This is a genomic window from Fructilactobacillus sanfranciscensis DSM 20451 (assembly GCF_001436035.1).
Classification (GTDB): domain Bacteria; phylum Bacillota; class Bacilli; order Lactobacillales; family Lactobacillaceae; genus Fructilactobacillus; species Fructilactobacillus sanfranciscensis.
The window spans coordinates 57,672-155,886 of the sequence record NZ_AYYM01000001.1; the positions used below are offsets into that span (position 1 = coordinate 57,672).

General features: G+C 33.3%; 107 protein-coding genes and 3 tRNA genes (1 of these 110 running past the window's edge). 18 read left to right on the forward strand and 92 right to left on the reverse strand.

The window, feature by feature from the left end:
• Window positions 1-142, reverse strand: the 5' end (the start) of a protein-coding gene (gene ezrA / locus FD36_RS00275) for a septation ring formation regulator EzrA (RefSeq protein WP_082610556.1). Its footprint begins 1,574 nt before the window's first position; the window shows 142 of its 1,716 coding nt (coding positions 1-142); its start codon is at window positions 140-142; the stop codon falls past the left edge of the window.
• Window positions 143-451: 309 nt separating this feature from the next.
• Here ezrA and rpsD point away from each other — a divergent pair, with 309 nt between their 5' ends.
• From rpsD to FD36_RS00300, 5 genes are all read left to right on the forward strand, one after another.
• Complete coding sequence (gene rpsD, locus FD36_RS00280) at window positions 452-1,057, forward strand: 30S ribosomal protein S4 (RefSeq protein ID WP_041817859.1); 606 nt, start codon at window positions 452-454, stop codon at window positions 1,055-1,057.
• 100 nt (window positions 1,058-1,157) lie between these two features.
• Window positions 1,158-1,610: a YueI family protein gene (locus FD36_RS00285; protein WP_014082186.1), complete on the forward strand. Its 453-nt coding sequence runs from the start codon at window positions 1,158-1,160 to the stop codon at window positions 1,608-1,610.
• An 11-nt stretch (window positions 1,611-1,621) separates the two neighbouring features.
• Window positions 1,622-2,905: a replication-associated recombination protein A gene (locus FD36_RS00290; RefSeq protein WP_056957485.1), complete on the forward strand. Its 1,284-nt coding sequence runs from the start codon at window positions 1,622-1,624 to the stop codon at window positions 2,903-2,905.
• Window positions 2,895-3,179, forward strand: coding sequence for a hypothetical protein (locus tag FD36_RS00295; protein WP_014082188.1), 285 nt, complete (start codon window positions 2,895-2,897; stop codon window positions 3,177-3,179). The genes FD36_RS00290 and FD36_RS00295 overlap by 11 nt, the downstream gene beginning before the upstream one ends.
• Before the next feature lie 58 nt (window positions 3,180-3,237).
• On the forward strand, window positions 3,238-3,726 hold the full coding sequence (locus FD36_RS00300) for a universal stress protein (protein WP_056957486.1): 489 nt from the start codon (window positions 3,238-3,240) through the stop codon (window positions 3,724-3,726).
• On the opposite strand, the gene FD36_RS00305 is transcribed toward FD36_RS00300, so the two are convergent.
• The 21 genes from FD36_RS00305 to FD36_RS00405 all read right to left on the reverse strand — a co-directional run bounded on the left by FD36_RS00305 (window position 3,719) and on the right by FD36_RS00405 (window position 22,745).
• Window positions 3,719-4,594, reverse strand: a complete 876-nt coding sequence (locus FD36_RS00305; RefSeq protein ID WP_014082190.1) for a helix-turn-helix transcriptional regulator — start codon at window positions 4,592-4,594, stop codon at window positions 3,719-3,721. The genes FD36_RS00300 and FD36_RS00305 overlap by 8 nt on opposite strands.
• 268 nt (window positions 4,595-4,862) lie before the next feature.
• A complete protein-coding gene (locus FD36_RS00310; RefSeq protein ID WP_056957487.1) occupies window positions 4,863-6,005 on the reverse strand; it encodes a D-alanine--D-alanine ligase family protein in 1,143 nt (380 codons plus the stop codon).
• Between the two features lie 91 nt (window positions 6,006-6,096).
• Window positions 6,097-7,293: an FtsW/RodA/SpoVE family cell cycle protein gene (locus FD36_RS00315; RefSeq protein WP_056957488.1), complete on the reverse strand. Its 1,197-nt coding sequence runs from the start codon at window positions 7,291-7,293 to the stop codon at window positions 6,097-6,099.
• A 37-nt stretch (window positions 7,294-7,330) separates the two neighbouring features.
• Window positions 7,331-7,816, reverse strand: a complete 486-nt coding sequence (yidD, locus tag FD36_RS06420) for a membrane protein insertion efficiency factor YidD (protein ID WP_082610557.1) — start codon at window positions 7,814-7,816, stop codon at window positions 7,331-7,333.
• 8 nt (window positions 7,817-7,824) lie between these two features.
• Complete coding sequence (gene mreB, locus FD36_RS00325; RefSeq protein ID WP_056957490.1) at window positions 7,825-8,856, reverse strand: rod shape-determining protein; 1,032 nt, start codon at window positions 8,854-8,856, stop codon at window positions 7,825-7,827.
• 73 nt (window positions 8,857-8,929) lie between these two features.
• Complete coding sequence (murA, locus tag FD36_RS00330; protein WP_056957491.1) at window positions 8,930-10,192, reverse strand: UDP-N-acetylglucosamine 1-carboxyvinyltransferase; 1,263 nt, start codon at window positions 10,190-10,192, stop codon at window positions 8,930-8,932.
• Between the two features lie 18 nt (window positions 10,193-10,210).
• Window positions 10,211-10,438, reverse strand: a complete 228-nt coding sequence (locus tag FD36_RS00335; protein WP_014082196.1) for a DUF1146 family protein — start codon at window positions 10,436-10,438, stop codon at window positions 10,211-10,213.
• Window positions 10,439-10,613: 175 nt separating this feature from the next.
• Complete coding sequence (locus tag FD36_RS00340) at window positions 10,614-11,036, reverse strand: F0F1 ATP synthase subunit epsilon (RefSeq protein WP_014082197.1); 423 nt, start codon at window positions 11,034-11,036, stop codon at window positions 10,614-10,616.
• A gap of 12 nt (window positions 11,037-11,048) precedes the next feature.
• Window positions 11,049-12,461, reverse strand: coding sequence for a F0F1 ATP synthase subunit beta (atpD, locus tag FD36_RS00345; protein ID WP_056957492.1), 1,413 nt, complete (start codon window positions 12,459-12,461; stop codon window positions 11,049-11,051).
• Between the two features lie 20 nt (window positions 12,462-12,481).
• Entirely contained in the window at window positions 12,482-13,396 is a 915-nt protein-coding gene (locus FD36_RS00350) for a F0F1 ATP synthase subunit gamma (protein ID WP_056957493.1), read from the reverse strand.
• A gap of 20 nt (window positions 13,397-13,416) precedes the next feature.
• Window positions 13,417-14,943, reverse strand: coding sequence for a F0F1 ATP synthase subunit alpha (atpA, locus tag FD36_RS00355; RefSeq protein WP_056957494.1), 1,527 nt, complete (start codon window positions 14,941-14,943; stop codon window positions 13,417-13,419).
• 31 nt (window positions 14,944-14,974) lie between these two features.
• Window positions 14,975-15,520 carry an ATP synthase F1 subunit delta gene (gene atpH / locus FD36_RS00360; protein WP_014082201.1) on the reverse strand — a complete coding sequence of 182 codons (546 nt, stop codon included), beginning with the start codon at window positions 15,518-15,520 and terminating at the stop codon, window positions 14,975-14,977.
• The gene (gene atpF / locus FD36_RS00365) at window positions 15,507-16,022 is read right to left on the reverse strand and encodes a F0F1 ATP synthase subunit B (RefSeq protein ID WP_056957495.1); all 516 of its coding nucleotides are present in this window, start codon (window positions 16,020-16,022) and stop codon (window positions 15,507-15,509) included. The genes atpH and atpF overlap by 14 nt, the downstream gene beginning before the upstream one ends.
• Window positions 16,023-16,060: 38 nt before the next feature.
• Window positions 16,061-16,273 carry a F0F1 ATP synthase subunit C gene (atpE, locus tag FD36_RS00370; protein ID WP_014082203.1) on the reverse strand — a complete coding sequence of 71 codons (213 nt, stop codon included), beginning with the start codon at window positions 16,271-16,273 and terminating at the stop codon, window positions 16,061-16,063.
• A gap of 19 nt (window positions 16,274-16,292) precedes the next feature.
• Entirely contained in the window at window positions 16,293-17,003 is a 711-nt protein-coding gene (gene atpB / locus FD36_RS00375) for a F0F1 ATP synthase subunit A (protein WP_014082204.1), read from the reverse strand.
• 221 nt (window positions 17,004-17,224) lie between these two features.
• Complete coding sequence (upp, locus tag FD36_RS00380) at window positions 17,225-17,851, reverse strand: uracil phosphoribosyltransferase (protein WP_056957496.1); 627 nt, start codon at window positions 17,849-17,851, stop codon at window positions 17,225-17,227.
• A gap of 48 nt (window positions 17,852-17,899) precedes the next feature.
• Entirely contained in the window at window positions 17,900-19,141 is a 1,242-nt protein-coding gene (gene glyA / locus FD36_RS00385) for a serine hydroxymethyltransferase (protein ID WP_056957497.1), read from the reverse strand.
• Between the two features lie 57 nt (window positions 19,142-19,198).
• Entirely contained in the window at window positions 19,199-20,218 is a 1,020-nt protein-coding gene (locus tag FD36_RS00390) for an L-threonylcarbamoyladenylate synthase (RefSeq protein ID WP_056957498.1), read from the reverse strand.
• Entirely contained in the window at window positions 20,208-21,083 is an 876-nt protein-coding gene (prmC, locus tag FD36_RS00395) for a peptide chain release factor N(5)-glutamine methyltransferase (RefSeq protein ID WP_056957499.1), read from the reverse strand. The genes FD36_RS00390 and prmC overlap by 11 nt, the downstream gene beginning before the upstream one ends.
• On the reverse strand, window positions 21,067-22,155 hold the full coding sequence (gene prfA, locus FD36_RS00400) for a peptide chain release factor 1 (RefSeq protein ID WP_041818112.1): 1,089 nt from the start codon (window positions 22,153-22,155) through the stop codon (window positions 21,067-21,069). Before prfA ends, prmC begins: the two co-directional genes overlap by 17 nt.
• Window positions 22,156-22,190: 35 nt before the next feature.
• Complete coding sequence (locus tag FD36_RS00405) at window positions 22,191-22,745, reverse strand: thymidine kinase (RefSeq protein ID WP_395350390.1); 555 nt, start codon at window positions 22,743-22,745, stop codon at window positions 22,191-22,193.
• Window positions 22,746-22,961: 216 nt separating this feature from the next.
• Between FD36_RS00405 and FD36_RS00410 the strand changes: the two genes are divergently transcribed.
• On the forward strand, window positions 22,962-24,314 hold the full coding sequence (locus FD36_RS00410; RefSeq protein WP_056957500.1) for a Mur ligase family protein: 1,353 nt from the start codon (window positions 22,962-22,964) through the stop codon (window positions 24,312-24,314).
• Window positions 24,314-25,018: a type 1 glutamine amidotransferase gene (locus FD36_RS00415; protein ID WP_056957501.1), complete on the forward strand. Its 705-nt coding sequence runs from the start codon at window positions 24,314-24,316 to the stop codon at window positions 25,016-25,018. The genes FD36_RS00410 and FD36_RS00415 overlap by 1 nt, the downstream gene beginning before the upstream one ends.
• Window positions 25,019-25,217: 199 nt before the next feature.
• On the opposite strand, the gene FD36_RS00420 is transcribed toward FD36_RS00415, so the two are convergent.
• The 5 genes from FD36_RS00420 to rnz form a co-directional block, all read right to left on the reverse strand.
• Window positions 25,218-25,307, reverse strand: a tRNA-Ser gene (locus tag FD36_RS00420).
• Window positions 25,308-25,343: 36 nt separating this feature from the next.
• A complete protein-coding gene (locus FD36_RS00425; protein WP_056957502.1) occupies window positions 25,344-25,862 on the reverse strand; it encodes an adenine phosphoribosyltransferase in 519 nt (172 codons plus the stop codon).
• Window positions 25,863-25,878: 16 nt separating this feature from the next.
• Window positions 25,879-28,197 carry a single-stranded-DNA-specific exonuclease RecJ gene (gene recJ / locus FD36_RS00430; protein WP_056957503.1) on the reverse strand — a complete coding sequence of 773 codons (2,319 nt, stop codon included), beginning with the start codon at window positions 28,195-28,197 and terminating at the stop codon, window positions 25,879-25,881.
• Between the two features lie 20 nt (window positions 28,198-28,217).
• A complete protein-coding gene (locus FD36_RS00435) occupies window positions 28,218-28,568 on the reverse strand; it encodes a lipopolysaccharide assembly protein LapA domain-containing protein (protein ID WP_056957504.1) in 351 nt (116 codons plus the stop codon).
• Between the two features lie 2 nt (window positions 28,569-28,570).
• The gene (gene rnz / locus FD36_RS00440; RefSeq protein ID WP_056957505.1) at window positions 28,571-29,509 is read right to left on the reverse strand and encodes a ribonuclease Z; all 939 of its coding nucleotides are present in this window, start codon (window positions 29,507-29,509) and stop codon (window positions 28,571-28,573) included.
• Between the two features lie 102 nt (window positions 29,510-29,611).
• Here rnz and FD36_RS00445 point away from each other — a divergent pair, with 102 nt between their 5' ends.
• Window positions 29,612-29,899: a hypothetical protein gene (locus tag FD36_RS00445; protein ID WP_056957506.1), complete on the forward strand. Its 288-nt coding sequence runs from the start codon at window positions 29,612-29,614 to the stop codon at window positions 29,897-29,899.
• 38 nt (window positions 29,900-29,937) lie between these two features.
• Here FD36_RS00445 and obgE read toward each other — a convergent pair whose 3' ends face one another.
• Together obgE and uvrC are read right to left on the reverse strand one after the other, a co-directional pair.
• A complete protein-coding gene (gene obgE / locus FD36_RS00450; RefSeq protein WP_056957507.1) occupies window positions 29,938-31,248 on the reverse strand; it encodes a GTPase ObgE in 1,311 nt (436 codons plus the stop codon).
• Window positions 31,249-31,263: 15 nt separating this feature from the next.
• Window positions 31,264-33,072, reverse strand: a complete 1,809-nt coding sequence (gene uvrC, locus FD36_RS00455) for an excinuclease ABC subunit UvrC (RefSeq protein WP_056957508.1) — start codon at window positions 33,070-33,072, stop codon at window positions 31,264-31,266.
• A gap of 117 nt (window positions 33,073-33,189) precedes the next feature.
• Here uvrC and FD36_RS06635 point away from each other — a divergent pair, with 117 nt between their 5' ends.
• A complete protein-coding gene (locus FD36_RS06635; protein ID WP_153198636.1) occupies window positions 33,190-33,366 on the forward strand; it encodes an SPJ_0845 family protein in 177 nt (58 codons plus the stop codon).
• Between the two features lie 36 nt (window positions 33,367-33,402).
• Here the strand turns inward: FD36_RS06635 and yihA are convergent, their stop codons facing one another.
• The 7 genes from yihA to rpsO form a co-directional block, all read right to left on the reverse strand.
• Window positions 33,403-33,990, reverse strand: a complete 588-nt coding sequence (yihA, locus tag FD36_RS00460) for a ribosome biogenesis GTP-binding protein YihA/YsxC (RefSeq protein WP_056957509.1) — start codon at window positions 33,988-33,990, stop codon at window positions 33,403-33,405.
• Between the two features lie 21 nt (window positions 33,991-34,011).
• A complete protein-coding gene (gene clpX, locus FD36_RS00465; RefSeq protein ID WP_056957510.1) occupies window positions 34,012-35,307 on the reverse strand; it encodes an ATP-dependent Clp protease ATP-binding subunit ClpX in 1,296 nt (431 codons plus the stop codon).
• 148 nt (window positions 35,308-35,455) lie between these two features.
• Complete coding sequence (gene tig, locus FD36_RS00470; RefSeq protein WP_056957511.1) at window positions 35,456-36,763, reverse strand: trigger factor; 1,308 nt, start codon at window positions 36,761-36,763, stop codon at window positions 35,456-35,458.
• 151 nt (window positions 36,764-36,914) lie between these two features.
• Window positions 36,915-38,102 (reverse strand): elongation factor Tu, encoded by a 1,188-nt coding sequence (gene tuf, locus FD36_RS00475; protein WP_014082224.1) that lies wholly within the window; start codon window positions 38,100-38,102, stop codon window positions 36,915-36,917.
• A 168-nt stretch (window positions 38,103-38,270) separates the two neighbouring features.
• Window positions 38,271-39,173: a hypothetical protein gene (locus tag FD36_RS00480; protein ID WP_056957512.1), complete on the reverse strand. Its 903-nt coding sequence runs from the start codon at window positions 39,171-39,173 to the stop codon at window positions 38,271-38,273.
• 54 nt (window positions 39,174-39,227) lie between these two features.
• On the reverse strand, window positions 39,228-40,934 hold the full coding sequence (locus FD36_RS00485) for a ribonuclease J (protein ID WP_056957513.1): 1,707 nt from the start codon (window positions 40,932-40,934) through the stop codon (window positions 39,228-39,230).
• Window positions 40,935-41,091: 157 nt separating this feature from the next.
• Window positions 41,092-41,361 (reverse strand): 30S ribosomal protein S15, encoded by a 270-nt coding sequence (gene rpsO / locus FD36_RS00490; RefSeq protein WP_014082227.1) that lies wholly within the window; start codon window positions 41,359-41,361, stop codon window positions 41,092-41,094.
• Between the two features lie 218 nt (window positions 41,362-41,579).
• On the opposite strand from rpsO, the gene rpsT reads away from it, so the two are divergent.
• A complete protein-coding gene (gene rpsT / locus FD36_RS00495; RefSeq protein WP_056957514.1) occupies window positions 41,580-41,840 on the forward strand; it encodes a 30S ribosomal protein S20 in 261 nt (86 codons plus the stop codon).
• 15 nt (window positions 41,841-41,855) lie between these two features.
• On the opposite strand, the gene holA is transcribed toward rpsT, so the two are convergent.
• The 7 genes from holA to FD36_RS00530 form a co-directional block, all read right to left on the reverse strand.
• On the reverse strand, window positions 41,856-42,884 hold the full coding sequence (holA, locus tag FD36_RS00500) for a DNA polymerase III subunit delta (protein WP_056957515.1): 1,029 nt from the start codon (window positions 42,882-42,884) through the stop codon (window positions 41,856-41,858).
• On the reverse strand, window positions 42,871-44,907 hold the full coding sequence (locus FD36_RS00505) for a DNA internalization-related competence protein ComEC/Rec2 (protein ID WP_162255835.1): 2,037 nt from the start codon (window positions 44,905-44,907) through the stop codon (window positions 42,871-42,873). Before FD36_RS00505 ends, holA begins: the two co-directional genes overlap by 14 nt.
• Window positions 44,908-45,128: 221 nt before the next feature.
• Window positions 45,129-45,614 (reverse strand): ComE operon protein 2, encoded by a 486-nt coding sequence (locus tag FD36_RS00510; protein WP_056957517.1) that lies wholly within the window; start codon window positions 45,612-45,614, stop codon window positions 45,129-45,131.
• A gap of 50 nt (window positions 45,615-45,664) precedes the next feature.
• Entirely contained in the window at window positions 45,665-46,348 is a 684-nt protein-coding gene (locus tag FD36_RS00515) for a helix-hairpin-helix domain-containing protein (RefSeq protein ID WP_056957518.1), read from the reverse strand.
• A gap of 137 nt (window positions 46,349-46,485) precedes the next feature.
• Window positions 46,486-46,758: a hypothetical protein gene (locus tag FD36_RS00520; protein WP_056957519.1), complete on the reverse strand. Its 273-nt coding sequence runs from the start codon at window positions 46,756-46,758 to the stop codon at window positions 46,486-46,488.
• A gap of 40 nt (window positions 46,759-46,798) precedes the next feature.
• Entirely contained in the window at window positions 46,799-47,068 is a 270-nt protein-coding gene (locus FD36_RS00525; RefSeq protein ID WP_056957520.1) for a GNAT family N-acetyltransferase, read from the reverse strand.
• A 111-nt stretch (window positions 47,069-47,179) separates the two neighbouring features.
• Window positions 47,180-47,494 carry a hypothetical protein gene (locus FD36_RS00530; RefSeq protein WP_056957521.1) on the reverse strand — a complete coding sequence of 105 codons (315 nt, stop codon included), beginning with the start codon at window positions 47,492-47,494 and terminating at the stop codon, window positions 47,180-47,182.
• Between the two features lie 192 nt (window positions 47,495-47,686).
• On the opposite strand from FD36_RS00530, the gene FD36_RS00535 reads away from it, so the two are divergent.
• Window positions 47,687-47,908, forward strand: a complete 222-nt coding sequence (locus FD36_RS00535) for a hypothetical protein (RefSeq protein ID WP_146038824.1) — start codon at window positions 47,687-47,689, stop codon at window positions 47,906-47,908.
• Window positions 47,909-47,915: 7 nt separating this feature from the next.
• Here FD36_RS00535 and FD36_RS00540 read toward each other — a convergent pair whose 3' ends face one another.
• From FD36_RS00540 to FD36_RS00580, 9 genes are all read right to left on the reverse strand, one after another.
• Window positions 47,916-48,407 carry a glutathione peroxidase gene (locus FD36_RS00540; RefSeq protein WP_056957523.1) on the reverse strand — a complete coding sequence of 164 codons (492 nt, stop codon included), beginning with the start codon at window positions 48,405-48,407 and terminating at the stop codon, window positions 47,916-47,918.
• Between the two features lie 93 nt (window positions 48,408-48,500).
• Window positions 48,501-49,550, reverse strand: coding sequence for a SepM family pheromone-processing serine protease (locus FD36_RS00545; RefSeq protein ID WP_056957524.1), 1,050 nt, complete (start codon window positions 49,548-49,550; stop codon window positions 48,501-48,503).
• Window positions 49,525-50,025, reverse strand: coding sequence for a pantetheine-phosphate adenylyltransferase (gene coaD, locus FD36_RS00550; RefSeq protein ID WP_056957525.1), 501 nt, complete (start codon window positions 50,023-50,025; stop codon window positions 49,525-49,527). The genes FD36_RS00545 and coaD overlap by 26 nt, the downstream gene beginning before the upstream one ends.
• Window positions 50,026-50,034: 9 nt before the next feature.
• Entirely contained in the window at window positions 50,035-50,589 is a 555-nt protein-coding gene (gene rsmD, locus FD36_RS00555) for a 16S rRNA (guanine(966)-N(2))-methyltransferase RsmD (protein ID WP_056957526.1), read from the reverse strand.
• Window positions 50,590-50,591: 2 nt separating this feature from the next.
• Window positions 50,592-50,855, reverse strand: a complete 264-nt coding sequence (locus tag FD36_RS00560) for a YlbG family protein (protein ID WP_056957527.1) — start codon at window positions 50,853-50,855, stop codon at window positions 50,592-50,594.
• Window position 50,856: 1 nt separating this feature from the next.
• Complete coding sequence (locus FD36_RS00565; protein ID WP_156843365.1) at window positions 50,857-52,032, reverse strand: FtsW/RodA/SpoVE family cell cycle protein; 1,176 nt, start codon at window positions 52,030-52,032, stop codon at window positions 50,857-50,859.
• 103 nt (window positions 52,033-52,135) lie between these two features.
• Window positions 52,136-53,977, reverse strand: a complete 1,842-nt coding sequence (typA, locus tag FD36_RS00570) for a translational GTPase TypA (RefSeq protein ID WP_056957529.1) — start codon at window positions 53,975-53,977, stop codon at window positions 52,136-52,138.
• 204 nt (window positions 53,978-54,181) lie between these two features.
• Window positions 54,182-54,478 carry a UPF0223 family protein gene (locus FD36_RS00575; protein WP_056957530.1) on the reverse strand — a complete coding sequence of 99 codons (297 nt, stop codon included), beginning with the start codon at window positions 54,476-54,478 and terminating at the stop codon, window positions 54,182-54,184.
• Window positions 54,462-55,337 carry a Rossmann-fold NAD(P)-binding domain-containing protein gene (locus tag FD36_RS00580; protein ID WP_225361437.1) on the reverse strand — a complete coding sequence of 292 codons (876 nt, stop codon included), beginning with the start codon at window positions 55,335-55,337 and terminating at the stop codon, window positions 54,462-54,464. Before FD36_RS00580 ends, FD36_RS00575 begins: the two co-directional genes overlap by 17 nt.
• 220 nt (window positions 55,338-55,557) lie before the next feature.
• Between FD36_RS00580 and def the strand changes: the two genes are divergently transcribed.
• The gene (gene def / locus FD36_RS00585; protein ID WP_056957531.1) at window positions 55,558-56,118 is read left to right on the forward strand and encodes a peptide deformylase; all 561 of its coding nucleotides are present in this window, start codon (window positions 55,558-55,560) and stop codon (window positions 56,116-56,118) included.
• Window positions 56,119-56,146: 28 nt separating this feature from the next.
• Here def and FD36_RS00590 read toward each other — a convergent pair whose 3' ends face one another.
• Window positions 56,147-56,608 (reverse strand): hypothetical protein, encoded by a 462-nt coding sequence (locus tag FD36_RS00590; protein WP_056957532.1) that lies wholly within the window; start codon window positions 56,606-56,608, stop codon window positions 56,147-56,149.
• 177 nt (window positions 56,609-56,785) lie between these two features.
• Between FD36_RS00590 and FD36_RS00595 the strand changes: the two genes are divergently transcribed.
• The gene (locus FD36_RS00595) at window positions 56,786-57,001 is read left to right on the forward strand and encodes a DNA-directed RNA polymerase subunit epsilon (protein WP_014082247.1); all 216 of its coding nucleotides are present in this window, start codon (window positions 56,786-56,788) and stop codon (window positions 56,999-57,001) included.
• Window positions 57,002-57,003: 2 nt separating this feature from the next.
• The gene (gene rnjA, locus FD36_RS00600) at window positions 57,004-58,692 is read left to right on the forward strand and encodes a ribonuclease J1 (protein WP_056957533.1); all 1,689 of its coding nucleotides are present in this window, start codon (window positions 57,004-57,006) and stop codon (window positions 58,690-58,692) included.
• Between the two features lie 89 nt (window positions 58,693-58,781).
• On the opposite strand, the gene FD36_RS00605 is transcribed toward rnjA, so the two are convergent.
• From FD36_RS00605 to FD36_RS00740, 28 genes are all read right to left on the reverse strand, one after another.
• Complete coding sequence (locus FD36_RS00605; RefSeq protein ID WP_056957534.1) at window positions 58,782-59,777, reverse strand: aldo/keto reductase; 996 nt, start codon at window positions 59,775-59,777, stop codon at window positions 58,782-58,784.
• A 12-nt stretch (window positions 59,778-59,789) separates the two neighbouring features.
• Window positions 59,790-60,740 carry a ribose-phosphate diphosphokinase gene (locus tag FD36_RS00610; protein WP_056957535.1) on the reverse strand — a complete coding sequence of 317 codons (951 nt, stop codon included), beginning with the start codon at window positions 60,738-60,740 and terminating at the stop codon, window positions 59,790-59,792.
• Between the two features lie 49 nt (window positions 60,741-60,789).
• A complete protein-coding gene (recD2, locus tag FD36_RS00615) occupies window positions 60,790-63,255 on the reverse strand; it encodes an SF1B family DNA helicase RecD2 (RefSeq protein WP_056957536.1) in 2,466 nt (821 codons plus the stop codon).
• A 9-nt stretch (window positions 63,256-63,264) separates the two neighbouring features.
• The gene (locus FD36_RS00620) at window positions 63,265-63,936 is read right to left on the reverse strand and encodes a tetratricopeptide repeat protein (protein WP_056957537.1); all 672 of its coding nucleotides are present in this window, start codon (window positions 63,934-63,936) and stop codon (window positions 63,265-63,267) included.
• Window positions 63,937-63,946: 10 nt separating this feature from the next.
• Window positions 63,947-64,603, reverse strand: a complete 657-nt coding sequence (locus FD36_RS00625) for a histidine phosphatase family protein (protein WP_041817878.1) — start codon at window positions 64,601-64,603, stop codon at window positions 63,947-63,949.
• Window positions 64,604-64,692: 89 nt separating this feature from the next.
• Window positions 64,693-65,817: a tRNA 2-thiouridine(34) synthase MnmA gene (mnmA, locus tag FD36_RS00630; protein WP_041817879.1), complete on the reverse strand. Its 1,125-nt coding sequence runs from the start codon at window positions 65,815-65,817 to the stop codon at window positions 64,693-64,695.
• 145 nt (window positions 65,818-65,962) lie between these two features.
• Window positions 65,963-66,307 (reverse strand): hypothetical protein, encoded by a 345-nt coding sequence (locus tag FD36_RS00635; RefSeq protein WP_041817881.1) that lies wholly within the window; start codon window positions 66,305-66,307, stop codon window positions 65,963-65,965.
• Window positions 66,307-67,467 carry a cysteine desulfurase family protein gene (locus FD36_RS00640; protein ID WP_056957538.1) on the reverse strand — a complete coding sequence of 387 codons (1,161 nt, stop codon included), beginning with the start codon at window positions 67,465-67,467 and terminating at the stop codon, window positions 66,307-66,309. Before FD36_RS00640 ends, FD36_RS00635 begins: the two co-directional genes overlap by 1 nt.
• A gap of 14 nt (window positions 67,468-67,481) precedes the next feature.
• Entirely contained in the window at window positions 67,482-68,171 is a 690-nt protein-coding gene (locus FD36_RS00645; protein WP_103428417.1) for a 5'-methylthioadenosine/adenosylhomocysteine nucleosidase, read from the reverse strand.
• Between the two features lie 17 nt (window positions 68,172-68,188).
• Window positions 68,189-68,452 (reverse strand): hypothetical protein, encoded by a 264-nt coding sequence (locus tag FD36_RS00650; protein WP_056957539.1) that lies wholly within the window; start codon window positions 68,450-68,452, stop codon window positions 68,189-68,191.
• A gap of 9 nt (window positions 68,453-68,461) precedes the next feature.
• Window positions 68,462-69,007, reverse strand: coding sequence for an NUDIX hydrolase (locus FD36_RS00655; RefSeq protein WP_056957540.1), 546 nt, complete (start codon window positions 69,005-69,007; stop codon window positions 68,462-68,464).
• Window positions 69,008-69,045: 38 nt separating this feature from the next.
• Window positions 69,046-69,249: a cold-shock protein gene (locus tag FD36_RS00660; RefSeq protein WP_225361220.1), complete on the reverse strand. Its 204-nt coding sequence runs from the start codon at window positions 69,247-69,249 to the stop codon at window positions 69,046-69,048.
• A gap of 51 nt (window positions 69,250-69,300) precedes the next feature.
• On the reverse strand, window positions 69,301-72,102 hold the full coding sequence (gene ileS, locus FD36_RS00665; RefSeq protein ID WP_056957542.1) for an isoleucine--tRNA ligase: 2,802 nt from the start codon (window positions 72,100-72,102) through the stop codon (window positions 69,301-69,303).
• A 200-nt stretch (window positions 72,103-72,302) separates the two neighbouring features.
• Entirely contained in the window at window positions 72,303-72,974 is a 672-nt protein-coding gene (locus FD36_RS00670; RefSeq protein WP_014082262.1) for a DivIVA domain-containing protein, read from the reverse strand.
• A 12-nt stretch (window positions 72,975-72,986) separates the two neighbouring features.
• Window positions 72,987-73,778 carry a YlmH family RNA-binding protein gene (locus tag FD36_RS00675; RefSeq protein ID WP_056957543.1) on the reverse strand — a complete coding sequence of 264 codons (792 nt, stop codon included), beginning with the start codon at window positions 73,776-73,778 and terminating at the stop codon, window positions 72,987-72,989.
• Window positions 73,778-74,059 carry a YggT family protein gene (locus tag FD36_RS00680; protein WP_056957544.1) on the reverse strand — a complete coding sequence of 94 codons (282 nt, stop codon included), beginning with the start codon at window positions 74,057-74,059 and terminating at the stop codon, window positions 73,778-73,780. The genes FD36_RS00675 and FD36_RS00680 overlap by 1 nt, the downstream gene beginning before the upstream one ends.
• The gene (locus FD36_RS00685; RefSeq protein WP_225361966.1) at window positions 74,043-74,474 is read right to left on the reverse strand and encodes a cell division protein SepF; all 432 of its coding nucleotides are present in this window, start codon (window positions 74,472-74,474) and stop codon (window positions 74,043-74,045) included. Before FD36_RS00685 ends, FD36_RS00680 begins: the two co-directional genes overlap by 17 nt.
• A 15-nt stretch (window positions 74,475-74,489) precedes the next feature.
• The gene (ftsZ, locus tag FD36_RS00690) at window positions 74,490-75,692 is read right to left on the reverse strand and encodes a cell division protein FtsZ (RefSeq protein ID WP_056957545.1); all 1,203 of its coding nucleotides are present in this window, start codon (window positions 75,690-75,692) and stop codon (window positions 74,490-74,492) included.
• 16 nt (window positions 75,693-75,708) lie between these two features.
• Window positions 75,709-77,073: a cell division protein FtsA gene (ftsA, locus tag FD36_RS00695; protein WP_056957546.1), complete on the reverse strand. Its 1,365-nt coding sequence runs from the start codon at window positions 77,071-77,073 to the stop codon at window positions 75,709-75,711.
• Between the two features lie 91 nt (window positions 77,074-77,164).
• A complete protein-coding gene (locus tag FD36_RS00700) occupies window positions 77,165-77,980 on the reverse strand; it encodes a cell division protein FtsQ/DivIB (RefSeq protein WP_056957547.1) in 816 nt (271 codons plus the stop codon).
• 12 nt (window positions 77,981-77,992) lie between these two features.
• Window positions 77,993-79,099 carry an undecaprenyldiphospho-muramoylpentapeptide beta-N-acetylglucosaminyltransferase gene (gene murG / locus FD36_RS00705; RefSeq protein WP_014082269.1) on the reverse strand — a complete coding sequence of 369 codons (1,107 nt, stop codon included), beginning with the start codon at window positions 79,097-79,099 and terminating at the stop codon, window positions 77,993-77,995.
• 2 nt (window positions 79,100-79,101) lie between these two features.
• Complete coding sequence (gene murD / locus FD36_RS00710) at window positions 79,102-80,475, reverse strand: UDP-N-acetylmuramoyl-L-alanine--D-glutamate ligase (protein ID WP_056957548.1); 1,374 nt, start codon at window positions 80,473-80,475, stop codon at window positions 79,102-79,104.
• Between the two features lie 19 nt (window positions 80,476-80,494).
• On the reverse strand, window positions 80,495-81,448 hold the full coding sequence (gene mraY, locus FD36_RS00715; RefSeq protein ID WP_014082271.1) for a phospho-N-acetylmuramoyl-pentapeptide-transferase: 954 nt from the start codon (window positions 81,446-81,448) through the stop codon (window positions 80,495-80,497).
• 27 nt (window positions 81,449-81,475) lie between these two features.
• Window positions 81,476-83,629, reverse strand: a complete 2,154-nt coding sequence (locus FD36_RS00720; RefSeq protein ID WP_056957549.1) for a penicillin-binding transpeptidase domain-containing protein — start codon at window positions 83,627-83,629, stop codon at window positions 81,476-81,478.
• On the reverse strand, window positions 83,626-83,997 hold the full coding sequence (locus tag FD36_RS00725; RefSeq protein ID WP_056957550.1) for a hypothetical protein: 372 nt from the start codon (window positions 83,995-83,997) through the stop codon (window positions 83,626-83,628). The genes FD36_RS00720 and FD36_RS00725 overlap by 4 nt, the downstream gene beginning before the upstream one ends.
• Before the next feature lie 13 nt (window positions 83,998-84,010).
• A complete protein-coding gene (gene rsmH / locus FD36_RS00730; RefSeq protein WP_056957551.1) occupies window positions 84,011-84,955 on the reverse strand; it encodes a 16S rRNA (cytosine(1402)-N(4))-methyltransferase RsmH in 945 nt (314 codons plus the stop codon).
• A 15-nt stretch (window positions 84,956-84,970) separates the two neighbouring features.
• The gene (gene mraZ, locus FD36_RS00735) at window positions 84,971-85,396 is read right to left on the reverse strand and encodes a division/cell wall cluster transcriptional repressor MraZ (protein WP_014082275.1); all 426 of its coding nucleotides are present in this window, start codon (window positions 85,394-85,396) and stop codon (window positions 84,971-84,973) included.
• Window positions 85,397-85,541: 145 nt separating this feature from the next.
• Entirely contained in the window at window positions 85,542-85,931 is a 390-nt protein-coding gene (locus tag FD36_RS00740) for a DUF3397 family protein (RefSeq protein WP_014082276.1), read from the reverse strand.
• 93 nt (window positions 85,932-86,024) lie between these two features.
• On the opposite strand from FD36_RS00740, the gene FD36_RS06425 reads away from it, so the two are divergent.
• On the forward strand, window positions 86,025-86,150 hold the full coding sequence (locus FD36_RS06425) for a DUF4044 domain-containing protein (RefSeq protein ID WP_081462416.1): 126 nt from the start codon (window positions 86,025-86,027) through the stop codon (window positions 86,148-86,150).
• A 36-nt stretch (window positions 86,151-86,186) separates the two neighbouring features.
• Here the strand turns inward: FD36_RS06425 and FD36_RS00745 are convergent, their stop codons facing one another.
• On the reverse strand, window positions 86,187-88,496 hold the full coding sequence (locus FD36_RS00745; RefSeq protein ID WP_056957552.1) for a DNA translocase FtsK: 2,310 nt from the start codon (window positions 88,494-88,496) through the stop codon (window positions 86,187-86,189).
• Window positions 88,497-88,507: 11 nt separating this feature from the next.
• Window positions 88,508-89,032, reverse strand: coding sequence for a tRNA (uridine(34)/cytosine(34)/5-carboxymethylaminomethyluridine(34)-2'-O)-methyltransferase TrmL (gene trmL, locus FD36_RS00750; RefSeq protein WP_056957553.1), 525 nt, complete (start codon window positions 89,030-89,032; stop codon window positions 88,508-88,510).
• Window positions 89,033-89,162: 130 nt separating this feature from the next.
• Between trmL and FD36_RS00755 the strand changes: the two genes are divergently transcribed.
• On the forward strand, window positions 89,163-89,744 hold the full coding sequence (locus FD36_RS00755; RefSeq protein WP_049777614.1) for a copper homeostasis protein CutC: 582 nt from the start codon (window positions 89,163-89,165) through the stop codon (window positions 89,742-89,744).
• Window positions 89,745-89,774: 30 nt separating this feature from the next.
• Here the strand turns inward: FD36_RS00755 and FD36_RS00760 are convergent, their stop codons facing one another.
• From FD36_RS00760 to FD36_RS00770, 3 genes are read right to left on the reverse strand one after another with little or no spacing between them, the layout of a single operon-like run.
• Window positions 89,775-90,662, reverse strand: coding sequence for an RluA family pseudouridine synthase (locus FD36_RS00760; RefSeq protein ID WP_056957554.1), 888 nt, complete (start codon window positions 90,660-90,662; stop codon window positions 89,775-89,777).
• Window positions 90,655-91,464, reverse strand: coding sequence for an NAD kinase (locus tag FD36_RS00765; protein ID WP_041817890.1), 810 nt, complete (start codon window positions 91,462-91,464; stop codon window positions 90,655-90,657). Before FD36_RS00765 ends, FD36_RS00760 begins: the two co-directional genes overlap by 8 nt.
• On the reverse strand, window positions 91,439-92,086 hold the full coding sequence (locus FD36_RS00770; protein WP_056957555.1) for a GTP pyrophosphokinase: 648 nt from the start codon (window positions 92,084-92,086) through the stop codon (window positions 91,439-91,441). The genes FD36_RS00765 and FD36_RS00770 overlap by 26 nt, the downstream gene beginning before the upstream one ends.
• A gap of 163 nt (window positions 92,087-92,249) precedes the next feature.
• On the opposite strand from FD36_RS00770, the gene FD36_RS00775 reads away from it, so the two are divergent.
• Window positions 92,250-92,819: a DsbA family protein gene (locus tag FD36_RS00775; RefSeq protein WP_056957556.1), complete on the forward strand. Its 570-nt coding sequence runs from the start codon at window positions 92,250-92,252 to the stop codon at window positions 92,817-92,819.
• Window positions 92,820-92,906: 87 nt separating this feature from the next.
• On the opposite strand, the gene pepF is transcribed toward FD36_RS00775, so the two are convergent.
• Genes pepF through FD36_RS00795 form a run of 4 tightly spaced genes read right to left on the reverse strand, consistent with a single transcriptional unit; the run spans window position 92,907 to window position 97,262 of the window.
• The gene (gene pepF / locus FD36_RS00780) at window positions 92,907-94,706 is read right to left on the reverse strand and encodes an oligoendopeptidase F (protein WP_056957557.1); all 1,800 of its coding nucleotides are present in this window, start codon (window positions 94,704-94,706) and stop codon (window positions 92,907-92,909) included.
• Complete coding sequence (locus tag FD36_RS00785; protein ID WP_056957558.1) at window positions 94,696-95,763, reverse strand: competence protein CoiA; 1,068 nt, start codon at window positions 95,761-95,763, stop codon at window positions 94,696-94,698. Before FD36_RS00785 ends, pepF begins: the two co-directional genes overlap by 11 nt.
• A gap of 48 nt (window positions 95,764-95,811) precedes the next feature.
• Window positions 95,812-96,507, reverse strand: a complete 696-nt coding sequence (locus FD36_RS00790; RefSeq protein ID WP_056957559.1) for an adaptor protein MecA — start codon at window positions 96,505-96,507, stop codon at window positions 95,812-95,814.
• Window positions 96,508-96,518: 11 nt separating this feature from the next.
• Window positions 96,519-97,262, reverse strand: coding sequence for an MBL fold metallo-hydrolase (locus tag FD36_RS00795; protein ID WP_056957560.1), 744 nt, complete (start codon window positions 97,260-97,262; stop codon window positions 96,519-96,521).
• 87 nt (window positions 97,263-97,349) lie between these two features.
• On the opposite strand from FD36_RS00795, the gene FD36_RS00800 reads away from it, so the two are divergent.
• Window positions 97,350-97,850 carry a hypothetical protein gene (locus tag FD36_RS00800; protein WP_056957561.1) on the forward strand — a complete coding sequence of 167 codons (501 nt, stop codon included), beginning with the start codon at window positions 97,350-97,352 and terminating at the stop codon, window positions 97,848-97,850.
• A gap of 155 nt (window positions 97,851-98,005) precedes the next feature.
• Here the strand turns inward: FD36_RS00800 and FD36_RS00805 are convergent.
• A tRNA-Asp gene (locus tag FD36_RS00805) sits at window positions 98,006-98,080 on the reverse strand.
• Window positions 98,081-98,084: 4 nt separating this feature from the next.
• Window positions 98,085-98,158 (reverse strand) — tRNA-Met (locus FD36_RS00810).
• Between the last annotated feature and the right edge of the window lie 57 nt (window positions 98,159-98,215).

A 98,215-nucleotide genomic window follows, 5' to 3' on the forward strand; every position in this document is an offset into this window, starting at 1 on the left:
CATCTTCTAGTTTCAAGCTTTCAAAATGTTTTGTTTCAGTTTCCATTTTTTTTGCTAGCTTCAAAAGGTGTTTTTGATAAGTAACAATTGAGATGTAAATAATCACTATAATTACAACGATACCAATAAGTGCATTAAGCATGTTATCCGCCCTTTTTATTTTTTATGTATTTGACTCTTTAATGTAGATTATATCATAAATAATTGATAATAATTGTGATTTTATTCAAACAAGTCGTTGCATTCATTGACTTTTATAAACCACACGCGATATAATGTAATTTGTGTAAAATAATGCAGCAGTGCACGGTAAGCTCGTCAACATATTCTTGCTATTTGATAGTCTAATTAGTAACCCACGGCTGCTGAGGTGAACGTTCAGAGGAATATGCACGAATACTAAGTGTGCATCATTTATTTTACTCCAAAAAAATTTATTGGAGGATTCATTATGTCAAGATATACAGGTCCAAGTTGGAGAATTTCTCGTCGTCTTGGAATTTCATTATCAGGTACTGGTAAAGAATTACAACGTCGTCCTTACGCTCCTGGTGTTCACGGTCAAGGCCGTCGCCAAAAACTTTCAGAATATGGTGTTCAATTACGTGAAAAGCAAAAAATGCGTTACATGTATGGTTTGACTGAACGTCAATTCTACGCTCTTTTCTTAAAAGCTGGTAAAATTCGTGAAGGTAAGCATGGTGATAACTTCGAAATCAAACTTGAACAACGTTTAGATAACATTGTTTATCGTTTAGGTTTAGCAACTACTCGTCGTCAAGCACGTCAATTAGTTAACCATGGTCACATTACTGTTGATGGTCAACGTGTTGATATTCCATCATACGAAGTAAAACCTGGTCAAGTTATTTCTGTTCGTGAAAAGTCAAAAAACATGGCTATTATTACTGAAGCTGTGAATGATGTTGTTAGCCGTCCTGCTTACGTATCTTTTGATGCTGATAAGCTTGAAGGTTCATTAACTAGACTTCCACAACCAGATGAATTAAATGCAAATATCGATACTTCATTAGTTGTTGAATACTACAACCGTTAAAATAAAGTATCAAAAAAAGCAATCTCATTTGAGATTGCTTTTTTGTATGCTCTTTTTCAATAATGTTACAATTAAAATACCAACATAAAGGAGTTACAAAATGACAGTTGAAAATGAAAATGTGCAAAATCGCTTGGATCAAGCAATGAATGGTGGAACCCCAAAAATAAATCCCGATGAACAACGACGATATTTAGGAACCTTTAAAGAACGGGTTTCCTTAGCAATTACAGATTCTGAAGTACTTAACCCTGAAGCAATTGCAGAGGTTGAAAATCTAATTAAGAATGATAATAATTTAACCATTAAAATTAATGGAAACATTTCCCCAAATATGCAAAGTCCATACATTAAAATTGCCACTCAAAACAACGCTAAATTCACCTTAAACACAGACAAAATTTACGGAACTAATCCTAATGACTATGCAGTTGTCGTTGCTGCCAAGGATGCAATTAATCAAGAAGATATTGAGTTTCATGAAAAAGCAATTCCTTCAAAACCTAAAGAAGAAACAAAAAAAACATTTTGGCAAAAACTGTTTAACAAATAAAAAGGAGTAATATGCAAAAACCATTAGCATATCGAATGCGGCCAAAAAAGATTGATGAAATAGTTGGTCAACAAGACCTGGTCGGACCCGGAAAAATCATTCAAAGGATGGTACATGCAAAAATATTATCTTCTATGATTTTGTATGGTCCACCAGGCACTGGAAAAACTAGTATTGCTAGTGCCATTGCCGGTTCAACTAAATACGCATTTCGGATTTTAAATGCCGCAACTGATACAAAAAAAGACTTACAAATTGTGGCTGAAGAAGCAAAAATGAGTGGAACAGTAGTCTTACTTCTAGATGAAATTCATCGACTAGATAAAACCAAACAGGACTTTCTCTTGCCATTACTAGAAAGTGGTCAAATTATCTTAATCGGTGCAACTACAGAAAATCCATATATTAATATCAATCCTGCCATTCGTTCTAGAACACAAATCTTTCAAGTTAATCCTTTATCATATACCGATATTCAAAAAGGAATCGAAAGAGCTCTAAGGGACAAAGAAAACGGATTGGGTAATTTAAACGTTAATCTTGAACCAGAAGCAATGAATTTCTTATCAAAAAGTACAAATGGTGACTTAAGAAGTTCTTTAAATGCCCTTGAATTAGCAGTTAAATCAACCGCTCCAATTGATGGTGAAATTAATGTCACACTTGTTGATGTTGAAACCTGTTTACAAAAAAAAGCTTTAACACAAGATAAAGCTGGAGATGCACATTATAATGTGATTTCTGCTTTACAAAAATCAATTCGTGGATCAGACGTGAATGCTGCACTTCACTATGCTGCTCGTTTAATCGAAGCAGGTGATTTAAATTCTTTAACAAGACGTTTAATGGTAATTGCATACGAAGACGTTGGTTTAGCCAACCCTGCTGCTTGTGCTAGAACCGTCACTGCAATTCAAGCTGCTGATCGACTTGGTCTTCCAGAAGGTCAAATTCCGTTAGCTGACAGTATCATTGAATTATGCTTGTCACCAAAATCAAATTCTGGTTATGTGGCAATTAATGCTGCAGTAGATGAAGTTAAATCAGGTAACTATGGTGAAATTCCTCTAGCAATTCGTGATGCACATTATAAAGGTGCTGAGAAACTGGGAATAGTTGGTTATAAATATCCTCATGATTATCCTAATGGCTGGGTCGCTCAACAATATTTACCTGATAAAATTAAAGATGCCAAATACTATCAACCCAAAGAAAATAGTAAATTTGAAAATGCACTTTCAAAACAATATAAACGATTAAACGATGCTAATAAAGGAGCTAAAAATGGCAATTAAAGTTTTAATAATCTTATTTTCCGCCCTTTTATTTGGAAATGGAATCTACTTTTTAAAACATATCTCTACACCCTTTTTAATGTTTAAACCACAAAAAAATCCATTATTGAGCAAAATTCTTAAAATCAGTGGAATTTGTTTGATTTTAGTGGCATTACTAGGTTTTATGGCAGCACTAACTAATAGTTTAATTATGATTGTAATTACATTAATTTTAGGCTGTATTTGTTGTGCCATTCCAGAATTATTAATCATGCAATTTATCAACAAATAATTGGATTTTAAATTTATTAAGCTTACAATTAGGTAAACAAACTAATGAGGTGATTGTAATGTTACAAGAATATCGTAATATTTTAGTTCCAGTTGATGGTTCTTATGGGGCTGAATTAGCTTTTAAAAAATCAGTTGCGGTTGCTAAAAGAAATAAAGCACATCTTCATATCGTTCATGTAATTGATACTCGAACATTTCAAGATATTTCTAGTTTCGACACTTCGATTATTAATGAAGTTACAGAAAAAACTAAAGTTAATCTCGAAAAATACGTTGTGAAAGCTAAAAATGAAGGACTAGAGGAAGTCGATTACTCAATCGAATATGGTGCTCCAAAAACAATTATTGCAAAGGACCTTCCCGAACAATTAGGGACTGATTTAATTATGATTGGTGCTACCGGACTAAATGCTGTTGCACGTCTATTAGTAGGTTCAGTTACTGAATATGTTACTAGAAACGCAGCAACAGACGTTCTTGTTGTTAGAACTAACTTAGAAAATCAATTAGTTAGCCCTAAAGACGAAAAAAAACATACTAATTAAAAAACAAACTTAATTTTTCTAAATTGCTGTATGAATATAAACCTTGTAGTTGTTCTGCTTGGTTAAAATATTCAGCAGCTTTTTCTTTTTGATTTATTTTTATTAAACAATCACCAATTATATTGTAAAAATCACGAAGACAGTAGAAAGAATGGCTCTGTTTTAATTTTTTAACTACTAAATTACTTTCAATTAAGCAAATTTCTGGTTCGTCAATGTTATCAATGATTGCAAGTAAAGTAATTGCGAAACGAATTGTTTGACGAAATTCATCTACCTTATGTTTCTTTTGGAAACAAATATGTAATTCTTTAATAGCTAATTTTAAATAGCATTTAGTTTGTTTTCTTAAATTTAAATCATGATATGCTAATGCAATTCCTAAATATGACCAACCAATTACAATTTGATTGTCCCGAGTTTGATGTTTATTAATGGCTAAATTAAAATTGCTAATGGAATCATCTTGATTATGGTTTACAAACAAATCAACAAATCCAGAATTACATTCATACCTGGCTAATAAATTCTTAGTATCTAAATTTTCATATTTAATTTGATTTAATCGTTTTTGAGCTTTTGAAAAATTGTGAATTAATAGATTTTTTTCAATTTGCTTTAATTTATGATCACCATACTGGTAATTAAATTCGTTTTCTAAATCATTAATATCTAAATTCAATCTTTCAAAAATTTGTGGTACACTTTCCCATGATTTAAAACATCCCTTGTTCTCAAGAGTACTTATTGTTGCTTGGGTACAGATGCCCTTTGCTAACTCCGTTTGTGACATATGGATATCTTCACGACGACGCTTCACTATTACACTTAATTTCTGAAGCATTGACTTTGATGGAAAGATAATCATAAATAAAATTCTCCTGTCTGTTTTATAAAATTAAAGTTCAATTTTGAACTATATAAATAAAAAATTCAATTCTTGCTAAATAAATATCAACGATATAAATATAATTACGCAAAAAAGAAATAAAAAATTTTAAATAACCATTTATTATTTACCAAATTAAAACATCTCCGAATTTAATTAATTTCAGTTAAAATTAATTATCGAAGATGCTTTTATTTACCTGTTTAATATTATAGTTTCAGTGTCTAACCTACTTCTTTTTAATTAATTATTTGTTTGCATCATAAACTTTTTTTTGATCACCACTATTTAAAGGGATAAAATCATGGGCAATTTTAGATTGACGTTCAAATTCTTCAAATGCTAATTCAATTAATTTATCAATTAATTCAGTATAACTAATTCCTGAAGCTTCCCATAGTTGAGGATAAAGCGAAATATTCGTAAAACCAGGTAAAGTATTTATTTCACCGAGATATGGGGTGTAATCTTTTGAAACTAAGAAATCAATTCTTGCCATACCTTTTAACTCGAGCGCTTTAAAAGCTTTAATTGCCATATCAGTGATTTCATCTGCAACTCCAGATGGAAGAGCTACGGGAATTGTAAATTCAACTTTACTAGCATCAACGAACTTATTGTCATAAGTATAAAAAGCATCGCTAGCTGGAACCTTAATTGCCCCAACTTTAGAACCCTTAGGATTTTCATTACCTAAAATTGAAATTTCAACTTCTTCAGGACCTTCAATTGCTTCTTCAACTAAGACCTTTGTATCATAACGAAGTGCATCCTTCATTCCTTCAGCATATTCACTTTGGTTTTCAACTTTATGAATTCCAATTGATGACCCTTGTCGTGATGGCTTAATGAACAATATTTTTGAATTTAGTCGTTCACTAATTTTCTCATAATTCCAATCATGATCATTTTCTGGGGTAACAAGAACATAATTAGTATTTCTTACGCCAACAACATCAAGAATTTTTTTTGTAATATCTTTATCATAAGCAATACCAGAAGCTAGACTACCACTACCAACATATGGTTTTTGCAATAGGCGTAATAGACCTTGAATTGTACCATCTTCTCCCAAATTACCATGAATAATCGGGAAAAATACGTCAATATTCTTTTCCTTATTTAAATTGATAATGGGTTCTAAAGGATTACTTAAATCCATTTTGGGTACTACTTCATTAACTACTTCGGTTTCTTCTTCTCCATCAAAAACTCGAAGCGAATCTTCATTACTTAAGATAATTCCATCTCTGGTAATTAAAAATAAACTAACATCATATTTATTTTTATCTACAGCTTCATAAATATTATGTGCTGAACGTTTTGAAACATCATGTTCAGATGAATCTCCTCCAAATAATAATGCTAAATGTAATTTTTTATCTGTCATTCTTCTAACTCCCGTTCATAATTTCTGGAAACCTAAGTATATCATTTTTTGATAATTTTGATAATAAAAAAAGTATGTTAAACATACTTTTTTATGAAAAATTTTTAATTGTGCTAAACATAGAACTCTTATTATGATATTGCATTGACATAATTAATCCGATACCAATCATATTACCAATCAGTGCAGAACCACCTTGACTAATAAATGGTAATGGAATTCCAGTCATTGGAATTAAATCAATACTCATTCCAATATTTTCAACCACATGGAATAAAATCATCATAATTACCCCAGTTGAAATATATGCATAAAAAACATTTTTTGTTTCAAATGTAACTTTAATCATATTGTAAATTAATAAAAAGTACAACAAAATTAACATTGTTCCACCAATGAAGCCAAAATTTTCTCCCATTACGGAAAAAACCATATCTGATTCTCGTACTGGTACATATACATGAGAAACGTTAAAACCTGATCCAGTTAATCCACCAGATCCGATTGCTTGCATACTTCTCCATAGTTGGAAAGCTGTGTTGCCAGAATCAGAAGAAGGATGTAACCAACTATCTATTCTAGCAAATTGATAGGCTTGGAAACCAAGTGAACTTAAAATCGAACGTCCACCGGATGTGACCACCATAGCAATTGCAGCACCACTTATTCCAAAAAACACTAATAAACCAGGTCCTAAAATTTCCCAAGAAATTCCAGAGACAATTAATAAACCACCAAGAATTGCAATGAAAACAATTGTAGTTCCAAAATCATTTTGTAGTTTTAATAATACAATTACTGGAAGTGTCCAAAGAAACATTTTTCCAATTAGATTCCAATCATTGCGTAACGTATGATGTGGATACTCTGCATTATGTTGTGCAATAATCCGGGCTTCCATCAATATATAGGCTGGTTTCATAACTTCAGAAGGCTGAAAAGTAAATGGTCCCAGTGCAAACCAACTTTTAGCCCCCGTTTGAATAAAGTACGCTCTACTGTATAGAAATAAAACAACAAACAAGAGAAATAAACCAAAACCATATATATATGGTGCGATTTTCCAAAGTTGTTCTGAATCAAACTGCATAACAATTACAATTGTAATCGCACCAATTACATACCAAATAATTTGTGAAATAACAGCTTTTAAGACAGAAACTGTTCCAGTATCATGATATGCAGCAACATAAATTGATCCAATCCCAATTAAAGCTAACAATAGAACACAAAAAATTATTCTCCAATCAATTCTGTTATCGTTTTTTACTTGTAGTCTTTGAAACACGATAAACTCCCCTCAGTATCAGTAATTCAAAAAAGGACTATCTTTGATGCAAATTAAATTCTCTAATTACTTGATGAAGAGCTTCTTCTTCATTTTTTTCATGAAAGGTATTTTCTCCAACTATCACATCAAACTTACCGTCATTTTCAGAAATAGTTCCAACAGTTTGATTATTTATTTGTACAAGACGAACATTTTCATCGCTTGAATCATTAATAACCTTAATCTCGATTTCTTTTTGCTTACGTGACATATTTTTCTCCTTTAGAAATAAATTATTAACTATTTGGTTGTTTCTACGAACACTAAAATAAGTTGGAACTGGATCATATCCGCCTTTTACAAATGGATTACATCTAATTATTCTAGAAAGACCCATTAAAATTCCAAGAAAAAAACCAAATTGTTCAATTGCTATTTGCATGTAATTTGAACAAGTTGGTTGATATCTACAACTAGCTGGTGTATAGGCAGAAACATATTTTTGATAAAGATGAATTATGAAAACTGATAATCTTTTCAACACTTATCCTAGTTATTATTTCCAAAGAAACTAAAACGTTTTTTATTTGCTTTTGGTGCTTCTTTATCCATATGATCTAAAAGAGCACCAGCACCTTTAGCAACATTTTCAAGTGGATCGTCTGAAATAATTACAGGAACAGTTAATGCACTAGAAATTACAGTATCAATATCAGTAAGCATTGAACCTCCACCAGTTAGCATTACACCACGATCAATAATATCAGCTGCTAATTCTGGGGGAATTGTTTCAAGTACACTTTTGGCACCATTGATAATAATTGAAATGGTACCATGGAGTGCTTCTGCAATTTCTTTATTATTAATTGTAATTGAGCTTGGCATTCCAGTGACTGAATCACGCCCACGGACTTTCATTTCTTTGATTTCAGAAACATCTAAGTCAGCAGTTCCAATTTCTTTTTTGATATTTTCAGCGGTATGTTCCCCAATCACAATGTTGCGATTACGTTTTAGGTACTCCACAATATCGCGATTCATAACATCACCAGCAACTTTAAGTGATTCACTAGCTACAATGTCACCAAGTGAAACAACTGCAATATCAGAAGTACCACCACCAATATCAATTACCATGCTACCAGTTGGTTCAAAAATATTCATTCCCGCACCAATAGCAGCAACTTTAGGTTCTTCTTCGATAAAGACTTCTCCACCAACTGCTTTTTGAGCGGCTTCAATAATCGCTTTTCTTTCAATATTAGTAATATTAGTTGGGGCACAAATCATTACTTTAGGTTTTGAAACAACCTTTTTAACATTTAATTTGTTGATAAAATATGTCAACATTGATTCAGTAACATCAAAATCAGAAATAACTCCATCCTTTAAAGGACGAATTGCTTTAATATTTCCAGGTGTTCTTCCAACCATTTCGTATGCTTCTTTACCCACAGCTAAAACTTTGTTAGTTTTAGTGTCAACAGCAACGACAGAAGGTTCATTAAGCACGACGCCTTTGCCAGTAACAGAAACAAGAACATTGGCAGTTCCTAAATCAATACCAATATCTTCAGCCATAATTTTTCTTCCTTTCAATTCTCAATTTAATAATCAAATTATATCATAGTAATAAAATAAACTATTTTTCTTTTTATTTTACTCTTTTTATATCAGCACCTAATTTACGTAATTTTGCTTCAATATCATAGTACCCTCGATCAAGGTAATTAAGATTAGTAACCGTGGTTTTTCCACTTGCAACTAAACCAGCTAAGATTAGAGCAGCAGCAGCTCTTAAATCAGTCGCTGAAACTTCGGCCCCTTTAAATTGAGTGGGTCCATGCATCACTACGACATTACCCTTAATTTCATACTTAGCATTCATTCTACGGAGTTCATCAAGATGCATAAATCGATTCTCAAACACATTTTCAGTTAAAGTACTTACACCATTAGCAGCAAGCTGCAAAATAGTCATTTGAGGTTGCATATCAGTTGGAAACCCAGGATATGGGGCTGTTTCAACATCAACTGGTTTCAAAACATCTGGACCAATAATTCGAATCCCATTTTTTTCTTGTTTAACTGTAACTCCCATTTCGCGAAGTTTAGAAATAAATGGAACACTGTGTTCTGCAATTGCATCTTCAATTAAAACATTACCTTGCGTTAATGCAGCCGCTGCCATATAAGTTTCTGCTTCGATTCGATCTTGAACCACTGCATGTTCAACACCGTTGAGTGCTTTGACTCCTTCAATTGTAATTGTATCAGTTCCAGCTCCAGAAATTTTTGCACCCATTTGGTTTAGCATTTCAACTAAATCAACAATTTCAGGTTCCCGAGCAACATTTTTAATAACAGTGGTTCCTTTTGCAAGAGTCGCTGCCATCATAACGTTTTGGGTAGCTCCCACGCTAGGAAAATCAAAGTAAATATCAGTGCCAATCAATCCATTTGGAGCAGATGCTTCTACGTAACCATCTTGAAGTTCAACATGGGCACCCATTGCTTCAAAGCCTTTTAGATGAATGTCAATTGGACGAGAACCAATTGCACATCCACCAGGAAGTGATACTCGTGCCTTTCCTAGTCGAGCCAATAATGGTCCTAATACGACAATTGAAGCACGCATTTTTGATACATATTCAAATGGTGCTTCTGAAGTTAATTTTCCAGTTGCATCTACTGTAATAATATTATTAGTTTCATCAAAGTTAACTTTTGCATGCAAACTTTCTAAAACGTCATTCATAAGATGAACATCTGAAAGAATCGGACTATTAGTTAATACTGATTCACCATCACTAGCTAAAATCGTCGCTGCTAAAATTGGTAAAACTGCATTTTTAGCCCCTTCAATATGCACATTTCCAGTGAGTTTATGCCCACCGTGTAAAATAATCTTTTCCACGAAACTATCCCCTAGGTTTTAAAATAATAAAGTTAAATTTTTTATGTTTTCAATAAATGAAAGAAAAAATGAACTACAAAGAAAACCAATTGCAATTGAAAACATTACAATTAAAACTTTTCCTTGTTTTTCTTGAATTGGTAAAAACCGTTCGAAATGAACTCCTTGTATTGCCCAAAATGCTAAAAGTACAAAAAAAATCTGACATACGACATCAATTAAGGCCTGAATTCCAAAAATATTCATTCTTCTTTTCCCTCCAATTATACCCCTATAATAATATCACAATTATTAAAGAATGTCCTTTATACCAATGGTTTTACAGTTTCTTAATAAAATTAAAAATCAGCAAACAAAAAGCGACTGAATTCATAAAAGAATTCAGTCGCTTAGCATTAGAATAAACTAATGTTATTTTTAATTAATGCTCTGAAATATCAATACGGTTAATCGCTCTTCGTAGGGCAACTTCGGCACGTTTCATAGAATCAGTATCATGAGTCTCATTGGCTTCTTTAAGGTGAGCTTGAGCACGTTCCTTTGCACTTTCAGCACGAGCAACATCAATATCACCTTTAAGTTCAGCACTATCAGCAACAATAGTTAGCTCATTATTAGAAAATTCAACAAATCCGCCATTTACAGCTAAAATATCAGAATTTTCTGCAGACTTAATTTGCGCAGAACCAATTTTTAAAGAAGCAATCACTGGAATGTGATTAGCCATAATACCTAATTCACCTGATTGTGTCTGAACAACTGCAAGTGAACATTTATCATTTGAATATACTTCACCATCAGGAGTAACGATACTAACGGTTAACACTGAACTATTATCAGCCAATTAGAACCCTCCTTATTTGTTGGCTCCTTGTTTAGATTCGTTGTATTTAGCAACTACATCTTCAATTGGGCCACAGTTTCTGAAGAAATCTTCAGGTATTTCATCGTACTTACCTTCTAAAATACCTTTAAATCCTGCAACAGTATCCTTAACAGGTACGTATTTACCAGGAACTCCAGTAAATGTTTCAGCAACAGAGAAAGGTTGTGATAAGAAGAATTGAATTCGACGAGCACGACCAACAATGGTCTTTTCTTCTTCAGATAATTCATCCATCCCTAAAATTGAGATAATATCTTGAAGTTCACGATATCTTTGTAATTCGCGTTGTACTTCACTAGCTACCTTAAAGTGTTCATCACCAACAATGTTAGGATCTAAAGCAGATGATGTTGATGCTAAAGGATCAACGGCTGGATAGATACCTTGTTGAGTTAATGAACGTTCCAAGTTAGTGGTTGCGTCCAAATGGGCGAATGTGGTTGCAGGAGCAGGATCGGTATAATCATCAGCTGGAACATAAACAGCTTGAATAGAAGTAATTGCACCCTTTTTAGTTGATGTAATTCGTTCTTGAAGTTGTCCCATTTCAGTTGCTAACGTTGGTTGATAACCTACGGCAGATGGAATACGACCTAACAAAGCTGAAACTTCACCACCTGCTTGAGTGAATCGGAAGATGTTATCAATGAATAATAGCACATCTTTACCTTCTTCATCACGGAAGTATTCAGCTAATGTTAATCCTGTCAATGCAACACGCATCCGGGCACCAGGTGACTCGTTCATTTGTCCATACACCATGGCGGTTTGTTTCAATACTCCGGAACCTTTCATTTCGAAGTACATATCGTTACCTTCACGAGTTCTTTCACCAACTCCGGTAAAGACTGAAATTCCGTTATGACCTTGGGCAATATTGTGAATTAGTTCTTGAATTAAAACGGTCTTACCAACTCCGGCACCACCGAACAATCCAACCTTACCACCTCGAATATAAGGGGCAAGTAAATCAATAACTTTGATACCAGTTTCAAGGACTTCAGTTGATGGATTAATTTCATCAAACTTCGGTGCTTGACGATGAATTCCCCATCGTTCAGCATCCGGTCCAAATTGTGGTCCACCATCAATGGTTTCACCTAAAACGTTAAATACTCGACCTAGAGTGTCATTACCAACAGGAACTTCAATTGGAGCTCCTGTATTTTCAACTTCCATTCCACGACGTAAACCATCAGTTCCGTCCATGGCAATTGTTCTAACTACTCCATCACCTAATTCAAGTGCAACTTCAGTAACTAAGACGTCGTTTTCACCTTTTTTAACTTTAAGAGCGTCGTTGATTTTTGGTAATTCACTATCTAAGGGAAACTCAACGTCGACAACCGGTCCAATAACTTGTACAACTTTACCAGTACTCATTATGCGTTAATTCCTCCTCTTTAGTGATTCAATGCTTCCTGACCACCAGTAATTTCAGTGATTTCAGTAGTAATAGCAGCTTGTCTAGCTCTATTGTATTTTAATTCCAAACTTGAAATTAAATCGCCAGCATTATCTGTAGCAGCTTTCATTGCCATTGAGCTTGAAGAATGCTCGGCAGTTTTTGCATCTAAGATAGCTCCATAAACCAAACTTTCAGTATATTGTGGCAAAATAGCTTCTAATACTTCTTTTTCAGAAGGTTCGACGTCATATTCAGCTGATAAAACTTCTGTCTTAACAGCTGATCCGGCACCATTTGCACCGTCCATACTTTCTTCAACAGCTTCACGGTCCATTGGGAACAATTTTTGTGCTTTAAAATCAGAACGAATCCGATTTACAAAGTGATTGGAACAAACGTATAGTTCAGTAAAGACACCATCTTCGTACATCTGACTAATTGCTTTAACAATTTCCTTAACTTCACTAAACGTTGGAATATCAGAAACACCGCGATATTCGTAAGCAACATCAGCACCATTTTTTTTATAGAAATCAGCACCATTACCCCCAACTGCAAGGATTAAATAATCTGCTTTGTTCGGAGTATGCTTTTCGATGAAGCGATTAGTTCCACGAATTGCATTACTATTGTAGCTTCCAACCATTCCACGATCCGATGTAATCACTAAGTATGCTGTCTTAGACTTACCACTATCAGCACTTGAAGGTTTTTGGTTGTCTAACATATGAGTATTAGCAAGGTGCATCACAACTGACTTAATCTTAGAAACATATTGATCATATGTTTTTGTTTGACCTTGGATTTGGTTTAACTTAACCGTTTGAACCATTTCCATTGCTTCCGTGATTTTACGAGTACTTTTTGTTGATGCAATTCGATGCTTAACTTCATTCATTGATTCAACCATGACTATGACCTCCCTTCAAGTTATTTAGCTTCTTCATCTTTAACTGATGGTTGGAAAATGTTTGCAAATTCTTCGATTGCTTTATCCATATCAGCTTGTTCTGGTAATTTACCAGTGTCTTTAATTTGTTTCAATAAATCAGCATGTGAATCATCGAAATAACTAAAAATTTCAGCTTGATATCTTAGTACATCATCTACTGGTAACTTATCTAAGTAACCATGTGTCAAACAGTAAAGAATCAAAACTTGTTTTTCAACTGGAATTGGATCATGAAGTTTTTGTTTCAAAACTTCAACCGTTCTAGCACCACGATCCAACTTAGACTTAGTAGCTTCATCAAGATCTGAACCAAATTGAGCAAATGATTCAAGTTCATGATAAGAAGCCAAATCAATTCGTAAAGTACCAGCAACTTTCTTCATGGCAGGAATTTGAGCATCTCCACCAACCCGAGAAACAGAAGTTCCGGCATCAACAGCTGGACGATCACCAGCATAGAACATGTCAGCATTCAAGAAAATTTGACCATCAGTAATTGAAATTACGTTGGTTGGAATATAAGCGGAAACATCTCCGGCAAGAGTTTCAACAATTGGTAAGGCAGTCATTGAACCACCACCAAGTTTATCACTCAATTTAGCGGCACGTTCTAGTAAACGTGAGTGGGTATAGAAAATATCACCAGGATAAGCTTCACGACCAGGAGGACGTCTCAAAATCAATGAAAGTTCACGATAAGCATTAGCTTGTTTAGTTAAGTCATCAAAAACGATTAAAACAGACTTACCTTTATTCATGAAGTATTCACCCATTGTTGCACCAGCATAAGGAGCTACGTATAACAATGGAGCTGGTTCTGAAGGACCTGCTGAAACAACGATTGTGTAATCCATTGCTCCAAATTTGTTTAAAGTATCAACTTGTTGTAAAACAGTTGAATCTTTTTGACCAATAGCAACGTAGATACAAATCATGTCTTGATCTTTTTGGTTCAAAATTGTATCAATTGCAATTGAAGTCTTACCGGTTTTACGGTCACCGATAATCAATTCACGTTGACCTCGACCAATGGGAACTAAAGCATCAATAGCTTTAATTCCAGTTTGAAGTGGTTGATCAACTGATTTACGTTGCATAATACCTGGAGCCTTATGTTCAATTGGTGCAGTCTGGGTGGTATCAATATCACCTTTACCATCAATTGGTTGACCTAAAGCATTAACAACACGTCCAACCATAGCATCACCAACAGGAACTTCCATGATACGTCCGGTACGTTTTACTGTATCGCCTTCACAAATTCCAGTGTAATCACCTAAAATAACGATCCCAACATTGTTAGTTTCAAGGTTTTGCACCATTCCGTAAACTCCGTTTTGGAATTCAAGCAATTCACCAGATAAGGCGTTATCAAGACCATAAGCACGAGCAACACCATCACCAAGATATGTAACAATACCAGTCTCGTCTACAGTAAGGTCATCTTTATAGCCTTCTAATTGTTTTCTAATTAGAGCACTGATTTCTTCAGCCTTAATGCTCATAAAAGTTTCACCTCTTTATTGAAAGATATCATTATTTTAATAATAACCGCTTTACTTGTTCAATCTTAGTACGAATACTTCCATCAAACACCACGTCCGATGATCTAAGAATTACACCACCGATAATATCTGGATTATTTTTTGTAGACAATTCAACTTTTTTAGCATTAATTCGTTTACCGAATGACTTAGCTAAATTATCCTTTTCAGTATGACTTAATGGAATTGCAGTAGTTGCTTCTGCTTTTACAATTCCATGTTTTTCATTATATAAATTATTAAATTCATCAATAACTGCACCCAAATCATTAATACGATGATATTCGAATAACATGTTAATCAAATTTTTTACGTATTGTGAAGAAACGCTAGCAACCAAAGGATTTAATAATGATTCTTTTTGCTTACCATCCAAAGCAACTCCGCTTAACGCAATTTCCAATTCTGGATCTGCACGAAGTACTTCTTGAAGCGCATTCAATTCTGCTTTGGCAGTGTCAACCTCGTTGTCACTAGCTAAAGCTTCATAAAGCGCTTTTGAATAACGTTTGGCAACATCAAGCTTAGTTAGACTCATTATTACCCAACCCTTCAATATAAGAATCAATTAATGCCTTTTGATCATCAGCATTTAAGCTCTTCTTAATGATTTTGGAAGCAATTTCAATAGATAAATCTGCTACGTCATTTTTAGAATCGGCAAGAGCATCTTTCTTTTGTTGCTCAATATCTGCTTGTGCTTTTTCTTTAAGCGATTGAGCATCTGAACGAGCTTCTTCGATAATTGAATCACGACGCTTGTCACCTGTTTGTTGAGCTTTATTAATGATTTTGCTAGCTTCTTCTTGTAAATTAGCAAGTGCATCTTGGCGTTGTTTTTCTAAGTCAACTGCTTTATTTCTTGCTTGCTCAGCTGTATCAATATCATTTGAGATTTTGTCAGCACGATCTTGCATCATTTTTGTAACCGGTTTCCAAGCTACAACTTTGATACCAAACATTAAAATAAGAAATAAAGCCGCATAAAATAGTGCATCACCAATGTTAAATTCAGCTCCAACAATTAAATGTGTAAACATCTATTGACACCTCCTTTTTCAAAAGTAGAAAAACGTTACTACTTGTTCATTACTAACATAGCAATAACGAAGGCTAAGATAGGCATAACTTCAATCAAAGCAACCCCAATGAACATGTTAGTTCTTAAAGTGTTTGAAAGTTCTGGTTGACGAGCCATCCCTTCAAGCATCTTAGAAATTAAAATTCCGTCACCAATACCGGCACCAATAGCGGCACCACACATAGCGATTCCTGCTGCAATAAGACCCATGAGTAAATCCTCCTATTTTTTATTCCTCAACAACTAGTTTGTGAGCAACATATACACATGATAAAGTTACAAAAACATAAGCTTGGATACAACCAATGAAGACTGAAAAACCTTGCCAAGCTAATTCTAATGGAGAAGAAACTAAAATCATTCCAACTCCACCAGAAAAGGCCATTTTAGCAATCAATCCTGCTAATAGTTCACCAGCAAATATATTACCATACACCCGAATACCCAAAGTTAAGAAATTAGTCAACTCTTCCATCAAGTTAATTGGTAACAAGTATGAAATAGGTTGCATATAGGTTTCAAAATGTTTTTTGTACCCGAGTTTCTTAACACTTGAATATTGTGCAATCAACAATGACATTAAAGCAAAAGCCATTGCTACAATTGGGTCTGCGGTCGGACTTTTAACATAAACCACTCCGCCAACTTCAATATGTAAAAACAATCCCAAAAGATTAGAAATTAATATGAAGTAGAAAAGTGTAAATGCCCAAAGCCCATAATCCTTGGTTGAACCGCTTGGCATTGTAGACTTAATAATTCCATTAGTAAAGTCAATCATATACTCTAAGAAATTTTGTTTTCCTTTTGGTTTCAATTGAATTTTTCGCGAACAATAGAAAACTAATCCGAAAACAATTAAAGCCACAACAATACCAGAAATCATATTTCCAACGTTAAAGGTTAACCCAAACAATTGGAAAGTACGAGTCTTGTCCACAATATATCACCTCTTTTTTCCTTTCATTTTAGTGAACGGTAAGGAAAATAGATGCAGTAACTTACCACCCATTCTAGAATGTAATTAAAAAAATCACAATCTAAAATAACTAAAATTATACTACTGTCTTAATTATAATTCAAAGGCAAATACTTCAATTTTTAATACTTCTTTAAAATATAGAAAAAAGTAGAAGTCAGATAACTTTTACTTAATTTTAATTATTTAGTCCCAAATAAACGATCTCCAGCATCACCAAGACCAGGAACAATGTATCCATTTTCAAGTTTATCATCTAAAGCAGCCGCGTAGATATCAATATCTGGATGAGCTTCTTCAAGTGCTTTAACCCCTTCTGGAGCAGATACTAAACAAACAAATTTAATGTTTTTAGCGCCACGTTTTTTTAGGGCATCAATTGCCATGATAGCTGACCCACCAGTAGCGAGCATTGGATCAACAACTAAAACTTCACGATCACTAATATCTGATGGCAATTTGCAGAAATATTCATGTGGTTCCAAGGTATCTTCATCACGGAACATTCCAATATGACCAACTCGAGCACTTGGAAGTAAATCTAAAATTCCATCAACCATTCCAATTCCGGCACGAAGAATTGGCACAATTGCAACTTTTTTACCAGCTAATTCTTTAGCATGAGCTGTTCCCATTGGTGTTTCAATGTCAACATCTTTTAAAGGCATATCGCGAGTTACTTCAAAAGCCATTAAATTAGAGATTTCGTTAACTACTTCACGAAATTCATTTGTTCCAGTGTTCTTATTTCTAATAATACTTAATTTATGTTGGATCAATGGATGATCCATAATGTGAAATTTACCCATACCAAACACACTCCTCTTTTTTATATTATTTTAACACATTACTACTATTTATCTAGTAATTGGGTGAGTTGCACACATTGCCTCAACTTCAGTTTTAACTTCATTCAAAGCGGTTTGATTATCATAGTTTTCAATTGCTTTAATAATTAAATCTGCAACTTTACGTGAATCTCCTTCACCAAATCCACGAGACGTAATCGCTGGAGTTCCAATTCGAACTCCACTAGTGACAAATGGACTTAATTTTTCGTTAGGAAGAGCTTCTTTGTTAGTCATAATTTTTACAGAATCTAATAAATTTTGGGCTTCTTTTCCATTTAATTTAGTTTTAGTTAAATCAATGGTCATCAAATGATTATCCGTTCCACCAGAAACCACTCTAATAGTTCCTGATTTTTCAAATTCATCTGCCATTGCTTGAGCATTCTTAATCACTTGTTTTGTATAATTTTTAAATTCAGGTTGCAAATCTTCGTAAAATGCGGATGCTTTACCCGCAATCACATGTTCAAGTGGACCACCTTGAGAACGTGGGAAAACAGCAGAATTTAATTTTTTAGCATTTTCAGCTTGTGAAAGAATCATTCCTCCGCGAGGACCACGAAGGGTTTTGTGAGTAGTCGTGGTAACTACATCCGCAATTCCAACTGGATTTGGATGTAGACCAGTTGCCACTAATCCAGCAATATGGGCAATATCTACCATTAAATATGCTCCAACCTCATCTGCAATCTTACGAAATGCGTTCCAATCAATAATTCGACTGTATGCTGAAGCTCCCGCAACAATCATTTTAGGATGAACTTCATGAGCAATTTTACTAATTTCGTCATAATCAAGTAGTTCAGTCTCATGATTCAAACCATATGAGTAGGATTTATAAATTTTACCTGAAAAACTAACTTTTGCACCGTGAGTCAAGTGACCTCCAGCATTCAAATCCATTCCTAAAATAACATCGCCGGGCTTTAAAAAAGCAGCATAAGCGGCTTCATTTGCTTGCGACCCAGAATGTGGTTGAACATTCACGTATTCAGCACCAAATAGTTCTTTAGCTCGGTTAATCGCTAAATTTTCAACAATATCAACATCTTCACAACCACCATAATAACGGTGACCAGGATAACCTTCAGCATATTTATTAGTTAATACAGATCCTTGTGCTGCTCTAACCGCATTAGAAACGATGTTTTCTGACGCAATTAATTCAATGGTCGTTTCCTGTCGTTGTTTTTCAGCTGCAATAGCATCCCATAATTCTGGATCATCTTTCAAATAATCATAACTCATACCGCTTTACCTCACTTTTAAATTGGGGAATTGTTTAAATAAAATTGCTTATTCAAATTATACTTGGTCAAAATGCTTTTGCCCAGCGGATTTGCTCAAGCGATTCATATATGCCTCACCCAAACCTTCATTGGAGAAGCCCTGAGCTAGAATCGTCTTGATTTTTGGATTCAAATCGAACTCACGTAATCCTGCAAAGAGTAAATGGCTAGCTGATTTAATGTCCATACCAAGACTAAAAATTTTAGTATTCTTAGGCCAATTATTGTTAGTAATCACATCATCGGTGGCTAAAATTCCTACCATTTTTTTTTGTGATTGAATCCATTCAATCACTTTTTTCCATTCATGTTTTTCATCGACAATCTGAACGTCAGCACTAGGAGAATAATGTGTGTACTTCATTCCTGGTGCCTTGGGAATATCATTTTTGCCCACTTTCTTTTCTGAATCATCAACTTTACCAATCACTTCTTCAATCTTTGCTTGAGTTACTGCTCCTGGTCGAAGAATAGCTGGCGTTTTTGTCGACATGTCAATCACTGTAGATTCAACTCCAACTTCAGTTGCACCGGCATCTAAAATTCCAGCAATCTTACCATGTAAGTCATGATAAACGTGTTCAGCTAAAGTGGGACTTGGTTTTCCAGAAGTATTTGCTGAAGGGCCTACTAAAGGAACCCCTGCTGTTTTAATTAAATCAATTGTAGCTTGCTTATCTGGATTTCTGAAGGCAGCTGTATCTAAACCACCCGTAACTTTTTTCGATAAAGCATTAGGCTTAAGCTTCAAAATGATGGTCAATGGACCTGGCCAAAACGCTTTAATCAATTTCTTGGTTTTTTCATCGAGTGGTAAAGCATACTTTTCAACTGTTTTTACATCGGCAACGTGAACAATCAAAGGATTATCACTAGGACGACCTTTAGCCTTATATACTTTTTCAACCGCATCAACGTTCGTAGCATCTGCCCCTAATCCATATACCGTTTCAGTTGGAAATGAAACTAAATTTCCCCGTTTAATTTCTGCTGCAGCCTGATCAATTTGATTAGGTTTAAATATTTTAGTTTCCATTATTATTCTCCTTTAAATCCATTTTAATCATACGATCATGGCCAGCTAAATCTTGCCGTAAAATAGTATCAGCCGTTTTATAACTATCTTCTAATAACTTAATAACTGACTGTCCTTGATGAAATCCAATTTCTAAATATAATGAACCACTATCAGTTAAATAATTTCCAGCCTCTTTAGCTAAACGTTCATAGATAAAGAGCCCCTCATGTTTAGCAAAGAGCGCTAATTGGGGTTCGTAGTCGATTACATCTTGATCCATCAATCTTTTTTCATCATAAGCAATATATGGAGGATTTGAAACAATTACATCAAATTTTTTACCAGCAAATTTTGCTAATAAATCACTTTCAACAAAATTAATTTTAACACCATTGAGTTGCGCATTTGATTTAGCAACTTTTAAAGCATCCGTCGAAATATCCGATGCCGTAATTTGCCAATCAGGTCGTTGCTTTTTTAATGAAATTGCAATTGCACCACTTCCAGTCCCAATATCCAATACTTTCAGTGGTTGCTTAGAATAATCTGCTAAAATCCATTCAACCAATTCTTCCGTTTCTGGTCGTGGAATCAAAACGTTTTGATCAACTTTTATCGGATAACCATAAAAATAAGTTTTTCCAATAATATATTGAGCTGGCTCACCATTAATTAAACGATTAACGTTATTAATAAATTCTTCACGTTCTTTTACCGTCATCTTAGTTCGATAATTACGTAATAGAGTGGTTAAATCCCAGTTCATTTGACTTAACAATAAAAATTGAACTTCATCAGTTTCAATATTTTTATCCTTTATACACAAAGAAGCCCATTTTAGGGCTTCAAAGAATGTGACATCTTGCTTAAGCTTCGTTGTCATTTAAGTGCTCCATTTTTTCTGCTTGATCAGAAACAATCAATGCATCAATGATTTCACCTAAATCGCCGGCCATCACTTTATCTAATTTGTTTAGTGTCAAACCAATTCGGTGATCGGTCACACGGTTTTGTGGATAGTTGTAAGTTCGAATTCTTTCAGAACGGTCACCTGTTCCAACGGCCGACTTACGTTGAGCATTATATTGATCTTCTTCTTTTTGCTTATAATAATCATAAACCCGAGCCTTCAAAACGTTCATTGCTTTAACCCGGTTTTGTTGTTGTGATCGTTCGTCTTGCATGGCAACCACAATTCCGGTTGGCAAATGGGTCATCCGAACAGCTGATGAAGTTTTGTTAATATGTTGTCCACCGGCTCCTGAGGAACGATAAACATCGGTCCGAATATCACTTGGATCAATTGTAATATCAACGTCTTCTTCTTCAGGCATCACGCCAACCGTAGCTGTCGAAGTATGCACTCTTCCAGCCGATTCAGTTTCGGGAACTCGTTGAACTCGGTGAGCACCATTTTCAAATTTGAGCTTAGAATAAACGTTATCACCAGTAATCATCAATACAATTTGTTTAAAGCCCCCAACTTCAGTTGGAACCTCATCAATAACTTGAACTTGCCAACCTTGAGTTTCGGCATACTTAACGTACATGTTGTACAAATCACCAGCGAATAAACTAGCTTCGTCTCCCCCAGCTGCTCCATGGATTTCCATGATAATATTCTTATCATCATTTGGATCCTTAGGAATTAACATGATTTTTAATTTTTCTTCCAGTTCCGTTTTTTGTTCTTCTAAATCAGAAATTTCGGCTTTTACCATTTCATTCATATCATCATCAAGTTTTTCTTTAAGCATTTCTTGATCATCATTGAGTGATTCCGTCACTTCTCGATATTTTTTATATGTTTCAACGGTCTCACGTAAATTACCCTCTTCTTTAGATAATTTCATGAATCGTTTTGTATCTGAAATAACTTCAGGATCACTGATTAACTCATTAACTTCTTCGTAACGGTCAGAGACAGATTGTAACTTATCAAAAATCTGATCCATTTTATTATCGGCCATTTTACTCCTCTTTCTTTCATTTATTGTTTAGGTGGATGATTATAATGTTCTCGACAAACAGGATAATATGATTCATTGCCTCCCATTACAACTTGTTCGCCCTCATAAACTGGTTTTTTATCATGAAAACGAAGATTCATTGTGGCTTTTTTTTCACAGAACCAACAAATGGTCTTCATTTCCTCTAGCTTATCAGCATAAAGTAAGAGATACTTTGATCCCTCAAACAACTGATTTTGAAAATCGTTTTTTAGTCCAAAAGCCATTACCGGAATATCTAATTCATCTACGACTTGAGCCAACTCTTTAATATGATGTTTTTCTAAAAATTGTGCTTCATCAATTAAAATACAACTCACTCGATCATTAATTTCACTTAATCGATTTTGGACTAGTTGCATTGCATTTGCATCTGGTTTAATCGCAATTGCAACTCTTTCTAAACCAATTCGAGACGCAATTGTGCCCTCTTTTTCTCGTGTATCTAAAGCACTCGTCATTAGAATAACTTTTTTGCCCTGTTCCTCGTAGTTATGTGCTACCTTAATAATTTCAAATGACTTTCCACTATTCATGGCGCCATAACGAAAGAAAAGTTGTGCCAAAATATCACCTTTTTCTATAAAATACTCTTAGTTTTATTATAGCTAATTTTTTATCTTTCTGCATTCGTAATTTAGAATTGTTAATATAACGTAAAGATATCTCTAATTTTAGTTTAGTTGTCGGTTTTATGCTAAAATCAAAAGTATTGGATTGTAAAATATTTTAAACTAAGGATGTGAGCGTTAATGACTTTTAAGAGTGATATCGCAACTCTAGCAGGAAAATCTTCATATTGGTTTTTACATACCTTTATGGGTGGTGGAAGTTCTTTACCAGGTAAAATCACCACTAAGATTGACCCAAATGTGTTAACCGAACTTGGAAAAAACTACGATGTAATTATTGTTAGTGGAACCAACGGAAAAACACTTACTACTGCATTAATCGTGCAAGTATTAAAAGAAAAATACAACGAAATCTTAACCAACAAAAGCGGTTCAAACATGATTCAAGGAATTGTTTCTACCTTTCTTGAAGCTAAAAAACCACGCAATGGGCAAAAACCAATTGCCGTTATTGAAGTTGATGAAGCAAACGTTAAGTTAATTGTTGAACAAATTAAACCAAAAATGTTTGTTTTAACCAATATTTTCCGAGATCAACTTGATCGATATGGTGAAATTTATACGACATATCAAAAAATTCTTGATGGAATTGAATTAGATCCCAGTGCAACCGTAATTTCAAATGGTGATGAACCAATTTTCAATTCAGTTGAACTTCCTAATCCACAAATTTATTATGGATTTGAAAATCAACTAGCATCTGGCAATTTTAAAGCTCATGCAAATACTGACGGGATTATTTGTCCCATTTGTCATCACATTTTACATTACCACTATTTAATTTATGCTAACTTGGGTGATTACTTCTGTCCTAACTGTGGTTACCATCGTCCAGAATTAAAGTACAAAGTTACCAGTGTTGAAAATCAAACTCCAGTTGAATCAAAGTTTGATATTGACAATCATCAATATCAAATCAGTGTGGGTGGAACCTACAATATTTACAATGCCTTAGCTGCCTATGCAGTTGGTCGTGAATTAGGAGTTACTCCAGAACAGATTAAGCATGCTTTCGATGCTAATGAAAGAATTTTTGGACGCCAAGAAGAAATTCATGTTGGCGATAAAGATGTCACAATTATTTTAGTTAAAAATCCGGTTGGAACTAATCAAGTGATTGATTTGCTAACTACTGAAAATGAACCATTTTCGTTTATGGCTTTGCTAAACGCTAATTATGCTGATGGAATTGATACTAGTTGGATTTGGGATGGTGAATTCGAAAGATTACCAAAGATGAACATTCAACAGTTTGAAACTGGAGGTTCTCGCTACAAAGATATTACTTTCCGTCTAAAAGTTGCTGGTGTGCCTGATGACAAACATATCGTCCAACCAGATTTAGAAAAAGTGGTTGATGATATTAAAAAAATGCCAACTAAAAAGGTTTATATCTTAGCAACCTATACTGCAATGATGCAAGTTAGATCTATTTTAGCTAAGCGTGGTTACATTAAAGGAGGACAAAACTAATGACAATGAGTATTAGAGTTGCTCATCTTTATGGTGACTTAATGAACACTTATGGTGATATTGGAAATATCTTAACCCTTCAATTCTATGCTAAACAAATTGGTGTGGAAGTTACCTCTGATATTGTTTCTTTAGAAGAGGACTTTAAAGCAGATGACTATGATTTTGTTGTCTTCGGTGGTGGCCAAGATTTCGAGCAAACTGTTGTGGCAGATGATATTCAATCTAAAAAAGCTGAATTAATTAAGTTTATTGAGGCTAACAAACCATTTGTTGCTGTATGTGGTGGTTATCAAATGCTTGGTAAATATTACGTTGATGCTAAAGGTCAAAAATTACCTGGAATTGAAGCCATGAACCATTATACTGAGCAACAACATGACCATCGTTTTATTGGTGATGTTGTCATCGAAAATGAAAAAAACGGTAACAAATATCATGGTTTTGAAAATCATCAAGGAATCACATTCTTAGGTGAAGATGAACATCCGCTTGGAAAAGTATTGCAAGGATACGGTAACAATGGTCAAGACGGTACTGAAGGTGCTGTTCATAAAAATACAGTTGGAACTTATTTTCATGGACCAATTATGGCCCGTAATGGTAACTTCGCTAAATACATGTTGTTCCAAGCTCTTCAAAACAAATATCCTGATACAGACTTTACTGAAATGAAAAAACAAGTTAAAACTTACGAATATTAAAAAATAGACCTGAATTTTGAATTAATTCGGGTCTATTTTTTTGTAAACAAAAAAGGTCCCCGTTAGGGACCTTTTTGCTGGAAAAGAGTAGTTCCGTTATTTTATAACATATTGAGTATACCATAAGAATTATAGTTTTCAAGAATTAGAAAATTAATATCATACGGGATTATTAGGAAGCATCTCATCAAAAATAAAAAGGAGGATACAGGATTTGAACCTGCGCGCCAAGTATAAGCTTGGTTCGCCGGATTTCGAGTCCGGTGCATTACCACTCTGCCAATCCTCCATACTAAACTACTTAGACGTATCTAAGTAGTTTTTTTTAATATTTCATTAAACTAAGAATATCGTACCCTTTTAGTTTATCACGACCATGGAGTTCTGTTAATTCAACTAAGAATGCAGTACCAACTACCACACCACCAAGATCTTCAATTAATTTGATTGTAGCAGCTAAAGTTCCTCCAGTTGCTAATAAATCATCAGTAACGAGTACTTTTTGACCTTGTTTAATTGCATCTTCATGAAGATAAAGCGCAGATTGCCCATATTCCAGTCCATAAGTTTCTTTAGCTGTCTTACCAGGGAGTTTCCCTTTCTTACGTGCAGGAGCAAATCCAATGCCTAATTCATATGCAACCGGACATCCAACAATAAATCCACGGGCTTCTGGTCCTACAATTACCTCTGCACCAATTTTTTTAGCGTAATCAACAATTTCATTTGTAGCTTGCTTATATGCTTCTCCATTTTCTAATAAGGGAGAAATGTCACGAAAAAATACACCTGGTTCTGGAAAATCAGGATAACTAGCTATGTAATCTTTTAAATTAAGTGCCATCGTTTGGTACTTCCTTTCACTGCTTATTTTGCATTTCTTGAATTAAATTAATTAATGCGTTTTGGTTTAAACTAATCAGTTGATTCTCAAGTTCAATTTCTTGTTCTCGTTGTTTATATGTAGACGCGCTACTTAATGGATGCTTATTAGGATTATCAACCTTATTCATTATTCCATCTTGAATGGTTACAAAACCTAATTCATCAAAAACTTTAATCATAAATACTAAAGAAGTCTGATCAATTTTTAAATCTTTACACATTTCTTTTAAATGCTGGTTTAATTTTACATTTTGATGAACATTAACGAACTTAAATAGTTTAGCATATTGTTCTCGTTTTGGCATACCAAATGATCTAAGTTGTTGAGGTTTATATAGATATAATACTATTTCATGTGCATCAATTTTATTAATTAACGTTTTAAAATCATCTATATTCTTAGGACAATCAACAATGATTATTTTTTTATGTGGATTTTTCGAGTCAATCTGATTTGCTAATATTGCTGTAGACTCATCATTTAAATAACCGGTTAATTTATTTTTCAATTTTTCGTTAAAGAAAACATATTCACCAGGTTGCTTAAACATTTGTTGTACTAACTTATTGGTACGTTGATCAATCACAACACAACCGTCTACTTTTAAGTCGTCAACCATAATTTGTAAATTAGTTCGACCACGAAATTCATTTTTACCTAAAGTTCCAGCAACCTTTAAATTATTAGATAATTTTTGGATTTCTCTTAACTCAGAACCAACTCCAAAATCAATTGCTCCAATTTTACTATGATAACCTAGAATTTCAAATTTTAAATGAGATTTATCAGCACCAATTGCTGAAATACTACTGAGATTATTAGGTTTAATTGCAAATTCTGGTTTTGGATTATCAACTCCAAAGGGACTTAAAACGGACAAATCTTCATAAAGATGATCGTTAATATCATCCGCATTAACTTCATAATCAATGATTAAAATTGGCTTGTGATTAATATCTAATTTTTCTTCAGTTGCTACTTGTTCTATATTATTAGACACCTCTTTAATCTTATCTAATGATATCGTTAATCCCACTGCCATTTCATGACCACCAAAAGCAACCATTTGGTCACGGCTTCGATCTAAGGCTTTAAATAAATCAAATCCAGCAATACTTCGTCCTGAACCTTTAGCAACTCCAGTAGTTTCATCTATTCCTAATACAACAGTTGGTTTATGATATTTGTCAGAAATCCGACTAGCAACAATCCCTAAGACGCCAGTTTGCCAAGCTTTTCCAGCAATTATTAAGATCTTACGCTTTAAGTTTTCCGGGGTCTCAGCTTGTTGTTCCGCTTCAACCGCTATTTGAGCCACTAATTCTTTTCGTTGTTCATTTTTCTTTTCAGTTATTTTAGCTAACTTATCTGCTTGAACTTCGTCATTGGTAGTTAAAAGTTCAACACCAGAAGATGCATCCCCCATTCGACCTAAAGCATTCAAAGAAGGTGCAATTTTGAATCCAATATCTTCTTCACTAATTTTAGGTAATTTTAATTTTGCGTGCTTAATTAATGATTTTAACCCCGGTCTTTCAGTCAAATGAATTACATTTAGTCCAAATTGAACTATAGCACGGTTTTCACCTGTCATTGATACCAAATCAGCAACTGTTCCAATTGCCGCTAAATCAATTTTTTCTTGTGGAATTTCATCATTAAGCGCCGTTGCAACTTTAAATGCAATCCCTGCACCTGATAAATACTTAAATGGATAATCAGGACTTAAATCTGCATGCACAATTGCATATGCATTAGGCAATTTTTTTGGCAATTCATGATGATCAGTAATCACTACATCACACCCAAGTTTATTTGCTTCTTCAATTGCATCAAATCCAGATACTCCATTATCAACAGTCACAATTAAAGTTGTTCCGTCAGAAATAATCTTTCGATAGGCATCAATATTTGGCCCATATCCGTCATCAAACCGGTTAGGGATATAGTAATTAACGTTCGCACCAATTTCCTGTAAAGTTTCATACATAATTGATGTACTAGTTAACCCATCTGCATCATAATCACCATAAATTGTAATTTTTTCGCCTTCTGATACTGCCATTTGAATTCTTTCAACAGCTTTATCCATATCATGAAGCAAAAAAGGATCATATAAATCAGAAGTATCTGGACTCAAAAAATGACGAATTTTATCTGAATTATCATATCCACGATTAATCAATAATTGAGCGATTAATTGGCTGATGCCAAGTTGAGAAGCTAGGTCTTCAATTTGCTTTGGTTTCGCGTGATTAGCTTTAATTTGCCAATCATATTTAGAAGATAACACTGCTCAACCTTCTTTCAGTTTTATTTTTCTTCATCTTCATTATCAGGGTTTTCCTCAGTAACTTGTTTTTCATCTTTTACTTCAGTTTTCACTCCAATTTTTGCTTCTAATTCTTCAATTTTGCTTTGAAGTTGTTTAATTTCTTTTAAATTAGCTTTATTTTGACGATTGTTTTTGAATGATGAAATTGATGAAAAAAGAAAAATAAGCAAAGTACCTAAAAGTAAACTTACAAGTACAATTAAAATTAGTGGCATCTTGATAGTTGCAAATCCAAAATTAACTGCTGTGTCTTCCATGTTTAATAAAACAAAAATTGCAATTAAAATTACAATTAACAAACTTGAAATTACATAAACTTGTTTTTTCATTTTTAATCTTCTTTCTTTTCAAATGGAATATCAATAAAATCAAAATCTTTAACAACTTTAGTATTGGGGAAAATTTCACGTGCTTGATTTTGCAATTCACGTGCCATTTTAGCCGTATAACGTGCTGATATATGTGTTAACAACAACCGCTCAACTCCACTTGATTTCGCCATAATGGCGGCTTGTACGTTGGTAGAATGATAATAATTACGAGCTAGCTTAGCCTCTCCTTTACCAAAAGTACTTTCATGAACAACTACGTTTGCATTTTGTGAAAGCTGTTGAATGTTTGGTGTCTTACGTGTATCACCTAAAATAGTTACAATTCGACCCTTTTGTGCCGGTCCAATGTACTCTTTTCCATCAATCACGCGCCCATCTGAAAGTTGAACTGTCTCGCCTTTTTTTAATTTACCATAAATTGGACCAGCTGGAATATCATCCGCCTTTAATTTATCAACCATTAATTCACCTGGATGACTATGTTCAACGACACGATATCCCCAAGATTCAACTTGATGTTCTAATTTTGCAGCAATCACTGTAAATTTTGGTCCTTCATAAATTATTCCTGGTTCATCAAGCTCAACATAATTAATTTTGTAACCCAATTTAGTTTGTGAAACTCTAAGTGATACTTGAACAAATTCTTTAATTCCTTTTGGACCATATATTGTAAGCGGTTCGTCTCCGCCTTGAAATGACCGACTTGAAAGTAAGCCTGGTAATCCAAAAATATGATCACCATGAAGATGGGTGATGAAAATTTTATTGATTTTTCGTGGTTTTAAAGTCGAACGCAAAATCTGTTGCTGGGTTCCTTCCCCACAATCAAACAACCATACCTCATTAATTTCATCAAGTAAGCGTAACGCAACACTTGAAACATTTCTAAACTTACCGGGAACTCCTGCCCCTGTTCCAAAAAACTCTAACTGCATATTTTCTACCGTTCCTTCTAGGAAGCATTCTTTTAATTTAAATTCGTATAATCTGCTATATAATTATTGTAGCATAAGAAAAGTGCCAAAAATAGAAATCAGGTGATTATCATCAAACTTAGTGAGTTCAAAGTTTCTTCACAAGATTTAGATCGAGCAAGAACGATTTTCATCCAAAATCAATCGACTATTTACCCAGTCACTAATTTAAGCATTAATAAACAAAGATTAATTTTAGGGTCGGGAAAAAAACAAAAACCACTAAACCTTAATCAGTTTAATCAGCAAACCATGAAATTCGACAAGAATCTCATACTTTATCTTGATAAACCTGAAAAACTAAGAATTTTTGGTTATCGTTTAGAAAACGATCAAATCATTTTCGGCTAAAAAAGTAGTTAACAACACTGGTTAACTACTTTTTTCTTTTAATCCATATAAGTAAAAGTGAAATCTAAAATACCAACTAAATCACCATCTTTTGCACCAGCAGCACGAAGCGCATCATCAACGCCCATTCCTCTTAACTGACGAGCAAAACGCATCATACTTTGATTATGATCTGTATTGGTCATCTGGAATAGTCGTTCAATTTTTTTACCAGTTAACATCCAAACACCGTCTTCATCACGATGAATTTCAAATGGTCTTTCTTCTTCCTTAGCAGTGTAAAGAACATCACCATCGTTATCTTCTTGAAGTTGACCTTCTTCCACAAATGGAATCTGAGGAGTTTTAGATAATAAATCACCAGTATCTCTAATCAATTGGTCTAGCCCTTGATGAGTAACTGATGAAATTGCGTCTACTTTAATTGCAATTTTATCATCATGCTCTTTTAGTTCTTTTTTAAATTTTTCAAGATTTTCTTCTGATCCTGGTAGATCCATCTTCGTTGCTACAATGATTTGAGGACGTTTCAACAATGATTCATCAAAATCACCAAGTTCTTTGTTAATTTTAACATAATCATCATATGGGTCTCTGCCCTCATTACCACTCATATCAACTAAATGGAGGATTACTCGAGTTCTTTGAATGTGACGTAAAAACTCAAATCCGAGCCCAACACCTTGAGAAGCTCCTTCAATTAATCCAGGTAAATCGGCAATTACGAAATCATTTCCATCATCATTACGAACAATTCCAAGATTAGGAACTAACGTCGTAAAATGATATTCCGCAACTTTAGGTTTTGAACTGGTAATTGTACTTAGTAAAGTTGATTTACCAGCAGATGGAAAGGCAACTAGACCAACATCCGCTAATAAACGAAGTTGTAAATTAACTTGTAACTCTTCACCAGGTTCACCATTTTCAGCAATTTCTGGAGCTGAGTTTTTCGCAGTTGCAAAGTGGGTATTCCCACGTCCCCCACGGCCACCACGAGCAATCACTGCTTTATCACCTGGCTTAGTTAAATCAGCAATTACTTTGTCATTTGCTGTATCAAAAATTGTTGTTCCTTCTGGGACACGAATAATTAAATCATCGGCACTGGCACCTGTCATTCGTTTATTTCCACCATTACCACCATTTTGGGCTTTAAATAATTTTTTATACTTAAAATCCATTAGGGTGCTCATTCCAGGATCAACTGTGAAGACAACGTCTCCCCCACGACCTCCGTCACCACCTGAAGGTCCACCATTTGGAACATATTTTTCGCGACGGAAACCAACCATTCCATCGCCACCCTTACCGGCTTTAACATTAAATTTAACTCGATCTACAAACATATTTTCTCCGTTCTATTACATCTTACGCATTACTGCTTTGGGTTTCGAATTTTGGAAAGTGAGCACAATCGTTTGCGCCACTGTTTTTGAAATTCCTAATTCCTGTAAATCAGGAACACTTGCTGCTTCAATATTTTTCATAGAACCAAAATGACGCATCAATTTATTTTTCGTCTTTGGTCCTACACCTTTGATACTGTCTAACCTTGAAGTCATTGAATTTTCACTGTGTAAATCATGATGAAAATTAATTACAAATCGATGCACTTCATCTTGAATTCGTTGGACTAAATAAAAAGCCTGGCTTTTGGGATTTAGATAAATATGTTGATCATCATCACCAAATAATAAATCAGCGGTTTTATGTTTATCATTTTTTACCATCCCAGCAACTGGAATATTTAGGTTTAATTCATTTTCTAACACATCTTTAACTGCGTTCATTTGAATAACCCCACCATCCATTAAAATCAAATCGGGCATTTCAGCATGTTCTTTTAATAGTCTGGTGTACCGACGGCGTACAACTTCACGAGTACTTGCAGCTTCATCCGCATGGTCAACTGTTTGAAGTTTATACTTACGATAGTTCTTTTTATTGGGTTTCCCGTCTTCAAAGGTTACCATTGCAGAAACTAAATCAGCCCCATCAATATGAGAATGATCAAAAGCTTCAATACGATGAAGAGAAGGTAAATCCAAAGCTTTACTTAATTCTTCCATAGCTCCAGTGGTCTTACGACGATTCATTTCTAATAGCCTAAACTTCTCATCTAAGACATATTTAGCGTTTTCACGTGCCATTTTAAGCAGCGCTCTCTTTTGTCCTCTAACCGGAGTTCTTGCAGGAATATCAGTTAACTTTGTAATCACATCTGTATCAATTGTACCAGGAACTAAAATCTCACGTGGTTTTACTTGTCCCTGTTGCTTATAAAATTGAACAATAAAGTTTGTCATTTCTTCTTCTGGAGTACTTAAAATTGGAAAAAGACGCTTAGTTCTTTTCATTAGTCGTGCTTGACGAATATAGAAAACTTGAATTGATAACCAACCATTATGAGCATAATAATTGAAAACATCACGTTGTGTATAATCATGTGAAATAATTTTTTGTTTTTCTACTGTAGCTTCAATGTAATGGAGCTGGTCCCGTAATTCAGCAGCCCGCTCATACTCCATTTTATCAGAAGCATCCTTCATGCGCTTTTTTATAATTCGTTTAGCATCTGCCACATTTCCATTCAAGAATGATTTAATCTTCTTGATTTGTTCATTATACTCTGATTCAGGAACATCTTTAAAGCATGCTCCCAAACATTGACCCATGTGGTAATAAAGACAGGCCCGTGATTGCCGCCCGTTACAACGGCGAAGTGGGTACATTTTTTGTAAAAAATGCATGGTTTCATCAGCTGCATAAACATTTGGATAAGGACCATAATAAAAGGCACCATCTTTTTTAACATAGCTAGTTACTTGAATTTGGGGATCTCTTTCATTAGTTATTTTAATGTACGGATAACCGGTATTCCCATTTTTTAACCGAACATTATAATATGGACGATATTTTTGAATTAAGGTTATTTCTAGCAGAAAAGATTCTTTGTCAGTATCTGTAATAATCGTTTCGTAATCCGCAATATTTTCAACTAACTTTGCCCGTCTACCATACTGTTTACTTTTAAAATATGATCGAACCCGATTTTTTAAATTTTTTGATTTACCCACATAAATAACTTTTCCTTCATCATCTTTCATGATGTAAACTCCCGGTTTTTCAGGTAAAAGTTTTAATTTATTTTCGATATGTTCAGATGCCATATTGGTCCTCCTTCCGTTTTTATCCATTACCTAAATTATAATGACTTTAAGTCAACTTGTATAACTAAATGACAATTAATCAACTTTTTGCTATGATGTAGCAAAGGAAGTGATGAAATGGGTTTACACATTAATAAACAAGCAGACTTAGACGCCATGTTAAATAAATTTGCCAAATTCAACCCTAAAAACAATTCAAATTCTAATCAAGTTGAAAGCGAAAAAGAAATTGAAGATAAACAAATTGAAGCTAAAGAAAGAAATAAATTTTTTAAGCGTGACCAATCTAAATAAACACAAAATCAGCTGTTAATTTAACAGCTGATTTTTTTACGCTTTAATTTTATTTTCAATCCAATTCCAAATCTGGTCTTTACCTACTTTAGTTTTAGCAGAAAACATCACTAATTCTTCATCGGGTTTTAATTGTAATTTATTACGTAAGATTGTTTCTTGGTGCTTAAATTTACTCTTAGGAATTTTATCAACTTTGGTTGCTACGTATAATACTGGAATATTATAGTATTCTAACCAATCTCGCATTTGTAAATCAAATTCAGTTGGTTCGTGACGACCATCGATTAAACTGATTACTCCTCGCAAAGTATCACGTTGAGTTAGATAAGTTTCAATCATGCTGGCCCATTTTTCACGTTCTGTTTTTGAAACTTTAGCATACCCATAACCAGGGACATCAACAAAGTATAACTTATGATTAACTTCATAAAAGTTCAAAGTTTGTGTTTTACCAGGTTGTCCTGAAGTATGTGCGTAATCACGCCGATTAATTAATACATTAGTTAATGATGATTTCCCCACATTAGACCTTCCCAAAAAACCAATCTCTGGATAACCAGTTTTGGGATATTGTTTTGGATCAACGGCACTCATGACTAAGTCTACATCGGTAACATTCATTGTGTTTTCTCCATTCGACTCTTATTTAGCACTTTTAACGTCTTTTTTTAAAATTAAACGTGGTTCTTCCTGCTTATTAACAGAAGCTTTAGTAATAATAACCTCAGCTACATCATCTCGACTAGGCAATGAAAACATTACATCTCTCATTACGCTTTCGATAATTGAACGTAAACCACGAGCACCAGTATTTCGTTTAATAGCCTGTTGTGCCATCGTTCGAAGAGCAGCTTTATCAAAGGTTAATTTAACCCCTTGAAGAGCTAGGAGCTTTTGATATTGCTTTACTAAAGCATTCTTAGGTTCAGTTAGAATTTTAACTAAATCTTCTTCATCAAGCTTATTTAAAGCAGTTAAGATTGGAAGACGACCAATAAATTCAGGAATCAATCCAAATTTCATTAAATCTTCCGGAATAACTTTTTGCATGATATCATCATCATTTGTAATTACAGTATGAACTGAATCAGTTCCAAACCCAATAGTTTTATTTCCTAAACGTTCACGAATAATATCTTGGATTCCTGGAAAAGCTCCACCTACAATAAAGAGGATGTTTTTTGTATCAATTTTAATGAATTCTTGTTGTGGATTTTTACGTCCACCCTTTGGCGGAACATTTGCAATAGTTCCTTCAAGGATTTTAAGAAGTGATTGTTGAACCCCTTCACCAGAAACATCACGGGTAATTGAAACATTCTCGCCTTTTTTGGCAATTTTATCAATTTCATCAATATAAATAATTCCATGTTCAGCACGTTCAACGTCGAAGTCAGCGTTTTGTAATAATTTTAAGAGAATATTTTCGACATCTTCGCCAACATATCCAGCCTCTGTCAAAGTTGTAGCATCTGCAATTGCAAATGGAACGTTAATAATTTTAGCCAACGTTTGGGCGATATAAGTTTTTCCTGAACCAGTTGGTCCAATCATTGCAATATTGCTTTTTTGAATTTCAGTTTCTGATTCAATAGTCTTATAGATATCTGAATCACCTTCAGTATCTTCTTGATCACGCTTTGCTAATTCTTTAATTCTCATGTAGTGGTTATATACAGCGACTGCTAATGTTTTTTTAGCCTCAGTTTGTCCAATTACATATTGATCTAAACGATCAACGATTTCTTTAGGAGTTAAAACATCAATTTCTTCATCTGCACTTTGGGATTTAATTTCAGTATCCATAATTTGTTCACATAAATCGATACACTCGTTACAAATGTAAACGCCAGGACCAGCAACAATTTTTTTTACTTGATCTTGGGATTTTCCGCAAAATGAGCATGTAACTGTTTTGTTTGTTTCATCATCAAACATATAAAAAATCTCCTCATTTTTATCTAAGTCATTTTTTCAACTCTCAAAACTATACCACAAAGATTTAATGTTGCAAAAGAGTTGGTTTGAAACAAAAAAGTCCGTAACGATAATCGTTAAACGGACTTTTATTTAAAGTAATTAAACTTTATTTTTCATTAGATGAAGAAGCATTCTTAGAAACTTGCTTTGCGTTGTCAACAACAACAGAAACAGCTTTTTGAATACCAATATCGTGTTTAAGCATATCATCAGATAATGCACCACGAACGGCTTCTTCTTTCATACCATATTGTTTAGCTAAGTCAGCAACTTCAGCATTTACATCATCTTCCGAAGGATTGATTTTTTCAGCTTTAACAATTGCTTCTAACACTAAACTAGTTTTAACACGTTTATCTGCCCCAGCAACGAATTGTTTCTTCAAATCATCTTTTGAAGTACCTGTCATCTTGAAGTACATATCAGCAGGAATACCTTGTTGTTGGATTCCAGCTAAGTATTGATCCATTTGACGTTCAACGTCTTCATCAAGCATAACTTGTGGAATGTCTTTTACAGTTGCATTATTAACAGCAGCATCGATAGCATCATTTTCGATTGTATCGTGAGCAGCTGCTTCTTTTTGTTCTTTTAATTCAGTCTTGATTTTTTCTTTTAATGCTTCAAGAGTATCAACGTCTTCGTCAACATCTTTAGCAAATTCATCATCAAGTTTTGGTAATTGTTTTTCTTTCACTTCGTGAATCTTAGTTTCGAAAAGTGCTTCTTTACCAGCAAGATCTTTTTGTGGATAATCAGCAGGGAAAGTAACCTTAACTTCAACATCATCGCCAGCTTTATGACCAACTAATTGATCTTCAAAACCAGGAATAAATGAACCTGAACCTAATTCAAGAGAGTAGTTGTTAGCTTTTCCACCTTCAAAGTGGTTACCGTCAACTGAACCATCAAAATCAATAATTACTGTATCACCATCTTTAGCAGGACGATCAACTAAAACAAGTTCAGCTTGTGATTGAAGCATTGAATCTAATTTAGCATCAATGTCTTTCTTGTATACGCGAGTGTTTTGTTTTGGAACTTCTACACCTTTATATTCACCTAATTTAACATCTGGTTTAACAGAAACATCAGCCTTAAGTACCCAAGGTTTACCTTTTTCCATTGATTCAACACTAATGTTAGGTTGACCAACTGGATCAATTCCTGCCTCAGCAACTGCTTCAGCGTAAACTTCTGGAAGCATGATGTTTAAAGCATCTTGGTACAATGCTTCTTCACCATACATTTGGTTAAATACTTGGCGTGAAACTTTACCTTTACGGAAGCCAGGTACTTTAATGTTTTTCTTGTTCTTATCAAAGGCTTTATCTAAACCTTCCTTGATTTTATCAAGGTCAATTTTAAAAGTTAATTCACCTTTATTTAATTCTTTTTTTGACCAATCAGCCATTTTAAATTCCTCCAACATGAAAAATAATAAAACTTTTTCAAGTAATTTATATACATCTATTATTCTAACTTATGCACAATAAAATGTAAACATATTCGAAGTAAACAAAAAAGACCAAAGACAAAGTCTTTGATCTTTTTATAGATACATATTAGTCGTCAATACTTGTAACAGTACCGGCACCAACAGTGTGTCCACCTTCACGAATAGTGAATTTAGTACCTTTTTCGATTGCAACTGGTTTAGTTAACTCAACGTGGAATGTTGTGTTATCACCAGGCATAACCATTTCAGTACCTTTATCTAATTCGATAACACCAGTAACATCAGTGGTATGGAAGTAGAATTGAGGACGGTAGTTTGAGAAGAAAGGAGTATGACGTCCACCTTCTTCTTTACTCATGATATATACTTCAGCAGAGAATTTTTCGTGAGTTTGAACTGAACCAGGTGCAGCAAGCACTTGTCCACGAACAACTTGTTCACGGTTAACACCACGAAGTAAGGCACCAATGTTATCACCGGCTTGACCTTCATCAAGAGTTTTTCTGAACATTTCAATACCAGTAACAGTAGTCTTCAATACGTCTTCAACAAGTCCAACGATTTCAACTTCGTCACCAAGTTTAATAACACCACGTTCGATACGACCTGATGCAACAGTACCACGACCAGTGATAGTAAATACATCTTCGATAGGCATCATGAAAGGTTTGCTTTCGTCACGTTCTGGAGTTGGGATGTATTCATCAACAGTATCCATCAACTTCATGATTTGTTCTTCGGCTTCTTTGTCACCGTTAAGGGCTTTAAGAGCTGAACCACGGATAACTGGTGTGTTGTCACCATCGTAACCGTATTCTGATAATAAATCACGAACTTCCATTTCAACTAAGTCGATAAGTTCTTCATCATCAACCATATCAGTCTTGTTAAGGAAAACAATGATGTAATCAACACCAACTTGTTTAGCTAACAAAATGTGTTCACGTGTTTGTGGCATAGGACCATCAGTTGCGGCAACAACTAAGATGGCACCATCCATTTGAGCAGCACCAGTGATCATGTTTTTAACATAATCGGCATGTCCAGGAGCATCGATATGAGCGTAGTGACGCTTTTCTGTTTCGTATTCGATGTGGGCAGTGTTGATAGTGATACCACGTTCTTTTTCTTCTGGAGCAGCATCGATATCAGCAAAATCTTCAGCCTTAGCTAAACCTCTGTCTGATAAAACTTTTGAAATTGCTGCAGTTAAAGTAGTCTTCCCGTGGTCAATATGGCCAATAGTACCAATATTAACGTGGGGTTTTGTTCTTTCGTAATGTTCTTTTGCCATTATGAAACCCTCCTATTATTTTCGTAAGACGTCCTTTGGAGAAACCCAAAGTATCTTTACTTGTAATTATACTACAATTACTCGAAAAATAAAGTGGTTATCTCAAAGAATTCACTAACATATTATATAGATTGAAACTAAATTTGTAAACACTAATCGCTAATTTAATTAGTTAACTAGTGTTTGCATGATCGAATCAATCAGACTCAACCATTTTAGCACATCTTTATCAGAAGTTGTTTTTGAAACATCTCCAAACATTTTCTGCATAATTACTTCAACCCACTTGTGGGGCTCAACAACCACTTGATCAATATATGGAAACAAAATTTGCATATCAACTTTAATAATTACTTGTAATTGAGCGGCTTTAATTGGATCTTGCTGTCCAATTGTTTCATTTACCTCTCTTTGAATTTCTTTAAAAGCATTAGTTTGTTCAACATCCGCAACTTCTTTTGGAATTATTTGATGTTTAGTATTATCAATCCAAATAAAATCCACCGGTTCGTCAAATTCCAGCCTCATTAAATTATTTAACAATTGCATTCGCCAAACCGGATTAACATCTGGATCAATCAAACTGATTTTACTTCCTGCTAAATATTGTTTTATTGGAAGTATTTCTGCATCCTTAATCACTTCTCTTTGACGATCTGCTGAAAAAGCTCCTAAATGCATAAATTCTCTTGCATTGCTTGCAATAGAATTTGGCTCCTTCATTTCATATTCTTTTTCACTTTGCTCAATTTCCTCTAATAAATTAATCTTATCTTCATTTTGCAAGCCAGTTGCAATAATTCTCAACTGGAGATAACGATGATTTTTTTCATAAATACGAGTTAGTAATTCAAAGTTTTGCTGCAAAAAAACATCAAAATTATCTTCTACAAATCGGTTTGCACCAACGTATTTCTGGTCCATAAATAACGTTTCACCAAGTAACAAAACTACTTGTTGATCATCTGTTTCATCATACAAATCTAACAAAATATCTGTAGCAGTATTAAAGTCATGGTTTTTAACTTCATCCTTGGCTTTTTTAAATTTTTCTAATTGTTTTTCATTCATTATGACTCCTCTTCATAATTAAAAAGAATTGAGCAAATGCTCAATCCTTTTTAATTAGTTTTTATTATTATTTTTAAATCGACGATGATGTTGATTAACTTCCATAATTACTGGAAGAATCACTGGACGACGATCAGTTTTCTTGTAAAGGAAAGAACTTAACTTTTCACGAACATCTTGTTTTAAATGACTCCAATCAAAATCTTTATTATCAAGATTATTTTGCACCGTTGTTTCAACTAAATCAGATGCTTCTTTTAAAAGAGCCCGATTTGATTGATCATAAACAAAACCACGTGAAGTAACTTTAGATCCTTCAACAATTTCTTTCTTTTTACGGTCAATAGTTACAACCGCAATAAAAACACCATCTTGAGAAAGCACATTTCGATCACGAAGGACAATATTTCCAATATCACCCACTCCAATTCCATCAATCATTGTATCAGAAGCAGAAACAGCTTGAGAAAGGAACATGTCGTCACCATCAAATTGAATTACATCGCCTTTGGCAGGAATAATAATGTGGTCGCTAGGAAAACCAGCATCAATTGCAGCTTCACGTTCAGCTGCTAACTGACGATACTCTCCTTGAACCGGAATTAAGAACTTAGGATTTATCAAACTAATCATCATTTGAATATCACTTCTACTTGCATCACTAGATAAATCAAGTTCTTCATCAATTGATGCCACTGTTCCATCGGCTTTATAAACCATATCTCTAGTTTTTGCCCAAGCATTATCCATTGCACGTAATGGTGACGTAGCCAACAATACTAAATCTCCTGGTTCAATTCTAAGTTTCTTATTACGTTGACTAGCCATTTTTTGAAGTGATAGCATCGCTTCACCTGGTTGTCCAACGTGAAGTATGATTGTTTGATCAGGTTTCAATTTATCTAATTCTTCAATTGATGGAACAAATATTTCTTGATCTGGAAGTTTTAATTTTCCATTTTCTATGGCAGTATCAATCATAAACTTAGATTTTTCATTAGCAACGTAAATCATTCGACCAGTTTTAGCTGCCGCATCAATAATTTCTTGAAGTCTTAAAATGTGACCTGATAAACAAGTAATAATTACTCGTTTATTTTGATAATCAAAATTATCAATTAAAAATTCTTCAACCTTCTTTTCATCAGCCGCCTTAGAGTTATCTTCAGCATTTCTAGCATCACAAAGTAAAGCTAAAACATTTTTATTTGAAACTTCAGAAATTGATGCATAATTAGTCCGATATTGTTCTGGAACGGTTTGATCAAACTTAAAGTCACCAGTGTAAACAACACTACCTTGTTCAGTTGAAATAACAATTCCAACTGCATCTGGGATTGAATGAGTAACTCCAAAGAAGCTAACCGTTCCATCATCAAAAGTTATTTCACTTTTATCATTAATAATATGAAAATCATCAAATTTTTTCGATTGACGATTTTTCTTAACTAATTTTTCCGCAATCTTAATTGAAAGTTCTGTACCAAACACTGGTACATTAAATTCACTAAGAAAATATGGTAATGAACCAATTGAATCAAGATGTCCGGAAGTTAAAAATACTCCAACAATCTTTTCTTTGTTATCCCGGAGATATGAAAAATCAGGGATTACATAGTCAATTCCTAACATATCATCTAAGGGGAACTTAGAACCACAATCAAGAATAAAAATACTACTTTCATTCACTTCAACAGCAAATAAGTCTTTGCCTTCTTCACGCACACCGCCCAGCGGTATGATTTTAATATTCTTTTTCATTATTTTTACACCTCAATATATTACAGTTACTGTTTTAATTATTATCAATTATGCACTCGTTCAAAATATAACATGTAACTTTAGTGTAACATATTTAAGTAAAAAATTGGTTAAAAAAAGGATGAGGCAAAATGCCTCATCCTTTTTAAAGTTAAGATTAACGACGTAATCCTAATTCTTTGATTAATTCACGGTAACTTTGAACATTTCTCTTACGTAAGTAAGTTAATAAGTTACGACGGTGACCAATTTTTTTCATAAGTCCGCGTTGTGAATGGAAATCCTTTTTGTGTTCTTTCATATGTTCGTTAATTTCGTTGATATCTGCTGTTAAAACTGCGATTTGTACCTCAGTTGAACCAGTATCTCCTTCATGTGTAGCGAACTTTTTGATAATTTCAGTTTTTCTTTCTCTAGTTAAAGCCATTATGCTTTACCACCTTTCAATAAAAATCCCTCAGTTCTGAGTATTACGTCAGTGACTCGTAAAACTAAGAACCAGTTACTTATTAAATATACAACATTCTAAACAAAATTTCAAACAAATCTTAGCTTGTATTGCAATTATAGCTGATATTTTGTATAATTAGGAATGTTAAAACTGTGAAGTTAGGATTAATTTCACTATGTGGAGGTGAAAAAAATATGCCAGTTATTAAATCAGCTATCGAACGTATGAAGACTAACGAAATCGCTCGCAAAAAGAACGCTTCTGAAAAGAATCGTATGAGAACTGCTGTTAAAGAATTTGAAAAAGCTAGTGCTCAAGGTGTCAGTGATCTTGATACTTTCTACCGTAAAGCAGTTGCTGCAATTGATCATTCAAAATCAAAAGGTCTTATTAAGACTAACAGTGCCAATCGTAAGAAGTCTCACTTAGCTAACATCATGAATAAATTATCATAATAAAAAAGAACTCACTTAGTATGAGTTCTTTTTTTGTCCTAATTCTATTGCAAACATTTCGAAAAGTAGTTCCGGATTATCGGTGCTACTTTTTAGTTTACATTCAATTTGAACCAAATGTAGGTAAGCGTCCTTTAAATAATTCAAAGAAAATCTTTGAGTTGATTGCATTGCTAATTTAACTCGATAAGGATGAATTTTTAAAGTTGTCGTCATCATGTTTTGACTATAACTATGTTGCATCAATATCTTAACCTGTAACAATAATCGAAAATGACTCTCTAAAATAGCATTAATTTGAATTGGCTCTTGTTTTTGTTCTAGTAATTGATGAAAAAAATGGATTGCTTGAGTCGTTTTACCAGTTACAATGTAATCTACTAGTGCAAAAACATTTTGATCTAATGACTTTGAAACTAACTTATCAATTACTTCAACTGTAATTTCTTTTGAATCTTTACAATAAATGAAAATTTTCTGTAATTCATTCATCATTTTGCTTAAATCACCTAATGTACGTGCATAAAATTCGTTCATTGCATCTGAATTAATCTGATAACCTTGCATTTTTACTTGGTTACGAACAAAATCAATTGTTTCACGTTCAGAAAAATCATTTAATGTAATCATTGAACTTTTAGACTTCAGTTTTTTAACAATTTTTTTTCGTCCATCTAATTTATCATAAGGAGCTAATATAATTAAAACAGTTTCAATCGATGGATTATCCAGATACTGTTCCAATTCTTCAATATTATGTTTAATCTTGCTTTTAGAATGACTACCACTTAAAAAATAGGCATTTTTAATTAAAACTAATCGTTTTTCTCCAAAAAATGGAATCGAGAGAGCATCATTAATTGCCACAGATAATGGGGTTTCTTCCATGTCAAAAGTAGCAAAATTCATAGTTTGCTCTTCTTCTGGAATAATCTTTTTAATTTGTTTCATTACTTCATTTTCCCAATAATCATTTTTCCCTGTGATTAAATAAACAGGTTCTTGATTTTTTGAAATCGTTTTTATTTTATCAATTAAGGTCATTTAAATCCCCCTTCCATTTTGTTGTAAAATAACTTTCAAATCTTGAATAACGATATGAAATCATTCCATCTTTTTGCGTGCTAATTAATTTCACTTGTTCTTTTTTCATTGTGTCTAACGTTTCTTGATTAGGATGTCCATAACGATTATTTCTTCCAGCTGAAATAATTCCAATTTTAGGTTTGATTGCTTGAATAAACTGGGGATCAGAGGCTGTTTTACTTCCGTGATGACCCAATTTTAAAATATCCGTTTTCAAATTAGGGTATTTACCTAAAATTTTTAATTCATCTAGTCGATCTAAATCCCCTGTGAATGTCCAATTCAAATTATTAATTTGACTATATAATACCATTGAATCTTCATTTTTTCCTAATCCAGCAATAAATGGATGAATAACTTTTAGCGGTGTTCCAAAAATTGTATCTCCATCCCTTACACTAACAAGTTTAAGATTATTAAATGGTTTAATTTTCTTCATAAAATGTTGGTTATGCTCCATACCAAATGGAATATAAACCCTATCAACCTTCATTAATTTCAAAAAAGAAGGTAAATCCCCAATATGATCGGCATCTTGATGACTTAAACAAATATTATCAATATGATTAATTCCAATGCTTTTTAAATATCTAATTGAAGTATTCGGTGCTAAATAAACATCTTTTTGTCCTTGTTTAACAAAAAAATTAGGTTTACCTCCGGTGTCAATTAAAGTAACTGATTTGTTAAATGGTTCTCTAAGCAAAATACTATCACCTTGACCAACATCAAAAAAGGTTACTTCACCACTAATAGGAAAATGAATAATACAATACATCCCTAAACTAGAACAAACAATCATAAATAAATATTTTATTTTGGCATTTTCCATGTATAGTAATCCACAAGCAATCATAAAAATCACAAAAATTATCCATGGCTTACCAAATGTAATCTTTCCTGGAAAAGATGATATTAAAGTTGTAAAGTGATCAAAACTCATTAAAAAATAATCAACTAAATTAACGCCAGGCAAATTAAATAAACTCAGACCAAATCCAACTAACACTAATGGAAAAATTACGACAGTAAAGAATGGAATAATCAATAAGTTTGCTAATAATGATAACGCATGCCATTCGTACATATAATAAATAACAATTGGAAAACTAACTAATTCTAATAAAATAGTTCTCTTTAAGTTTCCAACATTTCCTGTATAAATCAATGCTAAAGACAACCCATAGGAAAGTTGACAGCCAAATTCCAATAAAAGCATGGGATTAATTAATAAGTTAATCATCAAAGCTACGGACCAAATGTCTAGTCTAGTAAAATAAAGTTTAAATTTACCAGCTATTAAGCGTTCCTCGATCATTAAGATTGCACGAATTAATCCCACAGCTGAGCCAGCAATTATAGAGTAAAATGGCAATCCAATAATCATTGCCCATTGAACGCGTTCTCGTTTGATATACGACAATGACGTTAGCATTAAAATTAAATCAATCAAAAAATAAACATGCATTCCTGAAATACTAAACAAGTGAATTAATCCAAGTTGCTGAACACCATCCATCTCTTCTTTAAAATCGGTATTTTTATAACCCAACACCAAACTTTGAACATATAATTTCAAGTACTTGGGTAATCTATCAGATAATTCTAGTCCACAAAATCTAAATTGATGAACATTATCAGTTAATGAAGAATTGGTAATTTCAGTTTTACTTTTAAGAGTAGTTATTTTTATTTGACCATAAATTCCTTGCTGACCATAGAACTTTTTTGAATCAAACTGATTAACATTTGGAGCAATTTCTAAAACGGTTAAATCTCCAACTACCTCTAGTTGTGTTTTCTGTTTGATTTTTCTAATTAAATCATTTTCTGCCTGCGTCTTCATTGTTCCAAAACACAAAACAGATTGTTTTGCTTCAGGTAAATAAGCTAAAACACGAAACTGATTATCATGTATATGTAATTCATCAGGTAAAATATCTATTTTCATTGTTTTAGAAGATTTACTTAAATTTTCCATTATTGTTTGTTTTTGCATTTCAGATCGATAATACATACAAAAAAACAATAATGGAATTAATGTTAATAAAATATTTTTCCAAAAAAATTCTTTGATTTTCAAACAATAAATTCTACATAAAACTAATCCAATTCCAATGATTCCATATAAAATTTGATTTGCAAAAATTAATGATATACATCCCCACAGCAAAGCACTAAATACATAAAAATTCTTTTTAATTATTTATCGAAGGATAAGTATTCACTAAATGGTAAATTATAAACTTGTTCTCTTTCAATTTGAACCTTTTCAACTTTAACGTGTTCCTTTTTTAACAGTGCTTCGGCATATTTACTATTATGATATTCTCGAAGATACTTGATTGTCTTAATCCCAGCTTGCAACAACATTTTTGTACATTGTAAACATGGAAAATCTGTAACGTAAATTTCAGCATCATCAGTCGATTCACCAAATTTTGCACATTGCAAAATTGCATTCATTTCGGCATGAATGGTTCTTTGACAATGTCCATCGACCATATAACAGACTTCATCAATACAATGAACATCACCAGAAACCGACCCATTGTACCCACAAGCAATTACTCGTTTATTGCGAACGAGGACTGACCCGACTGATAAACGCTCACAGGTACTTCTACTAGCCACTAAAATTGCTTGCAACATAAAATATTGGTCCCAAGGAATTCTTTTCTTCTTCATAATTATGCTCCTTCACAATTCGTTAATTACTATAATTATAGCAAATCTAATCAAACTGATACGGATGGCTTTAAATTAGCTACAGTTCTTTCCCCAAATCCTGGCACATTTTTTAAATCATCAACCGACTTGAAAGGACCATTTTGTTTTCGATAATCGATTATTTTTTCGGCCTTTTTTTGTCCAATGCCATTAAGTGTTTGAATTTTAGTAGAATCCGCTTCATTTAAATTAACTTTATCTCCACTAGATTTTGAATCTAATCCGGCATTATCATCGTTATTACTTGATTCAGTACTTCCAAGGTTAGTAACAGGTGTCCCTATAACTTCTCCTTGAATTGGAATATAAAGTATTTCCTGATCGGTTACTTTTTTTGCTAAATTTACATGATTACGATCTGCATAATTATTAAACCCTCCTGCCATTTTTATTAAATCAGTTCCACGCATATTAGTAGATGCTTGATAAACACCTGGATTAATCACAGCTCCTTTTACATCGACAAAAATTTGTTCATGTTGATTTGATTTTACGGCATGCTGATTGATTTCCTTACTACCATTAGATTTTGATTGAACCTGAGTAGTTTGCTCTGATGTAGCAGTTGCTTCAGTATTTTTATTAATAAAACAGTAGGCAACCGTCAATACAATACAAATCAACAAACCAAAAATTATTTGAAATTTATATTCCTCGATTGCTTCTTTAACTTTTCCAATATACTTATCCATCTTTCTCCCCTTTCTTATTATATATACGGAAAAATTGGAAATATACGCAAAAAAATTGATAAACAACTTTGTGTCTATCAATTTTATAAATCATTATTAAGTTTTAAATAATTCAACACGTATGCTTTAACGGAAGGTTATAATTCACCTAAAAAATTTTGCTCCCATAGTCCTCTTTGAATAATTGCATCTTTTCTTTCATTTTCTTTAAAGCGCTTTAAATATTGTTTCCCTTTAACATTAATACTAGCTTGCCAATAAATATATTCACGTCCATCTTGGTTTCGATTAACTAATTTTGTAACCCCGACAATCCCGCTTCTGTTTCGTTTGCCGATTTTATTATGGCTAGCTTTAGCAGCTGATTTTCTTAAAATCTTCATTTTTTCATTAAGTTCTTCGTTAATCAAAATTCCCGACTCCAATCATTTAAAATCAAGTTTAGCGATATTATTTTAAAAGCAAGTCGTTATATTTATCGGTTCGTGTAAAAAATTGTTTTGCATAGGTACAAACCGGTTCAATCATAAATTGATGTTCTTGAGCATAATTAATAATTTCTAACATTAATTTACCTGCAATTCCACGGCCTCGATATGATGGATCAACGAAAGTATGGTTAATTGATACAACATTATTGCCAATCGTAAAAATCAGTTTCGCAATCACTTTACCATCTTTTTCAGTATAAAAACGGCCGGGCTTATATTCAAATTTCATCTATAAAAAGCTCCTTTCAAATTTAAATATTTATAAAAACAATTTTTTATCAGCTAAAATACTACCAGATACTACAATAATTATAATTTTAATTTTTGCTTATCAGCTAAACTAATCGTTGAAACTAATTACAAAAGGCATTCCTTGATTAGTTATTGGTGCTCTATCTAAAAAATCGTCCCAATCGTAAACGTCATATTCATCTTTAAAATTTAGTTCATTACACCTAATGATTTGTTCAACTGCATAATTTGTGGAATCTAATTTATCATTTGTTATTGAATAAAATCGAACATTATAAACAAATTTTTTGTTCATATTAGGACTAATTTCATATTTAATCTTAAAATCATCAATCGAAAAAGTACCAGTGATGATTTCGTCACGGTCCTTGGGTTTTTTTAAACTAATATTTTTAATTTTCATAAAACATGCCTACCCATTTTTATTTTAATTGTTTGTTAATATAACGTTGCAATTATCATTTGTAACTGTATTGTATACCCAAAAAACATTTTATCGTTTAATTTTTTGAGTTCTTTAAATGTATTAATTTTTTTATTAGTTGCAAATCTTGTGTTGTGGATTATTACAGCTTGTTTGTGGGGAATTGATAAATTGATGAAAAAACCAGCTTATAAAATTGCCTGGTCTGACTGTGGTCAAGTTATTTGTTTTATTGATACAGTGATATTCATCTTTAGTTTCATTTTATACCCAATCATTTTTGTTTTAGGAATATATTTACCTAGTGAGATTTTATTAATTTTATTTATTTTTATTCTAATAACAGCATTCATCGGTGGTGTCATTTGGAAATTTTTAAATAATAATAATTAATTTTTTCTTAATCAGTAATGTTCAATGCATCAATAATTTTTGGTTCAATCTTTAATGGAGAAGTTACTGGAGCATAGCGATGAATCAAGTTTCCCTTTTTTCCAATTAAAAATTTAGTATAATTCCATTTTATATTTCCGTGACCAGAAAGTCCTTTTAAATAAGTAAAAAGTGGAGATTCCTCATTTCCGTTTACTTTTATCATTTCTGTCATTGGAAACGTAACCCCATAATGTATCTTACAATATTCATCGATATCTTTACTATCAAGTTCTTGATGAAATTGATTAGAAGGAAACCCAATTACTTCTAGTCCTTTTTGATGATATTTTTTATACAAATATTCAAGATTTTTTAATTGAGGAGCAAGCCCACATTTACTAGCCGTATTTACAACTAAAATAACTTTATTTTTAAATTTAGTAAAATCAATTTCTCGACCATTCATTTCTTTAATTTTAAAATCGTAAATTGAATTTAAAGATTTTATTTCTGCCATTTTACTTTTCTCTTTCTATTTTTTAATGAGTAATGAGAATCACATCAAAAATAACACTCTACAAGTTATTTTCCAACTTATAGAGTGTTATTTTTAGTGATTATTCAAATAATTTAGTGCATCTTTAAAATTTCTAACTGGAACAACTTTCATATGTGGTGCATATTTTTTAGCCGTTTTTTTAGCAACTTGGTAATTAGTTTCTTTTTCGTCTTCCATCGCTAAATTTGCTTTAGTTGGTTTTACATATGGAGCAAAGAAAATTTGTGCCCCACTGTCATTTGCTGCAATAATTTTCTTATCAATTCCACCAATTTCACCAACTTCACCATTAGGAGCAATCGTCCCTGTTCCTGCAATTTTACTAAACGAATATGACTTTTGTTCAAGTTGACTGTAGATTTGTAAAGCGAACATCAAACCACCTGATGGTCCGCCAATTTCACCAGGATCAACTTTAATACCAGGGTTTGTTTTAACAGTCATATCGTCAGTCATTGTCATTCCAACTCCATTAAATCCAGGGACAATTTCTCGTTTTTGACCCTTTACTTCATGGTTTTTACCATTACGTTTGAATTGAATCGTTAAAGTAGCATTTTTGGGTAAACTTTTAATGTAATTAACATATTCAATACTTTGCTTAAGTCGTTTACCATTAATCGACTCCACTAAATCAGTTGGTTCGAGTTTCCCTTTAAAATCAGAATTAGGCAACAATGATAATACATAAACACCTTGGTAACTTTTAGCTACTTGACGATGGGCATTATGATAACCAACGTAAATCGCATTATTTATTGCGGTATTCATGTAAACATTTTGCACATTACTAAACTGTTCATCATTTTGTCCACCAGTAATTGATTTAGTGCTTTCAATTGATAGATGGGGATTAAACTGCTTTTCTAAATATGAAAACGGATGGGCTTGCGAAATTGAAACTGCAGTTATCATAAACTTAGTTTTCTTTAACTTTTGTACATTTTCAATTTTAACCATTGGCTGTAATGAAATTGCTTCACCTGGAGCTTCAACAAGCGCATTTATTGGCCACAAAAATAACCATAAAAGAAATAAGATTGAAACAGTTAAGCATAATAATATTTTATGCTTTTTAATAAATTTTTTTATTTTTTTCATGTTTAACCTTCACTTTCAATGCTGATAAAACTGGTTTAGGAACAAATTTAGAAACATCACCATCAAAACGAATAATTTCTTTTACCATAGATGATGAAATTAATTCATAATCCTTATTAGCAAAAATTAATAGTGTTTCAATTTGGTTATCTAAAAGACTATTCAAATTAGCAATTTCTTTTTCAAAAACAAAATCACGAGAATCACGAGTTCCACGAATAATTAAATTGGTACCTTGACTTTTAACGAAATTAGCAGTTAATCCGCTATATTCAGTAACTGAAACATTTTTGATGTCAAAAACCGACTTTTTAATTAATTCGACTCGTTCCTTATCAGAAAACAAAGTGTTTTTATCTAGATTATTTCCAACCGCAACTACCACTTCATCAAAAATTTGTGCAGCTCTTTTTATAATATTCAAATGACCATTTGTAATTGGATCAAAACTTCCAGGATAAATCACTTTTTTCATATTTAATTCCTATTCTTCTGCTTGATAGATGGTAATTACTGTTAGTCCATAATCTTTTTGTTTAATTAAATCATAATTTGAAACTTGAGACAAATTAGTTTGATTGTCAGTCTCACAAATTACAATTCCTTTGGGATTTAATAAGTTATATTTTTTAATTTCAGCTAACTGCTTAATCATTTGTTGAGCTGCATAAGGCGGGTCTAAAAAAATATAATCAAATTTTTCACCCTTACTTGCTAATTTTTTTAAAGCCTGTTCGGCATCCATTTTTAAAACTTTAAATGAGCTTTGCTCTTCATTAGTTATTTCAATATTTTTTTTAATTGTTTTAAATGCTGCATATTGTCTATCAACTAACACAGCATGCTTCATTCCACGTGAAATTGCTTCAATAGCTACTGCACCAGATCCAGCGAATAAATCTAAAAATGAGCCTTCAGTAAAGTATGGACCAATCATATTGAATAGCGATTCACGCACTTTATCCGTTGTTGGCCGAGTTTTAGTTCCAGGAACTGGAGAAATCTTTCTTCCACCAAATTTACCAGAAATAATTCTCATAACTATTCCCCCTCTAATGCATTAAGGTTTAATTCATTAAGTTCTTCAACTAATGCAATTGTCGGCGTTTTTTCAACCCGTTTTACAAAACGTTGTTTTTTTAACTCTTCAATAATGTCATCTAAATCATCACGATTAACAAATAAAATTACATAATGCATTTTTTTTGAAATAAAGCGAATATCACCAAATTTTTTTAAATTTTTTGATTGTTTCAATGAAAAAATTGAAACTAGTAATTCTGCTCGATCTTGAATATTTTCCAAATTACAATCTCCTATTATTTTGCGTGCGACTCTGTTTTTCAATACTACTAATTTTTAATACTAAAGCAAAACAAATACTTAATGTGAACATACTAGATCCACCATAACTAATGAATGGAAGAGTTACCCCAGTTAAAGGAACTAATGCAATCGCACCACCAGCATTAAATAAAGTCTGAATTGTAAGATATGCTGCTGTTCCATAACAAATTGAACTATACTGTAAATTATTTGTTCGTTGGCCAATCTTAATCATACGTACAATCATAAGATAAAGTAGTCCTAGCACAAATAATATTCCTACTAATCCAAATTCTTCAGAAATGATTGATAAAATAAAGTCAGTATTAGCTTCAGGTAAATATCCCATTTTTTGAATACTATTACCTAATCCACGACCGAAAAGTCCTCCGTTACTAACAGCATAAAACGAATTAATTAACTGAGCTCCTGACGTCTGGGCATGTAAAAATGGATTATAAAATGCCACAATTCTTTGTAACTGATAATTATGTATATTCTGACCATGTTTAGCCAAAAATTCAATTCCAAAATAAAAGACAGGCACGAGTAAAATTATAATAATTGTACAAGCTCGTAAAGTTTTCCAACTTCTCGTTGCGGCTAGTAACATTACAAAAACAATAGTAAAGTTAATAATTGCTCCACCCATATCTGGTTGAACAGCAATTAAAAATAAAATAACTCCTGGAATGGCAAGGGGCTGCCAATTTTCTTTAAATGATTTACCTAATCCATCCATGTCAATGGTAGTTTGTCGCTTACGTAAAATAAAAGCAAAGAAAATAATAAAGAAAAACTTACAAAATTCAGCGGGTTGTAAACTAAAGAAACCTACTGAAATCCAGCCAGCAGCCCCATTAATTGTTTTTCCTAATAACTTAACGTACAGTAAAGCAACCATGAGAATCCCAAAAAGATAAATTACAAATCTATGCGATAAAATAAGTTTAAAAAAGAATTTGTTAACACAAAAAATAATGCCTAATCCAATTATAAAATAAAAAGTTTGTTTTTCAGCAAGTGTTTTCGCTTCTCCTTGACCAAATGATAATCCAATTCCTGCACTAGCAGAATAAACCATTACAATCCCAAATAAGCATAAAAATATATAAGGTATCATTAAATACCAATCAATCTTAGATTTGTTTTTCATAACTATCCCCAACGAGTTTATTTTTAAGTGATTATTATTATTGTACTAGTAATTACACCTAAAAAAAAGGACTACTCAAATGAGTAGTCCTTTTAAATTTTTCTTAACTATTTTTGTGTTTATTTTTCTTAGCTGCTTTTTCACGTTCACCAGTATTTAAGATACGTTTTCTCAAACGAACATGTTCAGGGGTTACTTCACAAAGTTCATCTTCATTTAAGAATTCAAGTGATTCTTCAAGTGTTAAATGAACTGGTGCTTTAACCTTAGCAATATCTTCAGAACCGGCAGCACGAACGTTGGTTTGATTACGACCACGAGTGATGTTAACTGAAATATCATTGTCACGTGAGTTTTCACCAACAATCATACCTTCATAAACTTCAGTAGCTGGATCAGTAAAAATCTTACCACGATCTTGAACAGCCATAATTGCATAAGTAGTAACTTTACCAGTGTTGATTGATACTAAAGTACCATTACGACGACCTGGGTTCCAGTTTTTAACTACAGGTGCGTACTTTTCAAAAGTATGGTTCATAATTCCGTAACCATGGGTAATTGAAAGGAATTGAGTTGAGTAACCAATCAAACCACGTGATGGAACTAAGAAAGTCATACGTGTTTGACCATTACCAACGCTTTCCATGTTTTGCATTTCACCTTTACGTTGTGAAAGTGTATCAATAATTGAACCAGAGTATTCGTCAGGAGTATCAATTTGTACAGATTCAAAAGGTTCAGATTTAACGCCATCAATAGTTTTGTAGATAACTTCAGGACGAGAAACTTGAAGTTCGAAACCTTCACGACGAAGAGTTTCAATCAAGATTGACAAATGAAGTTCACCACGACCAGAAACAACCCATGAACCTGGGTCATCAGTTTCTTCAACACGAAGTGAAACATCAGTATGAAGTTCTCTTTCAAGACGATCAATTAATTGACGGGCAGTAACTAACTTACCTTCTTTACCAACAAATGGTGAAGTGTTAGTACCAAAGGTCATACGCATAGTTGGTTCATCAATTCTAAGGATTGGTAGTGGTTCAAGTGAATCTGGAGAAACAACTGTTTCACCAACATTAATATCTTCCATACCAGAAACGGCGATTAAATCACCGGCCTTAGCTTCATTAATTTCAACTTTGTTCAATCCAACAAATCCCATGATTTTTGTAACACGGAATTTTTGTTGTGAGCCGTCAAGTTTCATAACAACAACGTTGTCACCAACTTTGATTTTTCCACGGAAAACACGACCAATTCCAATACGACCAACGAAGTCATCATAATCAAGCATTGCAACTTGGAATTGTAATGGATCTTCTGAATTATCAATTGGAGCGGGAATGTTTTCTAGGATAGTATCAAAAATAGGTTTCATAGTGTGTTCTTGATCATCTAAATCAGGTGAAAGACTTGAAGTTCCATTCATAGCTGAAGCATAAACAACTGGGAATTCAAGTTGACTTTCATCTGCACCTAATTCAATAAATAAATCAAGCACTTCATCAACAACTTCTTCAGGACGAGCACCTGGCTTATCAATCTTGTTAATTACAACAATTGGAGTTAAGTGTTGTTCCAAAGCCTTTTTCAATACGAAACGAGTTTGTGGCATTGTACCTTCAGCTGCATCAACAACTAAAAGAACACCATCAACCATTCGCATGATACGTTCAACTTCTCCACCAAAATCGGCATGTCCGGGTGTATCAAGAATGTTAATTTGTTTACCATCGTATTTAACGGCAGTATTTTTTGAAAGAATAGTAATACCACGTTCACGTTCAATTGGATTTGAATCTAACGCACGATCTTGAATTTCATCATGACCGTCAAGGGTATCAGATTGTTTCAATAATTCATTAACCAAAGTCGTCTTACCATGATCGACATGGGCAATAATTGCAATATTTCTAATATCGTCTCTTGTTTTCAAAAATGTTTCCTCCTCAAAAAGCAGTTAAAAGCTAGCAATCCAATTCTGAACTAGTAGTCAGATAAAAAAGCCGTGACACTGTCACAGCCCCATCAATACCTTGAATATTAATTTATTAATCGTTTTGCGCTCTTTTTATCGCTATAAAAACTATATTCGATTATAGCACTAGATTTATAAATTAGTCAATTGAACTAGTAACAATTAGTCCATTTGTTTAATGTTTTTTGTCTTTGGATGTTCCTGAGCATTTTTTAATACTTGATAAATATCTAAATTAGAATTTTTTTCAAAATCACGACGTAAGTTATTTTGTTCAGTCCGAGCTGGATTAATTTCTTGAAACCGTCGAAAACTATCGATTAATTTTTGACGATTAACCCCATGTTCATCATAAGCTCGTTCGATATTGCGGAAAAATTCAGTTACATCAATTAATTCTTGCATTGACCAGTCTTCAACGATTGGATATGCATAATTTTGATCAGTTTTTTTTGCCATTTTTATTACCTTTTTTTATGTTTTCAATAATATCCATTGACCATTCAGCATCATGAGTCAATTCTTCCTGTTCATTATCTGCTAGTTGTAAATTAATAGAACGAAAAATTCCAAATTGATTAACCAATTTGGGTCCTAAGCTCAAACTCAATTTATCATTTTCTTTCTTTAAACTAGTAACAGAACAGATTAGAGAGTTTTCACCATAAACACATGTTAATAAACGCATCACTGCTTTGCTTTGAATCACAGAGTTAGAAACAATCTTATGATTACCAATTTGTTCACTAAAATTATTAATAATTTTATCATCATAGTTCTTACTATCATCTGCAATGTATGAAAGTAATGTTGAAGGACCAATATAAACTCTACTCCAGGCAACTAAATTGTGGGTATTGAGTCCTAGCGTATTGACGTTAATATCGTCACCGCTCACATTAAATTTTCGTACCAACGCTTCTCTTAAAATGATTTCTTGTGGAAGTGTACCCAAGCCAATAATTTTTTCAACATCTAAACCTGAAAAATAGGCAGCAAAATAAACAAAAATTTCATCATGTGGACAGTCAATCATAATTTTACCATTAAAACCACGACTAATAATGTCATTAATTGCCATTCTAAATTGCATCAATGGCTCTCTTATATTTTCAGCGATTGTTGAGGCATCGATAATTTCTGGATCATAGAATGGATCATCAGGTAGATAAATCATCCCATCAATTTCGCCTAACTTTGCATCTAATTCCATAACTTCAATCCGAAAGTTATGACACATTTCAGTTGCCAAAATTTCATTCGTATAAATTTCTGGATTGTCTAATAAGATAGTAACAGGCGTGTCTTTAACTTCCATCGCACTTAAAAGATTAGAAATTCTTTGCTGATCACCTTTAATAATTATTTTAGAATTTAAAATGATAACACTCCTCAAAAAGATAAATTGTATATGTTATTATAAAATAACATTCGGTTACGAAAATGCAAACTTTTTTAATTAATTATCTCACTTACAATAAATACGAAATTACCATATAATTAAATTGTAAGATTATGAAACGAATGGAGGTAATCTTTTGTATTTAATGAAAGATATAACTAGAGATGGAAATCCAGTTTTAAGAAAACAAGCCGAAAAAGTACAATTTCCATTAAGTGATGAAGATCGTCAGCTTGGTGAAAAAATGATGGAGTATCTTGAAGTTAGTCAAGATGATGCGTTATGTAAAAAGTATCATTTACGTGCGGGAGTTGGATTAGCTGCCCCTCAAGTTGGGGTATCAAAGCTAATGGCAGCCGTCTTAACTCCCCCAGAAGGTGATGATGAGAAATCACCATTTAAAGCAATCATGATAAATCCTGTGATTGTTTCAAATTCTGTTCAAAGAGCTGCATTAACAGTTGGTGAAGGATGTTTATCAGTTGACCGTGATATTGAGGGATACGTTCCGCGTTCCGATAGAATTACTGTTCGCTATCAAGATTTAGAAGGTAATGAACATAAGGTACGGCTAAAACACTACCCTGCAATCATTGCACAACATGAAATCGATCATCTTCATGGAACATTATTTTACGATCATATTGATAAAGCCAATCCATTTAGCCGCTCGGATGATGAAATTTTTATTGATTAACTTAAAAAGACCTACAGTTGTAGGTCTTTTATTTTTGGTCAATTTTTTTAATATCTTTAACGTATTCTTCGGTTGCATCATTTTGTTCATCAGCAACATCAAAGGTTAACAAATGATCGTTCAACCAACAATCAGTAATAATCAATTTATGTGCAATTTGCTTAATTTCATGAGGTTGTTTTGCTAAAGAACCTTCTAAAATAAATCTAATTTTCAAAAGTTCCAAATCACTTTGAATCTGATATTTATATTCATAAACCATTACGCCCCTGCCCCAAACATCTGTAAGTACAGTAGAAGAAATGAACTGATAAAAATTAATGTTTTGTTTTTGGGATTGCAAGTCACTTACCATTTTAAATACAACTGCATCAACATGGTCTTTATTAATTGCTTGATACTCTTTTTCTGGATTAATTACAAAAAAATGATGTAAAACACCGTAAATAAATAAGGCAACGATTATTCCAATAATTATTTCAAAAAACATTTTTATTACTCCTTCATCATAATTAATCAGTACGCTTAATACTACCATGTAACTTGATAATCGTCGAAATTGTGTATTATATACTTAAAATTTAGATTATGGTAAAATTGAAACAGTAGTCGAATTATTCGACATTAAGATCGACAAATAAAAAAGAAGCAAAAAGGAGTAATCATAATGATCTACAAAGTTTTATATCAACCTAATCCTCAAGAAAACCCTAAACGTGAATCAACAAAATCACTTTACTTAAACGCTAACACAGAAGCTGAAGTAAGAGATTTAATTCGCGATAACACAAGTTACACAGTTGAATACATTCAACCACTTGCGGGCAAACACTTAGAGTTCGAACAAAAAGAACCAGGTTTTAAAATTACGGAGTTTAAATAAAAATGAATAAACTAAACGTCAAAAATAACGAAACTGCAATTTACGGCGTTGGTGGACTTGGTGAAATTGGTAAAAATACTTATGGTGTTCAATTTCAAGATGAAATTGTATTAATTGATGCTGGAATTAAATTCCCCGAAGAAGGTCAACTAGGAATCGATTACGTAATTCCTGATTACCAATTTTTAGTAGAAAACCAAAGTAAAATTAAGGCATTAGTTATCACCCATGGTCATGAAGACCATATTGGTGGGATTCCCTTTATTTTACAAGCTATCAATGTACCTGTTTATGCCGGTCCTCTAGCTCTAGCTATGATTAAAGGTAAGCTTGAAGAACATGGAATGCTCAAATCAACTGAGCTACATGAAATTAACGATAAATCAGTACTTAAATTTAAAAAGACTAGTGTTTCTTTCTTTAGAACTACTCATTCAATTCCTGATACACTTGGTGTTGCTGTTCATACTCCCGATGGTGTAATCGTTGAAACTGGAGATTATAAATTTGATTTAACCCCGGTTACAAATACTCCACCGGATTTACAAGCAATGGCTAAATTAGGTGAAGAAGGTGTGCTTTGTCTAATGGCTGATAGTACCAATGCTGAAAAACCAATTTGGACTAAGTCAGAAAGATACGTTAGTGACTCTGTCCGTAAGATTTTTTTACGAGTTCATGGCAGAATCATCTTTGCGACCTTCGCTTCTAACCTTTCACGAGTTATGACTGCCATCGATGCAGCTTACAAAAACGGACGTAAAATTGCTGTTTTTGGTAGAAGTATGGAATCTGCAGTAGTTAACGGAAGAGCATTAGGCTACATTAAAGTTCCCGACAGTGCATTTGCTGATGCTTCAGAACTAAAATCATTACCTGCTGATAAAGTAATGATTTTATGTACTGGTTCTCAAGGTGAACAAATGGCAGCTCTTTCAAGAATTGCTAATGGAACTCATCGACAAATTTCAATTGAACCAGGTGACACTGTAGTTCTTTCAAGTAACCCAATTCCTGGTAACGTTTTAAGCGTTAACCGAGTTTTAAGCGAACTTGAAGAAGCTGGTGCTCACGTTATCAAGGGTTATGAAAATAAAATTCATACTTCTGGTCATGGTGGTCAAGAAGAAGAAAAACTTATGATTCGTTTAATGAAGCCTAAGTTTTTCGTTCCTGTTCATGGTGAATATCGGATGCAAAAAATTCATATTGGTCTTGCTGAACAATGTGGAATTCCTGCTGACCACTGTTTCATCCTTAAAAATGGTGAAGTTCTTGCTCTTACCAAAGATACTGCCCGTTTAGCTGGTAGTTTTGTTGCAGGTGATGTCTTCATTGATGGAAATGGTGTTGATAGTGTTAACAAAAACGTTATCAAGGATCGTCAGCTTCTATCAGAAGAAGGTTTAGTGGTCGTTGTTGCGACAATTAATCTTAAAGATAAAGAAATTCAATCTGGTCCCGATCTTCTTTCTCGTGGTTTTGTCTACATGCGCGAATCTGGGGAATTATTAGATCAGGGTCGCAAGTTAGTTTTCAAAACAATTAGAAGAACTATGGACACTCAAAACGCTGATGAAAAATCAATCAAAAAAGCAATCGTTAACGAACTTTCAAACTTCTTGTTTGAAAAAACGGAACGACGTCCTTTGATTTTGCCAATGTTAATTATGAATGACAACAACAAATAAATAAAAGACTTACTTTTTTCGAAAGTAAGTCTTTTATTATGGACTAAATTATTGAAAATAAAAATCTCATCAAAATGAGATTTTTTTATTTATTTTTCTTTTACAATTTTATCAATCGCTTCAAGTTCATCTGTTGTAAAGTCTAAATTATCTAATGCTTTTAAGTTATCATCTAAATGGTTAACCTTTGAAGCTCCAGTAACAACACTCACAACTGTTGGATCACTTAATAACCAGGCCAATGACATTTGTGCTAAAGTTTGATCACGATTCTTAGCAATTTCATTAAGTTTATTCAACTTAGCAATTGCTTTATCTTGACCATTTTCAAGAATAAAGTTATTCGTCCAGTGAAGATGAATATCTTCTGGAATCCCTCCAAGATACTTGCTCGTTAATAAGCCTTCAGCTAAGGGACCATATGCAACAAATCCATCATGATTATCAGCAAGTGCTTTTAAAGTACCATCATTTGCTGGTTCACGATTTAACATGTTATATGAACTTTGGTTAACCACAAATGGGGTATGTAATTCTTTGAAAAGTTTAATCATCTTTTCAGTTTGTGGACCATCGTAATTAGAAATTCCAATATAAAGTGCTTTACCTTGACGTACCAATAAATCTAAAGCTTCGGCAGTTTCTTCTAAACGAGTATTTGGATCAAAACGATGTGAATAATAAATATCAACATAATCCAATCCCATTCGTTCTAGACTTTGATCAAGAGCAGCCGTCAAAGTTTTCTTTGAAGAAAAGTTACCATAAACACCGGGCCACATGTGAAAACCAGCTTTAGTTGTGATAATTAATTCATCACGATAAGGTTTTAAGTCTTGTTGATAGACTTGACCGAACATTCTTTCAGCTGCACCAGAACCAGGACCATAGTTGTTAGCCAAATCAAAACTAAAAATACCACGATCAAAGGCGGCTAACATAATTTTTTGGCTATCTTTAAAGTTAGCATCGTCCCCAAAACTATGCCAAGTTCCAAATGACAAAGCAGGCAATTGTAAACCACTATTTCCTGCTCTTCTTACTTTCATATTATCGTAACGATTATCGCTTGCTTTAAAAACCATTTTTATCCTCCATTAAAATAAAACATGAGTTGATTCATCATTTTGAATCAATTTTAACGCTTCACCAATTAACTTACCAACTGATAAAACGGTTAGTTTATCTAATTTAAATTTTTTAGGAATTACAATTGAATCAGTAACAATTATACGAGCAAGATTATCATCACTCAAGTTTTCTAATGCCGAGTCAGAAAAAACAGGATGTGTGACTGCTGCGTAAACATTTTTAGCACCAGCTGATTTCAAAACATCTGCGGATACTTTCATCTTTCGACCGGTAACAATCATATCATCAATAATGATCGCATTTTTTCCCTTAACATCACCAATAATTTCTTTTGGGACATAGGTATTTGATTCTGGATCTCGATTATCAACAATTGCTAAAGATAAGTCTAAACGATCAGCAATATTACGTGCTCTTGCTACCCCGTTGTGATCAGGAGCCACAACCACTGCATTATCATCCAAGTGTTCTTCATGCAAATATTCACTCATCAAGCGATCAGTTCTTAAATGATCAAGTGGAATGTCAAAGAATCCCTGAATTTGGGCAGCATGTAAGTCGAGAGCAATTACTCGATCAGCAGCACTGTTTTGTAAAAATGATGCAATTAACTTAGCTGTAATTGGAGCTCTTGCTTCTGTTTTCTTAGTTGATCTTGAATATCCATAATATGGAATTACCACATTAATTGAATGAGAACTAGTCCGCCGAACAGCATCAATCATAATTAATAGTTCCATCAAATTATCATTAGCCGGATTAGTAATTGATTGGACAATGTAAACATCGTCTCCCCGAATACTTTCATCAATGGAGATCTTAATTTCACCATCACTAAAATGATTAATGGTTGATTTACCTAGTGGCATTCCACTAGTAGCAGAAATTTTTTCTGCTAAAGGTTTGTTAGAATTTAATGCAAAAATAATTGGTTTGTGTTTTGTATTACTAGACAATTTAAAATCCCCTCAATGTAAGTTCTTTACTAACTTCATTATAATCAATTTACTCCAACTTTTCATCCATAAAATCGTTAGGTTTCACTCCATCCATTCCAACCATTGGATCAATTTGATTAGAAAGAATTTTGGCTTCAGTTAAAATATACTTATCTGGTTCAGCATCCTTTTTGGGCTCCTCTGATTCAATATCAGTTGAAACTTTTTTATCCACTAATTCTGTTTTTTCTGAAACTGGTTTTGGATTAAAAATTTTATCTAAGCGTTCTCTTAAAGATGTCTTTCGATTACTAGAAACACGTGAAATACATTCAGCAAAGGAATTAACATCTCCGACCATAATTAACTTTTGAGAAGCTCTAGTAACAGCGGTATACAACAAATTTCTTTCCAGCATCCGCCGATATTGAGGAACAATCGGTAAAATTACCATCTTGAACTCACTTCCTTGAGCTTTGTGGATGGAAGTGCAGTATGCTAAAGTCAATTGGTTCCAATCATTTCTCGTGTAAGAAACTTCAGTTTGGTCAAAGGCAACTACCAATTTATCAAGATACTTTTTCTGATCTTTATTTATTTCAATTCCAACTACCTTACCAATGTCGCCGTTAAAAACGTTATCTTCGGGTGCATTAACAAGTTGTAAGACTTTGTCCCCAATTCGATATTTAACGTTTTGATATTCAACTTGCTTTTGCTGCTCACCTTTTGGTGGGTTCATAATTGCTTGAACGTCATTATTTAAACGATCAATTCCTGCTTCACCACGATACATCGGAGCTAAGACTTGAATATCAGTTGCTGTAAACTTTCTTTCTTTGGCTTTGGCAACCACTTGGTCAATTACTTTTACAACTTGGCTAGTATTACACTGAATAAAACTACGATCTTTTTCTTTATCTAATAAAGTTTGGGGAATTTCCCCATTTTTAATTTCATGAGCCAATTGAATAATTGTTGATCCATCACCTTGACGATGAATTTGATTTAATTCAATTTTGGGAATTACTTCCGAACGAATTAAATCATAAAAAACCTGCCCCGGTCCCACTGATGGAAGTTGATCTTTATCTCCGACTAAAATAACCTTCATTCCAGTCGGAATTGATTTCATTAATTTAGTAAATAATTCGGTATCGACCATCGACATTTCATCAATAATCAATAATTGCCCGTCAATATCATTCCCGTCTTCTTCATCATTTCCATTCAAGCCCAATAAACGATGAATTGTAGCAGCCGGAATACCAGTTGATTCACTCATTTTTTTGGCAGCTCGCCCAGTTGGAGCAGCTAATAGAACCGGAAATGCATCATCTTTGTATTTATTAACGTCTAAAGATAATTTGTTAACTTTTGCAAAGGATTTAACAATTCCATTAATGATGGTCGTTTTTCCAGTTCCCGGTCCACCAGTTAAAATAAAAATTTGATTCTCTAACGCAGCGTTAATTGCGGCAATTTGAGAATCATCATATTTTATTTTAGCTTCATTTTCAACTTCGTGAATGGTGGTTTTGTAATCTTTTGTAGAACTTTGCTTATCATCAATAATCCGTTTTGCATTTTCTGCAATTTTCCACTCATCATCATATAAATATTTAAGATAAATTTTTCCATCGTCAACTTCGATTTTATGGTCTTTAACTAACTCTTTTAGTTCTTGAGCTAACTTTTGATTATCGATCTGTTGTTGTGGATCAGTATCCAGGATTTCAAAACTAGCATTAATCAATTCCTTTGAATTAGAGTAAGTATTTCCGTTTCTAATTGAGAGCCGAGTTAAAGTCGTTAATAATCCAGCTCGCAATCTTCCTGCTGAATTATATTCAATTCCTACTTTACTGGCAATTTGATCAGCTCGTTTAAAACTAATATTTTTGATATCTTCAACCAATTGATAAGGATTTTCTTGGATTACTTCCAAGGCTTTTTCATGGTATTTTTTAAAAATTGCAGCTGCTAAAGCACTTCCAAATCCGTATCCATTTAACCCAACAATCACTTGCTCAGCACCGTTATTATTCCGTAAACCATCAACAATCGTTTGGCTTTGTTTGGAATTTAATCCGACTTTTTTAATCGTTGTAGGATCTGAAATTATTTTTTCAATTAAATCTGTTCCAAGAGTTTCAACCACTTTTTGGGCGGTTTTTTGACCAATTCCCGGAAAATCATCACTCGCTAAGTACTTTATCAATCCCTCAGGTGAGCTTTGACTCGCCCGTTCATAGTTGTCCGCTTGAAATTGTTTCCCGTAACGAGGGTGGTCAACCAATTTTCCCACAAATCGATAGCTAGTTTCTTCGGCAATATCTGCAAAATTACCTGTCACCACAATTTCCTCTTCAGTCCAATCAGTGTTAGTTTTTTCAACCTTCACCAATAAAACTTTATAAAAACTATCTGCACCCTCAAAAAAGGTAGTAACTACCTTCCCAATCACAAATGGTTTTTCCGCTTGATTATTATTCAATTGTGGTTCGTCAAAAAGGTTTATTGATGTTGGCAATTTAAGCTCCTATTTATCTTGTTTTTCTTTCCGAATTTGAATAAATTTTTCAATATCACTTAGTTTTCCTTGTTCTTTATCAAAATAAAGCTTGTCATATTTTTCTGCATTCTTAAAATATCCTTCAAACGGTTCGCCTAAAACCATCGCAATTAAGCCTTGGTTAAAATTTGCTTCACCGTTATGTGGATTACTTTTTAAAACCAAATCATAGTACCCCTTGGCCTGTTTAAAATCACCTAAAGCAATTAAACACTGTCCGATTAATAAATTAATGGACGGTTCTTGTTTTGCGGTTTCTTGAGCAGTTAAAAGGAAAACAAGTGCTTTTTTGTAATTCTTTTGTCCCATATAACTTTGAGCTAACATTACATACGCATCTGATTGTAAATTTTTGTTCGTTACTTGTTGAAATTGTTGAATTGCTTTTTCAAATTCTCCAGCGGAATAATAAACATTCCCTAATCCATAAGTTAAAACGTTTTTGGCTTTTTTACTTTGATTTGCAAAAAGTCCTAAGGCTTTCATTAGTAATTCTTCAGCTTGGGTATAACTTTTCAATTGAATCAAAAAGGCACTTAAATCATAGTAGGTCCGATAATCATGCGGATGATTATCAATATCTTTTACTAATTTGTGAAGGGTTTCTTCTGCTTGTTTTTGTTTTTTATCATTATTCATAATTAGCCTCTTAAACTAAATCTGATTTATCTAATTTATGCTTTAAGTATCCAGTTTCATTCCATTGTTTCATGGTAAAAGTTCTACCGGAGTCATGCGTTTCAATGATGGTAGTACTAGTGTTAGCTAGTCCCCCACGTTTTCGTAAATCTTTTAGAGGAACTCCCACTAAATCATTAATTAAAGCATTTAAAGCCGCCCCATGACTGACAAATAAAATATTATCATCGTCATTGAAATTTTTCGCTACTTCCATAACTTTACTTCTCATTCGCTTAATTAATTCGGGAAAGGTTTCTCCCCCAATTTCACTGGGGTCATAAAGATCGGGATGATTTCTAAAGTTATCGAAAGTTTCCGGGAATTGTTCCTTTGCTTCTTCAAACTTCATCCCTTCCATTTTACCTAATTTAAATTCCTCTAACCGATTATCTAACGACAAGGGGACATTATTATTAAGCTCAGCTTTAATGTGCTCTGCTGTAATTCTAGTTCGTTTAATCGGACTTGCATAAATGTGCTTAAATTTAACTGGGTTAAGATATTTTCCAACTAAAGCCATTTCAGTATAACTTTGTGGTAATAGAGGGGAGTCTCCCCCAGCACCCTGGTAGCGGCTTTCAAGGTTCCATTCAGTTTTTCCGTGTCTAACAAAGTATAAGTTCATGGCTTCCATCCTAAATATTAATATACTGCTATTATGCCAGTTTATTCATTGATAATCAAAAAAGCTCGACTGAAAAGTCGGGCTTTTACTTATACATATTGTAATTCTTTTTGGTCTTTAAACGCAGCATCGATTGTTGCATAACCAAGACATTCATCACCATCATAAAACACCACGGCTTGTCCTGGAGTAACTGCTCGAGCTGGGTCATCAAATTCAACTTTAACTTGTTTTCCATCATCTGATAAATGCACTGTCACTGGAACATCGGTTTGACGGTAACGGAACTTAGCGGTACAACGAAAATCGTTTCCACGGTCGTTACCATCTACCCAAGAAACATCAGAGGCGGTTAAATAATCAGCATAGAGGTATGGATTTTCGTAACCTTTGCCAACGTACAAAATATTCTTAGAAAGATCTTTTCCAATCACGAACCAGGGACGATTATCTTGTCCGTCTCCCCCAATTCCAAGCCCTTTTCGTTGACCAATCGTGTAATACATCAACCCAACATGTTCACCTTTCACTTCTCCATTCATTGTCATCATCTTACCTGACTTGGCAGGAATATAGTTACTAAGAAATTGGTTGAAGTTGTTTGGTCCAATGAAACAAACACCCATTGAATCTTTTTTGTCAGCTACATATAGATTAGCTTCATGAGCAATTTCCCGAACTTCCGGTTTAGTCATTCCACCAATTGGAAACATGACCCGATCAAGTTGTTCTGCAGATAATTGGCTTAAAAAATATGTTTGATCTTTGTTTAAATCAGTAGAGCGTAACAAATGGTTCTTACCATTTTCGTCTCGTTTTAATTGTGCATAATGTCCCATCGCAATGTAATCTGCACCTAAATCCATTGCATAGTCTAAGAAGGCTTTGTACTTTACTTCAGTATTGCATAAAACATCAGGATTTGGCGTTCTGCCTCGACGATACTCATCAAGGAAATACGTAAAGACACGGTCATAATATTCTTTTTCAAAATTAACCGAGTAATATGGGATTCCAATTTGATTAGCAACATGTGCAACATCTTTAAAGTCTTCTGTAGCGGTACAGACACCATTATCATCAGTGTCGTCCCAATTCTTCATGAAGACCCCAATTACATCGTATCCTTGTTTTTTGAGCAAATAAGCAGCTACTGACGAATCAACTCCCCCACTCATTCCAACAACGACACGGGTTTTACTATTATCTTTCATAACATCACCATCATTCTTATAGATTCAGAAATCCACGATTTGAAGGTCGTAATTCCAGTACAATCTATCATACGATATAGAACGACCGGCTTGCAAGTGATTATAATTAATAAAAAAGAAAACCACGAATGATTTTCTCAGTTACTTATGATTTAATAAATACCTTTCGCAATATGAAATTATCCATCAAAAAATCAAATTGAGTTCTTTCATTTTCATACTTATCAGTTGAAAAAATATCAACTTCTTTCAACTCTGAACCATCCACAACAGATAACTTAAATGATTTTAAATCCTGTTTAATCATCACTTTTAGTTTAATTGATTTTTTAAGATAAGGTGAATTAGGATCTAATGAACGCTTAAATTCGAAATTACCATTCCGCGTTTTTGTAAAACCTAAATCACTTAAGGTAAATAATTTTAATTCAGAACTAAGTTGATATTGGTGATCATCACCCTTTAATCTTACTACTTCGTTAAATGCCATTATCTTGCCCTTCTTTTGTTTAAACGTTCTACAATTTTAGCTGTAGTTTCAATAAAACCATTTACATCCGCTTCAGTGGTATATCTACCAAAACTAACCCGAATTGATTCACTAACCCTTGGATTATCCTTACCATACATTGCAATTAAAACATGTGAAGGCTCTAAATTACCAGCGGTACAAGCTGATCCACCAGAAATTGCATAACCATCCAAATCAAGATTATTTTGCATGACATAAGTTGAAATTCCTTTAATCCACAAATTTAAAACATGTGGTGAACTATTGGTATCTAAACTTCCATTCACATCAAAATCAACCTTGTGAGCTTTCAATCCCGCGACAATTTGTTGTTTAAAGCCACGAAAACGTGTTTCTCGTTTGGCTTTTTCCGTTGGCGTTAAAGTCTTAACCGCCGCCGCAAACCCTGCAATTCCGGGCACATTTTCCGTCCCAGCCCTTCGCTTTTCTTCTTGATCGCCACCTAAAACAAAACTAGTGAATTTTAAACCATCTTTTCGGTATAAAAATCCCATCATTTTTGGACCATTAATTTTGTGGGCTGAAGTTGATAATAAATCAATGTGATCACGTTTAACATCAATATCAGTCAACCCATAGGCTTGCACTGCATCCGTATGGAACCAAGCTTGGTGGACTTTTAGCAACTCACCAATTTCATGAATTGGCATGATACTTCCCACTTCATTATTAACTGACATGATGGAAACTAAAATTGTGTCATCATCCAACGCATCCTTTAAATCATCCATTGAAATTTGCCCGTTTTCATCAACTGGCAAATAAGTAACACGAAATCCATGTTTCTCTAAATAATGCATAGGTTTTAAAATTGCTTCATGTTCAACAGCAGTGGTAATAATATGCCGTCCCAGTGCTTTTCGTGCTTCTGCCGTTCTAAGGACAGCCGTATTATCACTTTCACTCCCACCAGAAGTGAAAACAATTTCGTCATCATCGGCATTGATACTTTGTGCAATTACATGTCGACTATCTTCCAAAACTGCTTTAGCTTGCCGGCCCAATCCATATAAAGTTGAAGCGTTTCCAAATAAGTTTTTATATTTATCAGTTAATTCAGTCAAAACTTCATCTGAAATGGGCGTTGTTGCTGCATTATCTAAATAAACTTCACTCATAGTTAACCTTCTTTTTATTTTTCAAATAAATTCAAAAGCATTTGTGCTGATTGGTGTCCAGCTTGAACAAGAAATTCAGAAAAACTTTGATTGGCATCTTCATCACCAGTATCTGACATTGCTCGTACTACCACATAAGGTACATTAAATTGATGTGCAACTTGACCTACAGCAGCACCTTCCATTTCTCCAGCTAAGACATCGGGGAAATGTTTTTTAATTTCAGCAACCATTGCTTTTCCAGCAATAAATTGATCACCAGTCACAATCAACCCATAGTGAACATTCAAGCCACTATCAGTTGATGCATTACCAATTTTTTTACCCCACTCAGAATCAGCTTTAAATCGAGCTGGTTGACCAGGTAATTGACCCCACACTTCACCATCAGCCGTACAATTAACGTCGTGATAGGCTGTTTCAGTGGCAATGACAATGTCACCAACCTTTAAGCCATCGCCAATTCCAGCGGCTGATCCAGAATGAATCATTACATCAATCTTAAAATTGGTTAGTAATAAAGCAGCAGTGATTCCAGCTTCAACTTTTCCAATTCCTGATTTAACCAACACAACGTTTTTCCCATTAATCGTTCCTTTGTAAAAAGGAAGCGTACCAATTGTAATTTCTTCTTCATTTTCAAGGGCGTCTTTCAATTCCTTGATTTCCTCGTCCATTGCACAAATAATTCCAAATGTTTTCAAAATTCTACTCCTTTTTATTAACCCATAAATCGCATAATTAATAATACTAAAATCAATAATAAAGCTAAAATAAAAATTGCAACATTCAAACGGCGACCAAGTCGTTTTTGTTTAAATTCAGACGTGTCACGTTCTGAACGACTGCCTACAGTTGCTTGTCCAGAAAGATCTTTGTCCAACTCATCTTTAAAATGATTTAGTTTATTTCTACCAAAAATATGATGTTTTTTTAATTGTGATCTAGTTAGCCCCTCATTTTGTTGATCATTTTCGTCATTCATATCATTTTCCTACTTTTGCATTAATTCCCAGTATTGAATCGCCATAATCGTTTTACCATCAACAATTTTACCATCGTTAATTAATTTTTTTGCTTCTGGTAAAGTATATTCAACTAATTCTAAGAATTCACCATTATCACGTGGAAGTTCCTTTTCAACTGGTACGAGATCAGTAGCTAAGTATAAATACATATATTCATCGGCAAATCCAGCAGAAGTGTAAAAAGAGTATAACTCTCGAATTAATTTGGCATCATAGCGAATTTCTTCGTTCAATTCTCGCTGTACTGCATGCATTTCATTACCTTTGTCTCGTTCATCCAACTTACCAGCTGGAATTTCAAGTAAAACTGCTTTAGCAGGTTCCCGCCACTGTTTTTCTAAAATGATTTTATTATCGTCTGTAATTACTAGCATGGCAACTGCTTCTGCATGATGAACAACATCACGGTGAGCAATTTCACCGTTAGCCAAACGGACAGTTTCCTGTTCAACTCGAATGATTTCACCATCATACTTTAAATCACTTTTAATTTCGGTTTCTTTTAAAGCCATGATTTCCTCCATGCCTAAAATTAGGTTTTCCTAGATTATTAACGAGCTAATTCAATTTTAGCAGCTTGAAATCCGTGTTCGCCTTTTGCTTTAACAAATTTCACTACATCCCCAACTTGAATGGCCTTGGGTGTTCCTGAAATAATACCAGTAATATGCATAAAAACATCATTACCTTCTGGATCAACAATGTAACCAAATCCACGTGAATTATCGTAACTTTTAATTTTACCTTCCATCATAAACCTCCGTAAAAACAAAAAAATCGGGACAAAATCCCGATTTTTGATTAGTTATTCTTCAAAGCCAGTTGTGGCAGTTTCTGGGAATTCATCACGTACAATTTTAGCACATCGTGCACAAAATTCAGGATAATCCGCATCACTACCAACATCAGTCTTAATCAAACGACAACGTTCACAAACTTTACCATCAGCGTGTTGCACTTCGATAGCAAATTTATCACCAAAAGTAGTTACATCATCTTCAGCATCTTCAATTGATTTAATTTCAAGTTCGGAAACCATCAAAATTTGGGCAACATCAACATTTAAGTCAGCCAAAGCTTTTTTGGTATCTTCATCAACATATAAAATTAGCTTAGCTTCTGAAGGTTTACCAATTACCTTATCATTTCGTGCATCTTCCATGGCCTTTAAGACGTCTTTTCGGAAGTTAAGGAAATTATTCCATTCTGCTGTAACTTCTTTTTCGTTAGCAAAATGTTTTGGTTCTGGCATTTCAGATAATTGAACAAATTCTTCTGGTTCTTGCAAGAAGCCCCAGATTTCTTCCGTCGTATGTGGCAAGATTGGCGTTAATAATTTAGTTAAAGCAACTAATGCTTCGTACATAACTGTTTGCATCCCACGACGACGTTTGTCATTTTCTGCATCTATATAAAGAATGTCTTTAGCAAAATCTAAGTAGAAAGCTGATAGGTTAGCTGTTAAGAAAGTCATGATCTCTTTGTTAATTGCCATGAAATCATAGTTATCATAAGATTTTTTCACGTTTTCAATTAAGTGATTTAATTTAACCAACATATATTGATCAACGGAAGTTAACTCATCATATGAAATTGAGTCCTTTTCTGGATCAAAATCACTGGTGTTAGCTAATAAGTAACGTACTGTATTCCGAATCTTCTTGTATGAGTCACCAACGGTTTTAAAGTTACCCATTGAAACGCGAACATCAGCTGATGTATCAACACTTGTAACCCAAAGACGGATAATATCGGCACCCATTTGTTTGATAACCTCTTCAGGTGCAATGGTATTTCCAAGTGATTTACTCATCTTGTGACCTTTACCATCAAGGGTAAATCCTTGTGATAGAAGATTCTTGTAAGGTGCGATTCCATCGTAAGCAACACTGGTAATTAAACTAGAGTTAAACCAACCACGATATTGATCAGAACCTTCAAGGTATAAATCAGCTGGATAAGTCAATTGGGGACGTTCTGCTAATACACCTTGATGTGATGAGCCAGAATCAAACCAAACATCCATAATGTCGTTTTCTTTGGTAAATTTACCATGAGGAGAATGTTCGTTAGTATAACCATCAGGAAGTAAATCTTTGGCTTCACGTTCAAACCAAACATCTGACCCATATTTTGCAAATAAATCTGCAACATGGTCAATGACATCTTTATCCATGATTGGTTCGCCATCTTCGCCATAAAAAATTGGAAGTGGAACACCCCAAACTCGTTGACGAGAAATTACCCAATCCCCACGGTCACGAATCATGTTGTAAAGTCTTTGTTTACCCCAACTTGGATTGAAGTTAACTGTATCAATGGCATCAAGAATATTTTGACGAATCTTAGATACGGAAGCAAACCATTGTGGAGTTGCACGGTAAATAACTGGTTTCTTAGTTCTCCAGTCAAATGGATAACTATGCTTATATGGCATGTAGTATACTAATTGACCTTGTTCTTTAAGTTTATCTAAGGCAATTTGATTAGCATCTTCATAGAAAACACCAGCAAAATCAGGACCGGCTTCTTTGGTTAAGTAACCTTTATTATCCACTGGAGCAAAGATTGGAAGACCATATTGTTTTCCAATGATGTAATCGTCTTCCCCATAACCAGGAGCGGTATGCACAAGACCAGTACCTGCATCATTGGTCACAAAATCACCAAGCATAGTAACTAACTTTTTACTGCTATCAAATGGATGTTCAGCAAGCACATTTTCTAATTCTGCACCCTTAACGGTTTTAAGAACTTTAACGTTTTTCCAACCAAACATTTCTGCATCTTTATCTAATAATTCAGTATCTAAAACATATTTCTTAGGATCATCATCATGTTGTACAACCGCATAATCAAAATCGGCTGAAATTGTAATTCCTTCTGAAGCAGGAATCGTCCAAGGTGTCGTAGTCCATACGACCATGTATGTATCATCATTGTCTAAGACACCTTTACCATCAACCACTTTTTCAGCAAAGAAAGCTGATGGTGATTCGACATCATGATATTCAACTTCTGCTTCAGCTAAAGCAGATTCAGATGACCATGACCAAATAACTGGTTTTAATCCTTTGTAAATTAAACCTTTTTCTGCCATTTTCCCAAACACACGTACTTCAGCTGCTTCAAATTCAGGCATTAAAGTAAGGTATGGATTATCCCAATCACCTTGTAAACCTAAACGTTTAAATTCAGTTCTTTGCCGATTGACTTGTTTTAAAGCATAATCATGACATAACTTTCTGAATTCATTGGTCGACATTTTTTTGCGATCATAACCAGCTTTTTTAAGTTGTTGTTCGATTGGAAGACCGTGAGTATCCCATCCTGGAACAAAAGGTGCACGAAAACCGTTCATTGATTTGTAACGAACGATAAAATCTTTGGTAATCTTATTCATGGCATGACCCATGTGAATATCACCATTGGCATATGGAGGACCATCGTGAAGTACAAATGATGGTTTTCCTTCGTTTAATTTTTGACGTTGTTGATAAAGTTGGTTATCTTCCCAGAGTTTTTCTCGTTCCAACTCTTTTACAGGAAGATTTCCACGCATTTTGAATTTGGTTTTACCAAGATTCAAAGTATCTTTGATTCGCATAATTTTACTCCTTAAATGTACAAAAAGACTCCGTCTACAAGGGACGAAGTCTTCGTGGTACCACCCAATTTTAGAATCGCAAGCGATTCACTCATTGTTTACTATTTAATTATTATTAAAGTGATCTTCAATTTAATAGTGACTATTGGGCTTACACCGAATCCCAATTCGCTTAAGTATTAATAAATTGCTTTCCGTCTTTAATATAATGTTCTCACTTCACCACTAGGAAGAATAAGTACAGTAGGTTTTAAATAACTACTTTTTTCAATTCCCTTTGGTAAAGTTTGATTACTTCCAGAGTTTACACTTTGGATAACTCCATTGTCAAGGTTTTCAACAGATAATTTAATCGTATCTAAATTTTTATAATCAATTCCGTCAACTAAATCAGTCCACTCAGAATTTTTAGCAAAATCTAATTGACTTTCTAACATACCAATCATTTTTTGCCGGAAAGATTTCAACTGTTCGCGATAATCATTAGTTGAAATTGCTAATGCAGCTGTTTCTTTAGAGCTTTCAGTAATTGCTCGATTAGCTTCTGACGTAGCATTTTCAATTAGTTCATTCGCTTTGCTTTGAGCAACCGCAATTGTTTCTTCAGCATCTCGATTAGCTTGTTTTCGTAAATTATCAGCTGCTTCTTGGGCAACTAAAATAGAAGAATTTAAAGCATCTTTATGATTATCATAATTGGTTAACTCTACAGAAATTTTCTTTACTTTTTCATTTAACCGTTCATTTTCATCTTTTAGGATTTGATAGTCTTTGGTTACTTGATCAAGAAAATCATTAACTTCATCAATATTGTAACCTCTCATTTTTGTGTTGAACTTTTTCTTATGGATATCCTCAGCTGATAGTACCATGTAAATCCCTCCTTATTTGTTTTTTATAACTTGAAAAGTTACTTTATACTTATCTTTTTTTGAAAAACCGTTATTTGCAGTCATTTTAATTCGACCGTGTCCGCGAACTGAAATTAAATCGTGAACTGCAATATCATAATCCGGCTTATTATATGTAAACCAATTGAGACGCACTTTTTCATGCAGAATCAATTCTTTAGCAACATTTCGTGAAATGTGAAAAACAGCAGCAATAATGACATCCATTCTTAAAGATGGCAACGTTAAATTAACCACCTTTGAATCATCAATCACATTTAAAACTTCGTTATTTGGCATTGAAACTAATTTAACTTTAATTCGACCAACTTGGTCAATTGAATTAATCAAATAAGGCGCCATTGATTTTTCAACTACCATTTCCCATTTTTCACCATCAGTAATAATGTCACCTAAAACATTTCTTTCAATTCCGGCTCCCATTACGGTTCCTAAAATTTGATTATGTTTGAGAGTAGCAAATTTAACTGGGTAATCAACTTTCAAAATTGCCAATTCAAAATCAGCAGATCGTGGTGAAAAATAATCCGGATAAATTAAGCCACGTTTCATTTCCGAATTAATATAACCACCATTGGATGCTAATCTGAGGTTGGGGTACCGATTAACTAATGTTTGTAATAAATAAATCTCCCGACCATTTAAAAAATCAGTTAAGATCGGACGATACTCAGTGTTAGCACGTTCAATCCAGTCACTAGCTAATTGCATAAATGGAATTTCACTTTGCCGAAAATGTTGTTGAACGTTCTCGTTAATTTTCATTACATTGCCAATTTAATGAAAAAATTAGTAATTCCAACGACTCCATACTGGATAAACCATAAAGCAATAATTGCTACCATGGGACCAAAGCCAATCATTCCCAGATGGATAAAATTAAAATAATTAAGAAACGGTTCAACTAATCGATTAATTAAACGACCAAGCCAGGAATCACTTGCTCCTGGGAACCAAGATAATAGTGCCCAAATTACAATCAAAAAAATATAAACGTTAATAGCATAATACAATAAAGTTCCAATTAAATTAATTGCTGTAATCATTTTTATTCTCCAAACGTTTGTTAAATCGTTGCTTTACGTCACCATCAATCGCGAAATTTTTGGGTGCACAAAGATAAACATGTTCATCAATTTGTTGAATGCTACCATCAATTGCAAACACAGTTCCGTTAAGAAAATCAACAATACGACGAATTGTAGCTGGCTGAACATTATTCATTTTGATTAGAACAGCATTTCCATTCATTAATTTGTTTGAAATGCTTTTAGCATCAGCAAAAATACGTGGCTCCATAATATTAATCTGACTATCGGGAATTCTATTTTCTGTTATAGAAAAAACCTTCCTTGGATTAAGATTAGGTCTTCCATTAACATTTCTATTTAAATTTTCATAGTTTTCATTATCAGCCTCATCTGGCATTCCAAAAAAACTATTAAAAATATTTTTTGCCATGACTACACCTCACTACTAATTGTTACGGTATTTAAAATTAAATGGTGGAATATCATCATTTGAATTATCACCATTATCATCATCTTCAGAGGTTTTAAATGGTTCAAAATCCTTCTTTTCAACGTTAGCAAAACGACGATCAACAGTATCATTGTTCTGAGAATTATCTAAGCTAGGACTAACTGGTTTAGTTGGTTCAACTACTTGATTATTTGATTTAATTGAAGTGTTAAGTCCCGGTGTATTTACAATTGGATTTGAATCATCATCAATTCCTGTTGCAATCACTGATACACGAATTTCATCACCCATGTCTTCATTAATTGAAGTACCAAAAATAATGTTTGTATCATCCGAAGTGGCATCACGAATGATATTTGCAGCATCTTGTGCTTCAAAAATTCCTAAATCAGTTCCACCAGTAATGTTTAGCAATACTTGCTTAGCACCATCAATTGAAACCTCAAGTAATGGTGAATTAATTGCCTTTTTAGTTGCCTCAGCAGCTCTGTTTTCTCCAGTTGCTGAACCAACACCCATTAAAGCAGTTCCTTTGTCTTTCATAATGGTGGTAACATCAGCGAAATCAAGGTTCACGTATCCAGGACGAGTGATTAAATCAGAAATTCCTTGAACACCTTGACGCAAAACGTTATCAGCATCATGTAAAGCACCTAAAAATGTGGTCTTCTTATCGGCCATTTCTAATACTTGATTATTTGAAATAACAACCATGGTATCAACATTTTGTTTTAATGCTTCAAGACCTTCACTGGCATTATGTGAACGAGCTGGTCCTTCAAAAGTAAAGGGACGAGTTACAACTGCAACGGTTAAAGCACCCATGCCTTTAGCAATTTTAGCAATAATTGGAGCAGCACCGTTACCAGTACCACCACCCATTCCAGCAGTAACAAATACCATGTCAGAGCCTTTTAGAGCATTGGTAATATCTTCTTGACTTTCTTCGGCTGATTTTGCACCAACTTCAGGATTAGATCCAGCTCCTAGACCTTTGGTTAATTTAGGTCCAAGATTAATTTTAACTTCAGCCTTAGAATCATTTAAAGCTTGAACATCAGTGTTAGCAGCAATAAATTCTACTCCTTTAACACCATCTTCAATCATACGGTTAACGGCGTTTCCACCACCACCACCAATACCAATAACTTTGATGTTAGCTCCTTTGTTAGCATTTTGATCAATTGAGTAATCCATTATTTCATCCTCCGAGTCATTCAAAGAAATTCTTTAAAGCAAATCTTGACTTTGCCTTTTTGGATTTCTTATCATCTTTTTTTAGTTTTTTTAGTGAAGCAAAGATACCTTCATGATCTTCTTCATTTGTTCCAGTAACCTGTGGGGTTTCACGACGTGTTTGTCTTATTTCTTCAACTGTTTCATTTTCTTCAGTTAACGGTTCTTCTAAGTAAAAATTATCATCAAAAGCAGAACGAACAACCTTAATAATTTCATCCATCTTATTTGCATACTCTACTAAAGCTAGAGCATTTGCAAACGATGCATGCCGAATTCCCATTTGGTTAGGGGTATAAATTCGGACATTAACACCAAATGTATTTGCAGCCAATTCCGCAATTCCAGGCATTGAAGAAACACCACCGGTCATTACGATTCCACCAGGCATTCCTAAAGCATTAGCTTCAACAAGTTTATCACGTAGGCGTCTAAAGATTTGATCCAAACGAGCTTCAATAATTTGTGCTAGCAGTTTCTCTGATACGTTTTCTGGTTGACTTTTACCAACAATGTCAACTGGAAAATTGTTTTCAGCAGAAGCTTGGTCGACGTTAGCAAATCCATATTCATTCTTAATGTTTTCGGCATCTTTAAATGACGTACCAAGTACTGATGAAATATCTTTAGTAATGAATTGACCACCTTCATGGTCAACATCAACGTACTTAAGTTCATAATTATGAATGACAGCAGCAGTTGATTGACCACCACCAAGATCAATTAAAATTGTTCCAAAATCTTGTTCTGGATCACTAAGAATTGTCCGGCCTTCAGCCTCAGCACTTACCAACATCATATCAATGTTTAATCCAGCTTTTTCAACTGCTTTTCTCACATTATGTATAATTGTTTTGGGTCCGGTAATAATCCGACCTTCCAGTTCAAGATGTGATCCCACCATTCCACGTGGATCAAAAATTTGATCAAAACCATCAATTTTAAATTCTTCTGGAATTAAATCAATTAATTCGCGTTCTTGCGGAATATTATTAGTAATAGCGGCTTGCGCAACATCAGCAATATCTTGGTTATTAATTTCTTGAGAACTATCAGGAAGATTAATCATTCCTGAACAGTGACTAATTGAAATTTTATCAGCTGGCAATCCAACAACAACACTACTAATTTCAACTCCAGACTTTGTTTCAGCCTGAGAAATCGTTTTTTTAATCGCTTGAGCTGCTTTATCAATATCAACAATAATCCCCCGACTAACGCCAGCAGACTCTTCATTTCCAAATCCAATTACACTAACTAGTCCATCAACTTGTTGAGCAACAATGACTTTGATTGAAGTTGTTCCAATATCCAAACCAATGTAAATATCTGAATCATTCATGCTTTGGACCTCCTACTTATCTAATGGTACCTTTAACTAATATATAGCTTAAGTTTACCATATAACAGAATTTATTTTAAAAAAGTATACATTATTTAATTGGTGTTGCATATGCCCCATATTCCATATTTACAACACTTGGCCGTTTTAATGTTGTTTTGATGCTTGGATAATATGCCATTTTTTTTGCTAATTGATCATTTTGTAAAACAACTTGATTTCCATCGTTTAAATACACTTTAACTTTTTGAGGATCATCAACGGTAGTTTCTTTTTTTACTTCTTTGACATCTGCCTTTAAATCATTGGGCAATTTTTCATATTGAAGTAGAGTAGTCTTAATTCGTTTTTTATTTGAAAATCCCTGTAAAATAAGCACATTCTTTTTATTGTTAATCGAAGCGGGTTGCTTAACCGTCTCACCACGATCATTAACCGGATAATAATGACCATCGTGTTTAAAATATGCATAAAAATCATAAAATCTAATTTTCAAAATAGCTTCGTTATGCCCTTTCCAGTTGATTTTTACATTTTTTACATTAATATCATTTTGTTTAACCAGCTTAATAACTTTTGGTTCATTAAGCTTAACCATCATTAGTGAGTCTCCAACTTGAATTGGTAAATTATTTTTTAGTTGATTTTGATCTTGTAAAGCCTCAATGCTAATATTTTTCACTTTACTATATGGAGAAACAAAATATCCTGAAATTAAAGCAATTATTATAAAAAATAAACATAGTGGTAAAGCCGTTTTAAAAATAAGTCGACGTCGATACTTTTTTATTTTTTTATTTTTTCTTCCAACCCGTAATCGACTATTTTTTCTCACTTTTTTTTCAATATATTTATTTAAATGTTCATTTTCGATAGGATCATTAGAAAACTGCTGGTCTTCTTTCATAAACTCACCTACTTATTTACGATGACTAGCAATGGCACTCTTACAAACCTGAAGTAGTTGATCTGCAGCATCAGTAACACCCATTTCTTTTGCATTGTCTGCCATTTCTTTACGACGCTTATCATCATTCATTAATAAATCGACCTTAGATACTAAAGAATCTCCATTTAAATCAGCTTCTGTTTCAATAATTGCGGCAGAGTTTTTAACTAAACTCATGGCATTTTTAGTTTGATGGTCAGCAGTAACATATGGACTAGGAATTAAAATCGAAGGAATTCCTAAGGCTGTGATTTCAGCTAAGCTTGTTGCCCCTGCTCTTCCAACAATTAAAGCCACTTTAGGAAGAACTGCTGGCATATTAGAGATGTATGGCAAAATTTTAATGTTTTCATTAACTTTAACGTCCTTCAAAGCAGTTTTAACACCATCAAAACGATTCTTACCAGTTACAAAAACAACTTGATAATTTTTGTCATCAAAAGCTGGAATGGCTTGTTCGGTTGCACTATTGATTTTTAGAGCACCTTGGCTACCGCCAAAAATTAGAACAGTTGGTACATTATCTTGTAAGCCAATTTCTGACCAAGAAAAATTGCTTTTAATCTTAGCAACTTGCTGGGCACGTGGATTCCCGGTAAAAACTACTTTTTCTTCTGGAAATTGTGCTTTTGCTTCATCAAATGCAATTCCAATCTTATCAACATAACGACTAAGAAATTTATTCGTCCAACCAACTACACTATTTTGTTCATGAATAACCGTTGGAATACCCATTTTAGCAGCAGCATACAAAACTGCTCCAGATACATAACCACCTGTTCCTACTACTACATCAGGCTTGAAATCTTTAATTATTTTCTTAGCTTTATGGACACTTTCTAAAAATAAGTAAATAGTCTTGAAGTTATACATTGTTAGCAATTTACGCTTAAAACCTTGAATTTTTAAGGGTTTAAACTTTAATCCTTTTTCAGGAACAATATTTTTTTCAAGTCCCCGTTCAGAACCGACATACAAGACATCCGCATTTTTATCTTGAGCTTGTAATGCCTCAACTAGTGATAAAGCTGGATAAATATGTCCTCCAGTTCCACCACCGGATACAATCATTTTCATGGTTATTCCTCCTTTTTACCGGTCAACTTTTCAACGTCCTTTATATATTGATCTCCACGAATTTCAAAACTTGGAAATTGGTCCCAACTTGCATTAGCTGGTGACAACAATACAATTTCACCTGGCTTACTCATTTCGTAAGCTACGGGAACTGCTTCATCAAGATTATCGACCACTTTAATTTGTGGAACTCCAGCTTTTTGAGCACTATCTTTTAATAATTGAGCAGTTTCTCCAAATAGAACAATTCCATTCAAATGCTTTTTGAAATCTGGTTCTAACTTTTCAAAAGTATACCCTCGATCTAATCCACCAGCCAATAAAATGATTGGCTTTTTGAACCCTTCGATAGCCATTTGTGTTGCTTCAATATCAGTAGCTTTTGAATCATTGTAAAAATCGCGTCCATTTGATGAAAGCACAAACTGATTACGGTGCCGAACTCCACCAAAATTTTTAAGTACTTTTACGATTTCAGTTGCAGAAACTCCAGATAATCTTGCTACCGCAATTGCTGCTAAAGCATTTTCAACATTCTGTTCTCCTGGAATCCGAATGTCTTTGGCTTTCATAATGTATTCATCGCGAAAATATAACTTACCATCACGTTGATATGCGCCATCTTCATAATTACCTTTTACTGAAAAAGGAACGACCTTAGCTTTGCTACGTTTCGACAACTTACGCCATTCTTCACGATCAAAATTCATTACTAAATAATCATCCGCAGTTTGATTTTTTGTAATTTGCATTTTAGCATTAATGTAATTTTCTCGTGTTTTATGATAATCTAAATGATTTTCAAAAATATTAGTAATAACGGCAATATGGGGATGCAAAGTTGTAATTCCTAAAAGCATAAAACTAGAAAGTTCCATAACAATTTCATCATTAGAAGTTGCTTTTTCGGCTACTTTAGTAGCTGAAATTCCAATATTTCCTGCTCTGTATGCCTTTCCTTTTTCATTTCCTGCATTTAGCATTTCAGCAATCATTGTAGTCGTCGTCGTTTTCCCATTACTACCAGTAACGCCAATCAACTTGGCATTGGCAATTTCACCAGCTAATTCAATTTCAACAATTACTGGAATCTTTTTATCTTCAGCGGCTTTAACTAAAGGAACGTCATAATTAATTCCTGGATTTTTTATCATTAAATCAACATTATCAAGCAATGATAACGGTGATTTTCCAGCAACAACTTTAACACCAGCCTTAACTAGTTCATCAAAATCAGCAATTTCAGATGCTGGTTTAGCATCTGTTAAAGTCACATTAGCACCTAGTTTAATCAATAATTTTGCTGCATTAGTACCACTTAGTCCAGCACCAAAAACTAACACATTTTTATCTTTATAATCATTAATTTGTTTCATTTTAAATTCTCCTGCGGAATTATAGCATTACATAAACACCGGTAATTGAGGTAAAAAGCCCAATCAACCAAAATACAATATCAATTTTCCATTCACTCCATCCACTCATTTCAAATGAATGATGAATTGGTGTCATTTTAAAAATTCGTTTTCCAGTTAAACGGTAATAAGAAACTTGAATCATCACACTAAGTGTTTCAACCACAAACATTAATCCAATCCAAACCAAGGATAATTCATGGTGAAGCATAATTGAAACAGCTGCTAAAATTGCCCCTAAAGCTAATGAACCCATATCACCCATGAAAATTTTGGCAGGTTTATGATTAAACAATAAGAATGCTAATAACGATCCAACGATTGCTAAACAAAATGCCATTACTTCATATTGAGATTGAGAATAAGCAACAACTGCATAGGCCGCAAATGAAATTGCTGATAACCCACTAGCTAAACCATCTAAACCATCAGTTAAGTTTACGGCATTTGAAAACCCAGTTAGCCAAAAAATTATGAATAAGATATATAGGAAGCCTAAATGCAAATCACTTCCAAAGACATTGATTGCCATTGGAAAACCATTTGCCCAATACACAAGTGCAAAAATCAATGAACCAAAGATTTGTAATGCAAATTTTTGCCACGCCTTAAAGCCGTCATTTTGGTGATTAAAAACTTTAATACTGTCATCCCACATTCCAATCAAACCGAAAAACAAGAAAACAAATAATAAAATCATTAAATTTGCATTTAAATCATGGAACATAACACCATAAGCAATTCCAGTAATTAAGGTTGCTGTGATAAAACCTAGTCCTCCCATAGTAGGAGTGCCACCTTTACTCTTGTGCCAACTTAGTCCCTGAGTCCAAATAACTTGACCTTCCTTATGTGCTCTAAAGTACGAAATTAAAAATGGAGTAATACATAAAGTTAAAATAAACCCTCCAAGTAGAGGTAAAAGCCATTTCATAATTAAAAATTCCTTTCATATTTTGATTTAATTACTTAAATTAACATCTAATTGTGCATGCTCATCAAACTCATCATTTGCTTTAATACTTTGTGCAGTTACGTTTCCTTCACCATTAAACGATACTTTGATGTTGGTCAAGGATGCAAAGTCTTCCACTTCTTCACGAGACCATCCTGTTAAATCAGGCATTGTCATCCGACCATCGGTTAACAACATTACTCTTCGAGACAAGTCTTTTGGCGCGTCAGCTGATGGATTTTGTTTAACAACCGTATTTCCTTTTCCGATGACAACATTTTGAATTCCCTTAGAATTTAATTTATTTTGTGCTTCTGACACAGGATCTCCAGCTACTTTAGGAATTTTTGCGGTCTTTACTTTGGTAATTTTATTCTCCAACGCTTTTTTCATAACCACATTAAAATTATCACCCATTACTTTAGTTGTTGGGGTAGATATGTTTTGGGGTTGTTTCATTGTCACATACATAATATACCGCGGATGACTAGCTGGTACCATTTCGATTACTGAGTATAGATAACTAGAATTCCCATTACCATATTGACCACTACTATCAGTTACTTGAGCTGTACCGGTTTTAGCTGCTACTTTATAACCATCCATTTTAAAGTCTTGTCCAACTGCATATGGTTTATAAACCGCATCTTCCATATGTTTTCTTACTGAAATTGCTGTTGATGCTTTAATTGGATGACCAACAACCTTTTTAGAATATGACTTAACAACCTTTTTATTTTTTGAATCTGTTACTTTAGAAATAAATTGTGGTTGAATCATTTCACCATTATTAGCAATGGCCGTAAATCCTTGTAACATTTGTAAAGCTGTTACTTGAATCCCTTGTCCAAATGCAGTATTTGCCTGTTCAATTGGCTCTTTAAATTGAATTATTCCATGAGCTTGTTTATCAATTTGTGATGTATTATTTTTTAGTAATTGAAAACGGTTAATATATTTTTTCCAAGTACTTGCACCCATCAATTGTTCAACATGAGCCATGGCAACGTTACTTGACATAGCAAAACCTTGGTTAAATGAGATAATTCCCCAACCATTTGGATTCCAATCGGGAACAATTGCATCTCCAATTTGAAACTTACCAGATTGGTATGTAGCCTTCCCATTGTAGTGACCACTATCAATGGCTGAGGCAAGCGAAAAGACTTTCATAGTTGAACCTGGTTCATAAAGATCTTGGGTTAATGTATCTCGCCAAACATCCCCCAGTCCTTTACCAGTTTCTGGATTAAAAGTTGGGCGTTGTGAAGCTGCTACAATCTTTCCAGTTTTGGCATCCATTAAAATTGCATTCATACTTTTAGGGTTTGCTTCTTGTTGGGCCTTATTCATTTGATTTTCTAGCAACAACTGAAGACTAGGGTTAATTGTAGTATGAACATTATCTCCATTTTTAGCGGGGATTTCTTTGCTATCACCAGATGGAATTTTATATCCATAATTATCTTCTTGACTAGATTTAAATCCGTTTTTCCCTGTTAAAAATTTGTTAAACGATTGTTCAATACCCATTTGACCAACTAAATTATTTTGTTTCGTTTTAACATTCTGAATTAGCGACGCTAGTCCAACAATATGAGAAGCAAAAACACCGTTTGGATATAAACGAGCAGGTTCAGCAACAAAGTTTAAGCCCGTCAAATGATGGGCTTCAATTTTCTTCTTAGTCATCAAGCCAATATTCTTTCCAGCGTTACCAAACTCAACTTGAAAAGCTTTTTTATTTTTAGGGTTTAGTACCTTATATGCAGCATCATAAGAAACAGGTAAGTTTTCTGATAAAATCTTTGCTGTTTTCTTTTTATTCTGTACATATTCAGGTTTCCCAGAAGCACTTTTTTGTTTTTTACTAATTACAGCGTAAAGCGAATATGTGTTAGTATCCTCTGCCAAAGGATCATTGTTATTAGCAACAATCTTTCCACGTTGAGCTTGTATGATACTACTTCGGTTGTATAAAAGCTTCGTTTTATGAACTAAGTCAACTCCGTTTGCAGTTTTAAAAAGTGCTTTAGTCGAAAAAGAGCCGATAATCGCAACAAAGATTAAAGATACCGAAAACAAAAAGATTCTTCCAAAGTTTCTTCGATTTCTTGCGGCTTGTTGTTGATTATGCAGCTGATTTTGCTTATTTATCATCTTGTTACATCCCTTACGTTGGAATTGGTAATTGAAAGATTATCTTTTTTTACCACTTGATTAATAGCATCATTTTCCATTCCGTCTAATGTTTGGCTCATACTTTGATTTTCATCATTAAGCCGATTATTTTGTGATGTAATATTCTGTAAAGAACGTTGTGAAACGTTAATTGCATTTTTAGTTGAAACAATTGAAACAAGTAAAAAAAACGATACAAATACGCCAATTCCAATTAACATTTTTTCAAATACTGATAATGTTAATTGTCCATTTTCAATTGTAGTTACATTAGCCGGTTTTTGTTCGTGCGAAACTGTATATGTATGACTAGAAATTTCCTTTCTAGCTAGTCCGCCTTGTGCCATAGCCTAAATCCCCCTATTTAATTCTTTCTATAATTCTTAATTTTGCACTATGTGATCGACGATTTTCTAATTGTTCACCTTCACTAGGTAAGATGGGCTTTTTTTGGACCATCTTAAAATGAGGTTGCATCTCTTCAGGAATCACGGGAATATTGGGCGGTAAATTTTCGATAGTTGTTTTTTCTTTAAACATTCTTTTAACTAACCGATCTTCCAAAGGTTGAAAAGTAATTACACTGATTCTTCCGTGAATTTTCAAACGGTCAATCGCTTGCTCTAAAGATTCTTCTAAAGCTCCTAGTTCATCATTAACAGCAATCCTAATTGCTTGAAAAACTTTTTTAGCTGGATTACCACCATGTCGTCTAGCAGCCGCTGGAATAGCATTTTTAATAATTTCGGCTAATTCAGTAGTAGTATTAATTGGTTGGTCAGCTCTAATTCTTTCGATGCTTCTAGCTACTTGTTTAGAAAATTTTTCTTCTCCATATCGGAAAAAAATTCTTACCAGTTGTTCATATGGCCATTCATTAACTACTTTCCAAGCATCAAGTTTTTGGCGTTGATCCATTCGCATATCTAAACGAGCATCTTTTTGATAACTAAATCCACGTTCAGCATCATCAAACTGAGGCGATGAAACTCCTAAATCATAAACAATTCCGTCAACTTCACTAACTCCTTGTTCGCTCAAGTCTTTGGCTAAATTACGAAAGTTATCATGAATAAAAGTTAATTCATTTTCAGCTAAATATTTTTTTAGATGTTCTTTATTGTATTCAATTGCGTGGTCATCTTGATCAAACGAATATAAATGACCATTGGTTAGATGGGAAAGCAATAAAGCACTATGTCCTCCTCCTCCCAGTGTACAGTCAACATAAATACCATCTGGTTTAACCTCTAATCCATCAATTGCCTCATTCAACATAACGGTAACATGATTAAATTCTGTCATTTTTTACCTCCTTTTCTAAAAATCTAATAAATTTTCTGCAATTTCATTAAAGTCATCTTGAGATTCTTCTGTATATGTATCCCACTTATCCGCATCCCAAATTTCAAAACGCGTTGATACACCAGTTAAAACGCAATTTTTAACTAATCCAGCATACTTAACAAGTGAAGAAGGGAGGTTAACTCGTCCTTGTTTATCAATTTCACATTCAGTTGCTGCCGAGAAAAATAAACGTGAAAAAGTTCTTGCATCTTTTTTATTAAATGGTAATTTATCAACTTCTGCTTGAACTTTTTCCCATTCTTCAGCGGAATATCCAAATAAACATCCATCCAAACCACGTGTTATAACAAAAACTTGACTTAATTGCTCCCGAAATTTAGCAGGAATGATGATTCTGCCTTTGGAGTCAATATTGTGACGATATTCACCCATAAACATGGCAGCATCACTTTCTTCCTAATAATAATTTTAGTCTACCACAATCTGTCACTTTGAACCACTTTTCCCCAACTTTTTACCACAAAAATAAAATTTATAAAAAAAAGGACATTGAGAATAAATTCTCAATGTCCTTAAAAGACTTCTACACTATGATTTTTATGGCAAAAGATAAAAAATAAAAAAACAACCAATAAAGATCGCCAAATCGCCAGAAGGCAATCAAATATTTTTTTAGAACTAATTCTCCTCTTGAAAAAATTAAATAAATGATCCAAATAATTCCAATAATCATCCAAATAAAAATTAATATGGGTAAAAATGTATTTCCTTGACCATTAATTGTTAAGATTGGAATAGCAATAATTGCAAAAACGGGAAAAAGATCAATTAATTTAACACGATTCAAATACCGGTTATTCAACATCCTTTTTATAATGCTTAAAATTAAGCAACTAATTATTAATCCCAATAGTGGTTTACATTGGCTAGCAAATAATTCACTTAAAGTTTGTGGATATGAAATTAAACTCATAATTTACCTCATTTCATTCTCAGTTAGATAGTTGCAATGTCTTAAATCCAAAGTTAAAATAAAGAATATTAGATAACGAAAGTGGTGTTAACTTTGACAAAATGGCGTGATAAAACAACTTTTCAAAAGATTTTATACATATTTGTATGGATTATGATTATTATTACTCTCTTAGGTGTGATTCTTGTATCTGCATCTGCTGTATTTGAAAATATGTAATAAAAAAGACTGGAGTTTATGCCCCAGTCTTTTTTATTAGGAATCACTTTTAGATTTCTGCTTATAGACTGGACGCGGTGTACTACCTCGTTGTTCACCAATATAACCTCGATTGTACATATCATCAATAATCCGTGCCGCACGATTATAACCAATTCTAAAACGTCTTTGTAACATAGACGTGCTGGCCTTATGTTCATCAATCACAAAATCCAGCGCCTCATCAAAAAGTTCATCTTTTTCTTCGTCATTTTCTTCTTGTTTCATTTCAGCATCTGTTACTACCATATTATCATCGTAGTCTGGTTCACCTTCTGACTTAACAAAATCGACTACATTTTCGACATCTTGATCTGAAATAAAAGATCCTTGAATTCTGGTTGGTTTATTTTGATCAATTGGTTCAAAAAGCATATCACCCCGACCAAGTAATTTTTCAGCACCATTTGAATCAAGAATAGTTCTTGAATCTGTCCCGCTCGAAACAGCAAAGGCAATTCTAGATGGAACATTAGCTTTAATTAAACCAGTAATAACATCAACTGACGGACGTTGTGTTGCTAAAATCATGTGAACACCAGCTGCTCGTCCCATTTGTGCCAAACGAATAATAGCTGTTTCAACTTCATTAGAAACTGTCATCATTAAATCAGCTAATTCATCAACTACAACAACTATATAGGGTAATGTAGGAATATCTGTTCCATTTTTTGCATTTTCTTCTTTTACAAATTCATTATAAGTATCAATTTTTCGTTGACCAGTTTTAGCAAATAATTCATAACGTTTTTCCATTTCTTCCACAACTTTGTTTAACGCACGAGCTGCCTTCTTTGGTTCCGAAACAACTGGTGAAAGTAAGTGTGGAATCCCGTTATAAACTCCTAGTTCTACCTTTTTAGGGTCAATCAACATTAATTTAACTTGATTAGGGGTTGCTTTAAGCAAAATACTCGTTAAAATTCCATTTATTGCAACTGATTTACCACTTCCAGTTGAACCAGCAATTAATAAATGAGGCATTTTAGTAATATCACAAGAAATAACATTTCCATTAACATCTTTTCCTAGTGGAACACTTAAAACTTTTTCCATGCCTTTTTTATCTTGTGATTCAAACGTATCACGGAAAGAAACCATTGATATTTCACGATTAGGAACTTCAATTCCAATTAACGATTTTCCTGGAATGGGAGCTTCAATTCGAATATCTTTAGCTGCTAATGCAAGGGCTAAATCATCGCTCAAATTAACAATTTTACTAACTTTTACCCCAATTGCTGGGTGTAATTCGTATTCTGTAACTGACGGACCTAAGCTTACATTTTTAACTTCAGCATCAACACCAAAACTCTTCAAAGTTTTTTGCAAAATTTCCATATTTTTATCAATTTCTTTGATTTCTTTAGTTTGATCAGTTTGTGGAATTTGTGCTAATAAATCAGTTGAAGGTAACTCATAATCACCATCACTTGCTTGAATCTGTCTTTGAAAACCTTTTGTATTAGTTTGATTTTCGCTAGCCATGTTGATACTTGGTTTACTTTTTTCCACTTTGTTAGGATGCGGCTTAATTTCGCTTCTATTTTCTTCATCAGATTGAATTTTTTCAGAATCTTTTTCATCATTAAAGGTTGGTTGAATTGTTTTACCAATTTTGTTAGTAGATTTACTTTGATTAGTAACTTGCTTTTGTAGTTTTCGACGTTGGTATTTAGCATTAAGTGCAGCAATCCATTTTTTTGAGATATTAATAATTGATTTTGCCCAAGTTCCAACCGGAATTTTAAAGAATACAATCGTACCAGTTAACATTAATAAAATCGATAAACCAACAGCACCAGGAAACGAGATTAAAGTATCAAAAAGCTGTAATAATCCTGCACCAATCATACCCCCACCAACATTGGTAATCGTTGTACTACGAGAAAAATCGTCCATAATGGTTTGCCAAGTGATATTAATGAACTGATACTTTTGTCCTAAAATATTAAACATCATAGCTGATGCAAACAAAAGATAACCCACTAATCCAACAAGGACACCCCAAATAAAATGATCTTTAATTTTAGGTAAAGGACGCTCAACAAATAGAAACCCACCAACAATCGCTAATAAAACCCAAATTAACCGATACGCATTTCCAAATGGAATTCTAATTAAATTAGCAAACAAATTCCCAATTAAGCCGAAATTAAAGAACGCTAATGCACCAATTAAACCCAAAATTAATCCAATAAAATTGACTTTATTTTCTAATAAAAATTTAAATGAGCGATGAAAAAAACCTTCTTTTTTCTTTTTTCTACTTCTTGGTTTTCTCTTTGTTTTTCTTCTAGTCGCCAAAAAAATTCTCCTTACTTTTTAAATTCAGATAGTTTATCGTGTTCATAATTATGAACTTTATTGAGCCCCACAAAATTTTGTTGACGTAATGCTTCATAAATCACAATTGCTGCACTATTAGAAAGATTGAGTGCTCGGATATGTGAATCGTCTTGTGGAATTCGAATTGCTTGTTGAGCATATTTTTGTTCAAATTTCTCTGGAAGACCAGTAGTTTCTTTACCAAATAAGAAATATCTATCCTCTTTAACATCAGAATAATCATGATCTGTATAATTAAATTTTCCAAATTTTGAAACTAAAAATAAGTTTTGCTTATTTTCAACGGTCTCTAAAAATTCTGGTAAGCTCTCATGATAATTAATTTCTACTTTATCCCAATAATCTAGACCAGCACGTTTTAAATGTTTGTCATCAATGGTAAACCCTAAGGGCTTAATTAAATCTAAAACAGTATCAGTTCCCGCACACGTTCTAGCAATATTACCTGTATTAGCGGGCATAAGGGGTTCAAATAAAACGATATGATTTGTCATCTTGTTTCTCCAATTCTTTTGTTTCGGTAAACTTTAACACTTAATTATACCATGTTGCTTAAATTTAAATTTTACAATCTCTGAATTATAGTACAAAAATCAGTATAATGAACTTATTGGAGGGATTCAAATGACTTATATTGAACCATTAGTAGATTGTTTTCGTGATGTTCCAACTGCTACAAAACAAACTAAAGTACGAATTGCTTTAGCAAATAAAAAAATGACACCTAGTCGGGGTTTAATTGCCGCTTCAGTCACTTACACTCATGAACACCAAGTAAGTTTAGATGTTTTTGTAAATGCTAACTGCACAAGTAGCATATTTAACGATTCTGAAATAAAATTAATGGAGGATGATTTATTTCAATGCCAGGAACTTGGTGTAGACGGTGTGATTATTGGTGCAACAACCGCTGACCACAAAATTGATGAAGAAGCCATGGATATTTTAATTGGCGCATCAGACGGAATGGAAATGTTCTTTTCTCCTGCTTTCGCTGACATTGACGAAAAAGATTGGGATAAAAGCATTGCGTGGTTGATTGACCATAATTTCACTGGAATTGTAGCTAATCAAAATTTAAGTGCACTAAATCAGCACTTGCTAAAAGAAAATTCTCTTCGCTTAATACCTTTAACTAAAGGGGCCAAAGATTTAGCCGAAGTTGAAGCAGAATTTAAACCATTTATTTGCATTAACCAAAAATAAAAAAATGAGTGATTAGAAATTAATTTCTAATCACTCATTTTTTATTAGATCATTAAAATAGCTTGGGATTGGAGCTTTGACTTTAATCTCGATTCCATCTAAAGCATCCCAAAATTCTAATTGGTAGCTGTGTAGGGCTTGATGATCTAACACATCAGTTTCCTTTCCATATAGCCAATCCCCAATTAACGGATAACCAATGGTAGCAAAATGGACGCGAATTTGATGAGTTCTTCCCGTATGGAGTCTTATTTTAACTAAGGAATATTGATCATTAGTTTTATACTTCCAAAATTCCGTATCAGAAACTTTTCCGCCATCAATAACCATTCGTTCTAAAAATGAATCTGGCTTGCGCCCAATTGGTAATTTAATGCTGGCATGTTGATAAGGAATTCTTCCAACCAAGCCTGCAATGTAGCTCTTTTTAATTCGATGATTTTTGAATTCTTTGTCTAGAATGGAGTGGGCCAAACTATTTTTAGCAAAAATAACCGGCCCACTAGTTCCTCGATCTAATCGATTGACTACGTGAATTTTTCGACTTGGATAATCTTTACGCAAATAATATCCTAAAACTCGATTTACCATTGTGTCATTTGGATAAAGATGTGATGGAACAGTAGCCACATTCACTGGTTTATTAACAATTAAATAATTATCATTTTCAAATAAAATATCGATTGGCAAATTAGAAACATTGAGAATCTCATTTTGTGGTTCTGGAGGTAAAATAATTTCTATCTGATCACCATCTTCCAACATGTGATTAGTGTATACATTTTCACCATTAACTAAAGTTTGCCCACCATGAAATTTAATTCGTTTTAATAAGGTCCGGGTAACTCCTTTGTTTAGCAAAAAAGTCCGCAACTTTAAGCGATTAACATTCTCATTAGTCCATTTAAAACTAATCATTTAAATTATCACCAATAAATGAATTATTTACTCTTTCCCAGAAATGTGTATGCCGATATTTAGCAAAGTAAATTCGCCGTTTGGAAATCTTGTAAGTAATTGATTTAATTGGTCGATCCATAACCAAAAGTTGATCACAAGTCAGAACATTGTGAAGTGAAACTTGTGGGACAATCGTAATTGATTCAGTGGGGGGAATAATAATTGGTGATCCAATTGTTCGAAAAACCCGATTATTAATTGAAGCCATCTCAGCCATTTGAACCGCATTAAATTTTGGTGAAATAATTGCACCACCAACTGATTTATTGTAGGCAGTTGACCCAGTAGGCGTTGAAATACAAAGACCATCACCACGAAAACTTTCAAATAAATAGTCCTTGATATAGACCTTAGCAACCATCGTACCAAACATTTTTTTAATCGTTGATTCGTTTAAGGCTACCATATAGTCTGGTTTGCCTTCGTCTGAATAATTAACCTCAATATCTAACAAAGGATAACTGACACTCTGACCGTTATCGTGTTCAAGACTTTCAACTAATTGTTGGACTTCATTATCGCGCCAATCAGTATAAAATCCAAGGTGTCCAGTATGGATTCCAACAAATCGAACTTTTTCCGTCATATCATCATAATGGTGAAAAGCAGATAGTAAAGTCCCATCTCCACCAACTGAAATAACCACTTCTGGGTTGAGTTCATCCAATTCTAAAACTTTAGAATCATTCACGAGTTTTGATAACTCAGATGCTACTTTACTTGATGTTGGTTTATCATTTCCGTAAATTGCAATTCTCATTCTTTTTACCCTCTTGTTGATGCCGTTTAGCATCCTTTATTAATTCTTTTCTAATCTCTGACATTTCTTCATCAAGTTCGAATGCTGTTTCAGATGCTTCTTGAAGTCGTTTATTCACATTTTCTGGAAATACATCAGGATGTTTGTAATTTAATGAATGTTCAAGTGTTGCCCAAAAATTCATTGCTAATGTTCTAATTTGAATTTCAACTAAAATATTATGTTGTCCATCTAATAATTCAATCGGATATTTAAAAACAATATGATAAGAACGATAACCACTTTTCTTTTCATTATTAATGTAATCTCGTTCTTCTAAGATATCAATATCATTTCGTTTTCTTAAAATATCGACCACGGTATAAATATCATCCAGAAATGGACACATAATTCGGAGTCCACAGATATCTTCCATATCCTCTGTTAGGCGTTCTGGTTCAATGTTACGACGCACCATTTTCTCTTTAATACTATCAATTGCTTTAATTCGACTGGTTACAAATTCAATTGGTGAATGTTCATCCATTAATTGAAACTCTTCGCGAATTCCTCTTAATTTTATTTTCCATTCTTTCGCGGCTTGATTATATGGAAATAAAAACAGATTCCAATCTTTAATCATAAACACACCTCATTTCGGCTAATATTATATAATATTAATCATATCATATATAATAATACGTTATTTTAAGAAAATGCATGCTAATTCTTTGAAATTATCTAATAATTTGTTAATCTATATTATGCATGAAACTTATAATACTTATGATAAGGAGGAATAATTGATGTTTGAAGTTTACTTATTCGTTAACCCAGCTTGTTTAAAATGTTTGAATTCTGCACAAGAAGTAACGAAGGTTACTGAAAAACTTAATTGTAAGGTTTGTCTTAGATTTATTCCCTTTATCAGTCTCGGCTCTATCAATGAAGCCAATCTACTTCATATTGACTCTTATCAAATGACGATTGATTATAAAGCTGCACTTTACCAAGGGTGCAAAAAGGGTCGTCAGTTTTTACAATTAATTCAAGAATTAACCTTAGTTAAAAAAAGAAATTATAACGACGAATTAGCTTACCATGCCGCTTTAGCTGTTAATTTAGACTTAGATATGTTTAAAGAAGATCGGCTCTCTTCAATGGTTAAAGAAAATGTAAGTTCTGATCAAAAATTAGTGCAAGAAATGGGCATTACTAATCATGATAGTTTAGTAATGTTTGATTGTAATTCTAGTGAGCATGGAGTACTAGTTGAAAAAATCAATAATTCTCAATTAAAAGAATTATTCAGTGATGTTGTAAATCGTAACTCATTTTATAATTTAAAAACATTACCAAATTTGCGAGTTTTATAAAAACAGTAATTACATAAAAAACAAAATCCCGGTAATAATCACAATTAAGTGATTATTACCGGGATTTTTGTAATTCAAAAATAATTTTTAAATTAAGCTTTCTAATTCATCTATGCGTTGTGAGAATTTGGCAAATGCAGCTTCTAAATATTGACTATTAGTCATATCTACCCCTGCACGCTTCATAATATTAATTGGTGTATCTGAACTCCCAGATTTTAAATAATTTAAGTAAGCATCAATTGAATTCTGATTACCAGAACTGATTTTTTCAGCTAAAGTTGAAGCTGCACCAAACCCAGTTGCGTACTGATATACATAAAAATCATAATAGAAATGTGGAATTCTTGACCATTCAATTGCAATTTCTGGATCCGAAACAATCTCATCACCATAATATTTTTCATTAATTTCTTTGTACTTTTTACTCATTACATCCGCAGTTAATGATTTTCCTAATCTTCCCTGTTCGTGAATCCAATTCTCAAATTCAGCAAATTGTGTTTGACGAAAAATAGTTCCCTTGAAACCTTCTAAATATTGACTAAGAATGTATTTCTTCATTTCTGAATCATTCGTGTTAGCTAATAAATAGTCGGTAAGAATATTTTCGTTAGTTGTCGAGGCAATTTCAGCAACAAAAATTGAATAATTTCCATATTGATATGGTTGATTATGACTAGAATAAAAACTGTGCATACTATGTCCAGTTTCATGAATTAAAGTATATAAATTATCAAGATTATCTTGCCAGTTCAACAAAATGTATGGATTGGTATCATAAACTCCAGATGAATATGCACCAGTCCGTTTGCCTTTATTTTCAACTACATCAATCCAGCGATTGTCTAGTTCTTCTTGAACATGTTTTACATAGTCTGGTCCCATAATTTGAAGTGCTTGTAACATAATCTTTTTTGATTCAGCAAACGTATATTTAACATCTGGGTCTTTTGCGAGAGGCACATACATATCATACATATGCATTTCAGATAAATTTAGAATCTTTTTACGCAAAGATACATATCGATGCAATAAAGGTAAATTGTCATTTACCGTTTTAACTAAAGTATCAAAAACGCTTTCTGGAATTTCATTTTCATGCATAGCTTGTTCCCGTGCACTATTAAAGTGATGTGCTTGGGCTTGATAATTATTTACTGCAACTTCAGATGATAAAGTTGCTGCTAAAGTATGCTTAAACTGATTAAACACTGTATAGAACTTTTGAAAGGCTTCTTTTCTGGTATTTTGGTTGGTTGATTGAAGTAAGAGACTATATAATCCGTTTGATAAGCGTACTAAGTTTCCTTGATCATCTTTTACTTCTGGAAAAACAAAATCAGCACTATCCATCATACTGAATATTTTTTCAGGCGCGTTAAAAATATTAGAAGCACCTGACAATAATTTTTCAGCTTCAACACTTAGAACATGACCTTCATCTTTCAAAATCATCTTAAATAGACGATCATATTCGCTTAATTTAGGTTGCTTGGAAATGAAATTATCTATTTTGGTTTTGCCAAGATTAATAATTTCCGGATCAAACCAAGCTGTTGCTTCACTTAATTTTGTTCCTAGGGCTTCAACTTGTTCCATTCTAGCCTGAGCATCGTTATTGGAAGTATCCACGTCATTGCTAAGATGTGAATATACATATACGTTTTCGTAACGACGATTTAAATTCAAAACTTTTTTAACTACATTTAATAAATCATCTGCACTATTGCTCATAATACCAGATAATTGATTAATTGTTTTAGTCGCTTCTTTAACAGAATCTAACTCAGCAAGGAATGCTTGATTATCTGAAAAAATAGGGGTTAAATCCCAGGTTAAGTTTTCAGAAACCTGATCACGATTGGGGATACTTTTAACTGTCATAATAATGCCTCTTTTCCAATTTTTTGATTGCACCAATTTTATCATAAGTATCTCGATACCAAATGAAATTTTGACTCAATTTTATGTTTTCTCCCTCAATTTTCACATATTGTTGTTTTGCTAATAATTTTAAAAAGCTTAACGTTGGATTTTTAATCTTAATAAATAAAAATTCCTCATGATTAACTAGTTGATATAAATCTGACAATTTGCACTCTTGTTTATTTTCTAAGTATAAAATAATTTCAATTTTCCACTCTAACCAATTTCGATTTAAAATCGGTGAATTTTGAATCGGATAATAAACAATTAATGGACACCCAGTCAATAAGTGACCATTTTCATAGCATCTTTTTTGCAATTTTATCATTATAGTATCCTGCCACCGAACTTTAGTCTCAATAGACTGCGTAAGTTTAATTAAATTAGGCTGCAAATAGGTGTTTTGCTGTGGAGTTTTCATAAATTTTATTAACATTTGATAGTTATCAAATATTTTCAATTTGCATTGTATTTGATTACCAATTTGATAAATTTGATATTTCAAACAATATTGATGTTGAGAAGCATCTAAAAATAATAAATAAAATCCAACGCATTTTTGATAGCGGATAAATCTTAAAACTGAATAAGCATGCAAATTCTTCTTAAAATAATCCATCCCTAAAATCCAAATTGAATTAATTTGTCGAGATTGATAACCAATAACTCGTTCCTTTAGCCTCCGATTACTAATTGGGCTACATTGATATTCAAAAGCCAAGTTTCCAGTCAATAAATCAGGTCTTTGTTTCAAATCATTCAAATAAATTTCTAATTTAATTTTAGGATATTCTTTTATTAAATCCTTTAATAAATGTTGTTTACCTTTCAGATGTAACTGGGTTTCCCCCTCATTACCAACACAGTCAGATGAAACATAATGTGCAAAATGAGAAACCATCTTATGCCCTTTTTTTAGAATTACTAACTCATGACAAATGGGACAGGTATACTTTTTTTGCTTTTGGGCAAACTCAGCATTGATTAATTTTTCTTTGTAATGTGCAATTAACATTTCATCACCCTATCAAAGGTACGAAAAAAGACTAACCTAAATTAGTCTTTAGTTAAAATAATTTTTAATTGTAGCAATTGCTGAATCTTTAGTTATCAACTTAGCTTGCTTTTTAATTTGATCTGCATGAAATTCACTCAAATGACCATATTCATAAAACAATGACAAATGATTATCAATTAGGTCTAAACGATTTTTAACCTCTTCATACCCAACGTTTATTCCATCTGGAAGCAAAACAAATTTAAGGACTAGGTAATATCTATTTTGATTTTTATACAAATCGCTCGTATTTCGCATTCCAGGTAAATCAAGGCTACTTTGCAATTCATTAGTAGCATCAACCACTTTTTCAAAATCTTCAAAATAAATTGGAACAGTTCGAGTCATTGTTTTTTCATCAAACTCATCAATTGGTCGATTTTTTTCTTTGATTTCGTCAAATCTTTCTTTTGTTTGTTCTGACATAAATTTGACGTTCTTTTCAGCTAATTTGGAAACGACATTATTATCCTTGCTAATAATCATTTGAAAACCATCTGATTCTGGCAAGATTTGAAATGATACTAAATCATTATTTTGAAAATCGTGATTATCATCTACCTCTTCAAGGATTGAATAAAAGAAGTTTTCTACTTTATTTTTATCATTCATAAGATCTAAAATATTAACTTCTCTCTTTTTTAAATCACCTGATGTAATCCAAACTTTAATCGTATTTTCATTAGATCTTTCGTATTTCAATTTTATCCCTCTTAACTTATTTCAATTCTTTCTCCTACAGTTGGTAAAATAACTTTAATTTTATCCCCAGCAGCTTGTTCAGTTTGTTTTTTTAGCTCATCCAACTTATTTGATTGGGGCAAATGACTAATCATTAATTCATTTACATCTGCATTTTTAGCTAATTGACCAACTTCAGTCGAGGTCATATGCCAAATCGGACCAGTTTTATCACTGAAAAAGTTTGTATCTGCAATCAATAGATCAGCATCCTTTGTAAAATTGATTAATCCAGCAAAATAACGGGTATCAGCAGTATAAACAATGGTCTTACCGGTACTAATTTCTTTAATTCTAATCGCAAATGCAGGAACTGGATGAACAGTCTTTATAAAGGACAATTCGAATGGCCCAACTTTTTTGCTTTGGTTTTCTTCAAACCCTACTTTTTTAGTTGAGTTTGGCCAATCTAACCTATCAAAGTTGAATTTGTCTAATGTATGCCCATATATTGGCAATATGGACGTTTTATAACGTTCATCGTGTAATTGCCAATAATATTGCAAAACACCCACATCTGCGATATGATCAGCGTGATAGTGTGATAAAACAACAGCATTTAATTTTAATGGATCAATTTGATTTTCAAGTGACATTAATACACCACTCCCACAATCAAGTAGTAAATTAAATCCATCAGATTGAATTAAATAACCACTGGTACCTTTATTTTGAAAAGGATACCCACCATAATAACCTAACACTGTTAATTTCATTAATATTCACCTTCTAATACTTATTTCTTTTAACTTAGCGTACTTTATTTTAAACTTAATGTAAATAAAATGAGTGGGGGAACAATTATGATTAAACAAATTTCTGTAACATTCGGTTCTCAGAGCGTTTTAGATAAAATTTTAAATGATTATCCAGACCGTGAATTAGCCTTATTTTCGCCATCAATTAATGCCACTAGTTTGCAACTAGTTGACTACTCTGGAAAAGAATCAGTTTTCTCAGCTCCAGTTATCTATAATGTCGTTTCACATACTGGAAATGACGATTGGAATCATTACATAGATTACGTTGAAGTAACTCCAGATGCTCAACGTCGTAAAGTTCTTGATGCTACTGCTAGTAATTTTATGACCGACATCAATCATCCTGAAGGAATGTACAGTGCCTATTACATGACTTCCAATGATAATGCTGATAAAAGAATCTTTTTAACCCTTTGGAAGGATGAATATTCATTTCTTCAATGGAAAGATAATAAAATTAATAACTTTATGGCATTTAATAATTTCAAGGATGATTTTAGTATTAACTATCATAATTCAGGTTATGAAAGAGTTGAAAAATAATTATTCAATTTAAAGCGGTATTAGCGATTTTAAAGTTAATATCACTTTTTAATTTGAATAAAATAAATTCATAAATAAAAAAAGTCTCATCATAAATGACGAGACAAACGCAATTTAACTAAAATAGATAAAATTACGATAATATTTAATTCGTACGGTCCGTACGAGACTCGAACTCGTGATCTCCTGCGTGACAGGCAGGCGTCTTAAACCGACTGGACCAACGGACCAAAATTGCGGGGGCTGGATTTGAACCAACGACCTCCGGGTTATGAGCCCGACGAGCTGCCAGACTGCTCTACCCCGCGATAATAAAAATATTAAAAATGACCCGCACGGGATTCGAACCCATGTTACTGCCGTGA

What these genes read in the sequence shown, in the direction of transcription:
- rsmD (WP_056957526.1), bottom strand. Translation starts at nt 50,589, where the DNA reads ATGAGAATTATTTCTGGTAAATTTGGTGGAAGAAAGATTTCTCCAGTT.
- atpD (WP_056957492.1), bottom strand. Translation starts at nt 12,461, where the DNA reads ATGAGTACTGGTAAAGTTGTACAAGTTATTGGACCGGTTGTCGACGTT.
- FD36_RS00425 (WP_056957502.1), bottom strand. Translation starts at nt 25,862, where the DNA reads ATGGCACTTAATTTAAAAGATTACATAGCTAGTTATCCTGATTTTCCA.
- pepF (WP_056957557.1), bottom strand. Translation starts at nt 94,706, where the DNA reads ATGACAGTTAAAAGTATCCCCAATCGTGATCAGGTTTCTGAAAACTTA.
- FD36_RS00335 (WP_014082196.1), bottom strand. Translation starts at nt 10,438, where the DNA reads ATGAATATTTTTGGAATTCAGGCCTTAATTGATGTCGTATGTCAGATT.
- holA (WP_056957515.1), bottom strand. Translation starts at nt 42,884, where the DNA reads ATGACCTTAATTGATAAAATAAAAACGATTTCAAAAAATCAAGAACCT.
- ftsA (WP_056957546.1), bottom strand. Translation starts at nt 77,073, where the DNA reads ATGAATGATTCAGATATTTACATTGGTTTGGATATTGGAACAACTTCA.
- atpH (WP_014082201.1), bottom strand. Translation starts at nt 15,520, where the DNA reads ATGAGTCTAACTAAGCTTGATGTTGCCAAACGTTATTCAAAAGCGCTT.
- FD36_RS00480 (WP_056957512.1), bottom strand. Translation starts at nt 39,173, where the DNA reads ATGAATGAAAAACAATTAGAAAAATTTAAAAAAGCCAAGGATGAAGTT.
- FD36_RS00565 (WP_156843365.1), bottom strand. Translation starts at nt 52,032, where the DNA reads ATGAAAAACAAATCTAAGATTGATTGGTATTTAATGATACCTTATATA.
- FD36_RS00685 (WP_225361966.1), bottom strand. Translation starts at nt 74,474, where the DNA reads ATGGCAAAAAATATTTTTAATAGTTTTTTTGGAATGCCAGATGAGGCT.
- murG (WP_014082269.1), bottom strand. Translation starts at nt 79,099, where the DNA reads ATGAAAATGATTGTATCCGGTGGTGGAACTGGAGGACATATTTATCCA.
- obgE (WP_056957507.1), bottom strand. Translation starts at nt 31,248, where the DNA reads ATGTTTGTAGATCGAGTTAAATTTAATGTTAAAGCCGGTAAGGGTGGC.
- atpF (WP_056957495.1), bottom strand. Translation starts at nt 16,022, where the DNA reads ATGTTTACACATTTAATTGTTGGAGCTGAATTTAACATTGGTGATGCA.
- FD36_RS00770 (WP_056957555.1), bottom strand. Translation starts at nt 92,086, where the DNA reads ATGATTAAAGATTGGAATCTGTTTTTATTTCCATATAATCAAGCCGCG.
- FD36_RS06635 (WP_153198636.1), top strand. Translation starts at nt 33,190, where the DNA reads ATGGGTTTACACATTAATAAACAAGCAGACTTAGACGCCATGTTAAAT.
- FD36_RS00290 (WP_056957485.1), top strand. Translation starts at nt 1,622, where the DNA reads ATGCAAAAACCATTAGCATATCGAATGCGGCCAAAAAAGATTGATGAA.
- FD36_RS00680 (WP_056957544.1), bottom strand. Translation starts at nt 74,059, where the DNA reads ATGATTACAGCAATTAATTTAATTGGAACTTTATTGTATTATGCTATT.
- FD36_RS00435 (WP_056957504.1), bottom strand. Translation starts at nt 28,568, where the DNA reads ATGAAAAAACAAGTTTATGTAATTTCAAGTTTGTTAATTGTAATTTTA.
- FD36_RS00580 (WP_225361437.1), bottom strand. Translation starts at nt 55,337, where the DNA reads ATGGAAGTTAAAGACACGCCTGTTACTATCTTATTAGACAATCCAGAA.
- FD36_RS00775 (WP_056957556.1), top strand. Translation starts at nt 92,250, where the DNA reads ATGTTTGAAGTTTACTTATTCGTTAACCCAGCTTGTTTAAAATGTTTG.
- FD36_RS00670 (WP_014082262.1), bottom strand. Translation starts at nt 72,974, where the DNA reads ATGGTACTATCAGCTGAGGATATCCATAAGAAAAAGTTCAACACAAAA.
- rnz (WP_056957505.1), bottom strand. Translation starts at nt 29,509, where the DNA reads ATGCAGTTAGAGTTTTTTGGAACAGGGGCAGGAGTTCCCGGTAAGTTT.
- FD36_RS00605 (WP_056957534.1), bottom strand. Translation starts at nt 59,777, where the DNA reads ATGGTTTTTAAAGCAAGCGATAATCGTTACGATAATATGAAAGTAAGA.
- FD36_RS00575 (WP_056957530.1), bottom strand. Translation starts at nt 54,478, where the DNA reads ATGGCAAAAAAAACTGATCAAAATTATGCATATCCAATCGTTGAAGAC.
- trmL (WP_056957553.1), bottom strand. Translation starts at nt 89,032, where the DNA reads ATGACAAATCATATCGTTTTATTTGAACCCCTTATGCCCGCTAATACA.
- glyA (WP_056957497.1), bottom strand. Translation starts at nt 19,141, where the DNA reads ATGAGTTATGATTATTTGAAAGATGATCCAGAATTATGGGATGCTATT.
- FD36_RS00650 (WP_056957539.1), bottom strand. Translation starts at nt 68,452, where the DNA reads ATGAATGACGAAAATGATCAACAAAATGAGGGGCTAACTAGATCACAA.
- rsmH (WP_056957551.1), bottom strand. Translation starts at nt 84,955, where the DNA reads ATGACAGAATTTAATCATGTTACCGTTATGTTGAATGAGGCAATTGAT.
- mnmA (WP_041817879.1), bottom strand. Translation starts at nt 65,817, where the DNA reads ATGAAAGATAATAGTAAAACCCGTGTCGTTGTTGGAATGAGTGGGGGA.
- FD36_RS00485 (WP_056957513.1), bottom strand. Translation starts at nt 40,934, where the DNA reads ATGAAAAAGAATATTAAAATCATACCGCTGGGCGGTGTGCGTGAAGAA.
- tuf (WP_014082224.1), bottom strand. Translation starts at nt 38,102, where the DNA reads ATGGCAAAAGAACATTACGAAAGAACAAAACCCCACGTTAATATTGGT.
- rpsT (WP_056957514.1), top strand. Translation starts at nt 41,580, where the DNA reads ATGCCAGTTATTAAATCAGCTATCGAACGTATGAAGACTAACGAAATC.
- tig (WP_056957511.1), bottom strand. Translation starts at nt 36,763, where the DNA reads ATGGCTGATTGGTCAAAAAAAGAATTAAATAAAGGTGAATTAACTTTT.
- FD36_RS00530 (WP_056957521.1), bottom strand. Translation starts at nt 47,494, where the DNA reads ATGAAAATTAAAAATATTAGTTTAAAAAAACCCAAGGACCGTGACGAA.
- FD36_RS00625 (WP_041817878.1), bottom strand. Translation starts at nt 64,603, where the DNA reads ATGAACTTATACTTTGTTAGACACGGAAAAACTGAATGGAACCTTGAA.
- FD36_RS00740 (WP_014082276.1), bottom strand. Translation starts at nt 85,931, where the DNA reads ATGAGTTTAATTTCATATCCACAAACTTTAAGTGAATTATTTGCTAGC.
- FD36_RS00635 (WP_041817881.1), bottom strand. Translation starts at nt 66,307, where the DNA reads ATGGCATTTAACGAAGTAGTAAGATTAAAGGGTGATGATCACCAATAT.
- FD36_RS00595 (WP_014082247.1), top strand. Translation starts at nt 56,786, where the DNA reads ATGATCTACAAAGTTTTATATCAACCTAATCCTCAAGAAAACCCTAAA.
- FD36_RS00510 (WP_056957517.1), bottom strand. Translation starts at nt 45,614, where the DNA reads ATGAAGAAGAAAAGAATTCCTTGGGACCAATATTTTATGTTGCAAGCA.
- FD36_RS00410 (WP_056957500.1), top strand. Translation starts at nt 22,962, where the DNA reads ATGACTTTTAAGAGTGATATCGCAACTCTAGCAGGAAAATCTTCATAT.
- FD36_RS00545 (WP_056957524.1), bottom strand. Translation starts at nt 49,550, where the DNA reads ATGAAAAAAATAAAAAAATTTATTAAAAAGCATAAAATATTATTATGC.
- rpsO (WP_014082227.1), bottom strand. Translation starts at nt 41,361, where the DNA reads ATGGCTTTAACTAGAGAAAGAAAAACTGAAATTATCAAAAAGTTCGCT.
- mraZ (WP_014082275.1), bottom strand. Translation starts at nt 85,396, where the DNA reads ATGTTTATGGGTGAATATCGTCACAATATTGACTCCAAAGGCAGAATC.
- FD36_RS00505 (WP_162255835.1), bottom strand. Translation starts at nt 44,907, where the DNA reads ATGGAAAATTTAAGTAAATCTTCTAAAACAATGAAAATAGATATTTTA.
- FD36_RS00760 (WP_056957554.1), bottom strand. Translation starts at nt 90,662, where the DNA reads ATGATTAGTTTTAAATGGACTAATGAGAATGTTAATCGCTTAAAGTTG.
- mraY (WP_014082271.1), bottom strand. Translation starts at nt 81,448, where the DNA reads ATGAAATGGCTTTTACCTCTACTTGGAGGGTTTATTTTAACTTTATGT.
- FD36_RS00700 (WP_056957547.1), bottom strand. Translation starts at nt 77,980, where the DNA reads ATGAAAGAAGACCAGCAGTTTTCTAATGATCCTATCGAAAATGAACAT.
- FD36_RS00285 (WP_014082186.1), top strand. Translation starts at nt 1,158, where the DNA reads ATGACAGTTGAAAATGAAAATGTGCAAAATCGCTTGGATCAAGCAATG.
- FD36_RS00405 (WP_395350390.1), bottom strand. Translation starts at nt 22,745, where the DNA reads ATGAATAGTGGAAAGTCATTTGAAATTATTAAGGTAGCACATAACTAC.
- FD36_RS00310 (WP_056957487.1), bottom strand. Translation starts at nt 6,005, where the DNA reads ATGACAGATAAAAAATTACATTTAGCATTATTATTTGGAGGAGATTCA.
- rnjA (WP_056957533.1), top strand. Translation starts at nt 57,004, where the DNA reads ATGAATAAACTAAACGTCAAAAATAACGAAACTGCAATTTACGGCGTT.
- clpX (WP_056957510.1), bottom strand. Translation starts at nt 35,307, where the DNA reads ATGTTTGATGATGAAACAAACAAAACAGTTACATGCTCATTTTGCGGA.
- FD36_RS00590 (WP_056957532.1), bottom strand. Translation starts at nt 56,608, where the DNA reads ATGTTTTTTGAAATAATTATTGGAATAATCGTTGCCTTATTTATTTAC.
- upp (WP_056957496.1), bottom strand. Translation starts at nt 17,851, where the DNA reads ATGGGTAAATTTCACATTATGGATCATCCATTGATCCAACATAAATTA.
- FD36_RS00755 (WP_049777614.1), top strand. Translation starts at nt 89,163, where the DNA reads ATGACTTATATTGAACCATTAGTAGATTGTTTTCGTGATGTTCCAACT.
- FD36_RS00350 (WP_056957493.1), bottom strand. Translation starts at nt 13,396, where the DNA reads ATGGTTGAATCAATGAATGAAGTTAAGCATCGAATTGCATCAACAAAA.
- FD36_RS00305 (WP_014082190.1), bottom strand. Translation starts at nt 4,594, where the DNA reads ATGATTATCTTTCCATCAAAGTCAATGCTTCAGAAATTAAGTGTAATA.
- ftsZ (WP_056957545.1), bottom strand. Translation starts at nt 75,692, where the DNA reads ATGGATTACTCAATTGATCAAAATGCTAACAAAGGAGCTAACATCAAA.
- prfA (WP_041818112.1), bottom strand. Translation starts at nt 22,155, where the DNA reads ATGGATCAGATTTTTGATAAGTTACAATCTGTCTCTGACCGTTACGAA.
- coaD (WP_056957525.1), bottom strand. Translation starts at nt 50,025, where the DNA reads ATGAAAAAAGTGATTTATCCTGGAAGTTTTGATCCAATTACAAATGGT.
- FD36_RS00640 (WP_056957538.1), bottom strand. Translation starts at nt 67,467, where the DNA reads ATGAGTGAAGTTTATTTAGATAATGCAGCAACAACGCCCATTTCAGAT.
- uvrC (WP_056957508.1), bottom strand. Translation starts at nt 33,072, where the DNA reads ATGGCATCTGAACATATCGAAAATAAATTAAAACTTTTACCTGAAAAA.
- rpsD (WP_041817859.1), top strand. Translation starts at nt 452, where the DNA reads ATGTCAAGATATACAGGTCCAAGTTGGAGAATTTCTCGTCGTCTTGGA.
- FD36_RS00390 (WP_056957498.1), bottom strand. Translation starts at nt 20,218, where the DNA reads ATGGAAACTAAAATATTTAAACCTAATCAAATTGATCAGGCTGCAGCA.
- FD36_RS00725 (WP_056957550.1), bottom strand. Translation starts at nt 83,997, where the DNA reads ATGGCACAAGGCGGACTAGCTAGAAAGGAAATTTCTAGTCATACATAT.
- prmC (WP_056957499.1), bottom strand. Translation starts at nt 21,083, where the DNA reads ATGACAACGAAGCTTAAGCAAGATGTCACATTCTTTGAAGCCCTAAAA.
- FD36_RS00720 (WP_056957549.1), bottom strand. Translation starts at nt 83,629, where the DNA reads ATGATAAATAAGCAAAATCAGCTGCATAATCAACAACAAGCCGCAAGA.
- FD36_RS00515 (WP_056957518.1), bottom strand. Translation starts at nt 46,348, where the DNA reads ATGGATAAGTATATTGGAAAAGTTAAAGAAGCAATCGAGGAATATAAA.
- FD36_RS00525 (WP_056957520.1), bottom strand. Translation starts at nt 47,068, where the DNA reads ATGAAATTTGAATATAAGCCCGGCCGTTTTTATACTGAAAAAGATGGT.
- mreB (WP_056957490.1), bottom strand. Translation starts at nt 8,856, where the DNA reads ATGGCTGAAGATATTGGTATTGATTTAGGAACTGCCAATGTTCTTGTT.
- FD36_RS00415 (WP_056957501.1), top strand. Translation starts at nt 24,314, where the DNA reads ATGACAATGAGTATTAGAGTTGCTCATCTTTATGGTGACTTAATGAAC.
- atpE (WP_014082203.1), bottom strand. Translation starts at nt 16,273, where the DNA reads ATGGGTCTTATTGCAGCAGGAATCGCTATGTGTGGTGCCGCTATTGGT.
- FD36_RS00620 (WP_056957537.1), bottom strand. Translation starts at nt 63,936, where the DNA reads ATGAATAATGATAAAAAACAAAAACAAGCAGAAGAAACCCTTCACAAA.
- yihA (WP_056957509.1), bottom strand. Translation starts at nt 33,990, where the DNA reads ATGAATGTTACCGATGTAGACTTAGTCATGAGTGCCGTTGATCCAAAA.
- murD (WP_056957548.1), bottom strand. Translation starts at nt 80,475, where the DNA reads ATGAAACAAATTAATGATTATAAAGATAAAAATGTGTTAGTTTTTGGT.
- FD36_RS00765 (WP_041817890.1), bottom strand. Translation starts at nt 91,464, where the DNA reads ATGAGAATTGCAATTTACGGAAATGATAAACCAACATCAAGTAAAGTA.
- FD36_RS00295 (WP_014082188.1), top strand. Translation starts at nt 2,895, where the DNA reads ATGGCAATTAAAGTTTTAATAATCTTATTTTCCGCCCTTTTATTTGGA.
- FD36_RS00795 (WP_056957560.1), bottom strand. Translation starts at nt 97,262, where the DNA reads ATGAAATTAACAGTGTTAGGTTATTATGGTGGGTATCCTTTTCAAAAT.
- FD36_RS00300 (WP_056957486.1), top strand. Translation starts at nt 3,238, where the DNA reads ATGTTACAAGAATATCGTAATATTTTAGTTCCAGTTGATGGTTCTTAT.
- FD36_RS00660 (WP_225361220.1), bottom strand. Translation starts at nt 69,249, where the DNA reads ATGATGGAAGGTAAAATTAAAAGTTACGATAATTCACGTGGATTTGGT.
- atpA (WP_056957494.1), bottom strand. Translation starts at nt 14,943, where the DNA reads ATGAGCATTAAGGCTGAAGAAATCAGTGCTCTAATTAGAAAACAATTA.
- FD36_RS00800 (WP_056957561.1), top strand. Translation starts at nt 97,350, where the DNA reads ATGATTAAACAAATTTCTGTAACATTCGGTTCTCAGAGCGTTTTAGAT.
- FD36_RS00540 (WP_056957523.1), bottom strand. Translation starts at nt 48,407, where the DNA reads ATGGCAGAAATAAAATCTTTAAATTCAATTTACGATTTTAAAATTAAA.
- FD36_RS00785 (WP_056957558.1), bottom strand. Translation starts at nt 95,763, where the DNA reads ATGTTAATTGCACATTACAAAGAAAAATTAATCAATGCTGAGTTTGCC.
- FD36_RS00655 (WP_056957540.1), bottom strand. Translation starts at nt 69,007, where the DNA reads ATGGCTTTAAAAGAAACCGAAATTAAAAGTGATTTAAAGTATGATGGT.
- FD36_RS00675 (WP_056957543.1), bottom strand. Translation starts at nt 73,778, where the DNA reads ATGAAAATTAACGAGAACGTTCAACAACATTTTCGGCAAAGTGAAATT.
- ileS (WP_056957542.1), bottom strand. Translation starts at nt 72,102, where the DNA reads ATGCGAATCAAAGATACTTTGAATCTTGGTAAAACCAAATTCAAAATG.